At 29.6% G+C, this 115,343-nt stretch carries 97 protein-coding genes, 1 CRISPR repeat array and 1 riboswitch (1 of these 99 cut by a window edge); of the genes, 34 read left to right on the forward strand and 63 right to left on the reverse strand.

All coding sequences use genetic code 11. The features are described from left to right. Positions 1-336 precede the first annotated feature (336 nt). From ribH to ETU08_RS12080, 5 genes are all read right to left on the reverse strand, one after another. Positions 337-753, reverse strand: coding sequence for a 6,7-dimethyl-8-ribityllumazine synthase (gene ribH / locus ETU08_RS10215; RefSeq protein ID WP_146262924.1), 417 nt, complete (start codon positions 751-753; stop codon positions 337-339). Between the two features lie 2 nt (positions 754-755). Further along, positions 756-1,961: a GTP cyclohydrolase II RibA gene (ribA, locus tag ETU08_RS10220; protein ID WP_146262925.1), complete on the reverse strand. Its 1,206-nt coding sequence runs from the start codon at positions 1,959-1,961 to the stop codon at positions 756-758. Further along, positions 1,958-2,557: a riboflavin synthase gene (locus tag ETU08_RS10225; protein WP_146262926.1), complete on the reverse strand. Its 600-nt coding sequence runs from the start codon at positions 2,555-2,557 to the stop codon at positions 1,958-1,960. Before ETU08_RS10225 ends, ribA begins: the two co-directional genes overlap by 4 nt. Beyond that, positions 2,542-3,684, reverse strand: coding sequence for a bifunctional diaminohydroxyphosphoribosylaminopyrimidine deaminase/5-amino-6-(5-phosphoribosylamino)uracil reductase RibD (gene ribD, locus ETU08_RS10230; RefSeq protein WP_146262927.1), 1,143 nt, complete (start codon positions 3,682-3,684; stop codon positions 2,542-2,544). Before ribD ends, ETU08_RS10225 begins: the two co-directional genes overlap by 16 nt. Before the next feature lie 174 nt (positions 3,685-3,858). Beyond that, the gene (locus ETU08_RS12080) at positions 3,859-4,920 is read right to left on the reverse strand and encodes a GNAT family N-acetyltransferase (protein WP_311388704.1); all 1,062 of its coding nucleotides are present in this window, start codon (positions 4,918-4,920) and stop codon (positions 3,859-3,861) included. 285 nt (positions 4,921-5,205) lie between these two features. On the opposite strand from ETU08_RS12080, the gene ETU08_RS10240 reads away from it, so the two are divergent. The 4 genes from ETU08_RS10240 to ETU08_RS10255 all read left to right on the forward strand — a co-directional run bounded on the left by ETU08_RS10240 (position 5,206) and on the right by ETU08_RS10255 (position 8,541). Next, entirely contained in the window at positions 5,206-6,003 is a 798-nt protein-coding gene (locus tag ETU08_RS10240; protein WP_146262928.1) for a hypothetical protein, read from the forward strand. A 12-nt stretch (positions 6,004-6,015) separates the two neighbouring features. Continuing rightward, the gene (locus ETU08_RS10245; protein WP_146262929.1) at positions 6,016-6,855 is read left to right on the forward strand and encodes a hypothetical protein; all 840 of its coding nucleotides are present in this window, start codon (positions 6,016-6,018) and stop codon (positions 6,853-6,855) included. 15 nt (positions 6,856-6,870) lie between these two features. Next, positions 6,871-7,746 carry a hypothetical protein gene (locus tag ETU08_RS10250; protein ID WP_146262930.1) on the forward strand — a complete coding sequence of 292 codons (876 nt, stop codon included), beginning with the start codon at positions 6,871-6,873 and terminating at the stop codon, positions 7,744-7,746. A 102-nt stretch (positions 7,747-7,848) separates the two neighbouring features. Continuing rightward, on the forward strand, positions 7,849-8,541 hold the full coding sequence (locus ETU08_RS10255) for a thioredoxin domain-containing protein (protein WP_146262931.1): 693 nt from the start codon (positions 7,849-7,851) through the stop codon (positions 8,539-8,541). A gap of 101 nt (positions 8,542-8,642) precedes the next feature. Here ETU08_RS10255 and ETU08_RS10260 read toward each other — a convergent pair whose 3' ends face one another. The 4 genes from ETU08_RS10260 to ETU08_RS10275 form a co-directional block, all read right to left on the reverse strand. Then, a complete protein-coding gene (locus ETU08_RS10260) occupies positions 8,643-10,109 on the reverse strand; it encodes an aminoacyl-histidine dipeptidase (protein ID WP_146262932.1) in 1,467 nt (488 codons plus the stop codon). Positions 10,110-10,436: 327 nt separating this feature from the next. Then, complete coding sequence (locus tag ETU08_RS10265) at positions 10,437-11,183, reverse strand: SDR family oxidoreductase (RefSeq protein ID WP_146262933.1); 747 nt, start codon at positions 11,181-11,183, stop codon at positions 10,437-10,439. Between the two features lie 112 nt (positions 11,184-11,295). Further along, positions 11,296-11,937, reverse strand: coding sequence for a carboxymuconolactone decarboxylase family protein (locus tag ETU08_RS10270; protein ID WP_146262934.1), 642 nt, complete (start codon positions 11,935-11,937; stop codon positions 11,296-11,298). 143 nt (positions 11,938-12,080) lie between these two features. Then, positions 12,081-12,503 carry a cupin domain-containing protein gene (locus ETU08_RS10275; RefSeq protein WP_221410553.1) on the reverse strand — a complete coding sequence of 141 codons (423 nt, stop codon included), beginning with the start codon at positions 12,501-12,503 and terminating at the stop codon, positions 12,081-12,083. Positions 12,504-12,753: 250 nt separating this feature from the next. On the opposite strand from ETU08_RS10275, the gene ETU08_RS10280 reads away from it, so the two are divergent. Beyond that, positions 12,754-13,650 (forward strand): helix-turn-helix domain-containing protein, encoded by an 897-nt coding sequence (locus tag ETU08_RS10280; protein WP_146262936.1) that lies wholly within the window; start codon positions 12,754-12,756, stop codon positions 13,648-13,650. A gap of 19 nt (positions 13,651-13,669) precedes the next feature. On the opposite strand, the gene ETU08_RS10285 is transcribed toward ETU08_RS10280, so the two are convergent. Both ETU08_RS10285 and ETU08_RS10290 read right to left on the reverse strand, forming a co-directional pair. Further along, the gene (locus ETU08_RS10285; RefSeq protein WP_146262937.1) at positions 13,670-14,950 is read right to left on the reverse strand and encodes a replication-associated recombination protein A; all 1,281 of its coding nucleotides are present in this window, start codon (positions 14,948-14,950) and stop codon (positions 13,670-13,672) included. A gap of 40 nt (positions 14,951-14,990) precedes the next feature. Next, on the reverse strand, positions 14,991-16,160 hold the full coding sequence (locus ETU08_RS10290) for a M14 family zinc carboxypeptidase (protein WP_146262938.1): 1,170 nt from the start codon (positions 16,158-16,160) through the stop codon (positions 14,991-14,993). A 312-nt stretch (positions 16,161-16,472) separates the two neighbouring features. On the opposite strand from ETU08_RS10290, the gene ETU08_RS10295 reads away from it, so the two are divergent. Then, positions 16,473-16,973 (forward strand): helix-turn-helix domain-containing protein, encoded by a 501-nt coding sequence (locus ETU08_RS10295; RefSeq protein ID WP_146262939.1) that lies wholly within the window; start codon positions 16,473-16,475, stop codon positions 16,971-16,973. 42 nt (positions 16,974-17,015) lie between these two features. On the opposite strand, the gene rplS is transcribed toward ETU08_RS10295, so the two are convergent. The 9 genes from rplS to uvrA form a co-directional block, all read right to left on the reverse strand. After that, positions 17,016-17,372, reverse strand: a complete 357-nt coding sequence (gene rplS / locus ETU08_RS10300) for a 50S ribosomal protein L19 (RefSeq protein ID WP_146262940.1) — start codon at positions 17,370-17,372, stop codon at positions 17,016-17,018. A gap of 264 nt (positions 17,373-17,636) precedes the next feature. After that, positions 17,637-18,446, reverse strand: a complete 810-nt coding sequence (locus ETU08_RS10305; RefSeq protein WP_146262941.1) for a M48 family metallopeptidase — start codon at positions 18,444-18,446, stop codon at positions 17,637-17,639. Positions 18,447-18,547: 101 nt separating this feature from the next. Then, the gene (gene ychF / locus ETU08_RS10310; protein ID WP_146262942.1) at positions 18,548-19,639 is read right to left on the reverse strand and encodes a redox-regulated ATPase YchF; all 1,092 of its coding nucleotides are present in this window, start codon (positions 19,637-19,639) and stop codon (positions 18,548-18,550) included. Between the two features lie 101 nt (positions 19,640-19,740). Then, entirely contained in the window at positions 19,741-20,028 is a 288-nt protein-coding gene (locus tag ETU08_RS10315; RefSeq protein WP_146262943.1) for an ATP-dependent Clp protease adaptor ClpS, read from the reverse strand. Further along, positions 20,018-20,851: a 50S ribosomal protein L11 methyltransferase gene (prmA, locus tag ETU08_RS10320; RefSeq protein WP_146262944.1), complete on the reverse strand. Its 834-nt coding sequence runs from the start codon at positions 20,849-20,851 to the stop codon at positions 20,018-20,020. The genes ETU08_RS10315 and prmA overlap by 11 nt, the downstream gene beginning before the upstream one ends. A gap of 94 nt (positions 20,852-20,945) precedes the next feature. Further along, entirely contained in the window at positions 20,946-21,608 is a 663-nt protein-coding gene (locus ETU08_RS10325) for a hypothetical protein (protein ID WP_146262945.1), read from the reverse strand. Positions 21,609-21,640: 32 nt separating this feature from the next. Then, on the reverse strand, positions 21,641-22,297 hold the full coding sequence (gene upp / locus ETU08_RS10330) for a uracil phosphoribosyltransferase (protein WP_146262946.1): 657 nt from the start codon (positions 22,295-22,297) through the stop codon (positions 21,641-21,643). Positions 22,298-22,363: 66 nt separating this feature from the next. After that, positions 22,364-23,053, reverse strand: a complete 690-nt coding sequence (locus tag ETU08_RS10335) for a DUF4919 domain-containing protein (protein ID WP_146262947.1) — start codon at positions 23,051-23,053, stop codon at positions 22,364-22,366. 12 nt (positions 23,054-23,065) lie between these two features. Continuing rightward, positions 23,066-25,891, reverse strand: coding sequence for an excinuclease ABC subunit UvrA (gene uvrA / locus ETU08_RS10340; RefSeq protein WP_146262948.1), 2,826 nt, complete (start codon positions 25,889-25,891; stop codon positions 23,066-23,068). Between the two features lie 118 nt (positions 25,892-26,009). Between uvrA and ETU08_RS12120 the strand changes: the two genes are divergently transcribed. Further along, the gene (locus ETU08_RS12120; RefSeq protein WP_146262949.1) at positions 26,010-26,987 is read left to right on the forward strand and encodes an acyltransferase family protein; all 978 of its coding nucleotides are present in this window, start codon (positions 26,010-26,012) and stop codon (positions 26,985-26,987) included. 153 nt (positions 26,988-27,140) lie between these two features. On the opposite strand, the gene ETU08_RS10350 is transcribed toward ETU08_RS12120, so the two are convergent. The 7 genes from ETU08_RS10350 to ETU08_RS10380 all read right to left on the reverse strand — a co-directional run bounded on the left by ETU08_RS10350 (position 27,141) and on the right by ETU08_RS10380 (position 38,167). Next, the gene (locus ETU08_RS10350) at positions 27,141-29,042 is read right to left on the reverse strand and encodes a T9SS type A sorting domain-containing protein (protein WP_185145317.1); all 1,902 of its coding nucleotides are present in this window, start codon (positions 29,040-29,042) and stop codon (positions 27,141-27,143) included. A gap of 74 nt (positions 29,043-29,116) precedes the next feature. After that, the gene (gene leuS / locus ETU08_RS10355; RefSeq protein WP_146262951.1) at positions 29,117-31,972 is read right to left on the reverse strand and encodes a leucine--tRNA ligase; all 2,856 of its coding nucleotides are present in this window, start codon (positions 31,970-31,972) and stop codon (positions 29,117-29,119) included. A 166-nt stretch (positions 31,973-32,138) separates the two neighbouring features. After that, on the reverse strand, positions 32,139-33,242 hold the full coding sequence (locus ETU08_RS10360; protein WP_146262952.1) for a DegT/DnrJ/EryC1/StrS family aminotransferase: 1,104 nt from the start codon (positions 33,240-33,242) through the stop codon (positions 32,139-32,141). Positions 33,243-33,381: 139 nt separating this feature from the next. Further along, on the reverse strand, positions 33,382-34,824 hold the full coding sequence (locus ETU08_RS10365; protein WP_146262953.1) for a mannitol dehydrogenase family protein: 1,443 nt from the start codon (positions 34,822-34,824) through the stop codon (positions 33,382-33,384). Between the two features lie 113 nt (positions 34,825-34,937). Further along, entirely contained in the window at positions 34,938-36,434 is a 1,497-nt protein-coding gene (locus ETU08_RS10370; RefSeq protein WP_146262954.1) for a GH3 family acyl-acid amido synthetase, read from the reverse strand. Continuing rightward, positions 36,431-37,390, reverse strand: coding sequence for an electron transfer flavoprotein subunit alpha/FixB family protein (locus ETU08_RS10375; protein ID WP_146262955.1), 960 nt, complete (start codon positions 37,388-37,390; stop codon positions 36,431-36,433). The genes ETU08_RS10370 and ETU08_RS10375 overlap by 4 nt, the downstream gene beginning before the upstream one ends. A gap of 27 nt (positions 37,391-37,417) precedes the next feature. After that, positions 37,418-38,167, reverse strand: a complete 750-nt coding sequence (locus ETU08_RS10380; protein ID WP_146262956.1) for an electron transfer flavoprotein subunit beta/FixA family protein — start codon at positions 38,165-38,167, stop codon at positions 37,418-37,420. Positions 38,168-38,385: 218 nt separating this feature from the next. On the opposite strand from ETU08_RS10380, the gene ccsB reads away from it, so the two are divergent. Both ccsB and arfB read left to right on the forward strand, forming a co-directional pair. Then, the gene (gene ccsB / locus ETU08_RS10385) at positions 38,386-41,679 is read left to right on the forward strand and encodes a c-type cytochrome biogenesis protein CcsB (RefSeq protein WP_146262957.1); all 3,294 of its coding nucleotides are present in this window, start codon (positions 38,386-38,388) and stop codon (positions 41,677-41,679) included. 9 nt (positions 41,680-41,688) lie between these two features. Beyond that, on the forward strand, positions 41,689-42,084 hold the full coding sequence (arfB, locus tag ETU08_RS10390; RefSeq protein ID WP_146262958.1) for an alternative ribosome rescue aminoacyl-tRNA hydrolase ArfB: 396 nt from the start codon (positions 41,689-41,691) through the stop codon (positions 42,082-42,084). A gap of 211 nt (positions 42,085-42,295) precedes the next feature. On the opposite strand, the gene ETU08_RS10395 is transcribed toward arfB, so the two are convergent. After that, the gene (locus ETU08_RS10395) at positions 42,296-43,174 is read right to left on the reverse strand and encodes a DUF4349 domain-containing protein (protein WP_146262959.1); all 879 of its coding nucleotides are present in this window, start codon (positions 43,172-43,174) and stop codon (positions 42,296-42,298) included. Positions 43,175-43,492: 318 nt separating this feature from the next. Here ETU08_RS10395 and ETU08_RS10400 point away from each other — a divergent pair, with 318 nt between their 5' ends. After that, positions 43,493-44,839, forward strand: a complete 1,347-nt coding sequence (locus tag ETU08_RS10400; protein WP_146262960.1) for an NCS2 family permease — start codon at positions 43,493-43,495, stop codon at positions 44,837-44,839. A gap of 67 nt (positions 44,840-44,906) precedes the next feature. On the opposite strand, the gene ETU08_RS10405 is transcribed toward ETU08_RS10400, so the two are convergent. From ETU08_RS10405 to ETU08_RS10415, 3 genes are all read right to left on the reverse strand, one after another. Beyond that, on the reverse strand, positions 44,907-45,824 hold the full coding sequence (locus ETU08_RS10405) for a phosphatase domain-containing protein (RefSeq protein ID WP_146262961.1): 918 nt from the start codon (positions 45,822-45,824) through the stop codon (positions 44,907-44,909). A gap of 75 nt (positions 45,825-45,899) precedes the next feature. Continuing rightward, on the reverse strand, positions 45,900-47,096 hold the full coding sequence (locus tag ETU08_RS10410; protein WP_260391088.1) for a DNA ligase-like domain-containing protein: 1,197 nt from the start codon (positions 47,094-47,096) through the stop codon (positions 45,900-45,902). A 336-nt stretch (positions 47,097-47,432) separates the two neighbouring features. Next, positions 47,433-48,401 (reverse strand): hypothetical protein, encoded by a 969-nt coding sequence (locus tag ETU08_RS10415; RefSeq protein ID WP_260391089.1) that lies wholly within the window; start codon positions 48,399-48,401, stop codon positions 47,433-47,435. A gap of 192 nt (positions 48,402-48,593) precedes the next feature. Between ETU08_RS10415 and kdsA the strand changes: the two genes are divergently transcribed. From kdsA to ETU08_RS10460, 9 genes are all read left to right on the forward strand, one after another. Continuing rightward, entirely contained in the window at positions 48,594-49,412 is an 819-nt protein-coding gene (gene kdsA, locus ETU08_RS10420; protein WP_146262962.1) for a 3-deoxy-8-phosphooctulonate synthase, read from the forward strand. Between the two features lie 141 nt (positions 49,413-49,553). Beyond that, positions 49,554-50,915, forward strand: a complete 1,362-nt coding sequence (hemN, locus tag ETU08_RS10425) for an oxygen-independent coproporphyrinogen III oxidase (protein WP_185145321.1) — start codon at positions 49,554-49,556, stop codon at positions 50,913-50,915. Positions 50,916-51,047: 132 nt separating this feature from the next. Then, positions 51,048-52,442, forward strand: a complete 1,395-nt coding sequence (locus ETU08_RS10430; protein ID WP_146262964.1) for a hemolysin family protein — start codon at positions 51,048-51,050, stop codon at positions 52,440-52,442. Positions 52,443-52,517: 75 nt separating this feature from the next. Then, complete coding sequence (bshC, locus tag ETU08_RS10435) at positions 52,518-54,107, forward strand: bacillithiol biosynthesis cysteine-adding enzyme BshC (RefSeq protein ID WP_146262965.1); 1,590 nt, start codon at positions 52,518-52,520, stop codon at positions 54,105-54,107. Positions 54,108-54,141: 34 nt separating this feature from the next. Further along, positions 54,142-55,752, forward strand: a complete 1,611-nt coding sequence (locus tag ETU08_RS10440) for a LysM peptidoglycan-binding domain-containing protein (RefSeq protein WP_146262966.1) — start codon at positions 54,142-54,144, stop codon at positions 55,750-55,752. A 19-nt stretch (positions 55,753-55,771) separates the two neighbouring features. Then, positions 55,772-56,653, forward strand: coding sequence for an ACP S-malonyltransferase (gene fabD / locus ETU08_RS10445; protein ID WP_146262967.1), 882 nt, complete (start codon positions 55,772-55,774; stop codon positions 56,651-56,653). Positions 56,654-56,762: 109 nt separating this feature from the next. Continuing rightward, on the forward strand, positions 56,763-57,461 hold the full coding sequence (locus ETU08_RS10450; RefSeq protein WP_146262968.1) for an ABC transporter ATP-binding protein: 699 nt from the start codon (positions 56,763-56,765) through the stop codon (positions 57,459-57,461). A gap of 14 nt (positions 57,462-57,475) precedes the next feature. Beyond that, positions 57,476-58,702, forward strand: a complete 1,227-nt coding sequence (locus ETU08_RS10455) for an ABC transporter permease (RefSeq protein WP_146262969.1) — start codon at positions 57,476-57,478, stop codon at positions 58,700-58,702. Between the two features lie 18 nt (positions 58,703-58,720). After that, positions 58,721-59,968, forward strand: coding sequence for an ABC transporter permease (locus tag ETU08_RS10460; RefSeq protein ID WP_146262970.1), 1,248 nt, complete (start codon positions 58,721-58,723; stop codon positions 59,966-59,968). A 60-nt stretch (positions 59,969-60,028) separates the two neighbouring features. Here the strand turns inward: ETU08_RS10460 and ETU08_RS10465 are convergent, their stop codons facing one another. From ETU08_RS10465 to ETU08_RS10480, 4 genes are all read right to left on the reverse strand, one after another. Continuing rightward, the gene (locus ETU08_RS10465) at positions 60,029-61,099 is read right to left on the reverse strand and encodes a peptidylprolyl isomerase (RefSeq protein WP_146262971.1); all 1,071 of its coding nucleotides are present in this window, start codon (positions 61,097-61,099) and stop codon (positions 60,029-60,031) included. A gap of 105 nt (positions 61,100-61,204) precedes the next feature. Beyond that, positions 61,205-61,477, reverse strand: coding sequence for an HU family DNA-binding protein (locus ETU08_RS10470; protein ID WP_146262972.1), 273 nt, complete (start codon positions 61,475-61,477; stop codon positions 61,205-61,207). 114 nt (positions 61,478-61,591) lie between these two features. Then, positions 61,592-62,662 carry a diphosphomevalonate decarboxylase gene (locus tag ETU08_RS10475; RefSeq protein ID WP_146262973.1) on the reverse strand — a complete coding sequence of 357 codons (1,071 nt, stop codon included), beginning with the start codon at positions 62,660-62,662 and terminating at the stop codon, positions 61,592-61,594. Then, on the reverse strand, positions 62,659-63,660 hold the full coding sequence (locus tag ETU08_RS10480; protein WP_146262974.1) for an NAD-dependent epimerase/dehydratase family protein: 1,002 nt from the start codon (positions 63,658-63,660) through the stop codon (positions 62,659-62,661). Before ETU08_RS10480 ends, ETU08_RS10475 begins: the two co-directional genes overlap by 4 nt. A gap of 226 nt (positions 63,661-63,886) precedes the next feature. Between ETU08_RS10480 and ETU08_RS10485 the strand changes: the two genes are divergently transcribed. Genes ETU08_RS10485 through ETU08_RS10510 form a run of 6 tightly spaced genes read left to right on the forward strand, consistent with a single transcriptional unit; the run spans position 63,887 to position 70,249 of the window. Next, positions 63,887-65,233, forward strand: coding sequence for a TolC family protein (locus tag ETU08_RS10485; protein WP_146262975.1), 1,347 nt, complete (start codon positions 63,887-63,889; stop codon positions 65,231-65,233). 7 nt (positions 65,234-65,240) lie between these two features. Next, positions 65,241-66,455 (forward strand): efflux RND transporter periplasmic adaptor subunit, encoded by a 1,215-nt coding sequence (locus ETU08_RS10490; protein ID WP_146262976.1) that lies wholly within the window; start codon positions 65,241-65,243, stop codon positions 66,453-66,455. A gap of 59 nt (positions 66,456-66,514) precedes the next feature. Further along, positions 66,515-67,258 carry an ABC transporter ATP-binding protein gene (locus tag ETU08_RS10495; protein WP_146262977.1) on the forward strand — a complete coding sequence of 248 codons (744 nt, stop codon included), beginning with the start codon at positions 66,515-66,517 and terminating at the stop codon, positions 67,256-67,258. 1 nt (position 67,259) lies between these two features. Continuing rightward, entirely contained in the window at positions 67,260-68,480 is a 1,221-nt protein-coding gene (locus ETU08_RS10500) for an ABC transporter permease (protein ID WP_146262978.1), read from the forward strand. Then, positions 68,473-69,525 (forward strand): sensor histidine kinase, encoded by a 1,053-nt coding sequence (locus ETU08_RS10505; RefSeq protein WP_146262979.1) that lies wholly within the window; start codon positions 68,473-68,475, stop codon positions 69,523-69,525. The genes ETU08_RS10500 and ETU08_RS10505 overlap by 8 nt, the downstream gene beginning before the upstream one ends. After that, entirely contained in the window at positions 69,512-70,249 is a 738-nt protein-coding gene (locus ETU08_RS10510; RefSeq protein WP_146262980.1) for a LytR/AlgR family response regulator transcription factor, read from the forward strand. The genes ETU08_RS10505 and ETU08_RS10510 overlap by 14 nt, the downstream gene beginning before the upstream one ends. A gap of 582 nt (positions 70,250-70,831) precedes the next feature. Here ETU08_RS10510 and pdxY read toward each other — a convergent pair. Further along, the gene (gene pdxY / locus ETU08_RS10515) at positions 70,832-71,692 is read right to left on the reverse strand and encodes a pyridoxal kinase PdxY (protein ID WP_146262981.1); all 861 of its coding nucleotides are present in this window, start codon (positions 71,690-71,692) and stop codon (positions 70,832-70,834) included. Between the two features lie 175 nt (positions 71,693-71,867). Between pdxY and ETU08_RS10520 the strand changes: the two genes are divergently transcribed. Continuing rightward, positions 71,868-73,424: a Do family serine endopeptidase gene (locus ETU08_RS10520; RefSeq protein ID WP_246118458.1), complete on the forward strand. Its 1,557-nt coding sequence runs from the start codon at positions 71,868-71,870 to the stop codon at positions 73,422-73,424. A 330-nt stretch (positions 73,425-73,754) separates the two neighbouring features. Beyond that, a CRISPR array of direct repeats spans positions 73,755-74,636; the repeat unit is 46 nt; unit sequence GTTGTGAGTTCCTTTCATTTTGTATCTTTACAACAGTTGTTACAAC. Between the two features lie 114 nt (positions 74,637-74,750). Here the strand turns inward: ETU08_RS10520 and cas2 are convergent. Genes cas2 through cas9 form a run of 3 tightly spaced genes read right to left on the reverse strand, consistent with a single transcriptional unit; the run spans position 74,751 to position 80,206 of the window. Continuing rightward, positions 74,751-75,089: a CRISPR-associated endonuclease Cas2 gene (cas2, locus tag ETU08_RS10525; RefSeq protein WP_146262982.1), complete on the reverse strand. Its 339-nt coding sequence runs from the start codon at positions 75,087-75,089 to the stop codon at positions 74,751-74,753. Beyond that, positions 75,086-75,976, reverse strand: a complete 891-nt coding sequence (gene cas1 / locus ETU08_RS10530) for a type II CRISPR-associated endonuclease Cas1 (RefSeq protein ID WP_146262983.1) — start codon at positions 75,974-75,976, stop codon at positions 75,086-75,088. The genes cas2 and cas1 overlap by 4 nt, the downstream gene beginning before the upstream one ends. Positions 75,977-75,988: 12 nt before the next feature. Continuing rightward, complete coding sequence (gene cas9 / locus ETU08_RS10535) at positions 75,989-80,206, reverse strand: type II CRISPR RNA-guided endonuclease Cas9 (RefSeq protein ID WP_146262984.1); 4,218 nt, start codon at positions 80,204-80,206, stop codon at positions 75,989-75,991. Positions 80,207-80,576: 370 nt separating this feature from the next. On the opposite strand from cas9, the gene ETU08_RS10540 reads away from it, so the two are divergent. Further along, complete coding sequence (locus tag ETU08_RS10540; RefSeq protein ID WP_146262985.1) at positions 80,577-81,092, forward strand: GNAT family N-acetyltransferase; 516 nt, start codon at positions 80,577-80,579, stop codon at positions 81,090-81,092. Positions 81,093-81,125: 33 nt separating this feature from the next. Here the strand turns inward: ETU08_RS10540 and ETU08_RS10545 are convergent, their stop codons facing one another. Beyond that, positions 81,126-81,578, reverse strand: coding sequence for a NanQ anomerase/TabA/YiaL family protein (locus tag ETU08_RS10545; protein WP_146262986.1), 453 nt, complete (start codon positions 81,576-81,578; stop codon positions 81,126-81,128). Between the two features lie 196 nt (positions 81,579-81,774). On the opposite strand from ETU08_RS10545, the gene ETU08_RS10550 reads away from it, so the two are divergent. Next, a complete protein-coding gene (locus ETU08_RS10550) occupies positions 81,775-83,091 on the forward strand; it encodes a solute carrier family 23 protein (protein WP_146262987.1) in 1,317 nt (438 codons plus the stop codon). Between the two features lie 52 nt (positions 83,092-83,143). Here ETU08_RS10550 and pncA read toward each other — a convergent pair whose 3' ends face one another. Then, positions 83,144-83,740: a bifunctional nicotinamidase/pyrazinamidase gene (gene pncA / locus ETU08_RS10555; protein WP_146262988.1), complete on the reverse strand. Its 597-nt coding sequence runs from the start codon at positions 83,738-83,740 to the stop codon at positions 83,144-83,146. A gap of 129 nt (positions 83,741-83,869) precedes the next feature. Here pncA and ETU08_RS10560 point away from each other — a divergent pair, with 129 nt between their 5' ends. Continuing rightward, positions 83,870-84,211 carry a CD225/dispanin family protein gene (locus tag ETU08_RS10560; RefSeq protein ID WP_146262989.1) on the forward strand — a complete coding sequence of 114 codons (342 nt, stop codon included), beginning with the start codon at positions 83,870-83,872 and terminating at the stop codon, positions 84,209-84,211. Between the two features lie 50 nt (positions 84,212-84,261). After that, entirely contained in the window at positions 84,262-84,678 is a 417-nt protein-coding gene (locus ETU08_RS10565; protein ID WP_146262990.1) for a DUF2752 domain-containing protein, read from the forward strand. Between the two features lie 65 nt (positions 84,679-84,743). Here ETU08_RS10565 and tpiA read toward each other — a convergent pair whose 3' ends face one another. The 3 genes from tpiA to ETU08_RS10580 are packed head-to-tail and all read right to left on the reverse strand — an operon-like array spanning position 84,744 to position 87,163. Beyond that, complete coding sequence (gene tpiA, locus ETU08_RS10570; protein WP_146262991.1) at positions 84,744-85,502, reverse strand: triose-phosphate isomerase; 759 nt, start codon at positions 85,500-85,502, stop codon at positions 84,744-84,746. A gap of 18 nt (positions 85,503-85,520) precedes the next feature. Beyond that, positions 85,521-86,615 (reverse strand): BT_3928 family protein, encoded by a 1,095-nt coding sequence (locus ETU08_RS10575; protein ID WP_146262992.1) that lies wholly within the window; start codon positions 86,613-86,615, stop codon positions 85,521-85,523. Then, positions 86,612-87,163 carry a DUF1599 domain-containing protein gene (locus ETU08_RS10580; RefSeq protein ID WP_146262993.1) on the reverse strand — a complete coding sequence of 184 codons (552 nt, stop codon included), beginning with the start codon at positions 87,161-87,163 and terminating at the stop codon, positions 86,612-86,614. The genes ETU08_RS10575 and ETU08_RS10580 overlap by 4 nt, the downstream gene beginning before the upstream one ends. A gap of 285 nt (positions 87,164-87,448) precedes the next feature. Between ETU08_RS10580 and ETU08_RS10585 the strand changes: the two genes are divergently transcribed. Continuing rightward, a complete protein-coding gene (locus tag ETU08_RS10585) occupies positions 87,449-88,018 on the forward strand; it encodes a hypothetical protein (RefSeq protein WP_146262994.1) in 570 nt (189 codons plus the stop codon). 7 nt (positions 88,019-88,025) lie between these two features. On the opposite strand, the gene ETU08_RS10590 is transcribed toward ETU08_RS10585, so the two are convergent. The 9 genes from ETU08_RS10590 to ETU08_RS10630 form a co-directional block, all read right to left on the reverse strand. Next, the gene (locus ETU08_RS10590; RefSeq protein ID WP_146262995.1) at positions 88,026-89,243 is read right to left on the reverse strand and encodes a hypothetical protein; all 1,218 of its coding nucleotides are present in this window, start codon (positions 89,241-89,243) and stop codon (positions 88,026-88,028) included. Positions 89,244-89,259: 16 nt separating this feature from the next. Continuing rightward, positions 89,260-89,979 carry an iron-sulfur cluster repair di-iron protein gene (ric, locus tag ETU08_RS10595; protein WP_146262996.1) on the reverse strand — a complete coding sequence of 240 codons (720 nt, stop codon included), beginning with the start codon at positions 89,977-89,979 and terminating at the stop codon, positions 89,260-89,262. 28 nt (positions 89,980-90,007) lie between these two features. Then, positions 90,008-90,445: an RrF2 family transcriptional regulator gene (locus ETU08_RS10600; protein ID WP_146262997.1), complete on the reverse strand. Its 438-nt coding sequence runs from the start codon at positions 90,443-90,445 to the stop codon at positions 90,008-90,010. A gap of 190 nt (positions 90,446-90,635) precedes the next feature. After that, positions 90,636-91,721: a M42 family metallopeptidase gene (locus ETU08_RS10605; protein ID WP_146262998.1), complete on the reverse strand. Its 1,086-nt coding sequence runs from the start codon at positions 91,719-91,721 to the stop codon at positions 90,636-90,638. Between the two features lie 115 nt (positions 91,722-91,836). Continuing rightward, positions 91,837-93,138, reverse strand: coding sequence for a 30S ribosomal protein S12 methylthiotransferase RimO (gene rimO, locus ETU08_RS10610; protein WP_146262999.1), 1,302 nt, complete (start codon positions 93,136-93,138; stop codon positions 91,837-91,839). Between the two features lie 146 nt (positions 93,139-93,284). After that, a complete protein-coding gene (locus ETU08_RS10615; RefSeq protein ID WP_146263000.1) occupies positions 93,285-94,571 on the reverse strand; it encodes a glycosyltransferase family protein in 1,287 nt (428 codons plus the stop codon). Between the two features lie 16 nt (positions 94,572-94,587). Further along, positions 94,588-97,092 (reverse strand): YfhO family protein, encoded by a 2,505-nt coding sequence (locus ETU08_RS10620; RefSeq protein ID WP_146263001.1) that lies wholly within the window; start codon positions 97,090-97,092, stop codon positions 94,588-94,590. After that, positions 97,079-97,312: a hypothetical protein gene (locus ETU08_RS10625; RefSeq protein ID WP_146263002.1), complete on the reverse strand. Its 234-nt coding sequence runs from the start codon at positions 97,310-97,312 to the stop codon at positions 97,079-97,081. Before ETU08_RS10625 ends, ETU08_RS10620 begins: the two co-directional genes overlap by 14 nt. A gap of 21 nt (positions 97,313-97,333) precedes the next feature. Then, positions 97,334-98,443 (reverse strand): DUF6263 family protein, encoded by a 1,110-nt coding sequence (locus tag ETU08_RS10630; RefSeq protein ID WP_146263003.1) that lies wholly within the window; start codon positions 98,441-98,443, stop codon positions 97,334-97,336. Positions 98,444-98,655: 212 nt separating this feature from the next. Here ETU08_RS10630 and ETU08_RS10635 point away from each other — a divergent pair, with 212 nt between their 5' ends. Both ETU08_RS10635 and ETU08_RS10640 read left to right on the forward strand, forming a co-directional pair. Continuing rightward, on the forward strand, positions 98,656-99,825 hold the full coding sequence (locus ETU08_RS10635; protein ID WP_146263004.1) for a THUMP-like domain-containing protein: 1,170 nt from the start codon (positions 98,656-98,658) through the stop codon (positions 99,823-99,825). A 43-nt stretch (positions 99,826-99,868) separates the two neighbouring features. Further along, positions 99,869-100,282: a hypothetical protein gene (locus ETU08_RS10640; RefSeq protein ID WP_146263005.1), complete on the forward strand. Its 414-nt coding sequence runs from the start codon at positions 99,869-99,871 to the stop codon at positions 100,280-100,282. A 101-nt stretch (positions 100,283-100,383) separates the two neighbouring features. On the opposite strand, the gene ETU08_RS10645 is transcribed toward ETU08_RS10640, so the two are convergent. The 10 genes from ETU08_RS10645 to ETU08_RS10690 all read right to left on the reverse strand — a co-directional run bounded on the left by ETU08_RS10645 (position 100,384) and on the right by ETU08_RS10690 (position 115,089). Beyond that, the gene (locus ETU08_RS10645; RefSeq protein ID WP_146263006.1) at positions 100,384-102,045 is read right to left on the reverse strand and encodes an amino acid permease; all 1,662 of its coding nucleotides are present in this window, start codon (positions 102,043-102,045) and stop codon (positions 100,384-100,386) included. Between the two features lie 313 nt (positions 102,046-102,358). Next, positions 102,359-103,090, reverse strand: coding sequence for a 6-phosphogluconolactonase (gene pgl, locus ETU08_RS10650; RefSeq protein ID WP_146263007.1), 732 nt, complete (start codon positions 103,088-103,090; stop codon positions 102,359-102,361). Next, on the reverse strand, positions 103,087-104,622 hold the full coding sequence (gene zwf / locus ETU08_RS10655; protein WP_146263008.1) for a glucose-6-phosphate dehydrogenase: 1,536 nt from the start codon (positions 104,620-104,622) through the stop codon (positions 103,087-103,089). Before zwf ends, pgl begins: the two co-directional genes overlap by 4 nt. 41 nt (positions 104,623-104,663) lie before the next feature. After that, positions 104,664-105,560, reverse strand: coding sequence for a phosphogluconate dehydrogenase (NAD(+)-dependent, decarboxylating) (gene gnd, locus ETU08_RS10660; RefSeq protein ID WP_146263009.1), 897 nt, complete (start codon positions 105,558-105,560; stop codon positions 104,664-104,666). Positions 105,561-105,753: 193 nt separating this feature from the next. After that, positions 105,754-107,040 (reverse strand): adenylosuccinate synthase, encoded by a 1,287-nt coding sequence (locus tag ETU08_RS10665; protein WP_146263010.1) that lies wholly within the window; start codon positions 107,038-107,040, stop codon positions 105,754-105,756. 133 nt (positions 107,041-107,173) lie between these two features. Next, the gene (locus tag ETU08_RS10670; protein ID WP_146263011.1) at positions 107,174-108,223 is read right to left on the reverse strand and encodes an acyltransferase; all 1,050 of its coding nucleotides are present in this window, start codon (positions 108,221-108,223) and stop codon (positions 107,174-107,176) included. Between the two features lie 26 nt (positions 108,224-108,249). Continuing rightward, entirely contained in the window at positions 108,250-109,674 is a 1,425-nt protein-coding gene (purF, locus tag ETU08_RS10675) for an amidophosphoribosyltransferase (protein WP_146263012.1), read from the reverse strand. Between the two features lie 71 nt (positions 109,675-109,745). Further along, positions 109,746-110,459 (reverse strand): phosphoribosylaminoimidazolesuccinocarboxamide synthase, encoded by a 714-nt coding sequence (gene purC, locus ETU08_RS10680; RefSeq protein ID WP_185145318.1) that lies wholly within the window; start codon positions 110,457-110,459, stop codon positions 109,746-109,748. A gap of 29 nt (positions 110,460-110,488) precedes the next feature. Then, entirely contained in the window at positions 110,489-114,169 is a 3,681-nt protein-coding gene (locus ETU08_RS10685) for a phosphoribosylformylglycinamidine synthase (protein ID WP_146263014.1), read from the reverse strand. 48 nt (positions 114,170-114,217) lie between these two features. Then, positions 114,218-114,315, reverse strand: a riboswitch (purine riboswitch). Positions 114,316-114,450: 135 nt separating this feature from the next. Beyond that, positions 114,451-115,089, reverse strand: a complete 639-nt coding sequence (locus ETU08_RS10690; RefSeq protein WP_146263015.1) for a porin family protein — start codon at positions 115,087-115,089, stop codon at positions 114,451-114,453. A gap of 243 nt (positions 115,090-115,332) precedes the next feature. On the opposite strand from ETU08_RS10690, the gene ETU08_RS10695 reads away from it, so the two are divergent. Next, a protein-coding gene (locus ETU08_RS10695) for a hotdog fold thioesterase (protein ID WP_260391090.1) crosses the window boundary here: on the forward strand, positions 115,333-115,343 show its 5' end (the start). The gene runs 424 nt beyond the window's last position; 11 of the gene's 435 nt are visible here — the first part of the coding sequence; its start codon is at positions 115,333-115,335; its stop codon lies beyond the right edge, outside the window.

Raw genomic sequence — 115,343 nt, forward strand, 5'->3', positions numbered from 1 at the left:
TTTATTAAATTCAATGTTTATTGAATAAATAATTAAACCTGAGCAGTAATAATTAGTTAAGAAATATTAAGTTAATGGATTATTATATATGTAATTCTTTTTTGCATTTATTAGGTTTCTAAAGTTGTTGTTTATCAAAGTTTTATTCATTGTATTACACTCATAGCTTTAAGTACTTACTCCCCAGCATTTCAAAGAATAGAAAATAAGCCATACATATTTAGGAAGAAGTAATTCGTATTAATACCAGCTTTAGAAGAGCAAAGAATAATCAATTATAAAACCAGCAATTACTTAGGCAATTGCTGGTTGATGTTTATTATTGTAAACCTTAAATTACAAAGATTTAATAGTATTCACCAATTGTACTGCGGCTTCTGCCCATTCTTTTCCAGAAAAAGAATGCTCTCCATTGGCACGTGCCAATGCTTGTTCTTTATTGTTGGTGGTTAAAACTCCAAAAATTACCGGAGTACCGGTTTCAACTGCCACTTTTTGGCAACCGTAGGAGGCTTGATAAGCCACAAAGGTATAGTGATCAGTTTCTCTTTTTATAATAGTACCAATGCAAATAACGGCATCAACTTTCTTTTTTTCAATGATTTGTTTTGCTAATACCGGGAGTTCAACCGCTCCGGAAACGGTATATTTAGAGATCTTTGCTCCCTGTTTTAGCAACTCTTGTTCGCAACTATTTTCTAATAAGTCGTTGATGTCTTGGTTCCAAAGAGCTTTAACTATTGCAATGTTCATGGTTAATTTTTATCTTTATTAATCTTAATGTTGTGATTTAATTGTTTTATTTTAGTTTCTAAGTAACCTTGGTTGTATTTATTTACTGTTGAAGGCAAATGAATGACTTCTACCTGATTAATAATCTCGGAGACTGCTTTAACTTTATCAGGATTGTTTGTGACTAATTTAATAGATTTTAATGGATATTGTTTTAAAACTTCTAAGGCAAAATCCCAATTACGAGCATCTATGGGTTTACCAATTTCCAAATTTGCTTCAATGGTATTTCTACCTTGGTCTTGCAAAGAATACGCTTTTATTTTGTCTGCAATGCCTATTCCCCTCCCTTCTTGATTCAAATAAAGAAGTAATCCTTGGTTATTTTCTTGCATAAATTGTAAAAATCGATCCAGTTGTTCTTCGCAATCGCATTTTAATGAGTGAAAAACTTCACCGGTTAAACATTGGGAATGAAAACGAACGGGAACACCTTCCCCTTGTAAATCTCCCTTTGCTACTGCAATAATTTCTTCGCCGGAGGTATTTTTCCAAACAGAAATTTTAAATTCTCCGAATTGTGTAGGTAAATTACTTTCAGAGTATTTAATTACACGACTAGGGTTGTCGTAAAATTCATCCAGCTCATCAATGGTAACAATATCTATATTATAAGTATTTGCAAAGTTGGTTAGCTCATTGCCTGTCATAATTCCACCGCTGGGACTAGCAACTTCTACAATTACAGCCGATTGTCCCAATCCAGCCAATTCGCAAGCCGTGGCACTAGCTTCCGTATGTCCGCGTCTTCCTTTAAGTAAATCTTTATGCGCTGCCAAAGTAAATACATGCCCCGGAGAAATTATATCCTTATAGGTTGTAGAAGGATCTGCGGCTAGACGTACGCTAAAAGCGCGATCTTTGGCACTTATTCCTGTAGTAATACCTTCTGCCGCTTCAAAAGTTTCACCAAAATTGGTCATAAACTTATCTCTTTGGTGATCTTCTGTTCTTAGTTTGGTTAATTTTAGTTCCTTCATACGTTCTTCCGTCATTACTAAGCATAAAACTCCGCTACTATGTTGCACCATAAAATTTACAGTTCCATCAGTTACCATACGTGCAGAAGCTACCAAATCCCCTTCATTTTCTCTATCCTTACTATCAGCGATTATAATAGGTCTACCTAGTTTTAGACTTTCTAAGGCTTTTAAAACCGTATTACTCATTTTTGTATATCGTTTATATATTTATATATAGATTTATTTAAAATATCTATTTCTGTATTTACTTGGTAACCCACTTTCCAGTAGTTTTTAACTATGGTTTGGGAAAATGTATGTGGTATAATCATTACTTTAAAAAATTCAGGGGTTACGGCTGTAACTGTAAGGCTCATTCCATCCAAAGCAATGTAGGCTTTTTCCACCAGCATATTTTGATATTTTTGATCGCAAGTGAAATATATATCGTAGGCTTCTCCGTCTTCTTCTACTTTGGTAATGGTTGATGTGGTATCTACATGTCCTTGTACAAAATGTCCACCAATTCTGGTGGATGCTGTCATTGAATCTTCTGTATTTACCACATCCCCTACTTTTAAAAGTGATAAATTGGTTCTTTCAATAGTTTCAGGAAGAACATCAAAACTAGCTTTATTTTCTTGCAATTGAGTAATGGTAAGACATACACCATTTACTGCAATGCTATCGTCAACAGCTGCATTCTGAAATAATTGGTCAGATTCTACAGTTAATTTTATAATATCTTCGGATTTTTCTAAAGATATTATTTTTGATTGGTGTTTAATTATACCGGTAAACATAATTGTTTTTTTAATTTCTTGTAATAATTTTGAGTGTAATAATCCAGCATTACATTATTTTCAAAGGTACGTACTTGATTTAAAACAAAGGAAGGCGAATTGGAAATTTCAGGATAAATGTTTGAATTTATAATGCCGTTGTTTAGTCCACCTAAAATTTGATTTCCCATAAATACAAGTAATTTTTGCAATAAATCTAATTTTATAAAACTTTCCAATAAAGCGCTTCCTCCTTCTAAATATATAGATACAATGTTACGTTTTCCTAATTCTTTTAGCATTAATTTAATATCTACCTGCCCTTGATCATTCTCTGGAATCTTTAGTACAGTACAACCCATTTGATTTAACTTAGTTTCTTGTTGAAAATCAATTTTAGGAGTGGTACAAATAATGATATTATTAGATCTTTCTTTAAATAAATCATGGTTAAGATTTATTTTACCAGAAGATGTAACTATTATTTTTATGGGGTTGTAGTAGTCTTTTCCATCATTAATTCTTACATTTAACTTGGGATTGTCTTCGTTAAAGGTACTAGCCCCGACCATAATGGCTTGGTATCTACTACGTAAGTAATGAGAATATTGTCGGGATTTTTCATTGGTGATCCACTGGCTTTTTTTGTTAAAAGTACTAGTTTTTCCATCTATACTCGTAGCAATTTTTCCAACTACATAGGGTATATGGTTGATTCTATGATAAAAATAATCTTCGTTTAGTTGGTAGGCTTTTTCATTTAAAATTCCTAGATGAACCTCTATACCTGCGTCTTTTAATTTTTCAATACCTTTACCGTTTACTTTTGTATCTGGATCTACATTAGCTATAATAACCCTTTTAACTTTAGATTCAATAAGCAAATCAGCGCAAGGAGGTTGTTTACCTGTATGTGAACAAGGTTCTAAGGTCACATAAACTTCAGAATTTTCTACACTTTCTTTACTGTTCAGAATAGCCATTCTTTCCGCGTGATACTCTCCATATTTTCTATGATATCCTTCAGAAATTATTTTCCCATCTTTAACTATAACACAACCCACTTTAGGATTGGGACAACAATAACCACCCGCCTGAGCAGCTAGTTCTAAAGCCCTTTGCATATATGTGTCTTCGGTGATTTGCATATAGGCAAAGTTAGTTAAATATTTTTCTATTTTTTGGGTTTTATAAGCGTTATAGATATAAACATCTGTAAAAAAATGTAAAATTTTATTAAATCGTTAATCATAAATTTTATTACACCACTGTAAATTTTATCATTTACCGGTGAAAAAAGTGATTGTTTTTTATTCTAATAGTTAAGAGTTGCTCCACTCAGATTTATCTATTTTATAGATAAAATTTAATTTAGGTTTTTCACCATAATAGGTTATTTCTTTTTCATCTATTTTTTTCGCTCCTAATCTTTCAATTGCTATTTGGGAACGTTTGTTTTCAGAACCTACATGGAAATAAACGATAGTTACGTACTTAAAAATATAGTTAAGCATAAGATTTTTAACTTTAGGATTAATTCCTTTTCCCCAATAAGCTTTACTAAAAAAAGTATACCCTATACATATGCTGTTTTCTATTGGGTTAAAATTATAATATCGTGTAGATCCAATTATTTGATTAGTTTCTTTATCCAGAATTTTAAAAGCCCCTTTACTTTCAATGGCACCATTGAAAAAAACTTCAAAAATTTCCTTTTTCCAACGATCTTGGTTGGGATGTTGTTCCCAAATTTCAGGGTCTAAAGCAACCTTATATAATGATAAAAAATCTTCTTTTAAAAGCGGGCTTAAAAGAATCTTGTCATTTTCAAGTGAAGGCTGTAAATGAATAGTATTAGATGTTTTTATTTCTTTTTTCATTAAAATATCGGTTTGATCTTCATTTCCTAATCTAAATACATGTTTATCAAAGGGAATAAATCCATTTTTCTTATAAAATGATATAGCTTTATGATTTTCTTCCCAAACTCCCAACCACACATATTCTAAGTTATCATGAATGGCTATCTGCATAGCTTTTTCTAACAATGCTTGTCCTACCTTCTGTTTTTGATAATCTTTAAGAACATAAATACGTTGAATTTCTAAACTTGAATTATCTTTTAATTCTGTTTGGGCTTCTTTAAAATTAATTTTTAAATAGCCTAATACAATTTCATTTTCATTTTCAGCTATATAAAATTGGGAATTAGTATTATTTAATTCCTGGTTTAGTTGCTCCAAACTAAAACTATTTTTGCAATATAACTCCATGTCTTCCGGAGAGCTAAATTCTTCAAAAGTATCTATAAATGTTTGTTTAGCAATTGTTTGTAGAATATGAACATCCTTAGACGTAATATTTTTTATACAAATCTTTTCCATGGCAATCTTATTTTTTAAAACGGACAAAGTAAATAAATTTTATTTAAGATTTTAAAACTTTCAAATTCTATTTATTATAGCAGAATTTTATAAATAAATAACTGATAATTTAAACTTTTAAAATGTATAATATTTTCAATTATATAACTCTTAATAAATAATTATAAATTTTTGTTTTTAGTGACTTTTCTATAATAAAATTTTAAAAATATAAATATTTATTAATATTATTCTATATTTGCATAAAATATGTTAATTTTATAGTATTTAAAACTTATTAATTTAATGAGATCTGCGTTTGTAAATTTATGTTTATTGTTTTATATAATGTCTCCTTCTCAAGTGGGTATCAATACTAGAAATCCAGAAGCTACTCTAGATGTACGTCAATCAAATCTGGTATTGGATGACATCTTCTCAATCAAAGATTCTCAAGGCAATCAAATTTTTACTATAAAAAATGATGGTAGAGTACAAACTAAAGGAGTAAATAATTCGCCTTTACTATTTGATTTAAGGGGAGGTGAAGAAGGAGATGTATTAGCAGTAGGTAATACAACTTTAAGCTATGAAGATGCAGGAGAAGGAGTTATAAAGTACGAAATAGATAGTAATAAATATTACTTATCTACGGATTCTGCATGGAAAGAAATAAATTTAAAACCCTTGCGTGTTTTAGTATCTGCACGACCGCAGGAAGGTTTTACTATTGAAAATGATTTAACTAAAAAATTTATCAATTGGAAAATTTTGTCCGATGACTATCAATCTATGGACTTAACTTCTGGATACTTTAAGGCTCCACATAGTGGCAACTATGCATTTTATCTGAATATTACTTTTCAAAAATCTATGGTTAATGCAAATACTTATTTTGAAACAAATTTTCTAACTTCTGATGGAAAAAAAAATAAATGTTTAGATACCTATGCAGTTAGTTCAACAAATTATCCTACTATACAGTGTAGTGGGAGTTTTTTGTTAGATAAAGATGAAACTTTTTATGTAGAAATTTTTCAAAACACCGGTTATTCACAAACCATAATACAAGAATATAGTTTTTTTTCAATTGTTGAACTTTAAATTTTCATTAAAATGAAGTTGAAAATTCTTTGCATACTAACTCTTAATTATTTATGCTTTTATTCTCAAAATTTAGGAATTAGCATTACCAATGAAGTAACTGATGTTGAAATTCAACCGACCCCAAATGATTTAAATGATAAACTTTTAAAAATAACCAATTCTGATGGCAAAGAAATTTTTAATGTGACCACGGAAGGTAATGTTGGTGTAGGGGTAGCTGAACCTAAAGCAGGAATAGATCTTAGAAGTGATCATAAAATACCTTTATTAGGGATAGGATCAACTAATCTATCTCCTGAAATTCTTGGAGATGGTGTAATTCGTTATGTACCTGGAATTAGTGAACTTCAAGTTTCTGTTAATAATTCTTGGTATAGATTTACATCTAACTTAGAACGACCGTTTTTAGTTGCTGCGAACAATTATATTGCTGGGACTTATCCCAATGATCAAAGTACTGTTCTCGATGGTTTTACTGTTATAAAAGATAGTTATAATGCTTTTGATATAAATAATTCAACTTATACTATACCGATGGATGGAGTATATGTTTTTTCCTTTACTATCTCTTTTGCATACGGTCAGATTTTAGCGGATTCATATATTGAAGCATCATGGATTGCTAGCAACGGCTATGTTGTAAAATCTATTCAATATTTTCCTGTACAAGGTAATGGTATGGGTTCCATTACTTGTTCAGGTTCTATGAAACTTTTAAAAGGTTACACACTTACACCTAAAATCTATCATAATTTAGGTACTGAAAAAAAATTAAGAGTTTATGGTTCAACACCATCTCAACCTGAATCAGATTTAAATTATAATAACTTATATATTTTTGCTCAATAAATAAGATAAATTATCATGAAATTATTTTATATATTCTTAATTTATTATGTATTTTTTCTATCAACAGGTAATCTTAAAATTTATGCACAGGTTGGAATAAATACTAAAAATCCTACAGCAGTATTAGATATAGTTACTAATTCTACTAATGATATTAATAAGATATTTAATGTGAAAAATTCTAAAGGATTAAGTTTATTCAGTATTAATAAAAAAGGGTATATTGATATAGTTGAAAACAGTAATTCTTTGGTGAAACTTGATTTAAGGGATAAATCACCCAATCAATTTAATCGTTCTTTAGGAATAGGATATTCAGATATTGATCCAAGTTTGGTAGGTTCTGGAGTCTTAAGATACAATCCTACATTTAAAGCTCTTGAATTTTCAAATGGTAGTAATTGGATCCAATTATCCTCTGAGAAAAAAAGAGTATTTGTATTGGCTGAAAATACATCGGGTAGCAATTATATTGTCTCTTTCGGATCTATAAATCAAGTTTTAAATAATTGGACAGTTGTGAGTGATGATACTAAAAGTTTTGATCCAGTTTCAGGTTTATTTACAGCTCCTAGAGACGGGGTATATAGAATTTCAGCATCAGCAGTATTTAATAATGTACAAATTAGGTCTGGTTCTATTTCTAGTTATGAATTGAGCTTAATACAATTATTAGATGATTATTTAGCCATTGATTATCAAGGGGCTAAAAGTGTTGTTACCTACTTTGGAGGTACAGGTTCAATAACTATGTCTAATACTTGTAAAAATTTATTTTACTTAAAAAAAGGCGAGTCTGTTTATATTGCTGTTAATATTATTAACATTATCAGATCAGCTCAATTATCACCAGATGGTGCTTCTAATGTTCTTACAATTGTTGAGATGTAATAGTAATTCAATTTTGTTATAAAATACAAGCATGTTGTTTTCTAAAATATATTTCCTATCTTTGCGATAGGAAATATAGATTTAATTAATAAAAATTTTAATATGCAAAAACTTTTCTTATCTCTTACACTAATTATAGGAGGTATTTTATCTTCTCAAACTAATCATGTACTTAATTCTGAGGAATTTTCTAAAAAATTTACAGAGGAAGGAGTTGTCATTTTGGATGTACGAACTCCAGAAGAATATAATACAGGACATTTAGAAAATGCTATTGACATAGATTATAGAAATCCCAGTTTTAAAGAAAAAATTCAAAAATTAGATAAGAATAAAACCTATATGGTATATTGTAGAACAGGTGTAAGATCTGCGGCAGCTATTGATTCATTAAAATCATTAGGTTTTAAAAATTTATATGATTTACAAGGTGGTATTACGGAATGGAAGAAACAAAATAGGCCTGTAGTAGGTGAAATGCCTGATAAGATTTCTTATGATGAATTTAATAAATTACTTAAAAGTGATGATATAGTTTTAGTTGATTTTTATGCTCCTTGGTGTGGTCCTTGTGTACAAATGACTCCTATGTTTGAAAGGCTTTCAGATAAATATAAGAATAAGTTAACTTTAGTAAAAATAAATGCAGATGAAAATAAAAATTTATCCAAGCCGTATATTGAAAAAGGATTTCCAATTTTAATAGCTTATAAAAATGGAAAAATACAATGGGAGCAGATTGGTCTGCTGGATGAAGATAGTCTAACTAAGTTAATTGAAGATCTTATCAATTAATTACTTAATCTATTAAAAAAACAGATAATATTAATATTATCTGTTTTTTTAATAGATTCAAACACTAACTAAAATATTTAATTACATTATTTTTTGAAAGCTTATTTTAGAGGAATATTCTCTAACAGGTCTAAAGTATATTTCCAAAATTTTTGTACTGAAGGAATGCTTACTCTTTCTTTGGGAGAATGGGCTCCTTTAATGGTTGGGCCAAAAGAAATCATATCCATATCTGGAAACTTCTCTCCTATTATACCACATTCTAAACCTGCATGACAAGCTACTACAAATGGTTTTTCGTTATTTTGTTTTTCATAAATATCTAATGCTATTTTTAATATTTCTGAATTAGGGTTAGGTTTCCAACCTGGATAAGAACCTGAAAAGGATACTTTCATTCCAGCTAATTCAAAGGCTGCTTTTAAGGATGTACTCACCCATTTTTTAGAACTTTCTACAGAAGAACGTGTAAGGCAATATATGCTAGCTTTACCTTTTCCTATTTCAACGCGTGCTAGATTGTTAGAAGCTTCTACAAGGTTTTCAATATCTGGGCTCATTTTATAAACCCCATCATGGGCAGTTTGTATGGCTTCAATAATTTGTTTGCTTTGTTTGAAACCTAAAGATTTTTCATTTTCTATTTCAATTGGGGAAAGAGTAATTAAAACATTTTCTTCTAATGATTTAAATTCTTCTATAATTTCTTTTTTTAAAGATTTAAAACAGATTTCCAATTCAGCTTTGTAATTTTTGGGAATAATAAAATAAGAAATTGCTTCTCTAGGTATAGCATTTCTTAAACCACCCCCTATAAAAGAAATTAATTGAATTTTAAAATCTAAAAATTCATATAAAAACCGATTTAATAATTTATTTGCATTTCCTAAGCCTTTATGTATTTCAATTCCTGAATGTCCTCCATGCAATCCGGTTAATTCTATTTTAAAGCCAATCATCTCAGAGGTAATATTTTCTACTTTATAGCTTATTTCAGCTGTAACATCTACCCCTCCAGCACATCCTATATCTATTTCATTATCTTCTTCTGTATCTAAATTTAAAAGAATGTCTCCACTTAAAAAATTTTTATCTAATCCAAAAGCTCCAGTCATACCTGTTTCTTCATCTACCGTAAACAAAGCCTCTATTGCAGGATGCTTTATATCTTTAGATGCTAGTATGGCTAATATAGTAGCCACTCCTATCCCATTATCTGCTCCTAAGGTTGTATCTTTCGCTTGTACCCATTCCCCCTCTATCTTCATTTGAATCCCTTGGGTATCAAAATTAAAATCTGTATCCGTGTTTTTTTGACATGCCATATCCAAATGAGCTTGTAGTACTACTTTCTTACGATTCTCATAACCTTCAGATGCTTCTTTCTTTATTAAAATATTTCCAACGGAATCTTCTTTCACTTCTAAATTCAATGATTTTGCAAACTCTTGAATTAATATTCTTATTTTTTTTTCTTTTTTAGAAGGGCGAGGAATTGCATTGATATCAGCAAAGAAATTCCATAATTTTTTCGGTTCTTGTTCTCGTATTAATTGATTACTGCTCATTTAAATTATAATTTATCACTCAAAGTTCGCAATTTTTTTATTAAACAAAGGATGTTTTAATATATATAATAAATATTCAATTACATATAATTAGATTTAAGAATTCTCATTTTGTAAATAGGTATTTAGAAGTAAAAAGTCAGATTTATATAATATAACAAAAGAGCCAATAAAATATTGATAAACTTAATACTTTTTTAACTTTTTTTTAAGATAAAATGAACTTATTTTTATAATTAACTATGAAAAAAGCAATTTCTATTAATGGAAATTGCTTTTTTTAAAATTATATAGTTATAAATTCTTCTTTTATTTTTAGTTCAAAATTTATAGTTGCTGAATGGTTGGGCGGAATAAGATTTCATTAACATCCATATCTTCCGGTTGGTTTATAATAAATTCTAAACATCTAGCAAAAGAATCAACAGAAATAGCATGTTTACTATAATATTCGTGAATATTTTTAGAAATATCAGTAGCAGTTACGCTATTGGGTAAGTTTGTCTCAACAGCTCCCGGAGATATTACTGCTGTGCGTATATTATAGGGTTTAACTTCTTGTCTTAAAGCTTCTGAAATTACTCTTACGGCATATTTTGAAGCAGAATATATGGCACCTCCGGGACGAATGGTATGACCTGCTACTGAGGAAACACTTATGATTTGACCAAATTTTTGTTCTTTCATATAAGGAAGTGCTGCTGCAATACCATATAAAACTCCTTTAATATTCACATCAATACATCGATTCCAATCCTCTACTTTTAGATATTCAAGTGGTGAAAGGGGCATCAAACCTGCATTGTTTAATAAAACATCTATTTTACCAAATTTATTGATTGCACTATCAACAAGGTTTTTTACTTGTTCAACTTTTGTAACATCTGTAGTTACCGCTAAGGATTTACCTCCTTTAGAGTTAATTTCTTCTGATATTTTTTCAATTTTATCAGTACTACGTGCTCCTAATACTACCGTTGCTCCTAAATTAGATAAATGTTCTGCGGATATTTTTCCAAATCCACTACTAGCTCCGGTAATTACCACTACTTTTTCTTTGATATTATTTTCCATTTTTTATTTATATTGTATAGTTTTTCATTTGTTATAATTTCCATGTAATTCACTATATAAAGAAATAAGCATATAGCCAATCATTTGTGCTCGGTATTTTATTATTCTATAATCACTTATATTCTTTTAATTTTGATAAAATTTTTCGGCCTATATCTGCTTGTTCTTTATTAATATTTTGTTCAATTTGATCCATTACCTCTAATAATTGGTTTTCTGTAAGTCCTGTATTCATGGCTATAACCAAATGTGATTGTAACTGAGATTCTAATCCAGTCATTGCTGCTAATGCAGATACTGTAACTAATTCTCTTTGTTGGTAAGTAAGTACATCGCCTGCAAAGATATCTCCAAAAAGATGTGTTTTTAAATATCGGTCAATGGCAGGGGCAAATTCCATAACACCTCCTGAAACAGGCTGTCCCACTAATTCAGTTTGCACTTGAGTTCCCAATTTCAATATATCTGTATTTTCAGGTAAAGGACTGGTATTTTCCCCTTCAATATATTCTTTTCCTTGTTTCTTAGCTTCTTCTATTACTTGCATAAATGCAGCAAGTGCATTTAAACTACGAGGGAAACCTGTATAAGCATATAAATGCACTAAAATTTCTTTAATTTTATTGATGGTTAATCCTGCTTCTAACCCTCTACCAAGCTCAATAGTAAGGCTGTCCATATTCCCAACTGCTGTAAATGCTGAAATATTTACTACAAGTTGTTGTTTATTATCTAAATTTATTTTATTTCCCATTTTATTTTGTTTATAAGATTGTGAGTTTACAAGCATTGGTAATAGGAATATTAATGTTCTTATACTCACTTTAAAACATTTTACTTAATCAATAATTTAGGATTACTCTCATAGTTATTATAAAATACTTATTGGAAAAAGTTTTATTTTTTTCCTACAGCTTCTGCATATTCTTCATCAGAAACTGGATCTAGCCATTTATTATTATTGGTTTGGGGATTACACTCTATTGCTATATGTGAAAACCAACTATCCGGTGCTGCTCCATGCCAATGTTCTATATTTGGAGCTATTTCAACTACATCTCCAAGTTCTAAACGCTGTGCTTCCTTTCCTCTTTCCTGGTAATAACCAACACCTCCTACTGCGATAAGGATTTGCCCACCTGTATGACTATGCCAATTATTTCTACAACCAGGCTCAAAGGTTACATTATTCATAGGTACATTTAAATCCTTATTTTTTGTAAGTGGAGCAAGCCATGATTTTCCTGAGAAATATTGTTGATACAAAGTGTTTTCTTCTCCTATAGGAAAATTACTGATGTTTGAATTTTTTGTTTGCATTTTGTTGTATTGTTTTAGTGGACTACATGTTATGCATAATATAAATATAGATGCAGACATGATTATTTTTAAAAATCTCAAAAATTTATTTTTTATCTTTTATTTAATACAAAATTCTAAAATATTTAAAATTAAACTTTTATATAAATTAAGGATATTCCTACCATTTTTACTTATTTTCTAGATTAATCCATTTAAGCCAAAAACAAATGGATAAATTTGTATTGCTTATATGTTATAAATATTCGCTATGGAGAAAATAGAACAACTGAATAAGATATCCGATTATAATGATCTTCTTGGAGTGGAAACCTTACATCCTTTGGTTAGTGTTATTGATTTTTCAAAATGTAAACCGGTTAATCACGGTTCCTTAAACTTCGGTTTTTATGCAATATTCTTAAAGGATGTAAAATGTGGGGATATTAAATATGGAAAAGAATATTATGATTATCAAGAAGGAACCTTAGTTTTTTTTGCTCCAGGACAGATAATGAAGATTGAAAATAATGGTATAAAAGTAATTCCTAAAGGATTTGCTTTACTTTTCCATCCTGATCTTTTAAATAGGACATCCTTAGCCAAGGAAATGAATAATTTTTCTTTTTTTTCTTATGATGCTCATGAGGCTTTACATATATCAACAAGAGAAAGAAAGGTAGTTTTGGAATGTTTAGAAAAAATTGAGGATGAAATAGGTCAAAGAATAGATAAGCATAGTTCAAAGCTGGTGGTAAGTAATATAGAATTATTCCTTAACTATTGCACCCGTTTTTATGATCGTCAATTCATTACTCGGGACACAATTAATAGGGGAATTTTAGAAAAATTTGAAATTCTACTAAATAATTACCTATATTCGGATCTTCTACAAAAAGAAGGGCATCCGAAAGTAAATTATTTTGCTGAAGAACTTCATTTATCTGCCAATTATTTTGGTGATTTAGTAAAAAAAGAAACTGGAAAAAGTGCTCAAGAATACATTCACTTAAAGTTAATGAAACTTTCTAAGGAAAAAATATTTGATAACTCTAAAACCATCAATGAAATTGCCTATGAATTAGGTTTTAAATATCCTCAACATTTTAGTCGAATGTTTAAGAAAGAAACAGGTTTTACTCCTAATGAATATAGAAATCTAAATTAAAAATTATTCTGCTTTTGAATTACATATTATATTTATCGCCCCATAAGTTTTTTAAGTACTCTTTTAATTTATTTTCTTTGGGATTATCTGCAGGTTTATAAAAAGAGTTGTTAGAAGCTTCTTCAGGTAAAAATTCTTGAAAAGCAAAATGTCCCGGATAGTCATGAGAATACTTATAATGGGTTCCATAGTTTAATTCCTTCATTAATTTAGTAGGAGCATTTCTAAGATGCAATGGAACAGAGAGATCTCCTGTTTCTCTAACATAATTAATTGCTTCATTAATGGCTAAATATGAAGAATTAGATTTGGGAGAAGTTGCTAAATAAACAGCACATTGGCTAAGTAAAATTCTGGACTCAGGATTTCCTATTACGTTTATAGCCTGAAAGGTATTATTAGCTAAAATAAGTGCCGTAGGATTCGCCATTCCAATATCTTCCGAAGCTAATATAATTAACCGACGGGCTATAAATTTGATATCTTCTCCTCCTTCCAACATTCTTGCCAGCCAATAAACTGCAGCATTGGGATCTGAACCTCTTATGGATTTTATGAAAGCAGAAATAATATCATAATGTTGCTCCCCATTTTTGTCGTACAAAGCCATATTTTTTTGTATCACTTTTTGTACTTCTTCATTGGTTATCAAAATTTCTTCTGTGGTATTAATTTGTTGAACTACTAATTCTAATCCATTCAATAGCTTACGGGCATCACCTCCGGAATATTGGATCAAGGCTTCTTCTTCTTTTATTATTATTTTTTTTTGACTTAAAAGTTTATCTTCTTGAATTGCCCTTTGAATTAGGTTGGATAAAGCTTCTCTATCCAAGGGTTTTAAGGTATAAACCTGACATCTGGAAAGTAAGGCTGAAACCACTTCAAAACTAGGATTTTCTGTAGTTGCCCCTATTAGAATAATCCATCCCTTTTCTACTGCTTGTAATAAACTATCTTGTTGGGATTTATTAAAACGATGAATTTCATCAATAAATAAAATTGGACTTTTACCTTTAAATAAATTTTGTTTTTTTGCTTGCTCTATAACTTCTCTAACTTCTTTTACTCCTGAATTTATCGCACTTAATGTATAATATTCTCTTCCTGATTCTTTAGCAATGATTTCTGCTAAGGTTGTTTTACCTGTTCCTGGTGGTCCCCATAAAATCATAGAAGCAATTGAATCATTTTTTACCATTCGCTCTATGGAAGCTCCTTCACCTACTAAATGTTTTTGGTATAAGTATTCATTTAGTTTTTGGGGACGCATTCTTTCTGCTAAAGGAGGTAAATTCATGAAATTATAGTTTTAAAATTATTTAATAAAACAAGGATTATTACACCCAATGTTCTAATTTTTTACCGTTACTAATAATCCATTCATCCAATTTAAAATCTGCCAGAATACCTATTTTAGGTAATTTTCCATCTGGTAAGCTTAAATATCTACCCTCTGCATCTATTTCTTTATGAGCATTCATAAGCGATAAATCTCCAATGTCTTCTATTTTTGCTACAAAAATAATCTCATTGTCACCTTTCCTTATTTCTTCAGAATATTGAATTCCTAGGTCTGCTTTAGTATCATTTATACTGCTCAATTGCACATTTCTATATATAATATCATAAAAAAAAGTAGAGTTTTTTGGAATAGTTTCATAAACTTCATAATTTTCTTCCCAATTATTTTTGACTGTGGCATAATATAATGCTGTAATTAGAGCTAAACTGAAATATCTTCTTGTATTTTGTCTCAAGTAATCTTTGGGATAATGTCCTCCTTCAAATAAAATAGTAGGAATTCCTAATTTTTGAAAATTATCACCTACAGAACGAGGATAAAATTCATCTGTAAATCTGGAAATTTTGTTAGGAATTAATTGTGATATTTCTTTATATATATCAGCAATAAGTCCCATAGATTTTTTTCTGGTTTCTGTAATTTCTCTATTTTCTGATTCAGAAGGTGATAAAAAAGCTAAGGTTGCTGGTTCTTTTTTTCCGGTTACTCCAAAAATGGTTCTTTGATCATGTAGATTAAAAGCTAAATCGTATTTTTTACTTGATGCAACTTTTTTTAACAATTGCATTTCTGTAGAAGAAGAAGTTAGAAAATCTCTATTTATATCTATACCTAAAATATTTCTTCTTGTCCAAATTTCAGCTCCATCCGGATTTAACATTAAGATAAAATCCAATGTAAAAGCTTCCAGTATTTTCTTTGATATTGCAGAATCTTCAGCAAGAAATTTAATTACATCTAAACAGCTTAATGTTCCTGTTGTTTCATTGCCATGCATTTGACTCCATAAAAGAATATTTTTAAAACCATTACCCAGTGTTAATTTATAAATAGGTTTTCCTAGTTCGGAGCAACCAATTTTATCAATGTTTTTGTTATGATATTCTATTAGAAAGTGATGAAGTTTTGTTGGGGATAAATATCTACAATTAAAATTTGATTCTAATTCAAATGTTTTATCTAATTCTAAAATATTAAAAGTCATAGGCTTTGCTTTAATACAAATATACAAAATATAAAAATGAATATTTGTTTACATTTGTAATTTACACATGTAAAAACCAATTCAAATCAATTAGTTAAAATTTAGACAAAATGACAGGAATAACAGATATTCTATAACAAAAATATAATTGAAAAATGTAATTAATTAAAAATGAATTAAATAATACGCATTTATTAAACCTTTAAATTAAGTAAACTTTAAATTACAATTTATGGATATATATTTAAAGTTTCTTACATTTGTAATAAACTGCTTCTATTTACATATGTAAATAGTTGACATTTGTAAATTATGGATATTGATAAGAGAATTATAACTTTAATTGAATTGCTAGGTTTATCTCCTGGTGAATTTGCAGATAAGATTAATGTACAGAGATCTAGTATTTCTCATATTACTTCTGCAAGGAATAAACCTTCTTTGGATTTTCTAGAAAGGACTTTATCCGTTTTTCCTGAGATAAATTCTGATTGGTTAATATTGGGGAAAGGGAAACCTTTAAAGAATAAGGAAGAAGAAATTGATAAGAAAAAGAATATTTTAAAAAATAATATTATTGAACAGCCAACATTATTTACAACTGTGGTTGATAATAGCGAATCTAAGAAAAATTATAAATCTAATAGTTATAATTTAGTTGATATAGATGAAGAGAAGAATAATGTAAATTCTAAAAATGATTCCACACCTAAGGAAGATCTCCCTAGATTTAGCCAATTAAATAGTAAGAAAAAAATTAATAGAATTTTGTTTTTTTATGAAGATGGTACTTTTGAGGTTTATGAAAGTTAAAATAAAAAAGGAGAAATAAAATATATTTCTCCTTTTTTATTTTTAATTAAAGGTATTAGCGTCTTTAATTCTTGCTTTTTTACCTCTTAACTTTCTAAAGTAATAAATTCTTGCTCTACGAACTTTACCTTTTCTGTTTACTTCAATTTTTTGTAAAGCCGGCATATTTACTGGAAATACACGTTCCACTCCTACATCACCACTCATTTTTCTAATGGTAAAAGTTTTAGTAGCGCCAGTACCTCTTACTTGAATAACTACACCTTTAAAGAACTGGGTTCTTGTCTTATTACCCTCTTTAATTTCGTAATAAACTGTAAGGGTATCCCCTGCTCCGAATTTAGGAAATTCTTTTTTTGCAATGTACTTTTCTTGTACATATTTAATTAATGGTTCCATGATATAAATAAATATATTTATTAAAATTGAGCAACAATATACGTCTTTCGCCAGAGGTTGGTCAATTGTATACAAAAATAAATATTTTAATGGTTTATACAAAAATTAAAATATAAATTTTTACATTATATATTATTAAAATCAAGGATCAATAGATCATTTTTATTAATGAAAATCTAAAACTGATGATATAACTAATTTTAAATAAAAAAACACATCCAAATAATTATTCGGATGTGTTTTAACTTAATGGTTAAATGACTTCTATTTTTTCTTTTTAGAATCCTTTTCTATTTTTTTCTCAATATTTTGTGCTCTCTTTTCACTTCCTGGGTGGCTAGAAAGTATTTTATCCTTAAATGAATCTTTACCACTTCCTAAATCAGCTAATTTTTTGAATGCAGAAATTAATGCTTTAGGATCCTTACCATTGGATACTAAGAATGTATAAGAATATTCATCAGCAGCTGTTTCCTGTGTTTGAGAAAACTGAGCTTCTACCAAAGCTTGAGCAAAATCTCCTATATTAGCACTATTAACTAAACTTCCTACAGATCCTCCGGTCTCTCCTGCATATTGAGTTGCAGCTGCAGTAAGTAATGCTTGTTTATAAGCCTTTTTAGAATGTCCTAATTTTACATGTCCAATTTCGTGCCCAATAATTCCTAAAAGTTCATCATCTGTCATTATATCCATAAGTGATGAGAATACACGAACGCTACCGTCTGGACTAGCAAAGGCATTGATATCGGTTACATAATAAACTTTATAGTTTAGGTTTAGTCCATCATAATTTTTATAGGGACCAAAAATTTTTTCAAGTCTTTCAGCATAAGCTTTTTTCTTTTTATCTTTATCTTTAGTAGTACAAACCGGATTATTCTCATCCATCCATTTAATGGATTTGGCAGCCATTTCTGCCATTTCTGCGTCAGATACTGTTAATGCTTTAGCTGCTTTCTGAGCGGCTTCAATTTTACCTTTGCCAATACTTGTTTTACCAATTTTAATTTGAGCGGTCATTCCTGAAGCAACTAAGCAAGCGAATGAAATAGTTAAAATAATTTTTTTCATAATATTAAGTAATTTTTTTTCAAATATATAAAATATTAAGATAAAAAAAACGATTAAAGCTTGTTTTTAATCGTTTTTTTAAATATATTATAAAAGTGTACTTATACATTGAATCGGAAATGCATAACATCCCCATCTTTGACAATGTATTCTTTTCCTTCTACAGATAATTTACCTGCTTCCTTTACCTTCTGTTCAGATCCATATTTAATAAAATCTTCATAAGCGATGACTTCTGCTCTAATAAACCCTTTTTCAAAATCGCTATGAATAACTCCAGCCGCCTGTGGTGCTGTCCAACCTTTTTGAATGGTCCAAGCTCTTACTTCTTTTACTCCAGCAGTAAAATAAGTTTGTAAATTTAGGAGTTGATAGGCTTGTCTTATTAATCGATTAACTCCAGGTTCATCTAATCCTAATTCTTCTAAAAATACTTGACGCTCTTCATAGGTTTCCAATTCAGAAATATCGGCTTCAATTTGGGCTGCCAAAACTAGTACTTGTGCATTTTCATTTTTCACTTTTTCTTTCACTTTTTCTACATATTCGTTTCCTGATTTGGCTGATTTTTCATCTACATTGCAAACATACAAGATGGGCTTAAAAGTGAGCAATTGTAGATCAGAGATTACAGGAAATGAAATTTCATCCGTTTCAAATTCTCTAGCATTATTTCCTTCCTCCATAAATGATTTTAACTTATCAAGAACTGAAACAATTAACTGATCCTCTTTATTACCAGCTTTTGCTGCTTTTTTGGATTTTTCTATTTTCTTTTCAATAGTATCTAAATCTTTTAATTGCAACTCAATATCAATAATCTCTTTGTCTCTAACAGGATCTATAGTTCCTTCTACATGCGTAATATTTTCATTTTGAAAACATCTAAGCACATGTATAATAGCATTGGTTTCTCTAATATTAGCTAAAAATTGGTTTCCTAAACCTTCCCCTTTGCTTGCTCCTTTCACCAATCCGGCGATATCAACAATTTCAACAACTGCTGGGAGCACTCTTTCAGGTACCACCAATTTTTCTAATTTATTTAATCTAGGATCTGGAACGGATACTGTTCCAACATTAGGCTCTATGGTACAAAACGGATAGTTTGCCGATTGTGCTTTAGCATTAGACAAGCAATTAAATAAAGTAGATTTCCCTACGTTTGGTAAGCCAACAATTCCACATTTCATATTTTGAAAAAATTTGCACAAATATAGTGCTTATATTTAGAGATTTATTATTCTATGTTCAGACGATTCTTATTAGAGAATGAATTTATCGAAATATACTATTAAACAATTTCCGAGGATAATCCTTTTTTTAGTAAAGCATTATTTATAGGTATTAAATAATCAATAGATCCTGATTTAACTTCACATTTGCCTTTGTAATGAACTAAATAAGTGCATTGTTGAGCTTGTTCCAATGTGTGTTCACAGATTTCGATTAAACAATTGATGACGTAATCAAAGGTATTCACTTCGTCATTATGTAAGACAATAGTATGAGACTGTTCTTCTTCTAATAAAGTATCTAGTTCCTCTTTTTCTTCCCAAAGAGGAGAGTTGCTATAATTCATAATTTAATAAGATTGATATCCAATTATTTTTAGACCATTTTTTTATAAAATTTAATCCGTGTAGGTTAGCTTTCTTAATAATATCATTAAAATCGTGTTCATAGATTCCACTTACTAATAAAAATCCTTTCGGTTTTAAATTTTTCACATAAGCACCGAAATCTTGTAATAGTATATTTTTGTTTATATTGGCTAATATTATGTCATAATTCTGTTGTCCTAATAAACTTGCATCTCCCAATTGAACATTAATATGCATATTATTTTTTTTTGCATTATCAATTGCATTCTGGTAAGACCAATGATCTATATCAATAGCATCCACATAATTTGCGTCCAACATTTTTGCAAAAATTGCTAAAACTCCCGTTCCCGTTCCCATATCTAAAACATCCTTATTTTTAAAATCAATTTCTAACATAGCGTTTAGCATATTGTAGGTGGTCTCGTGATGTCCGGTCCCAAACGACATTTTAGGTTCAATAAGAATCTGATGAGGAATTTCATCTTTTTTTGGATGAAAATCAGTGTGTAGATAAATTTTATTTTCGACTAAGACTGGAGGAAAATTTTTCTCCCATTCCTCGTTCCAATTAATATCCGGTGAACCTTGCTTAGTAAAGCTTATCTTCACTTCCTTATTAGAAAATAGAGGTAGATCTTCAATTAAGTTTTCTTTATCATACTCGTCTTTTATGTAGGCAAGCAACCCTAATTCAGATTCTACAAAACTTTCAAAGGGTAGTTCTGCTAAATAGGCAATTAAGATTTCTCTCCATGGTTCAAGCGGTTCAATATTAAATTGGTATTCTTTATACTTCATATAGTTTATAAAACACTGCAAATTTAAAATAAATTAATTAAAAATAATTTTTAGAAAACTATATTCGCTTAACATTTAAATAATTATTTCTTAATTAAAATAACCAAATATATAGTATGATTATCCACTGAATAGCTATAGCTATCCAAACGAATTTAAGGCTAGGTTCAGAAATATTTTTTAAACTTTGTAGAGTTTTATTTTTTAATATTTCATTAAAATTTTGATTTCCATGATTAAAATCAATATCACTTAAATGTACTTTATTCATTCCGAATGCAACTATCCTCCTTATCCATTTATTGGTTTCTTTATTTTCTTTAATGGTTTGAATTATTTTCAATTTATTCATTGAAAAATCAGCCGCATTTTGAATAATTTTGGGTTGGTTTTTTTGAAAAATATTTAAAATTTTATCAATAAATGGATAAATAAAATTTTCCGCTTTATCGTTAATTATTTTATTGGAGAGTTTACTAATTATATATTTATTACCTAATGTAAAAAATATAAATGGACTTGAAATAATACCTAGTACAATTAAAATTGTTGCTGTAGGGCGATGTGTGAAAAGTATAACAAACGCAATAGTAGGATTTACATGACCTGTCTGCACATTGCCCATGTCTTTTATTAATAATAAAAGTCCTAAGATTGTAAATAGGATTGTTGAAATTCCTCCTAAAAAGTTTACTTTTATAAAACTTTTGATTGCTACCGCAGATAATTTTACGGCATATTTTAAATTTTCTTTCATAGTAGTTAGTTTTTTATGTAGAGTGTTTTTGATTAATGTAGTTTTTTTCCGAAGGCTAAATCTCCTGCATCTCCTAATCCTGGAACAATGTATTGTTTTTCGTTTAAAATTTCATCTACAGAAGCTATCCAAAGCTCTGTACTCTCTGGTAATTTTTCCTTAATATAATCAATGCCTGGTTTTGATCCTATAGCTGCTACAATGTGTACTTTTTTAGGTGAGCCGTATTTTAGCAGTACTTCGTAAACATTAGCTAATGATTCTCCTGTAGCTAACATGGGATCTGAGATAATAAGTGTTTTATTATCTAAAGATGGGGTAGCTAAATATTCAACAACGACTTCAAATTCTTTACTGTTTTTGGAATGATTTCTAAATGCAGATACAAAAGTAGTTTCTGCTTGATCAAAAAAATTCATCATTCCTTGGTGCAATGGTAATCCTGCACGTAGAATTGTGCATAAGACGGGTTGTTTACTTATATACTCTGAGGGTTTTATGCCCAAGGGTGAATTTATATTTACAGGGTAATAATCTAATGTTTTACTAAGTTCATATCCTAAAACCTCCCCTATTCTTTCAAGGTTTCGCCTAAATCGCATTCTATCTTTTTGAATGTTTACGTCTCGTAGTTCTCCCACAAAGTGATTTAGTATGGAACGTTTATGGGTAAAATCATGAATTATCATTTTTTCTTTATATATTTAATTGTTAAGATTTTTATTTAAGTTAAGATTTAAATTAAATTTTTAAACTTATAATTTAATTTTATTTCCATTATTAAACACTTCAATAAATATTTGATCTCTATGTTCTTCATTATAATTATTATGTTTGGTCCATAGATCTAAGACCGTATATTTATTTATGATCTTTGAATTTCTATTGTATTTCCCCATATTTATACCTAGATAATTTAAAAGTGTAATCTCATCAGCCAAGGTTATCACCTTAAAAGCAGTTTCTTTAGATGTACCGTCACCGCTTGCTGCTATCGCAGACATTAAGAGTTCTGATTGAGATTTAAGTTCTTTCAATCTATATTCATTGTCTTTGGTATTGGTGTATGAATTTATTAAATTCATAATAACCATGAGATTGATGGGATCTTTTTTTAATATGTTTTCTCCTAATTCAATAGCTTTCAGATATTTTTTTATTTTTTTTGCTCCTACCAATTTCATAAATTTTAAATAATCAGATTTCATTTGGGAGGATTCTTTATAATATGGAGAAAAAAGTTTGCCGTAATAGAGATTTTGCAATTTTTCTTTATCTGCTAAAAGTGATTGATTAGACTGCATAAATTCTTCTACTAATTTATCATAATAGTATTTTGAATCTTTGTCTTGAGTATTGTTTTTTATTTTTTCTAAATCAATTTCTTGTCCTAATGAAAATGCGCCAATTAGTAAAAAAATATAGGTTAAAATTTTATTTTTCATAGGTTTATTATTTTAAATAAGTTCTTCCTTTAAAAATTTAGCAGTATAACTAATTTTATTTTGTGCTACCTGTTCTGGTGAACCTTCTACAATGATTCTTCCACCTTTTTCTCCTCCTTCTAAGCCTATATCAATCACGTAATCTGAAGCTTTAATAACATCTAGATTATGCTCAATGATTAGGACTGTATTGCCTAAGTCTACCAAACGATTGATTACTTCCATTAATATACGAATATCTTCAAAGTGCAAGCCCGTGGTTGGTTCATCCAATATGTATATGGTATTGCCGGTTTGTTTCTTACTTAGCTCGGTTGCTAATTTTACTCTTTGTGCCTCCCCACCGGATAGTGTAGTAGATTGTTGCCCTAGCGTAATGTAACCTAATCCTACTTCTTGTAAAGTTTTTACTTTTTGATATATTTTAGGAATGGGTTGAAAGAAGTCTACCGCTTCATCAATAGACATTTCTAAAATATCTGAAATGGATTTTCCTTTGTAACGAACTTCAAGAGTTTCTCGGTTAAATCTCTTTCCATGACAAGTTTCACAGTTTACATAAATGTCTGGTAGAAAATTCATTTCAATTAATCGTAATCCAGATCCTTGGCATACTTCACACCTACCCCCTTTTACGTTAAAGGAAAATCTTCCTAACTTGTAACCCCTAATTTTGGATTCCGGTAAATTTGCAAATAAGTTGCGTATTTCTGTAAAAACACCTGTATAAGTAGCCGGATTTGAGCGTGGCGTTCTCCCTATGGGAGATTGATCTACATCTACAATTTTATCTAAATGTTCCAACCCTTCAATTTTTTTGTAAGGCAAAGGTTCTTTTTCTGCTCTATAAAAATGTTTGTTTAGTATGGGGTAAAGGGTATTGGTGATTAATGAAGATTTTCCACTTCCTGAAACTCCAGTTATGCAAGTTAGAACTCCTAGTGGGATTTTTAAGGTCACATTTTTTAAATTATTACCTGTACATCCGGTTAGCTTTAAATAATGATCATTACCTGTCCTTCTTTTTTGAGGAACAGCAATTTTTAATTCTCCGATTATATATTTAGAAGTTAATGTATTAGCCTTAATAATATCTTTAGGATCTCCTTGCCAAACAATTTCTCCTCCATTTTTACCAGCATATGGACCTAAATCAATGACATAATCCGCATTTAGAATCATATCTTTATCATGCTCAACTACTAAAACAGAATTCCCTAAATCCCTTAATTTTTTTAACGAATCTATCAGTTTTACATTGTCTCTTTGGTGCAAGCCAATACTGGGTTCATCTAAAATATACAAAACGTTTACCAATTGGGATCCGATTTGGGTGGCTAATCTAATTCTTTGAGATTCTCCTCCAGAAAGAGTTTGTGATGGTCGATTTAAACTTAAATAATCCAAACCAACATCCAGCAAGAAACTTAAACGTTTGCTTATTTCTTGTAAAAGCTCAGTCGCAATTATTTTCTGATTTTCAGATAAATGTTTTGGCAATTCTTTTAACCATTTTTCTAATTGTTTTAAAGGTAAATTAGAAATTTCAGAAATATCTTTATGGTCTAGTTTAAAAAAAAGACTTTCTTTTTTTAGTCTTTTACCTTTACAATTTGGACAAATTTTATCTTCAAAAATTAGAGTTTTAAATTTTTGGGATTCACCCTCTTCATTGCCCTTAGCTAAACGAGTTAAATATTGGATGACTCCTTCAAAGCTAATTTTATAGGTTTTCTTGATTTGCGCATAATCTAAATCCAAAGTAACTTTTTCGTTTACGCCGTATAAAATTTCATTTTGTGTTTTCTCTGAAATTTCTTCCCAAGGAGTAGTTAAATTAAAGTCATTTTTCTTTAGAATAACTTCAATTTGAGATATTAGCCATCCGGTATGTTTAAGTTCTTCAAAAATGGGGATTACATTTTTTTTAAAACTCAGTTTAGGATTCGGAATTAGTTTGTTAATTTCAATTTCATTAATTTTACCTAAACCATTGCAAGTATTGCAAGCACCTTTGGGAGAATTAAACGAAAAGGTATTGGGTTCTGGCATTGGATAGGACAATCCAGTGGTGGGACACATTAAGTTTTTACTAAAAAGTTTGCCAAGATTTTCGCCTTGTTTTAAAAGCATTATAGTTCCTTCTCCGTATTGCATAGCTAAACGAATAGATGATAGAATACGCTGAGAATGATCTTCAGTATCAATAACTAATTTATCAATAACTACTTCAATGTCATGGATTTTGTATCTATCCAATTTCATATCCGTTTGAATATCTAAAATTTCACCGTCTACTCTTACTTGTAAAAAACCTTTTTTAGCAAGGCTGGCAAACAACTCTCTATAATGTCCTTTTCTAGAGCGTATAATAGGCGCTAATAGTATAACCTTTTCTTGATTAAAATCTTTATATATTAGTTCTACAATTTGGTCTTCTGAGTATTTCACCATTTTCTCACCTGTATTATATGAAAAAGCATCGGAAGCTCTCGCATATAGTAAGCGTAAAAAATCATATAGTTCCGTTACAGTACCCACTGTTGAACGTGGATTTTTAGATGTTGTTTTTTGTTCTATGGCTATAACAGGAGAAAGTCCGTCAATTTTGTCTACATCGGGTCGCTCTAAATTCCCTAAAAATTGTCTGGCATAGGCAGAAAAAGTTTCAATGTATCGTCTTTGACCTTCTGCAAAAATTGTATCAAAAGCTAGGGATGATTTTCCACTTCCACTAAGCCCTGTTATTACCACTAATTTTTTTCTAGGTATTTCAATGGAGATGTCTTTTAGATTATGTTCTCTAGCTCCGTATATTTTAATATAATCCTGATTCATTGTTTATTACTAGGAATTAATGAGTAGACTTAATTGAAAGATTAAACAAAGATAGAAATGTATTTTCTAATATCTAATTTATTATTAATAAATTAGATTTTTTAAATTTTATTTTTATATGAATGTTTATAAAGAAAGAAGTTATACTTTTGATAATCTTAAGTTTTTATTAATCTTACTGGTTATTTTTGGGCATATAATAGAATATTACATATTTTTTAATCATAATTATAAGAGTATATATTTATTTATATATTCCTTTCACATGCCATTATTTATATTTATCTCTGGATATTTTTCTAAAAATATATGCTTAGATAAACTAAAACACACATCTAAAAAATTAATCTATATCTATATTATTTTTCAAATAATTTATACTATAATAGATTATATTATTTTTAATAAATTCTCAGGTTTAAATCTATTATTTGTTCCAAATTTTTCACTTTGGTATTTAATAAGTTTGATTTGTTGGAGATACACTTTTATTTTTTTAAAAAAAAAATTTAGCTTAAAATTTGTATTTATTTTATCTATAATTTCTTCCATAGTTATTAGTTATTCAGATTTTCATCAGTTCTATTTAGCAGTTGGTAGGACCTTATATTTTTTTCCTTTTTTTATTTTGGGAATTTTATGCAATTATAAAACTTTAAAATACATTAAAAGTATACCAAAATATATTACGTTAATAATTTTTATTACGTGTTTTTCAATATACTTTTTGAATGATATCTATTCATTTAAAAATGTTCAATTTATATTATATGAGATGTCTTCCTTAATAGACATGCAACCTTTTGTGTTTAAAGCTACCTTTTTTAGATTTTTGTTTATAATTGTTGGGGTATTTATTTGTGTAAGTATAATTAATCTAGTTCCTAATAAAAAAAAATATTTTATTAGCGAAGAGGGCAAAAACACCTTAGTTTATTATGTATTTCATGGTATTTTAGTGAAAGTAATCTTCTTTTATGTTTTTCTATATAATATTAAGTATAGTTTTACTTTTATTATTTTAATTTTTATATCCATTGTTTGGATTTGCTATTTGTTGACAAAGAATAAATTAGTTAAAAAACTAATATTATAATTGATAAAACTCTATCTATTGAACTAAATTTTTTACGCAAAATTCTTTGAAAAAAATTGATAATAATGATTCAAATTATTTTTCAATAGAATATTAAAAAAGAGGCATTTGATTTAAATCAAATGCCTCTTTTATAGATTAAATTATTGTAGATTATAATTTAATAAAACGGTCTTTAATTTTTCCGTTGTTGGTGTGTATTATTATATAATATATACCTTTAGACAAAGAGGAAACATTTAACTTTTTTAAATCACCGGTGTTACTTAAAATAAGTTTTCCCGTACTATCAAAAATTTCTATTTTTCTTACGGGTTGTTCAGATGAAATATACAATTCATGATTTACCGGATTTGGATAAATTCTAAATTTATGGTTGGTCAAATTAATTTCAAGATTATCCTTGCTTTCTTCCTCCTCAGGTTGGGTAGTTTCTTCTTGTATAATCTCATCATTATTTTCTTCGCTTTCAAACGAAGAATTGCATTCTGTAGTAACCACGGGTAATTTTACAGGACCTGTTTCTAAAACTTCTTCTAAATTTTCTCCATAGGTTTCTTTTATCTTTTGAACTAATTTTTGAATAGATTTATTAGCAATTTCAAATTCCGATTTATCCACACACAAAGAATCAAATCCCATTGAATTTAAATAGTAATTATTATGAAAAAAATCTTCATGTAACCAATAATCCTTAACTCCATTTTTTATATTTAAATTTCTAAAATTTGAATTGTAATATTTATTCATAAATTTAAATGATCTTATTTTAGCATTTTTAGATAAATCTAAATCTGTTAAATAATAAGGACCTGCATGTAGCGTATCAAGATTACGATTTTTGGACAAATTGATATTCTTCATTGTAGTTAACTCAATGTCTAAGTATTGTAGCTCAGAATTTTTGGATAGGTTCACACTGTCAAAAGCTGTATTAATTAAGGAAAGATGTTTTAATTTAGTGTTTTTTGTTAAATCTAATTCACCACTTATTCCGATTGTATTATCCAAAATTAAAGTAGATAATTTTGGGTTCTTTGATAAATCTGAGGAGGAATTATTGTTCAATTGAGCCTGTAAATATTCTAAATTGGGTAGATATTTAGTTTCCAGATCTACATAACCTTTTATAACTATTTTTTTAATTTTAGGAAAATCATTTAAAAAATTTACACTACCAAAAAATTGTTTACCATTAAGAGTAAGCTGGGATAAATTTGGGATATCTTTTAGAAAAAGAGTTATAGATGAAACTCCTTGAATATTTAAAGTATCTATGTTCGGTAGATGTTCAAGGGTGAAATTATAATACTCTTTCTGGCAATTTTTACCTGTTCCTTCCAGATCTTTATAGGTAAAAGAAGTTAAAGGTAAATTTGATAACACGCCGTTTTCAAAACAATTTCTATCAAAATTGAGCTGTTTTAAATTTTTGAAATCTTTAATTTCAAAATTCTTTAATTTTATATTATCAGAAAAAATTAAACTTTCCAAGTTTGGTATATTTTCAGAAGTAATTCTGCCTAAACCTGAGAATTTATTGCCAGAAATATCTATTTTTTTTAAATAAGGGTGATAACCAAAGACAACATTGTTGTATAGTTTATATCCTCCGCTTACACTTAATTCTTCAATTGATTCTAAGCGAGATACATCTACAGCATAAAGTGCAAAATTTACATCACAAACAAATTTTTTTAAATTTTTGAAATATTGCAATCCTTCTGTGGTCTCATAAGTCATGAAAATTACAGATTGTCTTGCATCATATTCTTCAACATCACTAAAGTCTAGTTCATAAACAGCTAACGCTTCATTATATGATATTTCTCCATCTCCGTTGGTATCGATGACCATAGAATTTCCAAATTGATCTTTTGCAATGTTATTATTTTCATTTGCACGTAATAAAATTGGTTTAATTTCAGGGAATTGATCTTCCGTATTACCAGTATGTGGGCTTTTATAAAATTTAATAAAATCTTCTTGATTTTGAGCAAATAAGCTGTTTCCAACGGAAACAATTAGTAGAAAAATATAAAATTTTGCATTCATAAGTATATTAGTTTTTGGTACAAATATAGCTAAAGGCTTTAACATATAAGCCTTTAGCCATTGTTTATTTATATCTATAAAACAATATTTACAATTCTATTGGGTATAACAATAATTTTTTTAGGATTTTTACCGTCTAAATATTTAGGCGTTTTTTCGTGTTCCAGCACAGCAATTTCAACTTCCTTGGAAGATAAATTAGCAGGTAGTTCAATTTTAAATCGAACTTTCCCATTAAAACTCACTGGGTATTCAAACGAATCAGAAACTAGATATAATGGATTGAAGGCTGGCATTGCAACATATTCAATACTTTCAGAATGTCCTAGTTTTTCCCATAATTCTTCGGCAATGTGTGGAGCATAAGGTGAAAAAATTAGAAGTAAGGATTCTAAAATTTCTCTCTTAGTACATTTTAACTTAGACCATTCGTTTACAGCAATCATAAAAGAACTTACGGTAGTATTGAAGGAAAAATTTTCTAGATCATCAGTTACTTTTTTTATTAGCTGATGCAAAATTTTTAATTCTTCTTTCGAAGGTTTATCTTCTGAAACTAAAAAAGAATCGTTAGGACCAGAATGATACAATTTCCATAATTTTTTCACAAAATTGTGAACGCCTACCAATCCTTGTGTATTCCATGGTTTCGATTGTTCCAATGGACCTAAAAACATTTCGTATAAACGGAGCGTGTCTGCGCCATATTCTTCACATACATCGTCTGGATTTAATACATTAAATTTGGATTTAGACATTTTTTCAATTTCTCTACCACAAAAGTATTTCCCATTTTCTAATATAAATTCGGCTTCTTTAAATTCATCTCTCCAATTTCTTAATTTGTCAATATCAATTTCATCAGAAGCACCAATTAATAAATTTACGTCTACATGAATAGGAGTAATTTTGTGTTGGGGTTCAATTAAGTTGCGAGAAATATAGTTCTGTGTGCCATCCATTCTATAAACAAAAGCACTTTGTCCTAAAATCATTCCTTGATTGATAAGCTTATGGAAAGGTTCTTCCTTATTTACGTAACCTAAATCTTTTAAAAATTTATTCCAAAAACGAGAATACAATAAATGTCCGGTTGCATGTTCGCTCCCCCCTATATAAAGATCTACATTTTCCCAAAATTTTATGCATTCAGGATCTGCTAATTTTGATCCGTTTTTGGGATCAGTATATCTTAAATAATACCATGAACTTCCTGCCCAGCCCGGCATGGTGTTTAAATCTAATGGAAAAACTGTTGTATGGTTTATTCTTTCTTTACTAACCACCTGTTCTTTTTCTATATCCCATGCCCAAATAGAAGCACGCCCAAGGGGTGGATCTCCATCTTCTGTGGGTAAATATTTTTCTACTTCTGGAAGTACCAAAGGCAATGCCGTTTCTGGTAGTGTATAGGCAATATCATCTTTATAATAGATGGGAATAGGTTCTCCCCAATATCTTTGTCTTGAAAAAACAGCGTCTCGTAATCGATAATTTATAGTTCCGTGTCCAATATTTATTTTTTCAATTTCTGAAATTATAACTTGTTGGGCATCTTTAACTTTTAAACCATTAATCAGCTCAGAATTTATGCAAATACCATCTTTGGAAGTAAAGGCTTCTTCTTGCACATCTGTTCCGCCTTGAATTACTTCTACTATAGGAATTTGGAAATGTTTGGCAAATCGATGATCTCGATCATCATGAGCAGGGACTGCCATGATAGCTCCAGTACCATAGCCCATTAGTACATAATCAGCGATATAGATAGGAATGTTTTTTTTGGTAAAGGGATGAATACCATAGGCTCCGGTAAATTGTCCTGAAATTGTTTTAGCATCTGCAATTCTTTCTCTTTCTGATCGTTTGGAGCTATCTTCTTTGTATTGATTCACAGCCATTATGAATTCTTCCGTGGTTATTTCATCTACCAAGGGATGTTCTGGAGCTAAAACTATGAAGGTAGATCCGTAAATGGTATCCGGACGTGTAGTAAAAATTTTAATTTTTTTATTAGAGTTAGCAATTTCAAAATCTATTTCTGCACCTTGAGATTTACCAATCCAATTTTTTTGACTTTCTTTGATGGGCTCGCTCCACTCAATTTTATCTAATCCTGATAGCAATCGTTCTGCATATGCTGTAATCCTCATAGACCATTGCATCATTTTTTTTTGATATACAGGATACCCTCCTCGCTCGGATACACCGTTGATTACTTCATCATTGGCAAGAACAGTTCCTAGGGCTGGGCACCAATTAACCGTGGCTTCTGCGCGATAAGTTAATCTATATTTAGAAAGTATATCTTGCTTTTCATTATCAGAGTAATTATTCCAATCGTTGGCGGTAAAAATATTTTTTTGAGTTGTACAAGCATTAACATTAGCATTACCTTCTTTAGAAAAAATTTCCATCAAATGATTTATTGGTAGTGCTTTATTACTATTTTTACAATAATAGGAATGAAACAATTGTATAAATATCCATTGAGTCCATCGGTAGTATTCTGAATCTGAGGTGCGTAATTCTCTATCCCAGTCAAAAGAGAAACCTAATTTTTTTAATTGATTGCTATAACCTGTAATTTTATCACCTTTTTTATCCAATCCGCCATCAATATTTACTTTTGTTGTCGTAGCAGGATGTTGCCCTGTTTGTATAGCGTATTGTTCTGCCGGAAGTCCAAAACTATCATAACCTATGGGATGCAGTACATTAAATCCTTGATGCCTTTTATATCTTGCATAAATATCTGAAGCTATATATCCTAAAGGATGTCCTACGTGCAGCCCAGCTCCAGATGGATAAGGAAACATATCTAAAACATAATATTTAGGTTTTGAAGGATCCTGAGAGGTGGCAAAAGTTTTCTGATCAAGCCATTTTTTTTGCCATTTTTTTTCTATTTCTTTGAAGTTATATTGCATATTTATACTACGATCTTTTTAAAAATTTATGAATTTCTACAAAGGTAATAATTTATGATAGTTAATAAAATTAAGTAGTATTTTGGATATTCAATATTTAATTATATTAAATATTGAATATCGTTTAATTTAATATTTATAAAAAATTTTTATAACGGTTTTATTCTTAAGAATATTCTTTTATGATCTGGGTAATTTTCTCAACTTCTCTCAATTCCAATTCTGAAAACATGGGCAAACATAGAACTTCATTTGCAATTTTATTGGCTATTGATAGATTTGAAAATGAAGAAGATTCTAAACCTTTATAGGTGGGAAAATTGCTTATTAAGGGATAAAAATACCTGCGGCAGAAAATTTCTTTAGATTTGAATATTTCATATAGTTCATCTCTAGTTTTCCCGTATTCAGACTTATCTATTAAAATCGGAAAATAGGAATAGGGCTTACTTACATTGCTTTTTGATGGTAATAAATGAATTCCTTTAATATTAGCAAGATTTTTTCTATAGAGTAAATCAATATTTTCTCTATTTTTAATCATTTGATCTACGTACTTTAGCTGTAATAACCCATAAGCTGCCTGAATTTCATTTAATTTTGCATTTATTCCTGGGGAAAGAACAGTTATTTCATCTTCAAAACCAAAATTTTTAAGTTTATCAATTCTATCTTTTTCCTTTTTTGTATGAGATATTATGGCTCCTCCTTCAATAGTACTATAAACTTTAGTGGCATGAAAACTTAAAATGGATAAATCGCCATAGTTTAATATAGAATTATTATTTATCTTAGTACCAAATGCATGAGCAGCATCGTATAGAACCTTTAGTCCATAGGTTTCAGCAATTTTTTCAATTTTATCCACTTCACAAGGATTTCCGTACACGTGTACAGGGAGTATTCCTGTAGTTTTTGGAGTTATTGCTGCTTCAATTTTATTTGGATCAATGTTTAAGTATGTGGGTTCAATATCAACAAACACAGGTTTAATATTGTTCCACCATAAAGAATGAGTGGTAGCAACAAAACTATATGGAGTTGTAATTACTTCTCCAGAAAGATTTAAGGCTTGTATGGCTGTAATTAAAGCCATTGTACCATTTGCGAAAAGACTTATATATTTCACACCTAAATACTTACATAGTTCCTCTTCTAACTCTTGATGTAAGGGACCATTATTGGTTAACCACTGTTTGTCCCATATTTTTATTAAATATTCATTAAATTCTTCTAAAGGAGGTAATTGAGGTTTAGTAACAGGAATCATAACATTAGCTTTAATTATTTTGAATTAAAAAATAATTTGCTAAATTAATCATATTATCTGATAATTTAAAATATATTTTATTCTATAATGTTCAATTAATTAGAAGATAATTAAATATTTGAAGATATATAGAATTAAATTATTGCTTATGTATCAATTTTTTTAGCTCTATAGACATTCCATTTTTGTTTATATTTTCTGCATAAATAATATAAGAATCAATAAAAGAATCTTTTTCAATTAAATTACAACTTTTGAATGGAGATATATTTAAAAAGTCTAGAACATTTGAACTTTCAATATTTTTCTGATCTTCATTACTTAACCAAGGTTCATTGATCTCATAAGAATTACCCTTATCATCAACTTTATATTTTAAATAATGTCTATATGAAGCTACTAAAAAAGCAATTCGCTTTAAATCTTTACGATCTTCAATCATTTTGATTAAGTTAGGAACTATATATACTGGAAACTTGGACACCCCATCGGCGCATAATCTTGATACCTGATCACTAACTGCATGATTTGAGAATCTTTCGATTAGAATTTTTTTGTAATCCTCTAAATTTGTATTTGGAGGTGCTGGTACATAAGGAGTAATGTCTTCATTCATAAATTCTTTTACATATTCAAGTATATCTTCGTCATGCATAGCTTCATCCACTTTTCTAAATCCTTTGAGAAATGCAGGATACGATAGTAAGGTATGTGAAGCGTTTAATAAGCTTAGTTTCATATTTTCATAAATATCTACTTCTTGGGTAAATTCCACTCCCACCCTTTCAAGATTTGGCCGTCCTTCTGCGAAGTTATCTTCTATCACCCATTGTATAAAATCTTCGCAATACACCGGGGCCTTATCTTCCATTCCGCTTAGGTTATTTAATTTAGAAATATCCTCAACAGTAGTTATGGGTGTAATTCTGTCTACCATAGAATTAGGAAAGGTAACCTTTTGTTCCACCCATGGAGCAAGTTCACTATCTTGAGCTTGGATAAAAGTTAGAAATGCTTTTCTTGCTGTATTCCCATTGTGTTGTAAATTATCGCACGAAAGGATTGTTAACCCTTTATTGCACTTTTCTTTTCTTCTTCTTAATCCTTCTGAAATAAACCCAAAAATAGTCCTAGGATTTTGGGGATTTTCTAAATCGTGCTTAATCTGTTCTTCGTTTATGTCGAAATTACCGTTTTCTTTGTCTATATTGTAACCTCCTTCAGTGATAGTTAAAGAAATTATTTGTATATTTTCATCGGCAATTTTATTAAGTACGGCTTCTGGATTTTCAATTCCCCATATTAGTTCTTGTATAGAATTTATTTCATAAACTTTTTTGTCTCCATTTCTACCACAAACGGTAAGTGTATAAGCTAGATTTTGCGAATGTAAAGCATCCATTAATTTCTTATCGGAAGGAAGCAAGCCAACTCCGCATATTCCCCATTGGTTTTGGTCTTTAAATTCTAATAATTGATTGATATAATATGCTTGATGTGCTCTATGAAAGTTTCCTACACCAATATGTAAAATTCCACAATTAATAGTAGAAGATTCAAAATTTGATTTTATAAATTCCATAATTTAAATATTTAGTTGTTCTAGATTTTTTTAAGAAAACTTAGAGTAACTAAGATATAAAAAAATAGATATTTTATACTAATTAATTGATTGAATTTTAAATATTAAAATTATTATAACATATATTTAATTAATTTATCTGCAATTTTTCGATCATTGGAAAGTCTAGGTAACTTATTTTGTGCTCCCAGTTTTCCTATTTCTTTCATATATTCATTAAAACCATTTTTTTGTATAGGTGTAATTTTTAGTGTTCTTAGAATATTACCTGAAATAAGATCATCGTAGTAAGAATTCCTTTTTCTCATTGCATTATCTAATTCTAAGGCAAATTCATCTAGGTTGGTTGGATAATTTTCAAATTCAATAAACCATTCATGGTATGGCAAACCTTCTTTTGGATTTACTTGTGGTGCTAATGTAAATTCTGTAACAATAATTTGTGATTGATTGGTAGCCTCTTGCATAGATTCTTCTACTTCGCAGGAAATTACATGCTCTCCGAAGGCGGAAGTAAAATGTTTAGTTCTTCCAGAAACTATAATTTTATAAGGTTTTAAATGAACAAAACGGATTAAATCTCCAATTTCATAAGCCCATAAGCCGGCATTGGTCGTTAGAATAATCGCATAATCTTTATTTAATTCAACTTCTTTTAAAGTTAATCGAGTCGGATTATTTTTTCCAATTTCTTCGGCTGGTACAAATTCATAAAAAATTCCGTGATTCACCATTAATAATAAATCATTGGAATTTACATCATCTTGAAAACCTATAAATCCTTCAGATGCAGGATAAGTTTGAATAGTATCAATCTTTTGCCCCATTAAGTCTTCTATTTTTTCTTGATATGGGTTATAATTCACTCCTCCGGTAACTAATAATTGAAGATTCGGAAACAAGTGTTTTATAGGTTTTCCAGATCTTTCGATCAGTTTTTCAAAGTACATGACTAACCAAGGAGGGATACCACCAATTAAAGTCATGTTTTGGTTTATAGTTTCATCAACAATTTTATCTACTTTAGTTTCCCAATCTTCTATGCAGTTGGTTTCCCATGATGGCAATCGATTTCTTTGTAAATATTTAGGAACAAAGTGTGCTGATATTCCGGACAATCGACCAATTTTTAATCCGTTTAGTTCTTCCAACTTAGGGCTACCTTGAAGAAATATCATTTTACCATTAATAAAATTTGAATTTCCGAATTTATGAATATAGTGCATTAAAGCCCCTTTAACACCTTCTACTTGAAAAGTCATAGATTTTTCAGTAACAGGAATATATTTGGTACCCGAGGTTGTCCCTGAGGTTTTTGCTAAATATTGTGGCTTATTACAATATAGAATATCTTTTTCACCTTTTTTAATTTTATCAATGTAAGGCACTAAGCTTTCATAATCCTGTAAGGTAACTCTTTCCTGAAAATCTTTAATATTATTAATTTCAGAGAAATAATGGGCCTTACCAAAAGTTGTATTTTCAGCATCCTTTATTAATTTTTTAAACCATAAATTTTGATAATCTACAGGATTTTCAATCCATTTATAATCTTTCTTTACATAAAAGGAAGCCCATGCATTAGCTATTTTAGACTTTAAAAAGCTCATAAATTGGATTGCTTTTTAAATGCTTGCAATTTTTCTATTAATTGGGGTACAACTTCAAATAAATCTCCTACAACACCATAATCAGCAGTTTTAAAAAATGGTGCTTCAGGATCTTTATTAATTACTACAATGGTTTTACTATTTATAACTCCAGCAAGGTGTTGAATTGCACCTGAAATTCCTACAGCTATATATAGATTTGGAGCTATAGATTTACCGGTTTGTCCAACATGTTCGGAATCCGGTCTCCAACCTAAATCGGAAACTGCACGTGAACAAGCCGTAGTGCCATCTAGAACATTTGCTAAATTTTCTAACATGTTCCAATTTTCAGGACTTTCAATGCCTTTACCTCCTCCAATAACAATTTTTGCATTTTCAATGCTAATGGATCCTGTTGATATCTCTTGATCTAAAACTACATAGTTAGAATCCGGATTTATTTGAACTGTACTTTGTTCAATGGTACCTTCTACAGGTGATTGTAGAGCACCTATTGAATAATTAGAAATTGTTAAAACCTTACATTTATTATCGGTTTCTACAATAACATCTGCTTTTCCGGAAAAAACTCTCTTTTTTACCGTAAATGGAGATAAGGATAAAGGCAAAGAAACAACGTTTGTTATATAAGCCGCTTTTTTATCTTTAACAACATAGGGGGCTATTGAAAGACTTTCTGAGGAATGTGAAAAAAGAATCAAATTGCCATTGGCTATTTGAGAGATTGCTGAGGCATACACCTTAGGGTTAAAATCTTTAAGTTTTTCATCATTAATTTTATGTACTAATGAAACTCCGTAATCCAATAATTTTTCAGGGTTATCTTCTGAATTTATTACAATAGCACAAACTTTATCTTGAGTAGAATCAGCAATTTTTTTTGCATAAGTAGCTAATTCAAATGCTGAGTTTTTAAAAATTTTATTTAAAGTTTCTATATAGATGTAAATCATTGTAAGTATAATTATAATAAGTAAATTCTAAATAACTTTAGCTTCATCATGAAGTAAATTAACCAATTCATCCAAATGATTGGGATCAATCAACCTAACTTCAGATCGTGCCTTCGCTTTTTCAAATTTGATCGATTTTAATTTGGAAGGAATATTTTGAGCTTCTTCAACTATAATTTTTTTAGCTCTAGCAGCCATTATACCTCTCATAGTAGGAATTTTAATTTCATTATCTTTAACCAATCCTTTTTTACCGGCTAAAACAACTGGGAGTTTTAATTCGATTGTTTCTACACCATTATCTAACTCTCTAACAACACTTATTTTATTATTGTCTAAAATATTTATAGAGATTACATCATTGACAAAATTATATCCTAATAGTGCAGCCGTTAAGCCTGGCACAGCCGCCCCGTTAAAATCTAAAGATTCTTTTCCTAACAAGAGAAGATCATAATTGTTCTTTTTGGCGATAGCAGCAATCTCATGGGCTACTATTTCGCTATCTTTAGGTTCAGTATTTACTCGTATGGCCTCATTAATTCCCAAAGCCAAGGCTTTTCTCATTACTGATTCAACGGACGGTTCACCTACGGTAATCAAGCTTACTTCTGCTTGATGATTTTCTTGAAATTGCAAAGCTTTATTTACACAATATTCATCTAATGGATTAATAATAAATTGAACTCCATTTTTATCGAATTTTGTATCATTATCAATAAAATTCATCTTAGAAGTAGTATCCGGTACCGCACTAATAGCTACCAATATTTTCATATTATAAACATTTTCTCTGTACTAAAATAATAAAAAGAATCTATACTACAAGAAGTAAAAGTGTAATAATGCATAGATAGACGTAAATATAATTCAAATTATACATTCTAAGTATATTATTGCCAATTGGTAGAAACATCTAGGATTTTTAGTAGTAAACATTTTGCTGTAGAACTATCTTGATGTATTTTTGGAATTCTTTTAATTAGAAATCAATTATGAAAAAATTTATAAACCTATTATTTTCAACTAAAACTACAGCTATAATGTTAGCTCTTTACGCCATAAGTATGGCATGGGCTACGTTGGTTGAAAATAATTATGGTACGCCTGTGGCTAAAGCATTAATTTATAATTCTACTTGGTTTGAAATTATAATGCTTATATTAATACTAAATTTCATAGGGAATATACAAAGATATCAGCTCTGGTCTATAAAAAAATGGCCGGTTTTAATTTTTCATATTTCATTTATTTTTTTGTTTGTAGGAGGAGCTATTACTCGCTACATAAGTTATGAGGGACAAATGCATATTAGAGAGAATGAAACTACCAACCAAGTAACCTCTGAAGGAACTTTTTTAAAAACTCAAATTACGAATGATAAAGGAATAGTAAAAGCCTACAATGATATTCCTTTTATTTTTACGCCAGAAAATATTCCATTTCTATTAAAACCTTTTCAAAAAAAAATTAATTCCAAATATGACTATTTAGGAAAAATTGTTCAGTTAGAAAGCACCGGTTTTATACCTTGGGCACAAGATTCCATTCAACCATTACCGAATGGAAAAAAAATATTGAAATTAATAACTACAAGTGAAGAAGGCCGAAAAACTGAATTTATTGAAGAAGGTACCTCTAAACAAATTCAAAATGCTTTAGTAGCCTTTAATGTTCAAAATCCTGATTCTACGGCAATTCATATTACGTCAAGTCCAGAGGATGAACTGACAATTTCTTCGCCTTTAATGGGTAGAAGAATGGTTATGACCACTCAGCAAGAACTAACCGTACAAGGAGAGAATAAAGCACAACCTTTGCAATTGGCAAGTTTATACCAGTTCCCAAATCTTACTTTTGTAGTTCCTACAGCACCAGAACGAGGTAAAATCGTTCATTATGCGGGCGATAAAAACAAGAATTCTTCAGATCCAGACTTGATTTTCATGAAAGTATCCTCGGGTAATGATTCTAAAGAATTTTCTTTTTATGGAAAAAAAGGCTGGACAGGATTACAAAAACAAGTAATGGTAGATGGATTGTTGGTTTCAGTAGGCTATGGCTCTAAAATTTATAAGACAGAACCTTTTTATTTAAAATTAAATAAATTTATCATGGAGCATTACCCCGGAAGTAATAGTCCTTCTGCATATGAATCTGAAGTTTCAATTATAGATGAAGGCAAAGAAATTCCTTATAAAATATACATGAATCATATATTGAATTATAAAGGTTATAGATTCTTTCAATCTAGTTTTGATCCTGATTTAAAAGGAACAATTTTGTCAGTGAATCATGATTTTTGGGGAACCACCATCACGTATATTGGGTATGCTTTGTTAATCTTAGGCATGTTTACAACATTATTTTGGAAAGGAACTCGTTTTTGGAAATTAAATGATCAATTGAAAAAAATTGCAAAAAATAAAAAAATGATGGTTCTTTTATTGTTCTTATCAAGCCTAATCACATATTCTCAGAATATTGATATGCATGGCACTGAGGATGGATCCATAAAAAAAGAAACCATTGTAGAGGGTGTACATGAGGGGCAAAAGATTCATGAAAATAGTGATAATAGTTCCAGTTCCATTTTTTCGTTTAAAAATTCTATACCTAAACAACCTTTAGATCCGAAGATATTTTCAGAAACAATAAAAATTCCTAAGGAACATGCGGATAAGTTTGGAGAAATGTTGGTGCAATCTTTTGACGGTCGTATACAACCTACCAATACTTTAGCACTAGAAATTTTAAGAAAACTACACAAGAGTGATAAATTTTATGATTTAGATGCCAATCAGTTTCTAATTTCTATTTCTTTGGATCCCTTAACATGGTCGCAAGTGCCATTAATAAAAGTGGGTAATAAAGGGGGGGAAGATCTTAAAAAACTCACGCGTGCGAATGAGGATGGATATACCACTTTAATGAATTTATTTCCTCCCGGACCCGATGGGGTGCCTTACTTTGTGCTAGATTCTGAGTATAAAAAATCATTTGCAAAAAAGCCCGCGGAACGCTCTAATTATGATAAAGAGATTATTGAACTAAATGATAAGTTACGAGCCTTACAAGCGGTTATTAGTGGATTATATTTACGTTTTATACCTATACAAAACGATCCTAAAAATACTTGGACTTCTTGGGCTACTCCAGATTTTAAAACGGATAGTATAGCTACACGTTTTATAGGTGGATATTTTAGAGCTGTTATGGATGCAGAAAAAACTGGAAATTGGAAATTGGCTGATGAGCAATTAAATAGAATATCCGAATATCAATACAAATGGGGAAAACAGGTGATTCCATCAGAAACCAAAATTCATTGGGAAATTAGATACAATCATTGGAATATATTTTTTAAAATAATGATAGTCTATGCCCTTTTGGGTACGGTACTTTTAACAATAGCTTTTGTAAAATTATTTTTAGATAAAAGCAGTATAATTACATTTTTAGAGCGCAGTTTATTACTCTTGGTTATAATTACCTTTATTATTCATGGATTTGGTTTAGGAATTCGTTGGTATATATCTGGTCATGAGCCATGGTCCAACGGGTATGAAGCCGTAATGTTTATTAGTTGGATTAGTGTATTGTCTGGTTTTATTCTTTACAGAAACCGGAATGGATTTATACCTGCGGCTGGATGCTTAGTAGCTGTAATATTAATGGGTTTTGCCCATGGAGGGGACCAAATGAATCCACAAATCACTCCTTTAGTTCCGGTGTTAAAATCCTATTGGTTGATGATTCATGTTGCTATAATAACTTCCAGTTATGGATTTTTTGGATTAAGCGCCTTAATAGGTACTGTTGTATTGCTATTATTCACCCTTAATAATAAAAAGATTTCTTTAAAGGTTGAAGATTCTATAAGAGAATTGACTATTGTAAATGAAATTTCCCTAACCATTGGAATATTTCTATTAACCGTAGGAACTTTTTTAGGTGGGGTTTGGGCAAATGAAAGCTGGGGACGTTATTGGAGTTGGGACCCTAAAGAGACATGGGCTTTTATTTCGGTAATCATTTATGCTGTGGTACTACACATAAGATTGGTTCCTGGTTGGAGAGGCAAATACATTTTCAATTTATTATCTCTACTCTCATTTTCTAGTGTTATTATGACTTATTTCGGTGTTAATTATTATCTATCTGGTTTACATTCCTATGCACAGGGAGATCCGGTTCCTGTGCCTAATTGGGTGTATATTGTAATTGCCATTGTAACATTACTGGCCATTTCTTCTTATTTTGCACATAAACGTAAGTTTAATAAATAAAAATTTTGAATGCAGGATTTTCAATCAGAAATAAGATTTAGAACTTCAAGAAGCAGCGGTAAGGGGGGACAAAATGTAAATAAGGTTGAAACTATGGTTGAAGCCGTTTGGAATGTAAATGATTCTATTTTTTTTTCGGAGGATGAAAAACTACGAATCAACTTTAAATTAAAAAATAGAATCAATAAAGAAGGTGAGTTACTTGTTAAATGTTCAGAAAACAGATCTCAAATAGCGAATAAGAATTTAGTTTTAAAAAGAATCACTGATTTAGTATCTCGCTCTTTATATATACCCAAACATAGAATAGCAACTAGAAGAAGCAAATCTTCCATAGAAAGGCGTTTGAAAGAGAAAAAGAAGAATTCGGAAATAAAAAAACTTAGAAATAATTCTATTTTATAAAAAAAACACTCTCTATTAGAGAGTGTTTTTTTATCACTTATACTCCAATTCCATCAAATCCTTTCCTTATTTCCAACTCACTTAATTTATTTTACTTTCTATATCCTTATTTAACCTTTTCTTTATAAGGTTTAGTTTATTTGATCCGCTTATATAAATCTGAGTTTTCTTAAAAATAGTTTCTACTGAAGCAGTTTTAAAACTTAAATAACTATTTACTCATTTTATTTACTTTTTCTAATTTGTTTTTATATTTTTTATAAATTATAAAACCTATAAGAGCTAAGATTACAATGGGCCACAAATAACATAAGGTTACTATGATGGTCTGTAAAATAATCCAACCACTTACAAATGCTGTTTTCAATCTATAGAATAAATGATTGTTATTGTATAACTGATAATGATCAGTATTCGGAACTATATTTTCTTGAAATGTATCTTTTCCTATTAAATTAATTGATACCGTTGAAAATTTAATTTTATCAGATAAAATAGCTTGGGCTAATTTGGTATGATCTAGATTATACTGTATATGGTCTTGTTGTTTAATTAAACGCTGTTTATTTTTATTAGGAATATTAACAGTATCAAGTTTTTTTTGTGTTTGAATCAATCTTTTTTCATCTAAACTAAGTTCTTGTCCTTGGTATGTAATATCAGTGGCTTCAATTACCCTTGTGTTTAAGTATTCAATTTCCGCATTTACATTTGCTAAGAATTGGCTTAAATAGATTTGAGGGACATTTACATGAATTTCAGCCACCGTTTTAAATATTTTAATTTCTTTCGCACTATCTGCTGATATAGGTTCAATCGTTTTTGATTTTAGTTCTGAATTGATCTTACTGGTTGTAATATATCCACCTAAATCTATAACACTTTTTTCTATGTTTAAAGTGGATTTCAAAACATCTTTAACTTCCCCATCAATATGGGATTTATGAATAAACTGCTTATTCGTTTGCTTTAAGGTTGATTCTATTGCCATACTTTCAATAGATTCGTCTAAAGTAGAATCTTTAAATCTTTTTTGTTCACAACTTATTAAACCAATAGCCAAAAGAATTGGAAAAATAAACTTTTTCATAATATTTAATTTTATGTTCGAAGCAAAAGTATTGAGCAATCTCTTGTAAAGCCTATATCTTCTCTTATAAAATAATTGTAAATAAGTTTTACAAAATTGGGCTATTGAAAATCAATTACTTAAATTATTTTAAAATACAGAAAATAAAAAAACATGTATTTTTTATCCATTTTAAGTTTAAATTCTATAAATTAATTATTATTTTTATAATACATCTAAAAACGCAAGTTTTATATATCCTGAATATTTTCAGGTATTTCTATGCATTATTCTTTTCAATGTTTTTATTTTCGCAAAAATTTTTTTTAAGAATCACCCATGAAACAATTTTTATATAATTTTTTTCAACTGAAGGAAAATCAAACGACAATAAAAAAAGAGTTATTGGCAGGAATAATTACTTTTCTAACCATGTCTTATGTGTTGATCGTAAATCCAAACATCTTATCTGAAACAGGCATGGATCGTGAAGCCTTGTTTACTACAACGGCATTGGCTACCATTCTTGCCACTCTTTTAATGGCATTTTTAGCAAAATTGCCTATAGCCCAGGGACCAGGGATGGGACTAAATAGTTTTTTTGCTTTTTCTGTGGTTTTAGGTTTAGGTTATTCTTGGCAATTTGCTCTAACAGCCGTATTTATAGAGGGAGTGATATTTATTTTACTTACTTTTTTTAATATTAGAGAAATAATTATAAAGAGCATACCCAATGTATTAAAAGATGCTATACCTGCCGGAATTGGATTGTTTATTGCACTTATAGGATTTAAAGTGTCCGGCATAGTAGTGTCAAATCCTAATACTCTTGTTAGTTTAGGAGATTTTTCTCAGCACAATGTGTGGATTGCATTTGCAGGGTTAATTGTTACCGCAATTTTCTTTGCAAGAAATGTTAACGGAGCTATATTAATTGGTATCATTGTCTCTACAATATTTGCTTTTATTTTAGGAGATATAACTTTACCTGAGGGTTCGTTTATGAGTATTCCTCCTTCAATATCTCCCATATTTGGTAAAGCCATTGAACCTATGCTTACAGCGGAAGGTTGGAAACAGATTTTTTCAGTAGACATGTTAATTATAGTTTTTACCTTTTTATTCGTTAATTTATTTGATACGGTGGGTACACTTATAGGGGTAGTTTCGAAAATGGGTATTACAGATAAGGATGGAAATTTTCCTAGAATGAAAAAAGCTTTATTCTCTGATGCTATTGGTACAACAGCAGGAGCTATTTTAGGTACAAGTACCATAACCGCTTATGTAGAGAGTGCTGCCGGAGTAGCTTCCGGAGGAAAAACAGGATTAACTTCCGTAGGTACGGCTCTTATGTTTTTATTAGCTTTATTTTTTGCTCCTCTTTTTCTTATGGTTCCTACGGCTGCTACAGCTCCAGCTTTAATTATTATAGGATTATTTATGATTTCTTCAGTAGCAAAAATTAATTTTTCTGATTTTACAGAAGGTTTGCCTGCTTTCTTAACAATTGCTTTTATGCCTTTTACTTATAGTATAGCCGAAGGTATTGTTTTTGGTATGTTAAGTTTTATGATTCTTAAAGTTTTTTCAGGTAGACATAAAGAAGTTTCAATGACCGTTTATTTAGTATCTGTATTATTTTTACTAAAAATTGTTTTAGATGCTTTGCATATATTGGGATAGTAACCTATCTACATAAAAAAAGCTGTTTATATTATAAACAGCTTTTTTTATTTTATTTAAAAATTAATTAGAAATCTCCATAATTGACTTGAAAACAAGTAATTTTTAAATTTTTTCTCCACATATCTACTACTTGATTCCTGTCGTCCAAAACAAATTCAATATAATAGTTATTATTAATATGAGTTTCAAAAATTTCCTCTTTAACAATAGCATCTTTTCTCTTGTCCAAAGTTTTACGCATCCATAATTCGTTAAATGGAATTTTATATTTATTTAAAAACTCTAAAGTAGGCTCTTTAAATCTATCTTCCCGTCCAGAAACTAGTAATATTTTGTACCCCAGTTGCGCATAATTCTTTAATAAATTACCAATGGGTTCATTTAAATGATCGTCATTGCATTTGGATGCATCAAACGGATTTCTTCCATGAATCAATGCTAAAGTTCCGTCTAAATCGCAGATGATAGCTTTGGGTAAATCGGCTTTCTGTTGGCGGATTTCCACTGGTAGATTTTCAATTTTTGAACGAATTGAAAAATCAAATTCATTTTTTAAAATTTCAAATTGTGAATACATTTTATTTAAAACTTTTTCAGGTATATATTTACCAGTTTCTTTGTAACGTGTTTCACATCGTTTTAACAATTCATTTTTTTCAATATCAAACAATTTAAAAGATATATCTGCTCGCGAATTGTATTTTTTTATATAATTATCTATATATTCTTTTTTGCAATGGGTAGCATCTATTAAAACATTTATGTTTTTATTCAATAAAGCCGAGATTGAAGCATCAACCATTTCGGTGATTAAATTTTCTTGTTTATCTGAAAGATTTCCTTGAGTAAAGTTCATCATTCGGAAATCATCTCTACTTACTCTCATCCAATTCTCTTCTGTTCTTAAAAAGTATTTAGCAAACGTGGATTTTCCACTTCCTGGAGGTCCCACTAGTAACAATATATTTAAATTTTTTTTCATTTTTTATATTCCAATTGGTTAAAAAATATATAATATTTAAGTTATAAAAAAATTGGTTCAGTGTTATTTATAAACTTACAATCTTAGATCCAATGTACCTTCTACCCTCTCACCCATAATTCTATCGTATACTAGGTTTTTGAAATAGTAATTTTCTTTGTTAATTTGTATATAAGGTACTTTCAATAAATCCCAATTAATCATCCAATCTTTGATAGAACATTCCAATTTTTTATTAATTTTTCTTTTGTTTAAATAGTATGGATAATCCTCTAAAAAATTAATACCGTAAATCATGGTTAAGTAATGATCATTTCTAACCTTTAATGCAGGTGCAACTCCTTTAATAAATGCTTTACGTGGTTTGATAATGATTCCTTCTTCATTTTCATTACTTAAATCGTTGAACCAGTGGTAAATTTTTTCTTCTGCTATCTTTTTATCTTTTTCTGTTTTTATGGAAATGTGTAAAAAATAGTCGTCATTCACATCCTGATAACTTAAATTATCGTTGACAAAAATTTCGGATTCGTCTTCTTTTACAATTTTTAGAATATTAAATGGCTTAAAATATATATCTTCCTCTTTTCCAAAATGCGAAATTTGTTTAGAATAAATATCAATTGCATTTTTATAATGATCTAAATTTTTCACCCAAAAATTTTCTAAAGAATTGTATTGTCTAACTATATGTTCGGGATATTTTTCTTTAATCTCTTTAGAAGAATGGTTATTTCTAAATTGGATGTAATTTTTATAATCTGAGGATTGTTTTAAGGCTTCTATTTTTTTATAAACTTCAGAGTTCTTTAATACTTCAAAATGATTTTCATGAATATATAAGTAGCCCCCAAATTCATTTTCAATTAATCCTTTTCCTAAAACACTCCAAGGCATCAATTCAGATTGTATAATTATATATTCAATCCCATTCCAATCCAATCGAGAATGTAATTCCTTAAAGGCTTGTTTAGCCTTATCTAAATCTATATGTTCAATAATATAACCATTTCTACTAACAAAATAAGTTTTATTTAAATCTTTATGCAAATAAATGTCACAATAAGATCCCATATATTTCTTTTGCACAATCAGTTCTTCAATACCATTTTTTAAATAATATTGAATAGCTTCGTATGGACTTTCAATTTCATTTCTTTCCATAGACTTAGGTGCGGGTGAAATTGTGGGTGAAAAGGCATTTACTTTATTTTCACAAAACCAATCGATGCGATTTTTTAGTTTACTTAATTCATCCGTTTTTTCCATCATTTTTTAATTTTTAGTAATTATTGCTGCTTGTGTTGGTTGTGTTCCGTTTAATTGATCTCCTATACCGAAAAATTCTACATTTAATCCAATTTTGCCTTCCAGACATTTGTATATAAAAGATTTAAATTCTTTAGAGTTTAATTCAAATTTATGATCGTCGTGCCTAAATTTTAAATTTTCAAAATAATAGGGATTAAAATCAGAATTTGGAGTTGTAATAAATATTTGATTGAAGTTAAATGTTAGTGCTTGCTTAATTAATTTTTCAGCCTCATTTAAAGTATTATGTTCAATGACTTCAGTTAGAAGAATATTTACTTTTTCTTGAATTATAACTTAATCTAAGGAAGTATAAAAATGCAAATTTCCTGTTTTAAATCTTTCTGCCATTTTACCTGCCATCGATGAAAATTTCTCATCTTTATCTATAGCAATATATGAGGCTGTAAAATTTTTATTCATCATTCTTTTATAATAGATAAATTCGCCACAACCAATATCTACGATAGGTGTATTTATATCTAGTTGAGAAGTAATGAAATTTATACGATCTGCATGAGTACTATACCAAGTAAGATTAGCTTTAATATGATATTTATTCAAGTAATTTTCAAAAATGGGCTTAAAATTTAAAAATTGCTTTTCAGATTTTACCGCTCTTTTAATAAATAGATAAAATACGAAATATGGAACTTCATCAATATTGGTTAATATGCGTACATATTTTTCAGCAAAATCATCAGTGATATAGGTGAATACGCCATAGTTATTGGTTATATGAACAAACAAGGCAATAAGGTTCAGCAAATTTAATGCTTCAAATACTGATTTCGCTGTAATCTTTAAACTAAATATTTTTCCGCTTTTATGTGATATTTCTACACCTGTAAAATATCTGGACAGTAGAAATTCATCATTTTTATACCAATTGGAATCAATAAAGAAAGTTGGGATTTCTATAGTGCATTCCTTAACATCTGCTTCCCCTTGCGATATATTTAACCAATGGATGGATTTATTTTTATATTCGTTTTTTTCTTTTAGAAGATGAGAAAATAATTCTTTAGAAATATCTAAAATTACGAGTGGACTACAATAACTTTGAAAATCTATTTGATTACTGCTTTCTGGCAAATAGCTGTATTTAGAATCCTGAAATATAATTTCGTATTCGTTTGAATTGACTACATTGCCCACAATAATGCCCTTTTTAAGGGGTTTAAAATATAAACCTAAATCTGTTTGTGGATTTTTATAAAGAATATCTAGCAGATATTCATTTTCACTTTTAATTTTGATAAACATAACTTTATTATTATGATGCAAACCTAGAACAGATTTACGCAATCTTAATACGTAGTTAATTTTTTCTTGAAATTTTTAAGTAGATGGTCTGATTATTTCTTATACTAGTATATAAGGTTGAAATTCACGTATTATTTTCACTGAATTGTATTGAACATCATATTAATTGGTAAATTTGTTAAAAATTACTAAATGAAAAATAGTTTATATCACATACCAAAAATTAAAAATACCGATAAAAACAATTTTGTATTAATAGCAGGTCCTTGTATTATTGAAGGAGAGCAAATGGCTCTAGATATTGCGGGTAAAGTTATTGAAATCACAGATAAACTAGGGATTCCTTACATTTTTAAAGGTTCGTTTAAGAAAGCAAATCGATCACGTGTTGATAGCTTTACCAGCATTGGGGAAGAAAAATCTTTAGAGATTTTAAAAAAAGTTGGAGAAACCTATAATATTCCTACAACTACAGATATTCACGAAAATGAACATGCTGCTTTAGCTGCAAAGTATGTAGATGTTTTACAGATACCTGCCTTTTTAATCAGACAAACCGATTTATTAGTTGCAGCAGCTAAAACAGGTAAATATATAACATTAAAAAAAGGTCAATTTCTTTCTCCCGAAGCTATGCAATTTGCAGCTCAAAAAATCAAAGATTCTGGAAATGAAAATTATGCCATTATAGACAGAGGTTCTTCATTTGGTTATCATGATTTAATTGTGGATTACCGTGGTATTCCAACCATGAAACAATATGCACCCGTTATATTAGATGTTACCCACTCATTACAGCAACCCAATCAAACTTCAGGAGTAACCGGAGGACGTCCGGATATGATTGAAACCATAGCCAAAGCGGGAATTGCTGTAGGTGCTGATGGTATTTTTATTGAAACCCATCCGCAACCCTCCAAGGCGCTTTCCGATGGAGCTAATATGCTAAATATTAATTTATTGGAAGATTTATTAGGAAAATTAGTTAAAATTAGAAAAGCTATATTATAAGTTTCGTATTAACCATAAAATTTTAAAGTTATTCATTTATAAATATTTGTATTGTAAATATTCTTAGCTAAGTATAAAAAAAGTTTTACTTGAAACATACTAAAATGGTAATAAATATTATAATTAAATAACTTTGCGATGATGCAAAACAACTTGATTCAAAAATATAACGTTCCAGGCCCCAGATATACAAGCTATCCTACTGTTCCTTATTGGGATTTGGATACTTTTACACAAAATAAATGGATAGATTCATTACAAAAATCTTTTATTGAAAGTAATAAAAAAGAAGGTATTAGCTTATATATTCATCTACCATTTTGTGAAAGCTTATGTACCTTTTGTGCTTGTAATAAGCGAATTACTAAACAGCACAATGTTGAGCTTCCTTATATTCAGGCTTTAATAAAAGAATGGAAGTTATATCTTTCCATACTTCCAGAAAAACCTGTAATAAGAGAAATACATTTAGGAGGAGGTACCCCTTCTTTTTTTTCTCCTAAAAATTTGTACTATTTACTAAATACTATTTTGTCGAGTTCAATTATACACCCCAATAAAGAATTTAGTTTTGAAGGACATCCTAACAACACAAGTCAAGAACATTTACAAACTTTGTATGATTTAGGATTTAGACGTGTGAGCTTTGGGGTTCAAGATTATGATACGGAAGTACAAAAAGCTATACATAGATTTCAACCTTTAGAAAATGTAAAAAAGGTAACCGAATGGGCAAGAAATATTGGATACGAAAGTATTAGTCATGATTTAGTTTTTGGACTTCCATTTCAAAATTTATCTAAAGTTTTAAATACCATTGAAATAACTAAACAGCTTCATCCGGATAGAATTGCTTTTTATTCCTATGCTCATGTTCCTTGGGTAAAAGGTGTGGGACAAAGAGGTTTTAAAGACGAAGATTTGCCTAGTGGTGAGGAAAAAAGGGAGCTATATAAGAAAGGTAAAGAAAAATTAGAAGAGATGGGATATTTTGAAATAGGAATGGACCACTTTTCTTTAAAGACTGATTCCTTATACCAGTCGATGATGGATAAAAATATTCATAGAAACTTTATGGGATATACTTCATCCTCAACCCAAGTTATGATTGGTTTAGGAGTTTCGTCAATTTCTGACAGTTGGTATTCTTTTGCCCAAAATGTAAAAACTCTTGAGGAATATTACGATAAAATTAATAATCAAGAATTACCCGTTTTTAAAGGACATATATTAAATGAGGAAGATTTAAGCATTCGTAAACATATACTAAATTTAATGTGTTTGCTTGAAACTCATTGGGACGCGGAGGATTTAATTCATCATCATCCAGATATTTTTGAACGATTGCAGGAATTTGAGCAAGATAAATTGATATCCTTAACTTCAAATTCAATAAAGGTTAATGAAAAAGGCAGACCCTACATTCGTAATATATGTATGGCTTTTGATTTGAGGATGATGAGAAAACTTCCTCAAACTCAATTATTTTCAATGACTGTATAAATAATTTTTTAATATAATTTTTATGTTGAACACTTATTTGATCAAATAAAAAATTAGATTTTTTTTACAATATTTAGAATAAATTGTTTTGAATTAATAAATTTGCACTAGTTTTATATAATTAAAATTTTTATGGATGATTTACCCCTGAGTATATTGTTTACTGTACTTAATGTAACTGATACTATTTCACTACCTAAACTATTCTTAACCATATTCTTAGTACTTTTAAATGGTTTTTTTGTTGCAGCAGAATTTGCAATTGTAAAAGTTAGATCTTCTCAGATAGTAGTTGAATCTAGCCAGAGTCCAAGAAAAGCAAAAGCAGCTAAAACAATTGTCAATAATTTAGATTCCTATTTGGCAGCAACACAACTTGGCATTACGCTAGCCTCATTAGGATTGGGATGGGTAGGTGAAAGTTCTTTAACTCCAGTCATTTATAAAACCTTTACTTTTATTGGGTTTATAGGTAATGAATACGCAGAAATAGCTCGTAAAATTTCTTTTCCTATAGCCTTTATTATTATTACTATGTTACACATAGTATTCGGAGAGCTTGCGCCTAAATCATTAGCCATTCAATTTCCAACTAAAACAACCTTTGCAGTTGCATGGCCTTTAAAACTTTTTTATGCCGTTTTTAAACCCGTAATTTTTATTATGAATGGTTTAGCTAGTATAATTTTAAAAATTTTTGGAATCAGACCTATTCACGGTTCAGACATTCATACAGAGGAAGAATTAAAAATGATTATCTCTGAAAGTCAAGAAGGTGGAGCTATCAAAGAAACAGAAAGGGAATTAATACAAAATGTTTTTGATTTTGATAATCGAAGAGTGGGTTATATAATGATGCCTAAAAAAAATGTTTCTGCCATAAATATAGATTCTCCTATTGAAGAAATTATAAAATATACCTTAGCTGAAGGCTATTCAAGATATCCGGTTTATGAGCATTCTATTGAAAATATCAAAGGAATTTTATATACAAAAGATTTGTTTAAAGCTTATACTAGCTATCAAAAGAATCTAAAAATTAAAGAAATTTTACGAATACCTTTATTCGTTAGTGAGACAGCATTAATAAAAAATGTATTAAAAACTTTTCAGCAAAAACACTCACAATTAGCCATTGTAACCAATGAATTGGGAGAATTCTCCGGTTTAGTAACCCTAGAAGATATATTGGAAGAACTAGTGGGTGAAATTCAAGATGAGTACGACAATGAAGAACCTATAGTTGTTAATGTTTCTAAAGATATTTATATTGTAAATTCTCACAATAAAATATCGGATATAAATAAATTCATTCCCTACCCTTTTGAAGAAAATGAACACTATGAAACATTAGCTGGATATATTTCGGAAAAATACAATGAAAGGGAACTTAAAGTAAATGATATTATTGATTTAGATGAATATAAAGGTAAAATTTTAAAGATGTATAGAAATTCTGTTGAATCCATACAACTTAAAATTATCGAAGATCTAAATAATGATTCTAATACTACAGAAGCTGGCTAAATAAAATATTATTAGGTAATGATTTTCTAAATCTTTAAATTAATACAAATTAATTTTATCGTAAATTTGAAATTAATGGAAAATCAAATTAATATTTCAGAGATTCCTTCTATTAATAAACTTGTAAAGGATTATTTAAATAAAGAATCATTTGTAAGATCTTTTTATCATCAAGATTTTAATTATCAAAATTTAATAAATCAGTCCAAAGAAAAAATAAATAATTATCTCCATAGAGAAACTCTAGTTTATGAACTCAGTGAACAGCTGAGTAAAATACATTTATCTGATAAGCAAAAATTAAATTTAGAGAAACTTTCTTTAAAAAATACGGTAACGATTACTACCGGTCACCAATTAAATTTAATGTCTGGACCTTTATTTTTTATTTATAAAATATTACACGTAATTAAATTATGTGATTTTATGAATAAAAATCAAAAAGAAATTTATTTTGTTCCGATGTTTTGGATGGCTACGGAAGATCATGACTTTGAGGAAATTAATCATTTTTATTTTAATAATAAAAAAATAGAATGGAAGGATCAATTTAAAGATTATGTAGGAGAAATACCAACTACAAGCTTAGAAGATGTTCTACATCCTTTTCATGAAAAATTAAAATATTTTCCAAAGGGAAGACAACTTAGAGAAATTATTGAAAATTCTTATTTTACATCAGAAAATCTTGCAGAAGCTACTCAGAAATTTGTGCATAGGTTATTTAAAGATTATGGTTTACTATTTATTGATGGAAATAGTAGAAATTTAAAAAAGCTTTTTGTTCCATTCATCAAAGATGATATAAAATATCAAAAGTCATTTCATGAAATTTCGAAAACAATTAATTTATTAAAAGATAATTATAAGATACAAGTTAATCCTAGAAATATAAATTTCTTTTATAGAGACAATCAAGAAAGAAAAAGAATTGAACCTGTAGGTAATAAATATAAAATTGTAGATACTAAAAAAACTTTTAGTTCAGATGAAATTGTAAAAGAGTTAGATTTATTTCCGGAGAAATTCAGTCCCAATGCCTTATTAAGACCTGTTTATCAGGAAGTTATATTGCCCAATGTAGCATATATAGGTGGAAATGCGGAAATTGCCTATTGGTTGGAATTAAAAAAATATTTTGATGAACAAAATTTAATCTATCCTATTCTTATCCCACGTAATTCAGTTCTATTGTTAAATAGTATTCAGGAGAAAAAAATGCAAAAGCTTGATTGGAAAGGAATTAATATTTTTGAATCAAAAAAGAAAATTATAGATTCTTTGGTGAATCAGCTCTCCACTAATAAATTTGATTTAAAAAAATATGAAAATCAACTTAAAAATATTTTTAATGATCTTATTCATGAATCAATAAATACAGATTCTACCTGGAGAGATATGATTCTAGCCCAACAAAAAAAACAATTGAATGGTTTAAATAAGATAAATGAACGATTTCATAAAGCTGAGCGGTTAAAATACAATGAATATATATCAAACTTTGAAAAATTGTATATGGAAATTTTTCCATACAACCAGTGGCAAGAAAGAATTATAAATTTTTCAGAGTATTACGCCAATATGGGAACTGATTTTTTTGATCTTATATATTCAAATATTAATGAATTTGAATCTGTAATTTCAATAGTAAATATTGATAAATAATTTATTTACATTTGTACAAATTATATTAACTAAAATGAAAAAATTTTTTATTTTACTATCTATATTATTATTATTTAACGCTTTTATTTTTGGACAAAAAAAACAACACATAGTAGAAGCAAAAGAAACTCTTTATGGTATTAGTAAAAAATACAATATTTCTATTGAAGATTTAAAAAGAGAAAATCCTAAACTTTTGGAGAGAACACCCCAAATAGGTGAAAAGCTCTCCATTCCTGAAAATAATACGTCTAATAAAGTTTCTAATTCAAAGAATGTTGAATTAGAGGAAAATTCTAATAATAAAATTTCAGAAATTGGTTCATCTAAGGGAAATAAAACCAACAGTGAAAACATTTCTAAAGATGATATCATAGATAATATTGTTAGACAAAATTTAAATGAGCCAAATTATATTTATATAACTATAGAACCTAAAGAAACATTATATTCATTAAGTAAGAAATATAATGTGTCTATTGAAACAATTCAAAAACTTAATCCTACCATGGACATTCATGGACCTAAAATTGGAGAGGTTTTAAAATTACCTAATAAAAACTCAAAACTTAAAGAAAGAAAAGTTATCAAGTCAGATACAATATTAAATGAATCGAAAAATACTAGTTTACCCTCAGATTACTATTCTAAAGATGCTATTAATGTTGTTATGATTCTTCCTTTTCAATCTAAATCGAATAAGGAAAAAGAATTAGCATTGGATTTTTATTCAGGAGCTAAATTAGCCCTTGATTCTTTATCAAACAATGGAAAGAGATTTAACTTAAGTTTAATTGACAATAGTGATGGAACTAATTTTGTTGATATGATAAATTCTTACGATTTCTCAACTACAAATTTAATTATAGGGCCTTTATTTAAATCTGATTTAATTAACGTAGCAAAAATTAATAAAAATATACCTATAATTTCCCCATTTACATCTAGTGATGAGTTGGATGACTATTCTAATATTGTTATGTATAACACTAAAGAGCAAACATTAATTGAAAAATTGGCGGATGAGCTTCTTAAAAAGTATGATGGAGAAAAAACCTACATCTTATACGATGAAAACAATTATCAAAATGCCTTATATTTACAATCTCTTATTTTAAGTAGAAAAAATAATGCAGAAGTTATATTAACGCAAAATGCACAAGAGATTAAAACTGAGCAAAATTTAGTTACGGATGAAACGGAAGATATTTATGCGGTATTAATTTCTGATAAAGAAAGTCTTACTCAACAGTATTTAGACCAATTATTAGAACTGAACCAAAGCAATGTATTTCCTATTTCATTAAATTATTCCTATCTATTTGATTTACCTAAATATTCAAACCAACTACTACAGATGGGGCTTTTATATTCGGATACTAATTACGTAAATGAAAATGGATTTAATGAAGAAAAAACACTCAATTCTTACAAAAAGAAATTCTGTGAATCTTTAAATAAATATTCTGTTTCAGGTTTTGATGTAACTTATGATATATTAAACCGTATAGATTCTAAAGGTAATCTAGCCGATCATTCCATGAAAATAGAACGAAAGCAATTAAGTAATAAATATTATTTTAATAGAGTTAAAAAGAGTGGAGCTTGGACAAATCAAGGAGTTAGAATTATAAAATTAATGTAATAAAAAATATATAAAATTTATGAATTCATTAGTATTTCCTGGACAGGGATCTCAGTTTCCCGGGATGGGTAAAGATATCTATGATAGTAGCTCGGACATTAAAAAATTGATGGATTCTGCCAATGAAATATTAGGTTTTGATATTTTAGATATCATGTTTCATGGAACAAAGGAACAACTGGTTCAAACGAATGTTACACAGCCAGCGATCTTTATTTATTCTGTAGCTATTTCTAAAACAATCAATAATTCGAATATTAATATGGTTGCTGGACACTCTTTAGGAGAATTTTCAGCATTAGTAAACAATGGTGTACTAACCTTTGAAAATGGTTTAAAACTAGTTTATCAAAGAGCCTTAGCTATGCAAGAAGCTTGTGAAAAAAATCCTTCTACCATGGCAGCAATATTAGGTCTATCTGACCAAGTTGTAGAAGATATTTGTAAAGAAATTTCTAAGCCTGATTATATAGTAGTGCCAGCCAATTACAATTGCCCCGGGCAATTAGTAATTTCAGGACATGTGGAAGCCGTTCAAGAGGCTTGTGAAAAATTAAAAGAAGCTGGAGCTAAAAGAGCTTTAGTGATTCCTGTGGGAGGTGCATTTCATTCCCCCTTAATGAAACCCGCTCAAGACCAATTAGAAAAAGCCATAAATAATACCACTTTTTCATCCCCTACTATACCCATATATCAAAATACAACCAATACTTCTGTTACAAAAGTTGAAGAAATTAAAGAAAATTTAATTCAACAGCTTACCTCTCCAGTAAATTGGACAAAACTTGTAAATCAAATGATTTTGGATGGTTGTTTAACATTTAAAGAAACTGGACCAGGAAAAGTTTTACAAGGATTAATTAAAAAAATTAATAACTCAGTAGAAGTTAATAGTTTATAAAATTACAAAATTCTTCAAATTCAAATATTCTATATAAGTTTTATAAATAAGTAACAATTTTAAAAATATTGCTACTTATTTATAAAGCAATACTATAGTTATATTTAAAATGAATCTAATTTCATTAAAAAATGTGCATAAATATTATAACACTGGGAATAATAATTTGCATGTATTAAAAGGTATTAATCTAGAAATAAAAGAAAGTGAGATGGTTGCTATCATGGGTTCATCAGGATCAGGTAAATCAACCCTGCTCAACATTCTAGGAATATTAGATTATGCTGATGAAGGAGAGTATTTTTTGAATCAAGTTAAGATTGATAATCATTTAAGCGAATCTAAGGCAGCAGATTATAGAAATAAATTCTTAGGATTTGTTTTTCAATCCTTTAATTTAATTAACTTCAAGAATGCCATGGAAAATGTTGCTTTGCCCTTATATTACCAAGGGGTTAAGAGATCTCAAAGAAATTCAATAGCTTTAGATTATTTAAAAAGAGTGGGCTTATACGACAGAGCTACTCACATGCCCAATGAACTTTCTGGGGGACAAAAACAAAGAGTAGCAATTGCAAGAGCTCTAGTTACTCATCCTAAAGTTATTCTAGCAGACGAACCTACTGGAGCTTTAGATAGTAAAACTACTTACGAGGTAATGAAGTTTTTTCAAGAAATAAATATGGAAGGTAAAACCATATTAATAGTTACTCATGAACCAGAAGTAGCAGCACAGTGTAAAAGAATTGTACATTTAAAAGATGGAATTATTGAAAAAGATGAAATCATAGATCAAATAAAACTTTAATAACAATTAATACTATGTTTAATCTAGATCGTTGGCATGAAATCTTTTATTCAATTAAGCAAAACAAATTAAGAACCTTTTTATCTGGATTAACCATATCTTTAGGATTGTTTATATTTATATTACTTTCTGGAATTGGTAATGGTTTAAAAAATGGATTTTCACTTCAATTTATACTAGACTCCCCAAATCTAATTAGTTATATTCCAGGAATTACTTCAAGGGCTTATGCCGGTTTACAAGAATATAGAACCATTATTTTAAAAAATGAAGATTTAGATTTAATTAATAAGAATTATTCCAATCAATTAAAATATAAAACATCAACTTCGTCAAGCTCAGAAAATGTTTTTTACAAAAATGAGTCCGGAAATTATTCTATTATTGCCACTTATCCTGAAAAAAAATATATTGAAAAAATTATCATTACTTCCGGTAGGTATTTAAACAATTACGATTTACAGAACGAGTCTAAATTTGCTGTTATTGGTCGCCTAGTGCAAAAAGATTTATTTAAAAATGAAAATCCTCTAGGTAAATATATAAATATTGGAAATACAAATTATAAAGTCATAGGTGTTTTCAACAATAAGGATGGGGATAATTATGAAAGAATTATATATATACCCATTCGAACGCATCAAAACCAAAAATCAAATACAGATATTATTAATCAAATTGATGTTGTCTATAACGATAACATATCACCTACTAAAGCTATTGAGCTTGGAGAGAACATTAAAACAACTTTAAAAACAAAACTAAAGATTTCTAAGGAGGATAATAACGGTTTGATTGTAAGAAATAAAGCAGAAAATATGGAAAAACCTCTCGCTTTTTTCAATGTTATATCCTTTCTAGTATTGTTTATAGGTTTTGGAACCATAATGGCTGGAATTATTGGAATTAGTAATATAATGGTTTTTATTGTTAAAGAACGAACCAAAGAAATTGGTGTTAGAAAAGCACTTGGTGCACATCCTTGGAATATTATTGGTTTGATTTTGCAAGAATCCATATTTATAACTTTAATTTCAGGGATTTTCGGAGCTTTAGTAGGTATATTAGTTTTGAATCTTATTAAAGATCGTTATGTTGAAATTTTAATTATTAACCCTTCTGTTAGTTGGAAGTTAATTTTATATGCCACTTTAGCTCTTGTAATATTTGGAGCCATTGCTGGATTTATACCAGCTAGAAATGCAGCAAAGATAAAACCTGTGGAAGCATTAAAAGATTAATACATAAACTTAATAATCATGCTTATTTTAAATAGAGAAATTTGGAGTGAAATTTATTATACGCTTAGTAAGAATAAGCTTAGAACAATTTTAACGATGATTGGAGTTGCATGGGGAATGTTTTTGTATGTTTTTCTATTAGGAGCAGCAAAAGGAGTTGAAAATGGATTTAATAAAATATTTGATGGTTTTGCAACCAATAGTATATTTCTCTGGGGCGAATCTACTAGTGAACCTTATCATGGATTACCTAAGTATCGACCTATTGATTTAAATTTAGAAGATATAAATTATTTAAAAACTGAAGTAGAAGAAATTGAAACTATAGCCCCCAGAAGTGTAGCCTCTTCTGAACAAGGAATTATAAACAGGCATAAAATTACGAAAAGATATAGTGTATTTGGTGATTACCCCATTGCTAATCAGTTGGTAAAAAAAGAAATTATTCGTGGTCGGTTATTAAACGAAGAAGATATTAATCATAACAGAAAAGTAGTCGTTATAGGAAAAGAGATCGCAGAGCAATTTTTTTCTAAAAATGAAAATCCAATAGGTGAATATATTAAAATTAATAATACGTATTTTAAAGTTATTGGAGTTTATAAAAACCCTAATGGAAGTAACACCAGCGATAATCAATTATTTATACCCTTTAACACATATCAACAAATTTACAATAGAGGTAATAAAATTGGATGGATGGTTATAGTTATAAAGCCTCAATATGATGTAAAAAAAGCTGAAATAAAAATAAAAAATATTTTGAAACAAAGACATAAAGTTTCACCCACGGATGAAAAAGCTTTTGCCGGGTTTAATTTTGCAGAGGGTTATAAAAAATTAGTTAGATTTTTGGAAGGTATGCAACTACTTACATGGATAGTGGGGGGACTAACAATTTTGGCTGGGGTAATAGCCATTTCTAATATTTTACTAATAACAGTTAAAGAAAGAACTTTAGAAATAGGAATAAAAAGAGCTCTTGGTGCGAAACCTAAAGAAATTAGATACCAAATTTTGATGGAAAGTGTTTTTTTAACAATTTTTTCTGGTTTAATAGGTTTTATAGGAGGAATACTTTTTTTATTCTTTATTAATCAAATGATCGTAAACAATCCGAATATCCCGTTTTATAATCCTTCCTTAAGTATGTGGAATGTTCTTGCAGCACTTAGCTTAATGGTTAGTTTAGGATTATCTATTGGACTGATACCGGCACAACAAGCTGTAAGAATAAAACCTATTGAAGCATTAAGGGCTGAATAATATTTAATTAAAAAAAGTATCTCCAAATTATATTGGAAATACTTTTTTATTTTCTAAAAACTAGTTATTTACTTTAACAAGTTCAACTTCAAATAATAGCCAAGCATTAGGCGGAATCACTCCTCCAGCACCTTGAGAGCCATAACCTAAAGCTGGCGGAATTAAAAGAGTTGCTCTTGAACCTTCTTTTAATAAAGAAATACCTTCCTCCCATCCTTGTATAACCATGCCTTTTCCTAAAGGAAAATCTATTGGTTCATTCCTAGCGAAAGAAGAATCAAATATATTTCCGTTTAATAATGATCCTTCGTAATGTACAGATACTTTATCCCCCACTTTAGCCATAGAACCTGAGCCCTCATGAGAAATTTTATAATAAAGTCCTGAGGGGGTTTGGATCATTTCTGATTTTAATTGTTCTAATTTTAAGGTACTTTCTTTTTCTTTTTCATCTATAAATTTTTTATTTCTCTCAGAAATTAAATCTTTATTTTCTTCAAAGAACTTAGCAGCATCGTAGTTTTTATATTCATCCCCTTTTTTAAGTATACTAACCTTTTCAATTATAATAGATTCTAAAGGTCTATCTTGTGCCCCAGTTTTAGCAGCTGCTATTGTATTAACTACATCAATACCTTTAATTACCTCAGCAAAAATAGTATGTTTTCCATCTAACCAAGGAGTTGGAACTTCAGTGATAAAAAATTGGCTTCCATTGGTATTAGGACCAGAGTTAGCCATTGACAATATTCCACCACCAGAATGTTTTAAATTGTTTTTTTCATCTTCAAATCTATATCCAGGTCCTCCCATACCAGTTCCTTCTGGATCTCCGGTTTGAATCATAAAGTCTTTAATAACACGATGAAAAATAATTCCATCATAAAAAGGTTCTCCATTCTTCTTAGCACTATTAGGAATATTTCCTTCTGCTAAACCAATAAAGTTTGCAACAGTAACCGGAGATTCTTTATCAAAGAATTTTACTAATATATTACCTTGATTGGTTTTTATATTGGCATATAGTCCATTTTCAAGATGATCGTACGTTTGATTGTCAATTGTTTCCAAAGTTTTACAATTTATAAGGGTTAATGATACTAACAAAAAAATTATGATCTTTTGAATCATATTTTCATTTATTTTAAATCAAATTTAAGAAAATGTATAGTATTCTAAAAATAAAAAAGCTATTACAAAATTTGTAATAGCTTTTTTTATATTTCTATCGATGTCTTAGTTTACTGCATCAGATAATTCAGCACCTGGCTTAAATTTAGCAACCTTTTTAGCAGCTATTTTTATTTTTTCTTTAGTCTGAGGATTGATTCCTTCTCTAGCACTTCTTTCAGTAACAGAAAAAGTACCAAATCCAATTAAAGATATTTTATCACCTTTGCTTAAAGTTTTTGTTACATTAGAAGTAAAAGCATCTAATGCTTTTTTTGCATCTGCTTTTGATAGACCAGCATCAGCTGCAATTGCATCAATTAATTCTGATTTGTTCATGACAATTTATTTTTATATAAGGTTCTACATGTTGCGTGACACAAAGATAAGGTTTTGTTTCTTATGTACAAGTTTTTTCAATTTTTTTATCTTTTATATATATAAATTATATACTTAATTTAAAAAAGATATTTGATTGGTTATCAAATTACCATTTTCTGTAAATTTAATTAAGTCATTTTGAATAAAACTTGAAACTATTCCTTTATCTTTTTCAGGATATAATAAATGGATGTTAGCACCGGCATCTATACTAAAATAAAGATGCGCTTTACAATTTTTTCGAAATTTCCAAATTTTATCAATAACCAAAAGTGTTGATGGTTTTAATAATATAAATGAAGGTTTAGAAGTCATCATCATTGAATGTAAACTAAGTGATTCATTCTCAACTATGTACCCAAAAGATTCTAAATCTCCTTCTTTCAATATTGAAATTAATTTAGTTATATTTTTAGTAGCTTCGTTAAAGCGTACAGATGCATAGGGGTGTTCATTCATTAATTGATGCCCTACAGAACTACTTACTTCTTTAACCCCTTCATCCAAAAGTAAAACTGTATCTATAAAAGTTTCAAACACTGAATTAATTTCTAAAGGATAAGGAACTGCATATAAATTTGAGCTTTCAATAATATCCGGATGTTCACCCCATAGAACCAAGCCATTATATAATGATCTACAAGCGCTACCAGAACCTAGTCTGGCTATAAATGATGTTTTTTTTAATTTAAATTCTTCAGATAGTTTATCATCACTTAATATTTTACTCATTTCCATCAAGCATTTAGCCAATGCTCCGAACCCGGAAGCAGAAGAGGCTATACCACTACTATGCGGGAAATTATTTTCAGTATAAATTTTATAATGATATTGATCAATAAAAAGTAAATACTTTTTAAGTGATAGAAAATATTTTTTAATTTTTTCAGTAAAACTTTCTTGGAACCTTCCATCCAAGTATACCTCAACCTTAAATTTATCAGATTTATTAAATTCTATCTTTGTTTCAGTAAAACTATCTGTTAATGTATAACTTAATGAAGGATTTGCAGGGATTTGGTTCTCATATTTTCCCCAATATTTTACCAACGCTATATTGGAAGGACACTTGTGGCTGACTTCTCCTTTTTCAATCAGTGTATAATTATCCTCGGAAATAAATTCTTTTTCAGTTATTTTCATAAATTCTTATGCTTAATAAAATTATTAAAATGAAATAGTAAAGAGTCTTCTAAAGATTTAAATTTATAGTTAATTTTAGAAATTATTTTTTGATTAGAATAAGTCGTAGTGTTAATCAAAGCATTTACCACAGATCTACTTAATTTTTTTTGTGTAGGTAAAACTTTGGTAAGTAAGGCTAGTGATTTGATCAGAAAATTAGAAATCACAATTGGTTCTGACTGATTTATGTGTCTTCTTAAAATTGAAAAAACTTGTTTGTAAGAAGCATTCTCAGAAACAACTATATACTTTTCGTTAATTACGTCACTTTCCATTAGCTTCACAATTATATTAGCTACATCTTCTGCATCAACAAATCCAGTTAAACCTTTGGTACTATAAACTTTATTGGAAATTGCCATGTCAAAAAGCATTCCGCTGCTACGATTCCAATTTCCAGATCCCAAGATGACTCCTGGACAAATAATTATAACATTTAACCCCTCTTGTGAACCTCTCCAAACTTCCATTTCTGCAGCAAATTTAGAACATGCATAGGAAGAATGATAGGTTTTAAAATTCCATTCAGAATTTTCATAGATATCATTTTGATCAATCTCTGGGTCTAGTGTTGCTATAGAGCTTATATAACAGAATTTATTTATATTTTTTTCAATGGAAAGATTTACTAAGTTTCTTGTACCTTCAACATTAACTTTGTATAATTCTTTTTTATCTTTTTCTTGAAAAGAGATTTTTCCTGCAATATGATATATTTTTGTAACACCTTCCAGGGCTGGTTCCAGTGAATATATATCAAGAATATCTCCTTTGACCCAATGGATTGAATTAAATAATTCTTGATAATTAATCGGTTCATAAATTTTGAATATATATAAAATATTTTCTTTTAAATTTTCATCTCTAATCAAAACCTTTAGATTCTGATTTTCTTTTGCTAGTTTTAAAACTACATATGTTCCTAATAAACCCGTTCCACCGGTAACTAATATCATAGATAAATTATGAAGAAATTAATTTTTAGATAAATTATTAAATGAAAGATTTATATAGTAATTCATCATTTTATATAGATTAACTAATACAGACGTATGCAAAAGTAATTTAATTATCCTTAAAAAATAGCTTTTTATATAGTAATAATTCATTCAAGTCGATTTGTAAATAATTTCTTTAGGATTAGGATTACATTTGTTGGAGAATAAAAAATATGAATTAACAATGACGTTAAATAAACAATTGTTATTACTTGTAACCATTTATTTATTATCATTAATAAATATAAAATCTCAAAATAATTTAAATAGAAGGGTTGTTTGGAGTTTAGAAGAATGTTTAGAGTATGCAATAGCCAACAATATTACGGTTAAAAAAGCTATTTTAAGTAAAAACTCTTCTGATTTAAATTTAAAACAATCCAAAAATAATCGATTACCCAATCTAAATGCAAATATTAATGGGGGTATGACTAACGGAAGTAGTATAGATCCTATCACCTCATCATTTCAAAATGAATTTTATAAATCTGTAAACGGAAACATTTCTACCAGCGTAGCTCTTTACAATGGTAATAAACTTACCAATACTATTGAACAAAATCAATTATTAGTTAATCAAAATAGTTTGTATATAGAACAAGCAGAAAATAATATTATTTTAAGTATACTTGAAGCTTATGTACAAGCCTTATACACCCAAGAAGCTATTGAAATTGCTAAAAATTCAGCGAAGTCTACTGAAGACCTTTTAAAGCAAGGACAAATAAAATTTTCAAACGGAGCTTTGTCAAGAAGTGATTTGGCTGATTTAGAAGCACAAAATGCTACCAATCAATATAATATTGTATCAGCACAAACCCAGTATGCACAACAAGTATTAGCACTTAAGCAATTGCTTGAACTAGATCCAAAAATAGATTTTCAAATTGAAATTCCAGAATTATCAGACTCTAAAGATTTCTTAATACCTAACAAAGAGATTATTTTTGAACAAGCGGTAAATAAATTGCCTGATACTAAAATTTACGATTTAGAAAAGCAAATCAATGAAAAGGATTTGGAGATTGCTAAGGCAGGGTATTTACCTACCCTAAATTTATCTGGAAGTTTAAGTACTGGTTATTCAAGCACGCGTGATTATATTGACTTTGGTAGGCAACTAGACGGGAATAAAAGCCAGAATGTATCTTTGTCTTTAAATATTCCAATTTTCTCTAAATTTCAAAACAAAACCAATGTAGCTTTAGCAAAAATCAATATTCAACAAAGTGAATTGAATAAAATTCAGGCGAATAAAGATTTATATCAAAAAATTGAAATGGCATGGCTGAATGCAACCACAAATCAAGCAGAATCTAAATCTTCAAAAACTTTACGAGATACCTCCAAATTATCATACGACTTATCTATTAAAAAATATGAATTTGGTGGATCAACAACCACGGATCTTTTGGTTAGTCAAACCAATTATTTAAACGCCGAACAAAAGTACTTACAAACCAAATATATGGGGCTTTTATACCAACAATTACTTCAATATTACCAAGGACAACCTATTAAAATTCAATAAAACAAATATGAAGACAAATAAAATTAAAATATTAGTGATTGCAATAATTTCAATTGTATCCATATTTTTTATTTATAAATATTTCTTTTCAGCTTCTAAACCAACACTCTCCGTAGAAACTGTTAAAGTTGAAAAAGGAAATGTAAGTGAAGCCATAACAGCCACAGGAACTGTAAATCCTGTAAATGAAGTGACTGTAGGTACGCAGGTTTCGGGAATAATTGAAAAAATATATGTAGATTATAATAGTCCAGTAAAAAAAGGGCAACTTATAGCACAAATTGATAGAACCAATCTATTAGCAACTCTAACCGATGCACAAGCCACCTATTCCTCCGCATTGAATCAACTAAGCTACCAACAACAAAATTTTAACAGGCAAAAGAATATGTACAACGCACAAGTGATTAGCAAAGCAGATTTTGAAACGGCTAGTTTTTCATTGAATGATGCAAAAGAGTCCGTGAAACAAGCAAAATCAACTTTGCAAAAGGCACAAACCAATCTTGGTTATGCGAACATCTATTCCCCTATAGACGGAGTTATCGTCACTAAAGAAGTAGAAGAAGGGCAAACCGTTGCAGCTTCCATGAGCACTCCTACTCTATTTACAATTGCTCAAGATCTTACAAAAATGCAAGTGGAAGCCAATGTAGATGAGGCTGATATAGGAAATGTACAAGTTGGGCAAAGAGTAACTTTTACGGTTGATGCTTATCCTTCCATTACTTTTAACGGTACGGTTAATCAAGTACGTTTAGGAGCCACTGTAACCTCTAATGTAGTAACCTATACAGTTATTATTGTTACAGATAACAGCAATTTAAAATTAAAACCCGGATTAACCGCAACTGTTACCATTTATACAAAAGAATTAAATGATATTATTACTTTACCGGCTAAGGCATTAAATTTCACCATGGATCCTAAAATTTTGGAAATATACAATAAAGAACATCAATTAAATACTAAAATAAGTACCATTAATAAAAGTAATGATGACGATAAATATGTGTGGATCAGAAACAAACAAGGAATTTTAGAACAAAAATTAGTGAAAATTGGCGAAAGCGATGGAATAAATGTTGAAGTTATAAGTGGTTTAAAAGTAGGCGATGAAGTTGTTTATAGTATGAAAAATAAGCAAGACGGTACATCTTCAAACAAACAAGAAAGCAGTCCTTTTATGCCTAAAAGACCTGGAGCAAGTAAGAAAAAATAGTTGATTCCTTAAATATTTAGTTTAAAAGGAACCTTTACAAATAATTAAAAATACATGAGATGAGTAAACCCATTATACATATAGAAAATTTAAAAAGAGAATTTAAAATGGGGTCAGAGATTGTTCAAGCGCTAAAAGGAATAAATCTTACGGTTCAAGAAGGAGAATTTTTAACCATTATGGGTTCCAGTGGATCAGGAAAATCTACCCTTTTAAATATTCTTGGATGTTTAGACCAGCCTTCCGAAGGTACTTATGAATTAGACGGAGTAAGAGTTAAAAATTTATCCAAAGATCAGTTGGCTAGAATTAGAAATGAAAAAATAGGATTTGTCTTTCAGGCTTATAATCTATTGCCAAGAACCACCTGCATAGACAATGCAGAACTACCACTTATGTACAATTCAACGGTGTCTTCCAAAGAACGTAGAGAACGAGCGGTAACAGCTTTGAAGAGAGTGGGTTTGGAAAGTAGGTTAACCCATGTTCCCAGCCAACTATCCGGAGGTCAACAGCAACGGGTAGCTATTGCAAGAGCTTTAGTGAATCACCCAGTAATATTACTTGCAGACGAAGCTACCGGTAATTTAGATACCAAAACCTCCTATGAAGTTATGGCACTATTTCAAGAACTTAACGAACAAGGAATTACCATTGCATTTGTAACTCACGAACCCGATATAGCTTTATTTAGTCATAGAACCATAGTTCTAAAAGATGGTTTTATTATTAAAGACGAAGCTATTAAAAATAGACTTAATGCCTCGGATGAATTACAAAAATTATCCAACAAAACCGATTAAAATGAACTTATCTAACCTTTTTAAAATATCATTTCGAGCGATTTTGCTTAATAAGATGAGAACTTTGCTAACTATGCTAGGAATCATCATTGGTGTTGCTTCCGTAATTGCTATGCTAGCCATTGGAGAAGGTTCTAAACAAAGTATAAAAGACAGTCTTTCTTCCATGGGTTCCAATATTATAACCATACGCCCAGGGGCTGGAAGACAAGGAGGCGTACGTTTAGATATGAGTGCTTCTCAAACTTTAACCTTAAAGGATCTAAATTTTCTTAGCAAAAATGCCAATTTAATCACAGAAATTTCCCCGGTGGTTAATGGCAGTGGACAATCCATACATGGAGCTAACAACTGGCCTACAACTCTCTACGGGGTTACTCCGGAATATCTATCTATTAGGAATTTAGAAATTCTTGATGGAAGTATGTTCACAACACAAGAAGTCAATTCTTATTCTAAAGTCTGCATTTTAGGTAAAACGGTTATAGATAATTTATTTCCCAATGGAGAAAATCCAATAGGACAAATCATTCGTTTCAATAAAATCCCATTAAAAGTTATAGGAACCCTTAGCCCTAAAGGGGAGAATGCTTTTGGGCAAGACCAAGACAATATAATTTTAGCACCTTTTACAACAATACAAAAAAGAGTTTTAGCTATAACTTACCTAAATTCCATTGTTGCATCAGCCGTTAGCGAAGAACAAGCATCCAATGCAGTAGATCAGCTTACAACATTAATGAGGGAATCCCATCAATTAAATTCATCCGATCCAGATAACTTTAATATTTCCTCTCAACAAGAAATACTTTCAACCATGAATTCCACCAGTGAAATGCTAACTATACTTTTAGTGGCAATTGCAAGCATTTCCTTGCTTGTAGGAGGAATAGGCATTATGAATATTATGTATGTATCCGTAAAAGAACGTACCCGAGAAATAGGTTTGAGAATGGCTGTAGGAGCCAAAGGAAAAGATATTCTTATGCAATTCTTAATAGAATCTATTCTTATTAGTTTTACAGGAGGAGCCATAGGAGTTTTAATTGGTTTAATATCTACGTACAGTATTAAAACTTTTGCAGGCTGGCCGGTAAGCATAACTCTTTTTTCCATATTTATTTCCTTCGCAGTATGTACAGTTACCGGAATATTTTTTGGATGGTATCCTGCCAAAAAAGCCTCTGATTTAGACCCTATTGATGCATTAAGATATGAATAAATTTCGCCTTTTACAAAACAAAAAATTAGTATATTTTCTGCACTTTGTCGTTTGGGGAGTACTTTTCATTTCGCCTTATTTATTCTCTTATGGACAAGAAGAATTATCGTTTGTAGCAAGAAGGTCCTGGGTATCTTTATTAATCTATGCTTTTTTGTTTTATATTAATTATTTATGGCTGATAAAAAAATTTATTTTCAACAATAAAATTTTAATTTTTATAACAATAAATGTTATTGTTATAGCTCTATTAGTGATATTAAAGCACGAGTTAATATTTAAACTGCTTACAGAAGATCCTCATTTTAGAATACCATCCAGACCCTCACGTTCCTTTTTTATATATTTTGATAGCATTTCTATGATTATTCCCATGGTATTTGCTCTTGCATTTCGTATTAGCGAACGTTGGGTAAAAACTGAATCAGAAAAAAATGAAGTTGAAAATTATAAATTGCAAGCCGAGTTGCAGCATTTAAAATACCAAATTCAACCTCATTTTTTCTTCAATTCTTTAAACAATATATATTCATTGGTAGATATTTCACCGGAAAAAGCTAAAGAAACCATACATAGCTTAAGCAAGCTGATGAGATATTTGCTCTATGAATCCAATACAGAAACCGTACGATTAGAAAAAGAGATAGAATTTTTAAACAAATATATTGAGTTAATGAAGCTAAGGCTTACAGAGAAAACCCAAGTGAAAGTAAACTTTCCTAAAATTAGTTCATCCATACAAATTCCTCCTTTATTATTTATTTCAATTATTGAAAATGCATTTAAACACGGAGTTTCCGCCACACAAACTTCTGTGATAGAATTTTCCATGAAATTGTGGGAGGATAGAATTTCTTTATTTTCTAAAAACCATAATTTTCAAAAAAGTATAACGGATAAAAGCGGTTCCGGAATTGGTATACAAAACTTAAAAAAAAGATTGGATCTTTTATATCCCAATCAATACGAATATAGTTCAGAAATTTGTGGGAATGAATTTATTGTTAATTTAGAGATTAAATTAAAAACAAATGAATTCCAATAAAATATCTTGCATAATCGTAGATGATGAGCCTATGGCGCTTCAACTAATTGAAAATTATGTAAACCAAACGGCGTATTTAGAACTAATAGGAAAATTTAACAACGCTATTGAAGTTCTGGACTTCATAAATAAACAAAAAGTTGATTTAATTTTTTTAGATATACAAATGCCAGAATTGAATGGCTTACAATTGGCAGAAACCATAAAAGACCATACCAAAATAATATTTACAACGGCATTCGATCAATATGCCCTAGAAGGATATAAAGTAAATGCATTGGATTATCTTTTAAAACCTTTTGATTATAAGGAATTTATATTAGCGACAAACAAAGCGAAAGAATGGTTTGAATTAATTCATGCAAAAGAGCAAAAAGAGTTAGATAAAAAACAATCTCCGGAGTATTTTTTTGTAAAGTCAGAATACAGACAAATAAAAATAAGCTTTCATAAAATTTTATATATAGAAGGTTTAAAAGATTATGTGAAAATTTGGTTAAAAGATGAGCCTAAACCAATTCTAACTTTAATGAGTTTAAAAAAATTGGAAGAAGAGTTACCCAAAGATCGATTTATGCGGGTACATAGATCTTTTATTATCTCTCTTGAACATATACAATCCATAGAAAAAAATCAAGTCATTATCCATCAGCAATACATTACCATATCAGACCAGCATAAAGAAAGTTTTTACAAATTCATACAATCAAATTCCATAAATTAAGGAGACAAAAACATTGGCACGAGTAGTTTTATGAAAGAGTATAAATTTTATGGAATTAATTTTAAAGCAGGGCTAAAGATAGTTTTTTTTATTGTAGTTTTTTTTTAACCCTGTTTTTATTTATACTAATTATTTATGCTTTAGCTCCTTTTTTAAAAGGTAATGGAATATTTAAAATAGACATTGCAATTTCTCTACTTTACGCAGGTTTATTTTTGTTATGGATTGCTACTCAATTAAAAAAACATTGGGAAATTATTTATGATCTGTCTCATTTAACTATTACTTAGTTCAATAAGGAATGGATGGTAACTCTTGAACAACTCCATGTAATTACCAATTGATGTAAATAATAATTTTTTGTTATTTAACCCTCTGCACCCTAACCGTTAAAATTAAAATTTGAACCAGCATTAATTTTTTTAGCACCTTTTTCAAAACCGAAGGTTTTAAAAGAATTAGAAAATTTTGTATCAACCTTAAATCCCTATATTGATATAAAATTTTACACTTACGGATATAAGCAAGAATTTTCCTCTAATTATCGAGAAAATATAATGTATCTAAGGAAAATTTAGAAAATTATATTTTTATAGCTTCAAAATGTTGGGAAGGATTAGCAATTTCTTCTTGCGCCGCTACCAATTGCAATTCATATTCTCCCCGCTTATAGGTTTCCAACATTACCGCATAAACGGCTGCAGTAGTCGCTTCCAATGCTTCTTTACCATTTTTACCTAGTAATAAATGCGTCAACAATAAACCTGAGGTTAAATCTCCAACTCCTACCGGTTGTCGAGTACCAAAATCAAATAAAGGTCGTGCAATATGCCAAACTTCGTCCTTCGTAGATAGGATCATTTCAAATTGATCTGAACTTTTAGCTGCTTTGCTTAAATGTTTCACTAATACAATGTTCACCCCTTTTTGGTGTAATATCTTGATTCCTTGCAAAACATCGTCCATATGATTGATGGTTAAGCCTGTCAGTATTTCAAGTTCTAATAAATTAGGCGCCATAATGTCACTTACTTGAATGGCTTCATTTTTAAAAAAATCTGATACTCCTTCCGCTACTATGCAGCCTTTCTCTGGATGCCCCATCACAGGGTCGCAAAAATAAATAGCATTCGGATTGATGGATTTAATTTTTTTTACTATTTCTAAAATAGCTTTTCCCTGTTCCGGAGAGCCAATATAACCGTTTAGAATAGCATTACATTTATTTAATTGTTGTATGTTGTCTATACCTTCAACAATTTCCAATAAGTGGTGGGCAGGCATAACCTCACCCGTCCATTTACCATACTGTGTGTGATTGGAAAATTGTACGGTATTTAAAGACCACACACCTACCCCACATCGTTGCATAGGGAACTCTGCGGCACTATTTCCTGCATGCCCAAATACGACATGTGACTGAATGGATAAAATATTTTTCATCCTTAAATTTACTTTTATTTTAGGAAGCAAATCTATACAAATTATTTGTAAAAAAATATGAAAACTATAAGCTGTCAGGTACTCGGTAAATATATGTTAAACCACAGACAAACTAGTAATTTGGTACTACTTTTGAAATGAGAAATAACTAATAATTCAATTTAGTTTAATGACTATGAATAATAAAAAAAGCAAATTTCAAATTAAAAAAGTAGCTTCTTATATCCTTATGGGAGTTGCAGGAGCTGCACTGTCCGTAGGTGTTTTTTCTGCAATGAAAAAAAACACAAATCTTAGTGATTTCGAAATATTTAAAAAAGACCAAAATGAAAAAGGCTATTTCCAATCGGCAAGCTATAGCACTGCAAGCTATAACCCGCCCGATCTAACGGTAGCCGCTGAAAAAACCATCAATGCAGTGGTAAGCGTTAAGAATTATTCTTCCTACAGCCCACAGCAACAAAGACAACAGTTTATTGATCCTTTTGATTTCTTTTTCGGAGATCCTTTTAATAATTCACCTCGAAGATCACAACCTCAACAACCCAAAGATACACCTAACGGTTTAGGTTCCGGAGTAATTATCTCATCAGACGGTTATATAGTAACCAACAATCATGTTATTGACGGCGCTGATAAAATCGAAATTACCCTTAACAACCAAAAAACTTATACCGCTACCTTAGTTGGGACTGATCCCAATTCAGACATAGCTTTACTAAAAATTGAAGAAAAAGGCTTGCCTTTTTTAAATTTTTATGATTCGGACAATGTAAAGGTGGGTGAATGGGTTTTAGCTGTGGGTAATCCATTTGGATTAACTTCTACCGTGACTGCGGGGATTATCTCAGCCAAAGGACGTAGTTTAGATATACTAAGATCTAACTCTAAAAACCCTATTGAATCTTTTATACAAACCGATGCGGCTGTAAACCCTGGGAATAGTGGTGGTGCTTTGGTTAATACCAACGGCGATCTTATAGGTATAAATACTGCTATTGCTTCCCATTCCGGTGCGGGTACTTTTGAAGGTTATAGCTTTGCTGTACCGTCTAACATTGCTAAAAAAATTGTAGAAGATATTAGAAAATACGGTTTGGTGCAAAGAGGATATTTAGGGATTGGGGCTTTAGATATGAGTGATGATTCTGCGGTTAAACAATACAATGCAAAAAATAAAACTTCTTACAAATCTCAACAAGGGGTTTTAGTTACCGAAGTTCAGGAAGACGGTGGCGCTAAAGATGCTGGCATAAAAAAAGGAGATATTATTACCCAAATTGATGGGGTTACTATAAGAAACTTCCCTACCCTTTCCGGAATTATTGGTGAAAAGAGACCGGGAGACAACGTTTCTGTAACGATTATGAGAGACGGTAGTTTAAAATCTTTTAAAGTAAAAGTAAAAGACGCACAAGGAGGAACTTCTGTAAAAACTAAAGCAGATTTATCGGTGACTGAAAAATTAGGAGGAGAATTTACTTCTTTAACCGAGCAAGAAAAAGTGAATTACGGGCTTGAATCCGGGGTGGTTGTTACCAACGTGGATGCCAACGGAAAACTTAGATCCATTGGAATAAACGAAGGTTTCATTATTATGGAAATCAATGATAAACCTGTAAATAGTGACAAAGACATTGAAAGATTATTAAAAAATTACAACGGTACTGTTTCTGTAAAATACGTAGATCCTTACGGTAGATTTTATAGAAGGGGTTTCAAAATGAATTAATAATTGAAAAATATCAACCTATAAAAAAGCATCCGTATCAATACGGATGCTTTTTCTTATTAATGCTTTTTCTATTTAATTATTTAATAACTTCAATATAAATTAAGCTCTGAAAACAAGGTATAGTGGTGATTTTAAAATATTCTTGTTTTATAAAGCATACCACGATCTTTTTAGTTTATATCTAGTATTGAAGTATTGAAAATGAAACTTTTTAAAAATTAGGTTAATAATATAATATATTAAACTATCATGATATGCCTTGTTTGATAAATTAAATTTTATACCTTTGTAAAAGTTTAAACAAGGATATTTTTATAACTATAAAGGTTTGTGAGTCCCTTTCCATTTATATCTTTACAGTAGTTGTAACAATAATAACAAGTTTTTGACATTATTATCATTCTTTGTGAGCTCCTTTCATTTTGTATCTTTACAGCAGTTGTTACAACGCGCCTGGTAAAGGTTGCCCGTCATCGTATGTTGTGAGTTCCTTTCATTTTGTATCTTTACAGCAGTTGTTACAACGCGCCTGGTAAAGGTTGCCCGTCATCGTATGTTGTGAGTTCCTTTCATTTTGTATCTTTACAACAGTTGTTACAACATTACTGTATTCTAATTTATTCATTTTTATGTTGTGAGTTCCTTTCATTTTATATCTTTACAACAGTTGTTACAACATTTTCCATAGTTTTAAATTATTTAGCATAGTTGTGAGTTCCTTTCATTTTGTATCTTTACAACAGTTGTTACAACGTGTAGTACCTGTTCTTATCCCTGTAGTATGTTGTGAGTTCCTTTCATTTTGTATCTTTACAACAGTTGTTACAACCTTCTTGGTTGATTGCTTCTAATTCATCCAGTTGTGAGTTCCTTTCATTTTGTATCTTTACAACAGTTGTTACAACTATTTCATTTATTTCTTTTGATGTAGGCTCGTTGTGAGTTCCTTTCATTTTGTATCTTTACAACAGTTGTTACAACTTCATCCTTCGTATTCTCTCCATAATAGGCGTTGTGAGTTCCTTTCATTTTGTATCTTTACAACAGTTGTTACAACGTAACAGTAAAAGGGAAGAACGGCGAGCTTGTTGTGAGTTCCTTTCATTTTGTATCTTTACAACAGTTGTTACAACAATTTATCTTTGATTAAATTTTGAGTATTGGTTGTGAGTTCCTTTCATTTTGTATCTTTACAACAGTTGTTACAACCTCTAATCCTACAAAGGGTTGATAGATAAATATTTAGAAGCTCAATTAGGATTTAAAAAAAGAATTAAAAGCCATAAGAAAAAAACTTTTCTTATGGCTTTTTGATTTTCTAACCTAAAACATTTCTAATTGTTGGGGAGCTAAAGGTAAATTGGAGGCTTGTTTGGAAAAGAATATTTCCATTTGGGAAAATTGCTTATCAGTGATACTAATAATTCCTACTTTTCCATACTGGGGCAGTTTATTTTTAACTCTTTTTATATGCACATCGGCATTTTCTTTACTGGGGCAATTGCGTAAATAAATAGAAAATTGAAACATAGTAAACCCATCGTCCAACAAATCCTTTCTAAATCTAGAGGCTTGGCTTCTTTGTTTCTTGGTTTCGGTTGGTAAATCAAACAATACTAATACCCACATGATTCTATATGCATTGTAACGACTAAAACTCATACAAACTCAGGATACCGAATGATTCGGTTTTCTCCGATTATACATTTATAAAGGGAACTGGTGGTTGAGCTTAGGGCTACCAATAAAGGTTTTTTACTCCCTTCCAATCGTACATCCCGTGTAGCCAATTGCAAAAAATGTAATTTGGCTGATTTAGAAAGTTTTTCTTCTTGGCGATTCTGCTGCAACCATTCCACCACCATTTCATCCACAAAAGGACGATAGGGTTCCATAACGTCATCCGCCAATCCGTAAGGGTTGTATTTATTTTTATGAAACAGCCCTAGGGTTGGATTTAAGCCGGAACTAACCAAAGCTCTTGCTACCATACTTCTTAAAAGGCTGTAGCCATAGTTTAGAAATTGGTTGGGTGTTTCTCCTTTTCGTTCTCGAGTAAAATTCTCAAACATTTGTTTCCAATAGTATTGGGCAGCTATCCCTTCTCTATTGGTGGTATCTCCAGATTTTACCTCGTTCATATACTCTAACATCGGTTCAAAAGAATGCCCTAGTTTTTGTAATAAACATTTTTGTTGATAAATTTTAGTTTCCACCGTTTGTTTCCACAATTGTTTACGCAAAGGTTCAGAAAGACTTGTTTGTTCTCTGAGCCTACGGGAATGTTCTACATGACCGGCCAACGGTAACATTAAGGAAATGGGCAAATGGTAAGCATCACAGCTTATAATTCCTACATTGTTCTGTTGCAAAGCCACCATAAGGGGATGTGTCAAAGTAATTTGAGAATGATCGAGTACCAAAAAGCCCATATCTTCCACGGGAACTGTACCGTTAATTGTTCCCGTTGCAGGATCTTCAACATTTAACTGGTGATCTTTCAGTTTTAAATAGGCGGGATTGCCTACATAGATGGTTCGCTTAAGCATGAGTTTACAATTTTAATATTCGCCGATTTGCACAATCTCACCTAAATGATTAATTCTAACTTTAACAATATTTTCAATTTCTGACAATCTTACTCTTTTCCATGTCAAATCTTTAGTTTTTGCATGGGTTTCAACATTGGTTTCTAAATGATGCCTAAAAAAGTAATCTTTAGTGGCTATTTTTTGTACTCTAAATAAATGTTTACTAATAAGTTGGTAATTTTTTTTATCCAGTAAATTTATTTCAGCAGGATGGAAATCTTCAGAAGGGAAAACAAACATTTCATTTTGTTTTAGGGTAAATAAAAACGTCCAACCCAAGTCTTGTTGATAGGTTTTATCAATTACGAGCAAGTTTTGATTTTTCCTTTCAACAGCTTCCATAAATGATACTACTTTTTCTTGCAAATTCCCCTTTTCATCTCTATAGATAGCCACATGATGATTATTACCTTTACTGATGTAATCTACCGGTATTGGGTGACCTTTCTCGTTTAAAATCTCTTTTCCTAAATGATCTTTTTTTGTATGCAAAGGTTCTGCATTTGCAACTCCAAAAATAGTTACCCTTCGTAAAGCTTTATTTTTTTCCTTATTCAGCCAAATAGGATTTTCCTCTAAATTAGAAAAAGCAATTTTTGGATTGTTCCCATAATCCAACAATCTCTGTTTTAAAATTCGCTTTATTCCCTGGTCAACCACTTTTTCAATATTCAAATCAGGATCAACATTTTTTCTTATGGTAAATTTCTCTTCCAACTCGCGTAATTTTACCTTATTAGGCAAAGTTTCTTTTTTATCATCATCTAAATAAATAGGATTTTTGCTCAACGAATTTTTACCTGTAAAGGCTTTCTTAGGATCGTTGTTATTTTCTTTGAGTCTTTTTAAGAGTAAATTTCTGTGTAAAGAATTGCAAATTTTAAGAATGGTTGGTTCGTCAAATGAAGCATTTATCCTATATTCTTTATAAACATATTGTTTAATTTTACCGTAGATGGTTTCTTTATGCATCTGCCCTCTAGGGGTAAGAGTATCTTGTATTTTAGAATTGCCTGCAATTTTGTTTTTGTTTTTAGTAACTACCTTATTTTTATTTTTATGAGAGATTAATACTGTTTCTAAGTGTTCTCGCGCTTGTTGTCTAAAATTGGGAAGGGGTTCCTTAAATAAAGATTTATTTTTTCCGGATTTGCTTTTCACTTTTATAAGTTCTTTATCTTCTATGGCTGTAATTATTGGATGAAAGGGATGATTTTCATTTGTCCTAGCATTTTTATAATTTAAATATTGAATATGGGAAGGTTTAGTAAATGCAACGGTAAGTGCATCCATGGCATGATGGCGATGGTCATTTCTCTTGGTCCAATCTATAATTTGTTCCCCTTTTTTATTATCTATGATTTCTGTTAAGCCTGCTTGCCTGTATTTGGGTAAATTTAGTTCCTTCATTACATTTAACAAGCCCCAGTCTTCCCTTAATTTTTGAGTAACCGAACCGGTGGTAGAGACCACCGTAGGAGTAATTTGAAACAGTAAATCTTTCGCTTTTTTGGCTATGTATTGGGTATCTCTTAAATCTCTTTCGATAAAACCGTCTCCAATTTCAGTAGCTTTTTTTAGTAGTTTTTTATATTTAGCCTCAGTAATTCCTCCCTCCTTGGCTTTATAAAGATTTTCTACTCTTGCTATGAAATCTTCCAACCTCTGAGGACCATAATTGTTTAAAATATAATCGTAGGCAGTACTTGCGCTTTTTTCTCTATTAATTTTTTTGGGTGATAGGGTTTTATTAGAAAAACTATCGTCGAACAAAAGAGCTTTCGGTAGTATATGATCAATGTCGTACAAGTTAGAAAATAATTGTTGGGGTTCTATGTATTGGTTGGTATATAAATCTTTATAACTGTTTATTTTAAGTTCTTGGTAAAGTTTGTAACGAATAATATCGTTACGGCTTGGATTTTTAATATGAAAAGGGGCTTGCTGTAAAATTTCAATTATTTTTTGATGGTATTTATGGGCGGATTCCACTTGTTTAGAAAGTTCCTCTCTTTCTTTAGCATTTTTTTTCAACTCGCGGGCTAGTTCTACACGAATTTCATCCAACTTAAAATTTCGTTCCAGGCCTTGTGCTTCTAATCGGTCGTTTTCACTATCCAATATAGTATTTACAACATTTACCATTTGGTTTAATATTTTTTCAACCACTGGATTTCTTAAGCTGTTCTTAGGAAGATTCTCCAACCTGTCTTTTAATTTTCTTTGGGCTAATTCTTCTTGGGTTAAAGAGTTTTTGGAATGTCTATATCCTGCCAATGCACAGGCTTGTGCGTAGTCATTTTCTTTGATATAAACCGCTATTTTTTTTAATGCTTTGGTGCTTAAACTTCCATAATCATCTTTAAAAACTACCGTTCCTAATCGCTTGGCTTGCTCTAAAGTAAAGCCGAATTTTTTATGCAACTGTACGTATAAATATTCCATTCCGGTACGGGATTCTTTTTTTATCTCTGGCGGTATATCATCTTCATTGTAAGAATATAATAGGTGCCAAAGCTGGTAAGCCGGTTGTTTTTGAAATTGTTCACCTTCCCATTCCGAATGAAAATTTAGTATTTCAGTATCAATTCCTAAATCTTCAAAGATCGCTTGTACCGTATTTTTTATTTCATGAGCATCTAATTTTATATCTTTTAGGTTTACTTCTTCTTTCCCGGTACTAACTTTAAAATTTTTACGTAGATCGTATCCTGATAGGTCTAAAATATCTAAATATTTATTATACAATTGTTCGTTGGTAAGATTTCCTTCCAGTACTTTATAATTTAACTTGTATTCCTTACCCTTGCCTAAAATATTTAGGACTTGTTCGGCACTCATGCAACCTTTTAAATTTAGTTCTTCAAAAAGTAAATTTTTATCTTCTTGGCACAAATCTAACTCTTCACCCGTTTTTTTATGTTTTAACTTTACATTGTGCAACTGCTGCCAAATCTTAACTTCTTGAAATAATGGAGAAGATTTTGGTGCTACTCGCAAACCAACGGTGCGTGCTTTTCCGTTTTTGTCTTTAATTTCTCTTTGCTCAAATTCACAAAGGCTAATAAGGTTTTTTTTGGACTTTAGTTTACGTTGGTAAAAAATTATGACATCTCTAATTTTTTCTTTTAATTCACTGGTAAGTTCTTGGTGTTGTTGGGCTTGTACTTCCCAAATTTTTTCAAATTCATCCAAATAGTCTTGTCTATAAAATACTTGCCCTCTTAAACGAGCATGTTTATTTTTTTGCAATTGGCTGTATAAATACTGCCCTACCGTTTGTTTATTGAAATATAGTTCCTTACTTCGGTCGCTGATTGCTCCTAAGTATCCCGAGGATCCTGCAATTTGTCCGTTGATTTCTTGTAGCACAATTGCCAAAGTTTCTAAGTTTAGTTGTTGTGCTAGAGCTTCGTTTCTCCATTGGTAGTTCTCTAAACGTAGCTCTTTACCTTTTTTATCTCTCTTAATGCCTACTAACTGCAAGGGCTCTTTTAATATAGCCCATGTTTGAGTTTTATTTCTGCCTTTAATATTTTCTTTAAGTTCATCCGTCAATATTTCTGAATAAAACTGTTTTTGAAATTCCCAAACGCGTAAAAATTCATTTTCTAAATCGGATCGATAAAATTCAGGAATTGAAAAGTTTTTATGTAAAGAATTTTGGTAAACGTATTGCCCCGGGGTTAAATGATCCTCGTATAATTTTTTAGCTATTTCCATTCCGTCGATCAATTGACCGTCTTCTGTAATATTCACTTTCCGACTACTCTTGTAACCTCTTTTTTTATTTATGGCTAATAAAACTCTTGCAAAATCTGTAAGGCTTAAAACTTCCTGAGCAGCTTTGGCACGTAGTTCACAAATTTGGAAAGTTGTATTTTTACCATTTTCTGCTAATATGGTTGAGGAAACTATAAAATGATTTTCTGTAAGTAATTGGATAAGATTTTCTCTACGTAGCTTATAGCGTTGTAGATTTCTTCGAGCCGATCGTGCTTGAGCTCTTACTGCATTGGTAGTAATTGGTTTTCCCTTTTCAAAATTGGTTTGCTCATCCACCGTTAAAGGGTTTACCCTTACTCCTACTTTTACTATGGAAGATTTTTCATTTGTATCTTCCGCTTCTTTAACCAACGCCCATCCGATGGATGTAGTCCCTAAATCCAGACCTAAAATATGTTTCATAAATATGTGAATAATATATTATATTGACACAATATACATAAATATTTATCTTTAATAGGTATTCATTTAAAAAAATTTATCTATATTTGCAGTGAAAGGACTCACAATAAGGATTATTCCGTTGTGAAAACATTTAAGACGGGGCAACTCGTCTTTTTTTATTGAAATTATTTTAAGTTTTTGAAATTCTAAGCCAGTTTTAGTCTTAATTCCTTCCATTGTTAATGATTACAATTATTTAAATAATTGCCTATTATATCCTAAACCAAAGTAGTAGATATAAACTCGGATGTTTATTTAATTCATTTATAGATCTAATGTTTAAAAAAACTCTTATTTTTATAAAAATTTATCTCCACTCACATAAATTATGGAATTAACATTTAGAAAAGCAAACAAGGAAGACATTGAAGTTATTTGGGAAATATTACAACAAGCCATCGCAAGAAGAAAAGCTGAGGGTAGTAAACAATGGCAAGATGGATATCCTAACCCTCAGGTGATTGAAAAGGATATTGACTCTAATGCAGGATATGTACTGGTAAACGATGGAAAAGTGGTTGGGTATTGTGCTCTTTTCATCAATGATGAACCTGCTTATAGTAATATTGTAGGAAATTGGCTTAGTAATGGTGACTTTGTAGCTTTTCATCGTGTAGCAATATCAGAAAACTATTTGGGCAAAGGTTTAGCTAAGAAAATGATGAGTTTTATTAAAGAATTTGCAATAAATAATAATATACAGAGCATTAAAGCAGATACTAATTTTGACAATGCTGGCATGCTAGCCATTTTTAATAAATTAGGATATAAATTTTGTGGAGAGGTTACCTTTAGAGGTGCTTCTAGAAAAGCTTTTGAGAAGCTATTAATTCTTGAGAATTAATAGCTTAATTAAATTATTTTAGTCCTAGTGATTTTAAGGTATCACTTTTATTTTTATAACCAACTTAAGAATATTACCTTCCCCTAGACATGGAGCATGCGCATCTAGTGGAAAAAAAATTACAAAATTTTCAGGTTGTAATTCAAAAGTGAATGAATAATGATCTTTAAAATACTGAATATCTTCTATTTCATCATATTCAGTCAATGGATTTCTTAATATAGAGCGGGGAGCCCAGCCAAACATTTCCGTTTTTGAAAAGGGCACTTGTATATCTATGTATTGATTGTGTGCTTCTAAGTGGGTATTTTCAATTGTACCCATAGCACTTTCATTAATTATAGCAAAAATATCCTGATTCTGTATAGGAAAGGTTCCCATTTTTAAATTATTCATATCTAAATTTTGTATGTAATCAAAAGCTTTAGTAAACATGGGATGTAAAGCTGAATACTTAGATATGTTATGAATGGTGTCTATAATCATAATTACTTTTACACATAGTTGTAATCTACAAATATAGTTAATCTTTTTTTATGTAATTTTTTTTAATCTATCTTGTAAAAGTCAAACATTGAATTAATTTTGCCAGCCGTTAAGGTTTTTAATATAAATCTATTCTTAGTATTATATATGAAGATTTTAATTTAGGAAAGGACTAATTTATATAGATAAAAGTAAAATGAAAGAGAAAAATCCAAGGGTGGTATTACAAATCAATGAGCGCCCCAAGTTCTTGCAATGGATACTATTAAGCATACAGCATTTATTTGCAATGTTTGGCTCAACCGTATTGGTACCAGCTTTAACAGGAATGAGTCCAGCCGTTGCTTTGGTATCCAGCGGTATAGCTACCCTTACTTTTATTGTTATTACAAGAGGAAAAGTTCCTTCTTATTTAGGTTCTTCTTTTGCTTTTATAAATCCTATTTTAGTAGCGAAAAGTTTAGCTACTGATCCTAATTCTGGAGTAGGTTCCGGAGATTTTTTAGTGGGCTGTTTTTTTGTGGGTCTCACCTATGCTTGCGTAGCCTTAGTTATATCTAAAGTGGGCACCCAATGGCTCATGAAACTGCTCCCTCCTATTGTTGTAGGACCGGTGATTATGGTTATTGGCTTAGGATTAGCCTCTACTGCCGTAGGTATGGTAACGAATAACATTGACACACAGGGATACGATTTAAAATACGTTGCGGTTGGATTTGTTACGTTAACAATAACCATACTTGTTGCTGTATTTACTAAAGGTTTTTTAAGTGTTATTCCGGTATTAATAGGCATAGTAGGTGGATACATATTTTCTTCTTTACTGGGCCTGGTAAATTTTACTACAGTTTTACAGGCTGATTGGTTTGAAGTTCCTCCTTTTACTTTTCCATTTATAGATTATACGCCGGGCATCTCTACTCGTATTCTATTACTTATGATTCCCGTATCTATAGTACCTATTGCTGAACATATAGGTCATCAATTGGTGTTAAGCAAAGTTGTTGATAAAGATTTAATCAAAGACCCTGGATTGGATAAATCTATGTTGGGAGATGGGGTTGCAACCATGTTTGCGGCTCTATTAGGTGGACCACCCAATACCACTTATGGGGAAAATATTGGTGTTCTTGCCATAACTAGAGCTTATAGCATATACCTTTTTATTGGAGCAGCTATCTTTGCTATATTATTTGGTTTTTGTGGTAAGATAGCAGCGGTATTAAGTACTATTCCTACCCCAGTTATGGGCGGAGTTTCTATTCTTCTTTTCGGGATTATAGCTTCTAGTGGATTACGTATGTTGGTAGAAAATAAAGTTGATTTTAGCCTGAAACGTAATTTAATAATTGCTTCGGTTATCTTAGTGATTGGTATAGGGGGTGCCGCTATACATGTTGGCGATTTATTTTCATTGGAAGGCATGGCCTTAGCCTCAATTATTGGAATTGTGCTTAATCAAATTCTTCCGGGTAAAGAATCCATAGATTTCAAACAAATGTTTAAAGAATAAACATTTGTTTGGAAATATTTAATTTTAAATATATGTTATTCATAAACCATTATTATAATTGAATGATTTCTCCTCCTTTTTCTTGAAAATTTATTTTTATTTCATTAAAATTAAGTGGATTTATAGCAATGGTTGCATTCTCAATAATAGAAGTTTTAAAACCAAGATCTAAGGCATCTTTGGCTGTATAATACACACAAAAATCTGCCGCTAAACCGCAAACATGTATTTCTTTTATTTTTTTTGCTTTTAAGTATTCTTCTAAGCCTGTACTTTTCTTTTTTCCATTATCAAAAAAACCGCTGTAACTATCAATATTTTCATCCATGCCCTTTCTAAAAATAGCTTCTATTAAGTTTTGATTTAATAACGATGAAAATTCTGCGCCTTGGGTTCCTTGCACACAATGTTCTGGCCATAAGGTTTGATATAAACCTTCCAATATAATTTGGTCAAATATTTTATTTTCAGGATGTTGTGTTGCAAAACTTTTATGATTTTTTGGATGCCAATCTTGGGTTGCTACCACCAAATCATATTTCGCTTGAATACTATTTATTTTGGGTATAATAGCGTTGCCATTTTCAACAGCCAAACTCCCATCGGGTAGGAAGTCATTTTGCATGTCAACAATAATAAGTGCTTTCATAGTTCTAGTGATTAGATCTTCAAATTTAATTGTTTTTCAACGATTATTAATTTCTTTTTAAATAATCACTTATATTTGTTATTTAAAGTTTAACGTAACACTACTATAAACGTAACACTACTATTAGATATGCAGTATAACGATAATTTTTATTCAGATTCTGAATTTGATCAATTAAATAGTACTCCTATTCTTCCTAATACTCATATGCCTTTAGCAATTATTGCAACCTTTATTTCTTGTTGTTCTTTTAATTGTTTAAGTTTAATTTTAGGAATAATAGCAATTGTTTATGCTAATCAAGTTAAAGATAAATTTATTCTTCAAGATTATTTGGGGGCTAAAAGATCTTCTCAAACGGCTAAGATTCTATCTCTTATTGCCATTGGATTATTTGCCATAGGTTTAATTATCAATATTATTTTTCCTATATTTTTTAATACCATAAAAGGAATTTTAAATTTGGACTAATTCGCCTATGTAGACCTTGTGCGCATAGATGTTTTTAAAGTTTTTAGAGAATGAAAAAAGGTTTTAAATTTTTAATATGGTTGATATTCCTATTCTCGCTTTTATTTTTAGTCCTTTTTTATTATTATATAAATCCAGAAGAAACTAATTTAGGTTTTACTTGCTCATTTAAGGAATTTACGGGTTTAAACTGTCCGGGATGTGGAGGACAAAGAGCTTTTCATTTCCTTCTACATGGTGAATTTTGGAAAGCTTTGCAGTACAATATATTTATTTATTTTATTCCTTTATTTATATATCTATTATATGTAATTATAGAAGTTTATTTATTTAAAAATAAAAAATTTCAGCAAGGTTTTATATTTTCAAAACGGTTGGGGCAAATAGTATTAATTGTAATAATTCTTTATACAATTCTAAGAAATATTCCTTGTAAACCTTTTATATTTCTTTCTCCTCCTAAATAAAATTATATTTCTATAAATAAATAAAAAACGCTTTTTAAAAGCGTTTTTTATTTATTTAATATTACTTATAAATCTGAATATGTCTGAATCAGAGCTCCAAAATCCTTAATATTTAAGGATGCTCCGCCAATTAATCCACCGTCAACATCAGGTTTAGAAAAAATTTCTTTGGCATTGGCTGGTTTAACACTTCCTCCATATAAAATAGAAATTTCATCAGCAATTTCTTTTCCGTATTTTTCTGCTATTAATGAACGAATATACGCATGAATTTCTTGTGCTTGTTCTGGGGTAGCTGTCTCTCCTGTACCTATAGCCCAAACCGGTTCGTAAGCGATCACTACTTTTTTAATTTCCTCTGGGGACAATTGAAAAAGAGCAACTTCTGTTTGTTTTTTTACAACTTCAAAGTGTTTTCCTGACTTTCTTTCCTCTAATAATTCTCCGTTACAAAAAATTGGAGTTAAACCATTTTCTAAAGCAATTTTAACCTTAGCTCCAATTTGCTCATCGGTTTCTTTATGGTATTGTCTTCTTTCGGAATGTCCAATGATAGCTCCATCTACATGAACAGATTTAAGCATTTCTGCTGAAATTTCTCCCGTATAAGCCCCTGACTGATGTTCTGAAACATCTTCAGCATAAATATTTAAATTTTCATATTTTTCTTTAGCATTCGCTAAATATAGGTAAGGAATTCCTACAACTACTTCACATTTAGGATCGTTAGTTTTTACGTAAGAATCTATTTCAGCTAATAAAGTATTGGCTTCAGAAAGCGTTTTATTCATTTTCCAGTTTCCAGCAACTATTTTTTTTCTCATTTTAAATTCAAATATTTATTATAATTTTTCAATTTTTTTTAAGGATGGAAAGTCATCCCCATGATATTTAGCAACTACTATTCCTTTTTTTAATACCATAAATCCTGGATTACTTCTATTGATAGTTTTTATGGTGGTTTGGTCTGATATACATGCGTTTGGAATTCTTAATTTTTGTGGATCATTAGCCATAAGTACGTACTTAAGCCTTTTAACTTTTAAATCCGAAATAATTTTTTTAAGCTTTGCTTTTTCTAATAAACTCATTTTTTCTGCATAAGGCACCGTAATCACCACTATTTTATTTTCTTCTAAAATGGATTCTGTTCGATCTTGACCTCCACAATCAATAATAAAGTCATGCACAGAGGGTAAAACTCCTTCTTTAATTATTTTAATATCAGAATTTTTAATCTTCCAAGTTAATGTATCAGCCCATATATTTGAATTAATATACTCATCAGAAGTCATCCTTTTCTCTTCTTTATTTTTTAAATTTTCTAAGGTATATACAATGGATTCAACCTGTGGACTTCCGTCTTGCATGCCTTTTTTTAAATCTTTTCCAACAGCATAAGGTCTAAAATCTATAATTGGTAAATGAGCAATTCCTTGGTAAGCCACTACTATACATAGAATTAATGACAATATAACTATTATTTTATTTGTTTTGTATTTTAAAAATGGTTTTATAAATCTGATTTGCCTTACTAAAAATATAATCATTACTAATAGGATAATGTCTTTAATAAAAGACATCCAAGGGGTTAACTTTAAAGCATCTCCAAAACAACCGCAATCTGTTACTTTATTAAAATAGGCGGAATAAAAGGTTAAAAAAGTAAAAAACACGATAAGTGTAAGAAGTAAATATACTGTTAATCTTTTCCACATTCCTAAGAGTAACAACACCCCTACTAACACTTCAAGAATTACAAATAGAATTGAAAGGGGCAATGCAAAGTTTTCTAATATTGGAATGTTAAATACTCCGGGTCCAAAATACTCTTCTAATTTATAAGAAAACCCTATGGGATCAATGGTTTTTACAAATCCTGATATAATAAAAATAATCCCTACAATAATTCTAACTAAATGGGTGATATATTTCATTTATTATTTCCTTGATTGTTTAAGAGAATAAGTGCAAATACTGCATAGTTAACGATATCAAAATAATTGGCTTCCAAACCTTCTGAAACTATTGTTTTTCCCATGTTATCTTCGATTTGTTTTACTCTTAACAATTTTTGTAAAATTAGATCTGTTATGGAGCTTATACGTAAATCTCGCCAAGCTTCTCCATAGTCATGATTTTTAGCTAACATTAGATTTTTAGCTTCCTCGGCTTTTTTTACATACCATTCTAAAGCTTGCTCAACACTTAAATCCGGTTGATTGGCTACTCCTTTTTCCAATTGAATCAGTGACATTATGGAATAGTTAACAATTGCAATAAATTCATTGTCAATATTTTCTTCCACTTTTTGCTCTCCTTTTTCTTGAATGGTTCTGATTCTGTTCGCTTTTATATAGATTTGATCGGTTAAAGAGGGTAATCTTAATATTCTCCAAGCCGCTCCATAATCCAGCATTTTATTTTTGAATAATGTTTGGCAGTTATTTATAATCGTATCAAATTCATGAGAAGTTTGTGACATGATAATATTTCAATGGGTGTACTGCAAAAATAAGATTTATGTATATATATTCCTAGAAATTGAATGTTTATATTGTTGATATATCTTTTTTGTAATATAAAAATTAGTATTAGAGTTAATACCTTATTTTGAAATTTTATAAATTATATAAAGTTTTAACAATTAAATATATTTAATATTGTTATATGGAAATATATAGATTAATACCAATTGGATATATATCGCTTGCTATTGGATTCGTATTTTTATTGTTTTCCTGTAAAAAAAAGCGAGAATACTTTTTTAATGAATAATAAAGATGATATATTCATTTTAGCTGAGTATAACAAATCAAAACTTAATTCTAAGTTTAGCTACTCAAAACTAAAAAATCAGGGCATTTATGGGTTGTACAATTTTATATTTTATAATGATTCAACAATTTATTTTTTTGAAGACCAAGGACGCTTTATACCGAACAAAAACCAAGAAGCAACACTTGTATTATTTAATAGTGAAAAACTAATATTTATATCTGATTCAACTAAATATCCTTACATCTATTTAAATCCTAGTAAACTAAAATATATTAAATATAATGAACTTGATTCATTCTTAGTTGAAAAAGTTAATTTATTACCTATGAAAATAAAAGATAATCCTGGATATAGAACTAGAGTTTCAATTTCAATATTTAAAGATTCTTTACAAAATAAAAATTTTAATAAAATATTTAATAAATTTAAAACTTTTGGAAAATTAAATGTGCGAAATTTTACAACTGAAGAACAGTTGGTTGCTTATGTTAAATTTTATAATAAAACTTATAATCCAAAATTGTATAACTGGAAAAAAATTCTAACTATTAGTCAATAAATCAAATTTATTTAAATTTATTTATCCTCTGTGGAAGAAAATTTAATAAAATCAATACAATCCCAATGGGAAATAAGATGGAAGAACTAATTATTAGTGGATAATAAAATTTTAAACTTCCTAAATTAAAATAGATAAAGAAACCCTGAATCATTAATAATAGTTCAGTTATTATAAAGGCTATGATCACTAAGCCTAATCCTAAGGTGAATTTATTTAAATTTCTTTTTTCAATTTTAAGACTCATTAAAAAAAATATAAAAAAGGAATAAACTCCTAAAACTGTAAGATGTATAAATCCTATGTAAAAATTATTTATAATTATTATTTCATTAATAGAATTAGAAATAAGTAAAAATATAGGTACAATTATTTTTAAAATATAACTTAATAAAAAGGTATGATACGCCATGGAACAATAAGCAGGTTCACTATTTATTATAGTTTTAATCTTAGGATGAATATGTTTTAAATAAATTAACAAGGCAATGAAGTTTAAAATACTACTTAGATGTAGAAAAATATTTAGATAAGGAATTTGATTTTCCTGATATTTTAAAATAGGTAAGGAAAAGGAAAATATTACTGCAATTAGATTTAAATTGAAAAACGCTTTGCTATAGTTTGGATAAATGGATAATTTATTTTTTATCAACTTAAATAAACATGCCCATAAAGCAAATAGAAACCATCCCTGAATTTGAAAATGTAAAAAAAACTGTATAGCTAAGTGATATAAAAATGAATTTTTACCAACTATTGATATTACACCTCCTAAACCCCATATCCCTAAGGTGGAAATAACCATAAATATGAGGGAAGTTTTTAAGAATTTTTGGTCATATTCCTTCAAATTTATATTTTTCCATATTAGCCATACAAAGGCATAAGCACATAAAATATGTATGGTTGAAAAAGCTATGGAAATTGATCCATAGCCTTGAAAGGGAAAACTTAGCAACATACCCCAAACACTTATTTGCGAAATAATGTAAAGTGTCTTAAATTTTTTTAGATTACCATTATTTTTAGGTATAAAAAAATAGTAGATTGCAATAAAAAAAGATAAAAACATCCAACCTAAAATGGCTACATGGGAATGTGTATGTAAATAATTTCCATATAAATATTTAGTATGAAAGAGCTGGAAAAATCTAAGTATTATTCCTAGAAACGAAACAATTAATAGATTGGATAGATTTAATAGAACCCAGCTCTTGTTCATTGAAAAATAAAATAATTTAAAAAGTACTTTCTAACTGAATGGCTTTAGGAAATAGAATATTATTTTCTAAATGAATATGCTCGTGCAATTTTTCTTCAAATTCTTGAAGCATAGCCAAAGATACTTTATAAGTATTACAAGCTCCTTCAGGAGGTGTATAATTATTAGACAATTCTGAAATTTTTCTAAATCTATCTCCTTCTATTGAATGGTCATCTTTCATCATTTCAATAGGATTTTCAACGCTACCAAAAGGAGGAGTAGGCAATGGTTGACCATTGTTTTTTGCCTGAGTCATTTGTTTAATAAATGGAAATAAAATCATCTCTTCTTTTCTTAAATGAGTTTGTAAATCCTCAGCAGATTCTAAAAATATGGCTAAGATTTCATGCAATTCAGGATGTCCATCTCCATGTACTTTATCTACCTTAGTTAAAAACTGTGTTAATGGTGGGATTTTTTCTCTTATATACTCATGATAGGTTCTAACAATGTAATCAGATAATTGATCTAATGGCCAAGTATTAAAATCTTCACCAGAAGATTTATCTTTTATTACCTCATTCAATTCATTAACTAAGGTTGAATAATCTACTGATTTTTTTTCGCAAACTTGTTCTAAAGTTCTGTCTCCTTTGCAACAAAAATCAATTTTATGTTTTGAAAATACTGCTGCAGTTTTATAATTTTCAGCTACTATTTCTCCTACTGTAGCTTTTTTAAACATGGTTTCCATTGAGTAAATAATTTAATTTTATTAATATTTATTTTATTTTTAAGAAAGTTTCTCCCCTATCCAATCCGTCTATTAAATCCTTTAAACTGGTTGATAACAACATTTTACTTAATTCTTCTCTTATGGATTTAAATTTAAAGTGAACGGGACATGGTTGGGTTTCAGAACATTTAGGCAAGCCTAAGGCACAACCTTTATAAACGGATTCGCCGTCTATGGCTGAAACCACATGAGATAATTTTATATTTTCTAAATCTTTACCTTCAAGGTAAAAACCTCCCTTGGGTCCTTTCAATGATTTTATTAAATGATTTTTACCTAATTTTTGTAAAATTTTAGCTGTAAATGCAATGGGAGAATTAATTTCGTTAGAAATCTCTCTAATTCCCACTTTATAATTATTGCTAGATTTTATAGCAATAAACAAACAGGATCTAATTGCATATTCACAACTCTTTGAAAACATATGATATTTTATATCTATAATCAAATATATACATAAAAATAATAAAGGACAAATTTATCCTTTATTATTTTTATTATTGAAAATATTATTCGGTTTTATTAATAGTTGAACTAATCTATACGCCAAATATTTGAAAATAAAAAAAGCTAAATCTGAATGATTTAGCTTTATAGAAATATTCTTAATATTTTTATATGTATTTAAAACTATGGTTAGGCTTGATGTTTTTTAAGGTTTGATAGATTAACTTTATTACATTTTCCACATCTTTTTTATTAACCATTTCTACGGTGGTATGCATGTAGCGTAAAGGTAGAGAAATTAATGCTGAAGGAACTCCGCCGTTAGAATAAGCAAAAGCATCAGTATCCGTACCTGTAAATCGACTAGACGCTTGTCTTTGAAAAGGAATTTTATTTTTTTCTGAGGTATGTATAATTAAATCTCTAAGATTGTTTTGTATGGCTGGCGCATAAGAAATTACAGGCCCTTCTCCACATTTAATTTCCCCGTGTTTTTTCTTTTCAATCATGGGGGTTGAAGTGTCGTGCGTAACGTCTGTCACTATAGCAACATTGGGTTTTATGGTTTGAGTAATCATCTCTGCACCTCTTAAACCCACTTCCTCTTGTACAGAATTCGTTACATATAGCCCATAGCCTAATTCGTCTTTATTTTCTTTTAATAATCTGGCTACTTCAGCAATCATAAAACCTCCTACTCTATTATCTAAAGCTCTACAAACAAAATAATTATCATTCAATATAAAAAATTCATCTGGATAAGTAATGATACAACCAACATGAATTCCTAATTTTTCAACTTCTTTTTTTGAAGTTGCACCGCAATCAACCCAAAGCGTTTCAACCTTTGGCGCCTCTTCGGCAGCAGTATAATTTCTTGTATGAATCGCTGGCCAACCGAAAACACCTTCCACAATACCTTTACTAGTATGTATGTTTACACGTTTAGAAGGTGCAATCATATGATCTGAACCTCCATTTCTAACCACGTATATCAGTCCATCTTCTGTAATATAATTTACAAACCAAGAAATTTCATCCGCATGGGCTTCAATAACCACTTTATAATCGGCTGTTGGATTAACGATTCCATAAGCTGTACCATAATTATCGGTTCTAACTTCATCAACGAATGGCTTAATATAATCTATCCAAACTTTTTGCCCTTCGCTTTCTGCTCCTGTTGGGGATGGTGTATTAAGATATTTTTCAAGGAATTTAATTGATTTTTTATTTATTTCAAAATCTTTCATTTTATTTTATATATTATTTATTAATGATTGATTATCAAATTTAAGGAATTTATAAATAACTAATAATTAAATAAATTCGTAATAATTATTTTATCGATCATACATTTAGTTAAAACTATAGAAGTTCCCCATACAAATCAAAATCCTCCGCTTTAGTAATTTTTACATTCACAAAACTACCTGGGGATAAATATAGGTCATTGGCAGTAATAAGTACTTCATTATCCACATCTGGAGAATCATACTCAGTTCTACCTACAAAATAATCTCCTTCTTTCCTATCAATAATACATTTGAAATTTTTTCCAATTTTTTCTTGATTAAGTTCCCATGATATTTGTGATTGTATATCCATAATCTGATTTACTCTTTCCATTTTTTCTTCATCCGAAATAGAATCATCCAATTGGTATGCGGTGGTGTTTTCTTCGTGTGAATAAGTAAAGCACCCCAAACGATCAAATCTTTGTTCTCTTACCCACTCTTTTAGTTCTTCAAAATTCTCTTTAGTTTCACCGGGATATCCTACAATTAAGGTAGTTCTTATAGCCATATCCGGGACTATAGTCCTAAATTCATTCAATAAACGATTAGTTTTCTCCTTATTGGTACCTCTTTTCATTGAAGCTAAAATGCTGTCAGAAATATGTTGCAATGGAATATCTAAATAGTTGCAAATTTTAGTTTCAACTTTCATTAGTTCTAAAACATCGTGTGGAAATCCTGTTGGAAACGCATAATGTAAGCGAATCCACTCAATTCCTTCCACTCGTACCAATTCTTTAAGAAGATCTGCTAAAGCTCTTTTTTTGTATAAATCTAAGCCGTAATAGGTAAGATCTTGTGCTATTAATATTAATTCTTTAGTTCCGCCTTTTGCTAGAGCCTGAGCTTCCTGAACAAGTTTTTCAATAGGGGTTGAAATATGTTTTCCTCTCATTAAAGGGATAGCGCAGAAGCTGCAAGGTCTATCACAACCTTCGGCAATTTTTAAGTAGGCATAGTGTCTAGGAGTTGTCACTAATCTTTCACCAACCAATTCGTGTTTATAATCTGCTCCTAAAGCTTTTAATAATAGTGGTAATTCTCGAGTTCCGAAATATTGATCTACATTGGGAATTTCTTTCTCCAGATCTGGTTTATATCTTTCTGAAAGACAACCGGTCACAAAAACTTTTTCTATCAGTCCTTGCTCTTTTTGTTCCACACATTCTAATATAGTATTAATACTTTCTTCTTTTGCATTGTCAATAAATCCACAGGTATTAATCACAACAATATCTCCCTTTTGCTCATGAACCACTTCTTTATTATTCGCTTTAAGTTGATTAATTAGCACTTCAGAATCATATACATTTTTAGAACAGCCTAAAGTAATGATGTTAATTTTTTTCTTACCTATTGATTTTGTTCGCATGATTTATTAAGTAAAAATACTTTTTAAAGAATTTATTAAGATTTAATTATTTATTACGAGGGGTTAGATGATTCATAATAAATTTGTACAAATATATAAATGAAATTAGTAAGATAGCATTTGCAATATAAAAATATACTTTATTATTAAAGCCCTTCCAAACATTCTACCAATTTCTTAGTTAATTCTTTCCTATGAAATTTTTGGGTAGAATAAACTTTATTTGTAGGTAAATTATTTTTCCACTTTAGATATTCATCTAATATAAAGGATTTTAATTTATCGTAATCATCAAAGGTAAAATGCTCTCCGGCTTGGGTTTCCTGAAGAATCTTTTTTACATCTGAATCCGGATAACCTAAAGATAAAATTGTTTTATTGGAAGCTAAATACTCAAACAACTTACCCGGTATAATGCCTTTTGATTTTTCTTCTGGAAAATTGGTAATAAGTAATAAATTAGATTGATTCATTTCTTGGATTGCTTCCTCATGAGAGACATATCCCAGAATAGTGGTATGGTCTTTTAAGGAACTATGCTTAATTTTTTCAAGAATAGAATCTGCTATTTTTCCTACAAATCTTAATTGAAAATCCTTTTTAAAATTTTCATTATTCAAAAGTAGATCCTGTAAAACTTCCCATAAATTGGTAGGATTTCTTAGTGTTTCCAACATTCCAACGTAGGACAATATAAATAACGAACTAGAGGGCAAATTTATTTGGCTTTCTGAATCAAAACCATTGGTTATACAAGATACTTTCTTTGCCCCTAATTTTTCAAAATTAACCTTATCAGTATAACTGGTGGAAAGAATAAGATCTGCTTTTTGCAAAACTTTCTTTTCTAGAAATTTATGCTTCTTATCCGCCCATGAAGTTAGTTTCAACTGAGAATAATAAGAAATTTGTGTCCAAGGATCTCTAAAATCTGCAATCCATTTCAACAGAGGGAATCTTTCTTTTAATCCTAAACCAATCATGTGCATGCTATGCGGTGGTCCTGTAGTTACTAAATAATCAATTTCATGATTATTTAAAAATTTTTCTAGAAAGTTGATGGATGGCTGAATCCAATACTTTCTTGCATCTGGAATAAAAAAATTTCCTCTAATAAATACGGATAATTGAGAGATTAAACTCTCTTTTTTTTCTGTTTCAAACTGACCTGCCTTATAATTCTTATTCTTTTTACTAATCTTTTCAGCAATTTGGTAAGGTTCCCATATTCTATTTTTTAAGATTTTAACCTTTGAAGATATTTCTTTTTCCAATGAATCATCTAAAATGGGATAGGATGGATTTTCTGGTATATAAACAAACGGTTCAAAACCATATTCTGGTAAATATTTTGTAAATTTTAACCATCTTTGAACTCCTGGACCCCCGGCAGGGGGCCAATAATAGGAAACGATTAAAATTTTTTTTTTCATTTATCTGCACATTATATTAAGACTGAACTGAGTGTTTTTTATTTTTCCAGGAATCCCAAAATAAAAATCCGGCGCTTAAAAGAATAAAGATTATAAATGATATTTGTGTGATCGTTTTGCCTTTATGAATAACCGGAGGATCAAATGTAAATACAATGGTATGTGTACCTTTAGGAATCTTCAATGCTCTTAAAAGATAATTTGCCGGATAAATAGTTGCCGGTTTATCATCAATAGTAGCTGTCCAACCGTATGGATAATAAATCTCTGAGAAAATGCCAAGCTGTTCGTTGGGATTATACGATTTATAAGTTAGTTGATTGGGTTGATACTTTTCTAACGTTATGGTTCCTTTTAAAGAGTCCTTAGGTTTAGAAATATTTAACTCTTGTTGATATTTACGATTTACAATGGCTTGTTTTTTATTATTAATTTTTACCAATTGAGTTATTTCTTCGTCCGCATTATTAACAAAAACAAGATCATTCACAAACCAAGCATTTCCATTATTATTGGGATTAGGTATCGGACGTATGATTGAATCAGCGGTAATAATATATTTTGTATTCAACATATCCAAAATTGGAAAATTCAAACTATCCGTAAGATAAAAGTCAATTACATCTTGGTAGCGTCTTAATTTTGCACCGTGATAACCTCCAATGGATTGATGAAAATAAGAAGTATTCGTTTCGTTGAAGGGACTTAATAAAAGATTATATATTCTGTAATTGGAAGGATCTTTTTCTTTTATTTCTTCCAATACTTGATTGACAGGTATTACATTTAAAATTCTTGCTAAACTTGGATCTTGTTCTGCTCTTTGAATTTGTTGTTCTGATGCTTGGGTTGGGAACGGATTTTTGTAAAGTGATTTTTCTACAAAGTTTTCATCATTCAAATAACGTTTATTTACTCCCCATAAATCTATCAATGATAAGATAGCTAAGGATAATACCAAATAATCTGATTTCAATTTATTTAACAGTGAAACGTATAGTATTCCTCCTGTAAATATGACAAATATTAAAGTTCTTAATACATCTTTTTGAAATAAACTAAATCTATCTTCTTTAATAGCTTCCAGGATGGAAGTATTAATATATTCCCCTTCTAATTTGGTATGAAAACTAAACAGGTAGAGTCCAAATAAATATAAGATCAATAATCCTAGTATAATAACACCAGAACTGACTAGTAAAACCTTTTTCTTATAGGCTAATTTTAAAGTTTTATCATTGAAATAAGCGTAAAGACCCAGCAATGCAAGTAAAGGGATTGTAAATTCTGCAATGACTAAGGCAGATGAAACTGCTCTAAATTTGGTATAGAAAGGAAAATACTCAATCATAAAATTTGTAAAAATTCCAAAATTTTTACCCCATGCTAATAAAAAGCTTAGTAGTGTAGCAGAGACTAACCACCATTTGTATTTACCTTTGTAATAAAATAAGGCTAGTGTTGCCAAGAAAATTACTACAGCTCCTTGGTAAGCAGGGCCTGAAGTACCAGGTTGTTCTCCCCAATAAGAACCGTTAAATGCTTTTTGAAATTGCTGATATTCCTCTTCTGACTTAATGCTTTGCTGCAAAGCAGATTGTAAATGATCAGGTTTAAAACCCTTTTCATTGTTTCCACCTCCCATAAAATTTGGAACAAACAAATTTGCCGTTTCCAAAATGCCATAGCTCCAATGCGTAATATAATCCGTATCTAATCCTTTAACGGAGGATGTAGGATTTTGATTTATAGTTAATTCAGATTTACCTCTTGTCGTTTCTTTAGAATATTCATAGGTTGAAAGTAAGCGAGATGAATTCATACCTACAGCTAAAAATAAACCTACGATCAATAAAGCGGTTGAAATTGCAAAGGATTTATAGGTCTTATATTTTATAGTTTGAATAATTTCAACAACTGCAAATATTCCTAAAGCTAAAAAAAGATAGTATGTCATCTGAGGATGATTCGCCGCTATTTGTAAGGATAAAAATAGAGTAGATAAAATAAAGCCCCAAACATACTTTTTTTGATATAATAAATATACACCAGCTACAAATGGAGCAAAATAAGCAATGGTATGTACTTTGGCATTATGTCCAGCACCGATGATGATAAAAAAATAAGTAGAAAAAGCAAACATTGCACTTCCTAGCAGTGCATATTTCCAGTTCTTTAACCAAACCATACCTAAAAGAAAGAATCCGCTAAGAAGTAAAAAAAGATAGCTGGCAGGTGTAGGAAAATATCGAAGAATACGATCTATACTTTTAATTATGTCTGAAGGATAGTTAGCTCCCATTTGATAGGTCGGCATCCCTCCGAACATGGAATTACTCCAATAAGTATCTTCTCCATGTATCTTTCTATATTCTTCCAATTCATGCGCTCCGCCTTTGTAATGAATAATATCGGGTTGAGAGATATATTTGTTAGACAAAAGCGGTGTAAAGTATGCAAATGAAATAATTGCAAATAAAACAAGACAGCCTAAAATAGGAAATAAATTATTTTTTTTCATTTTCGTTAGAATCTATTTCTTCATAATCAATGGTTTCAGCATCCCAATTTATATCTGAGGTTTTAGACTTTTGGTTTTGTTGTTTGTACTGGGATTTTGTTTGATTATTTGTATTTCTATGATTTGTTTTAATAGTAGTTTTAGTAAAAAATTGATTTAAAAATTTAAATACAAAATAAGCAACAACAACAAAAAATATGAATTCAAATAATTTCGCCATTATTTATTTGCTTTTTAAATGTTAATTTATATAAATATTTGTAACCACTTTATTCGTCATCTTTTGGTAGTCTCCATCTTTACTAGCCGTTTGACTTTCAGTAACAGATGTTGTTAAAGTACCTTTAGAAACCCAACCAGACTTTATATCTAAAATTATTTTTCCGCTTTGAGAGCCTGTTAAACTAGCCTTTAAGCTTACACCATCTTTTTTATCAGATTGCGATTGGGAGGGAATATCTGCAAATAATTTTACTACGGCTGTATTAGCATCTACACTTACTAACTGATTGTAGCCTTTCCCTTTCATAGCTGGATCGTTGTTCCATTTTCCTCCAACTTTAATCCCTTCTGATGGGAATTTCATAAGGCTATTTTCAAATTGTGCTTTAAATACATTCTCATTAACTCCCTTTTTAAAATCGTTTATAAACTCCGTTAATTCTTTACCTTTTAAGTCGTTTTTAACAGCATTTTTGGCTTTATCGTAGATACTTTCAAATCCACTTACCTGTAAAATGGATCCATTGACATTCATTTTTATAATAAAGGATAATTCGCTAATGGCTTTATACATTTTCCATAAGCGTGCTTGTTCTGGATTTGTAGGTTGTTTACCATTAGTGTCCAAAATGGTTTGTTGTTTTCCGTCTGCCTTCATAATTAATTTTCGACCTCCCATTTTTACTTGAAGGGTATATACCCCATCTGTAAAATCTGAGACTGTAAAACTTAAAGGCTCAATAGATTCCTGTACGAGTGGCTTACTAGTCTCGTTTACAGTTTTTTTCTCTCCATTTTCATCTTTTCCAGACGCTGATAAAGTTTGTGTTTGGGTGTTTACTTCTCTTATATTAAAATTATAGGTTTTGCCTTTTTCTAAATTATAAACTAGGTGGTATGCACCATCAGTACTTTGATAAATTCCTGTTAAATTCTCCGTAGAAGGTTGTTCTAAAACGTTAATTAATGGTGTAGCAGGAGAATTAAAATGGGTTAGGCTATCACCTTTTGTTGTATTAGAATTTTGAACAGAAGTATCTATTAATTTAGATTCTTCTTTATTCTTACAAGAAACTATAGTTAAAACTAAAGCTGAAATTACAGACAATACTGTAAGAGATTTTTTCATTGGATGAAATTTTTTGCAATTTAACAAGATAATTTATAAATGTATGAGTTAAATACACAAAACCTGCCAATATTTAACATGTTTTTAGGAATTATTTTTTACAAAAATTTATTTAATCTTTTATTTAATAACTTTAAATATAATATTTAATTATCACACATTTATATATATAAAATTTATTTTTGTGAAATATATAAAAAGCATATTTAAAATTGGACGAAATAAATTTATTAGATAAGAAAGTTCAGGAATATATATATGAACATATAAATGCAGATTTAGTAGAACTAAGAATGAAAAAATCTCCTTTTAAAAACATTAGTTCTCTACAGCTGGTGCAACAAATACAAGGGAAAAGAATTGCTCAAAAAAAATTCCCCATATTATTTAATAATGATCAAATTATATATCCTCCACATTTAAATTTAGAACAAGCTTCGTCACAAAGTACAGCTTTATTTAAACAAAAGATTATTGAGGGAAAAATTGGTACGGATTTAACTGGTGGAATGGGAATAGATACTCTATTTCTCTCTGAAAATAGGGATAAGTTTTACTATGTAGAACCTAACCTAAATTTATTTAACATTACCAAACATAATTTTAAGGTGTTAAAAAAAGATAACATTGTTTTAGAGAATTGTTCCGCTGAAGAATTTATATCAAAGCAAAAGACTGGTTTAGATTTTATCTTTATGGATCCTTCCAGAAGAGATGAAAATAAGAATAAAAAAATATTGCTTGAAGATTTATGTCCAAATGTTATGGAGATTAAAGAACAATTATTCAAACTAGCTCCGTGCGTTTATATTAAGCTTTCTCCTTTATTAGATATAAAAAGAAGTATTGAATTGCTTCCTATCCAAAAAATTTATATTCTATCCGTGAAAAATGAAGTAAAAGAGTTAATATTTAAATTACATATCGATAGTTTTTCAAACAACCCTGAAATTCATTGCATCAATTTAGAGTCTAATCAACCCAGTTTTAATTTTAATTATAATGAAGAAAATAGATGCTTGTGCTCTAAATTGTCCGTTCCAAAAAAATATCTTTATATGCCTAATGCTTCCATATTAAAATCTGGAGCATTTAAATTATTAGGAAATTCTTATCAATTAGACAAATTAGACAACAATACACATATTTATACCTTAGATATAAAGCTTGAAAATTTCCCCGGTAGAATTTTTAAAGTTATTGATCTAAATTTCCAACCTAATAATTATGATGTAAAAAAGTTTAACATCATTACAAAAAACTATCCTTTGAATATTGATGAAATTAAAAAAAAATATAAACTGTTGGAGGGTGGAAATTTATACTTAATTTTCTTAAAAGCAAAAAACAAAACTTATAAAATTGTGTGTTCTCTTGTATAATATTAGTTTGGCAATTTATTTGTTAGTTGGATAATAAAAAATTATGAAAATAAAATATATATTTCTTTTATTGATAGTATCTATAGCCGGAATTTTGTTTTACACAAATCCTTCAAAACCTGTAGTAGATAATTTTATTAAACAAAAATTTATTTCTGTTTTTAATGATAAGGTTTCTCAGGAAATTAGCCAATCCAATGATCCTAAATTACGCTTATTGGCTAATTTGGGTAAAAATTTACTACCTCTAGCCGGTGATCAATGGATAAATGAGAAGATTGATAGCAGAATAAGAAACAAAAATTATTATTTGCTTACTGTCATTGAATTAAATTATAGAGATCAGTGGAATCCCATAGGGATTGGAATTTTTAATAGAGTTTTTTTATTCCCTAAAGTTGAAGAAGAAATTAATAACTTTGATTTTAAAGAGGAATTTAATAAACTATTACATTAAAGGATTTAGTTTTAAATTATTTCAAATAAAAAACATTAAATGGTAACCATTTAATGTTTTTTATTGCTTTAATGATAGCCAATATTTATGATAAAATTTAACTATTTGGAGTTGAACTTTGATTTATATATGTAATAGATAAAAATTAATAAATTTATTACACAAAAAATTACAGAAAAATAAATAAGTATTTGATCATTCCCATCGCTTAATTTATGATGTAGGTAGGTTAAGATCATTAGAATTATGCTGACAAAAATCCCACAATAAGAGGTAATTGTATAGCTTTTTCTTCGGTCGTTATCTGTATCTTTTACAGCCATTATACTTTTCTTAATTCCGTACCATAAGTAAATATCGAAGCCTAATATCATCCAAATAACCAATCTTATCCATGTATCTAAAGGTAATGAAACCATTAATCCAAAACAGGTCAAAACACCTAAAATTGGTATTAGTGGTACTAGAGGAGTTTTAAATCCTCGGGGTGCATTAGGATTTTTCTTTCTTAATACAATAACTCCTATACAAACCAAAACAAATGCAAACAAAGTACCAATGCTCGTCATTTCACTTATTACGCTTCCCGGTATAAATCCAGCACAAGCACTAATAAATACCATGAATATAAAATTAGATTTTACAGGTGTTTTAAATTTGGAATGGGTTTGTGAAAAAATCTTTGGAATTAAACCGTCTTGGCTCATGGAAAAAAACACTCTACTTTGACCTAAAAGCATCACTAGAATAATGGACGAAAAACCTAGTAATACGGAAAATACAATAAATATATTGAGCCATGGGTAGGCAGGAATTATAGTTCCATCAGCTCCTATATTTCCCATTTGATTGATTGCTATAACTACAGGGGCTAAAGATTCTGTACCAGCATTGCTAAATTCTGTATAATTAACTATCCCTGTCATAACATACGCAAATGTTATATATAAAATAGTACAAATTAATAGTGAGCCCAAAATACCTATAGGCATATTTTTCTTAGGATTTTTAGCTTCTTGTGCTGCTGTTGATACTGCATCAAACCCAATATAAGCAAAAAACATTATTCCGGCAGCTCTTAATATTCCACTCCAGCCAAAATCTCCAAACTTTCCGGTGGTATTGGGAGGGACTAATGGTGTTAAATTTTCAGGATTAATATATTTAAAACCTAAGGCAATAAATATTAATACAATAGAAACTTTAAGTATAACTATAAAATTATTGAATGAAGCAGACCCCTTAGTTCCTCTCATTAAAACCAATGACATAGCAATTACAATAAAGGCAGCAGGTAGATTTATAATTCCACCTTCAAAGGGCGTTTTTAATAATTCTACAGGAAAATGAATATTAAAACTCAGTAAAAATTGATTAAAATACCCTGTCCAACTAGAGGCAACTGCAGCAGATGCAACAGAATATTCTAAGACTAAATCCCAACCAATAATCCAAGCTATAAATTCTCCCATTGTAGCGTAGGAATAAGTATAAGCACTTCCTGCAACCGGTATCATGGAGGCAAATTCAGCGTAGCATAATCCAGCAAAAGCACATCCTATAGCCGCAATTAAAAAGGAAATCATAACTCCCGGTCCAGCATAATCCCCAGCAGCTTTTCCAGTAACGGAAAATAATCCTGCACCAACAATGGCTCCAACTCCCAAAGCAATTAAAGCTATGGGCCCTAAAGATCTCTTTAGATTTGATTTTGTGCCAGACTCTTCGATTATATTTTCAATGGGTTTTCGTTTGAATAACATATTAAGGCTTAATTATTTGTTACAAAAATATTTAAAAAATTAATAATAATTGCAATCTTTAAGTACTTTAATAATAATATTTGACTTTTTATATATAAATGAAAATCATGAATTAAGAATTTTTTCTATTTTTAAATTCATATATTTTAATATATAATAAAATATATGAAAATTAACTTCATGGAAAAATAAAAATATATATCTAAGTATCAATAATTTAAATACTTAGATATGAGATTAAAAATTGAGATTTATAAGTATAAATAATAGCAAAATCTTGATAGATATTTGCCTAATGATTCTTTTATATATTTTATAAGAGTTTTGCCGATTCTTTATCTAAAAACCAATATAAAAATCCATTAGAAGGATTCACTTTTGCCGCAGGATATAATGTTTCAGAAGCAGATCTATTCTTTATAATTTCACTAACCTTTTCAGCTTTGTCTTTTCCTGTTACTAAAAAAGCAACGTGTTGTGCATTATTAATAACCTTTCCGCTAAGACTTATTCTTTGCATTCCTGTTTCAGGATGTTTAGCTACAACGCAATCATTTTCACTATTCCACAAATTCATTTGATCCGGAAATATGGATGCGGTATGACCATCATCCCCCATTCCTAATAGGATTAATTCAAAGCAAGGAGTATTTTTATAAACTGCCAAATTACTATTTAAAAGTTTAGCGTATCTCTGGGCCTCAATAGTAGGATCATTTTCCCCTTGTATTCTATGAATATTTTGAGTTTGAATTTGGTGAATATTCTTAAACAAATATTTTTCAGTCATTCCATAATTACTCATTTCATTGTCGGGTGGAACGCAACGTTCATCCCCCCAATAAAAAGAAATTCTTCCCCAATCTAATTTTAGATTTTGTTTATTATTTTGAGACCAATAATTAAATAACTGTTTTGGCGTAGAACCACCGGATAAAGATATATTTATATGTGGATATACGGAAAGTAAATTTTGTAAGAACTTAGTGAAATTTTCACTAAGTTCATCAGATGTATTAAATATTTGAATATTTTCTTTTATCATAATTCACAATAATTTTCATCGTTGGACAAATTTTTACATGGATAGCGAAAAGATTTATTTTCTCCTTCAATTAATCGATCTGCATTTTCTGGACCCCAAGACCCTGCTGGATATCCGTAAAGCGGAGCTTCGGTATTATTTTTCCAAAAGTCTAACAACGGTTGAACAAATTTCCAAGTGGCTTCTAAAGCTCCACTATCAATATATAGTGTAGGATCTCCCATCATACAATCTAACAATAAACGTTCATATGCATCAGGCAAATAAACATTATGCAGTTGCGAGTAATGAAAATCCATATTTACGTTTTTAACTCTATAACCACTACCAGGAATTTTCATTTTAGTTTGAAACGATACTCCTTCATCCGGCTGTATTCTTAGAATTAATTGATTGTCGTTGTTCTTATGAATTTCTTGTCCTGGAAATAAGTTTTGTGGAGCAGGGCGAAAATGTATAACAATTTCTGAAACTCTGGTTGGTAATCTTTTTCCTGTTCGAATGTAAAACGGAACATCTGCCCATCGCCAATTATCAATAAATAGTTTTAAAGCTACATAAGTTTCAGTTCTTGAATCTTTGGCTACGTCTTTTTCTTCTCTATATCCTTTATAATAATTTCCATTCGTATTTGAGGGTAGATATTGTCCACGAACTACATTTTTAAATAAATCATCGTCTTTCATAGGGCGAAGAGCCTGAAAAACTTTTAGTTTTTCATTTCTTATGGAGGTTGCATCAATAGACATTGGTGGCTCCATAGCTACAAGTGCTAACAATTGCATGAGGTGGTTTTGAACCATATCTCTTAATGCTCCTGAATGATCGTAATATCCTCCTCTATTTTCAATACCTATACTTTCAGCGGCTGTTATTTCAACGTGATGAATATAATTTCTATTCCAAAGGGGTTCATAAATTCCATTTGCAAATCGTGTGACTAATAAATTTTGTACGGTTTCTTTTCCTAAGTAATGGTCTATTCTATAGATCTGTTCTTCTTTATAATCCTCTTTTAAAATAGAATTGAGCTCAATGGCAGATTTTAAATCTGTTCCAAACGGTTTTTCAATTATAATTCTTCTAAAGCAATTATTTTCAATATTTAATCCTTCAGCAGCTAAATATTTTGGTATTACTCCATAAAGTGATGGAGGAGTAGATAGATAAAATATATAGTTCCCTTGTGTATTTTCATTTTTATCAATTTCTTTCAATCTTAAAGTCAATTGGGAATAGTCTTTAGATTCTGCTGTATTGATAGGTAAATAATGTAAAATATTACAAAATTTATTTAGCTCATCCTCATTTTCAGGCTTAAGTCCCGAAAATTTCAAGATTCCTTCTTTCATTTTTTCACGAAATGAATCGTCTGTAAATGGTGTTCGAGAAACTCCCAGAACAGAAAATTTTTCTGGTAAAGAATTTTGCTTATAAAGATCAAAGATTGCTGGAATTAACTTTCTATATGTTAAGTCTCCTGATGCGCCAAAAATAATTAATATCTGATTGGCAATTTTGTTGGTCGGCATGCTAATAAATTATGTTTTAAATGTAGCTGTAAAATTTATTTTTAATCTTTTTTAATCTCATGACCTCCAAACTGATTTCTCATAGCCGCTAGTAATTTCATTGCAAAAGATGATTCTTGCCTAGAAGCAAATCTTGTAAATAGAGATGAAGTAATTACATGTGCCGGTACATTAAATTCCATAGCTGCTTCTACAGTCCATCTACCTTCTCCACTATCTTGAACGTAATCCTTAATACCATCTAAATTTTCATTACCATCTAAAGCATTACCAATAAGCTCTAATAACCAAGATCTTACTACGGAACCTTGCATCCAAACACGAGAAACTTTTTCTAAATCCACATTATAAGGGGAATTTTTCATAATCTCAAAACCTTCTGCATAGGCTTGCATCATTCCATATTCTATACCGTTATGAATCATCTTAACCATATGCCCAGAACCTACTTCTCCACAACGTAAATATCCATTTTCTGGGGCTAATGATTTGAATATAGGCTCAGCAAAATCGCAAGGTTCTTTTTCACCTCCATACATTAAACAATAACCATTTTGAAGTCCCCATACGCCTCCACTTGTACCGCAGTCTAAATAATAGATTCCTTTTTCTTTTAATTTTTTTCCTCTACGAATTGAATCTTTCCAAAAACTATTTCCACCATCAACAATAATATCCCCTTGATCCAGTAATGTAAGCAGTTCATCAATATTTTCATCTACAGGTTTGCCTGCAGGTACCATTAACCATACTAATTTTCTGCCTTCTAGTTTATCAACAAGATCTTTTACGCTATTTGCTGGTATTGCTCCTTTCTTACATACATCGTCAATTTCTTTTTGTGTAAGATTGTAAGCTACAACTTCATGATCTTGATTTAATAATCGCTCTACCATTTTACCACCCATCTTACCAAGACCTATAAATCCTATTTTCATAATTTATATTTGCTTTAATTTTTATTTGTAATACAAGTTAACAAAAATCATGCATATATAATATGAATTCAAGTAACTTTTTTTATAATCTTATATTCAAAAAAATTGAATTTTTATAAATTATATTAATATTTTAAAATAAAAAAGTCTAACATTGTAATGTTAGACTTTACGATATATATGATTCATTTATTTAATCCAATTCGGTTTTAATAATATTTTGTGATCTTTCTGGTCCTACAGATATTAAATGAATTTTAATTCCTAAAAAATCTTCAATAAATTGCAAGTAATTCTGAGCCGCTAGTGGTAAATCTTCAAATTTTTTAATTTTTGAAATGTCTTCTTTCCAGCCTTCTAAATCTGTATATGTTGCATTATATTTAGATAATTCTTCAGTCGTTGAAGGAAATTTATCAATATTATCTCCTTCTGGAGTTTTGTAAGATGTACATACTTTAATATTATCAAAACCACTTAAAACATCTAGTTTTGTAATAACTAAATGAGTTATTCCATTAATCATACAGGAATAACGCAATGCAACTAAATCTAGCCATCCGCATCTACGAGGACGTCCGGTTGAAGCTCCATATTCATGACCTACCTTTCTCATTTGCTCACCGGTTTCATCTTCTAATTCTGTAGGAAATGGTCCATTCCCTACTCTAGTGCAATACGCTTTAGATACTCCTATTAAATTTTTCAGGCGGGTGGGTGGAACACCTGTACCTATGCTAACACCTCCTGTAGTTGGAGAGGATGAAGTAACATAAGGATAGGTTCCAAAATCTACATCTAGCATTAAAGCTTGAGCTCCTTCAAATAATACATTTTTATTTTCACAGATAGCTGTATTTAATTCATACTCACAATCAATAATTCTAGGCTTTAATTTTTCAGAAAAGTCTAAATATTGATCATATATTTCTTGAAAGGACAATGGCTCTTTATCAAATAATTTTTCGAACAAGGCATTTTTTACAATTAAGTTTTGTTTAATTTTTTCTTTTAAAATATCTTTATTTAAAAGATCGATTGCCCTTATTCCTACTCTTGCTACTTTGTCTTCATAACAAGGTCCTATACCTCTTTTGGTTGTACCTATAGGTGTATTGCCAACTGCTTCTTCTCTGTATGTATCTAATAAAATATGATAGGGCATAATTATATGTGCTCTACTGCTAATAAATACATGATCTGCTGACAATCCTTTTTTTTCAATTTGAGAAATTTCATCTAAAAATGCTTCTGGATTTACGACAACACCATTTCCGATAATACATTTACCTTTGCATTGCAATACTCCTGAGGGAAGAAGGTGTAAAACAAATTTATTTTCTCCTACATATACAGTGTGACCAGCGTTATTTCCTCCTTGATATCTAACTACATAATCCGATTTCTCTGCTAAAACATCAGTAATTTTTCCTTTTCCTTCGTCGCCCCATTGCAGACCGACAACAACGTACGTTGACATATTGGTTGAATTTTGTTTGTTATCTTAATTTTTAATAGGAAAGAAATTATTTTAGTTGGGTTCTTTCCTTACAAAATTAATAGAATATTATTAATTATAATTAGTTTAATTTAAAAAATTAAAAAACGTAAATTTATCTTGTTATATACTTACCATAGGGTACTTTACTAAGTAAATATAGCACTAAAATTGAAAAAAATATTGTACAAATGAATGTTATTGGTATGGATAGATAAGGATTAAAAGAATAATATGCTAATCCAGCTTTAGCAAGTAAATCCATAATAAGCACATGAATTAAATAAATTCCAAAACTATAATTATTAACTATAGACAAAAGTCTTATTTTTTTATTTAAATACGGTATATATAAAAATAATAAAAATATAGAAATTGTTTGTAGTAAATCCCAAGGTTTAATTTTTTGAATAGGTGAATTTTTAATAATTGAAGAATAATATGTATCTATACAAATAGTCAAATACGAAATTAAAAAGACTGAAATAAGTATTAAAAAATAAAATCTTTTTTTCCCATCAAAATTAAACTTATTGTTTGTTAAATAATATCCTAAAACTAAGTATCCAAGAGATTCTGAAAAAAAACTAATATTGACATCTGTTTTTAGAAAATCAATAGGTAAATATTGAATTAAGTAATTTAATAAACATATTAAAAGAAAATATTGTTGTTCTTTTCTATTGCTATTAATAATCCATTTGTTAAAAATTGGAAAGATTAAGTAAATTCCAATTAACATATATATATACCACATCTGATATGATGCACCGTATGCCAATTTATTTTGAATATACTCTAATATAAAATTTAAATTTAGTTTAGATGAGTCTTTATATATAATTCTAACTAAATTATATATAATATATATTATACTCCAAAAAATAAAGGGGCATAATATTCTTAGAAACCTTTTTTTTATAAAGTTTTTCCAATTATAGTTTCTCCCAAGTATAAGCGCACCTGTAATCATTATAAAGCATGGAACTGAAAATCTACCTAAATTGATATACAAATTAGAAGCCCACCAATGCATATCAGAAACCTTTCCAAAATTATAAAACATTTGAGATGCAACATGCAACAAGACTACTGCTAAAGTTGCAATTGCCCTTAAATTTTCAATCCAAATAATGTGATAATTATTTTTTAAAATTTTTGCCATTAGGTAAATTATAATATGAATGCATATTAATCTTTACTAACTGGATATTTTTCTGTAAAGCAACCAAAACAATGGTTTTTACTACCTAGAATTTCATAAAGATTTTCAAGAGATAAAAAATCCAGCGAATTAACATTCAAATAGTTTTTAAGCTCTTCTTTAGACTTTTGAGAAGATATTAAATGGGTTTTATCTGGTGTATCTATTCCTAAGTAACAGGGTGCAATAATTGCGGGAGATGCACTTCTAAAATGTATTTCTGTTGCACCTGCTTCTTGAAGAATTTTTACTAGTCTTTTGGACGTTGTACCTCTAACAATGCTATCATCAATTATAATAATTCTCTTCCCTTTTATTTCAGATTCAATAGGATTAAGTTTTAAATTAACAACCCTTTCTCTCATCTCTTGAGTAGGCACAATAAAGGATCTACCAATATAACGATTTTTTATAAGAACAGGCATAAATGGAATTTTAGAAGCTTTTGAATATCCTATAGCAGCAGGAATACCTGAATCTGGAACTCCAATTACTAAATCTGCTTCAACAGGACTTTGCTCGTATAATTTTTCACCACTTTTTTCGCGTACTTTATATACTTCAATATTTTCAATAATTGAATCCGGACGTGCAAAATATATATATTCAAAAGAACATATTCTACGAATTGGATTTTCATAAATCATTTCAGATCTTAATCCATTTTTGTCAACAATTACCATTTCTCCAGGCATTACGTCTCTTAAATATTGTGCTCCTACTCCATCTAAGGCACAGGACTCTGAAGCAAATACATAAGTGTTTTCATCAATTACTCCAATGCACAAAGGTCTAATACCATTGGGATCTCTAAACGCCACTAATTTTTCTTTAGTTAGTGTTAATACAGAAAATGCACCTTTTAAATATTTAGCAGATTCTTTTATTGCATTTTCTAAGCCATTACTTAAATGTTTTTGAAGTAATCGAAGCATTACTTCAGTGTCTGAGGTTGCTAAAAAATTAACGCCTTCTTTTTCTAAACGATTTCTTAATTCATCGATACCAACCAAATTCCCATTATGTACAATGGATAATATAGTTCTATCGTACTCATTTTTAGCAAATAGAGGTTGATAATTGTATCTTTTTTTATCACCGGCAGTTGTATATCGATTGTGACCTATGGCAGCATTTCCCTGATAATTTTCAGTGTCTTCTACAGATTTGAAAGCGTCTAGTACCAAGCCGCTTTGTTTAACTGTATATATAGTACCCTCTTTTAATACTGAAAAACCACAGGCCTCTTGACCTCTATGCTGAAGGGCAAATAATCCAAATTGAACAAGTGAAAATGTGTCTATATTCTTAGTTGAATAGACTCCAAATACTCCACATTCTTCTTCTGGAGAATCAAATAAAATATTTTCACTTTTTCTAAATCTATTTCTTTGATAATAATTTTTATCCATTGATTATAAATATTCAAATAACAATTTTAAGGCAATAAATAACTGTACTTATAAAAGTAAGCTCAAAATATTTATAGAACTGTTTTAAGTCTATTTAAAATTTCATGGTAGGCATCTTCAACTTTCCCTAAATCTCTCCTAAATCTATCTTTATCTAATTTCTCTAATGTATCCTTGTCCCATAATCTACATGTATCAGGACTAATTTCGTCTGCTAATATAATTTCTCCCTTTGAATTTTTTCCAAACTCAATTTTAAAATCTACTAAGATGATATTAATTTTATCAAATAAATCTTTAATTAAATCGTTGATCTTATATGTAATTCTAAAAATTTCATCCAATTCATTGTAAGTAACAACTCCTAATGAAACTGCATGATCATTATTAATCAATGGATCTTCTAATTCGTCTTTCTTATAACAGATTTCTGTAATTATTACTGGAGATTTAGTTCCTTCTTCTATTGCTAATCTTTTTGCCATGCTACCAGCAATATAATTACGAATAATAACTTCTAAAGGTATAATTGAAACCTTTTGAACTAACTGTTCTCTATCGCTCAATTTTTTTATAAAGTGTGTAGGAATACCTTTCTTTTGTAAGTATTCAAAAAGCAATGTTGTTATTTCATTGTTTATTACTCCTTTATCTGTAATTGACCCCTTTTTCTGAGCATTAAAAGCTGTAGCATCATCTTTATAATGTACAACTACTTTATCTGTATGTTCAGTTGCATAAATTTGTTTTGCTTTGCCTTCGTAAAGAAATTCTTTTTTTTCCATTATTTGAAAGAAATTTTTAGCGGTAATTATTATTTTTTATTATTCTTAAAATAATTGACACCATTTTTAAATATGTTGTGATAATTGGATCCAGGTATATTTTTAATTAAACCTGAATTAAATCTTTCTGGATGTCCCATTCTTCCATATATCTGACCGCATTTACTTGTTATACCTTCAATAGCATAGGTAGATCCATTGGGATTAAATGGCATTTGTAGAGAGGGTTTTCCATTTGAATCAATATATTGGGTAGCTATTTGATCATTTTCTAATAAGTTTTTAATCGTTTTGTCATTAGCATAAAAACGTCCTTCTCCGTGTGATACAGGTATTGTAAATGTTTGATCTTTCATTCCTTTCAACCATGGACTTCGGTCTGAATGTACTTTAACTGTTACCATTTGTGATACATGCCTTCCTATAAAATTATGGGTAAGAGTTGGTGAATTTTCATCAACATCTTGTATTCTGCCATAAGGCAATAAACCAGATTTTATTAAGGCTTGAAATCCATTACAAATTCCTAAAATAAGTCCACCTCTTTCTAATAATCTGTGTACAGCATTTTTTATGCTTTCATCTTTCAATATTGAAACCATAAATTTTGCAGAACCGTCTGGTTCATCTCCAGCAGAAAATCCACCGGGTAACATTAATATATGTGTATCTTTTAATTGAGTCTCAAAATTTAAAATTGATTCTCTAAGAAGATTTAGATTAAGATTGTTAATGATTACAGAACTTACACTAGCTCCTTCTTCTTGAAATACTTGTATGCTTTCGTACTCGCAATTTGTTCCAGGAAAAATTGGTATTACAACTTTAGGCTGAATTGAAATTGAGTTACTTTGAATACTTTTTTCCGAATTCAAATTTTGAATTTTTATTTCTTCAAAATTTTTATCTTGAGATTTATTGGAAATAAATATAGGTTCTAAGGTTTTCTCATAACTTTTTTTAAGTTTAGAAATATTGTATAAAATAGAGTTTACGCTAAATATATCACCGCTGGTAACTACTCCAATTTTAGTTAGGTTTGGATGATTAATTTCATTTTTACTCTCAATTAATAATGAACCTACAATACATTTTTTATTTGGAATTTCAACTTTAAAACCTAAATCATTCCCAAATGCCATTTTGGCTAATTCAATAACGGGATGTGAATTTTTTATGGTTTTTATAGCTTTTACATTTCCTTGAATAACTTGTTGATGTATGAAACTATATACATTTTTCAATTGTTCATAATTAGGCATTTCATCCTCGTTAGCTATATGATCAAATAAATAAATATAATTGCCTTCATTTTTTAATTCAGATGATATTATATTTTCTTTACTACCTACAGAACAAGCAAAAGATATTAATGTGGGCGGTACGTTTATGTCTTTAAACGTTCCTGACATACTATCTTTTCCTCCAATAGCTGGACATTCAAAAGCTAGTTGAGCTTGCAAAGCACCTAACAAAGAAGCAAAAGGTTTTCCCCATTTTTCTGGATTATTTCCTAAACGCTCAAAATATTCTTGAAAACTAAATCTTATATTTTTATAGTCTTCTCCTAAAGCTACAATTTTGGCTACAGATTCCACAACGGCATAGGCTCCTCCATGTAATGTACTTTTTTTAGATATTTCAGGAGAGAATCCCCAAGTGGCAAGCGATACAGTAGTTGTTTTACCTTTTAACAATGGAAATGTATGGACACTTCCTTCGGCGGGTGTTATTTGATTTTTCCCTCCGAGAGGCATAAGTACAGTCGTTCTTCCGACAGTACTGTCAAATTTTTCAATCAAGCCTTTTTGTGAGCAATGATTTAATGATTTTAATTCGTTTTCGAAGTATTCTTCCGTAAAATTTATTATTTCATTATCAAAAATCTTTTCATTAATATTAACTGAGACTTGATTTTCTTTTGTTGTTCCATTACTATCTAAAAATGTTCTTGATAATTCAACAATTTTTTGTCCTCTCCAGATCATAGTTAAAGTATGATCAGACGTTACTTTAGCTGCTTCAACAGCTAAAAGATTTTCCTGCTGTGCAAGATGAATAAATTTATCTACATCTTTAGCTTCTACTACAACAGCCATTCTTTCTTGAGATTCTGAAATAGCTAGTTCTGTACCGTTAAGTCCCTCATATTTAACTGGAAGTGCATCCAAATTAATTTCCAACCCATCTGCAAGTTCTCCAATAGCAACAGAAACTCCACCTGCTCCAAAATCGTTACATTTTTTAATTAATTGTGTTACTTCTTTATTCCTAAAAAATCTTTGGATTTTTCTTTCTTGAACAGCGTCTCCTTTTTGAACTTCTGCGCTTAATGTATGTATAGATGTCTCATCATGTACTTTAGATGATCCTGTCGCTCCTCCTACTCCATCTCTCCCCGTTTTTCCTCCTAAAACAATTATTTTATCACCTTCAACAGGTTTTTCTCTTCTAACCCAATTCTGAGGTACAGCCCCCACAACCATACCTACTTCCATTCTCTTAGCTTTATATCCTTCCTCATATATCTCCGATATATGAGAAGTTGCTAATCCTATTTGATTTCCATAAGACGAATATCCATTGGCTGCTCCTTGTGTTATTTTCTTTTGTGGTAGCTTATCTGGTAAAGTATTATCAAATGCTTCTAATGGATTTCCTGAGCCAGAAATCCTCATGGCTTGATATACAAAAGCTCTGCCACTTAATGGATCTCGAATTGCTCCGCCAATACATGTAGATGCTCCCCCAAAAGGCTCAATTTCAGTGGGATGGTTATGAGTTTCATTTTTAAATAATAGATACCAAGGTTCCTTTTTACCATTCACATCCACATCTACTTTTATAGTGCATGCATTTATTTCTTCTGAAACAACTAGGTCATCCAATTTACCATTTTTTAGAAAATATCTTCCGGCTATAGTTGCTAAATCCATTAATGTGATTGGTTTATTGTCTCTACCCAATTCACTTCTTAAGGATAAATATTTTGAAAAAATTGATTCTAATGTATTTTTAAAATTTCCAACAAAACTTATATTTTTTAATTCAGTCATAAAGGTTGTATGACGACAATGATCACTCCAATAAGTATCTAGTACTTTAAGCTCAGTTTCAGTTGGATTTCTATCGATCTGATGAAAATAGTTTTGAATGAATTTTAAATCATCAAGGTCAAAAGCAAAATTATTTTCATTGTAGAACCTCTCTAAGTCTTGTTGATCTAATTGAATAAAATTTTCATAAATTTTCACATTAGAAGGAGGTTGTGAATATGAATCTTGTAGAACAGTTAAATCTTTCTCTCTACTATCAACTGGATTAATTAAATATTTTTTTATGAATTGCAGATCAAATGAACCTTTAATGCAATATAATTTCCCTGTTTTAACTTTACAATTTATATTTCCAGTTAATATTGAAATTAATTGTTGTGCTGAATCGGCTCTTTGATCATACTGACCTGGCATATATTCTACGGCAAAATAATCTTCTTGAACAGGAATATTTTCATAACATATGTCGGTAATTTTATCAGAAAATATAGTATTTAAAATTTGAGTATACTCCTTATCTGTTACATTAAAAATATCATAAATGAGATATACTTTTAAATAATTGATAGAATATATGTCTTTTATTTCCGTAAATAATTTTTGGCTTTCAAAGTCAAAATCATTTTTTTTTTCTATAAATATTCTTTTGTTCATTTAATAAATTTCAATCTTTATAATAAAAATAGATTAACTTACAAATGGACAAAAGAATTACCCATTTGTAGTGACAAATTTAAGGTTTGCCGTAGAAACACCCATCCTTATTATGAGCTTATACAAATGATAAATTTAATTTAGGTTGCTTACAAATATACTTTTATTTTTTCCATTTATGAATATATTTAATCATAAATTATTCCAAAAAATTTGAATAAATAGTTACATATCATTTAATAGAAACTTATTATTAAATGATAATAATTAATTTTGATATTTTATGCTTCACGTCCAAAAAAATAAGATATTGAAAAGGCTAAGTTAGTTGTAGAATTTTGTTTGGGATAGAATCTATAAGTATCTGTTAAGCCATAATTATAACGTAGACTAAATTCAAATTTTCTCCTTATACTAATACCAGCACCAATACCTAGAGACAAATCAAACTTTGTAGAACCTCCAAACTCTAAATCATCTAAATATTTATTATTCTCACTTAAAATATATCCAAACTGTGGCCCTGCTTCTATGAAAAATTCGTGATTGGTTTTCATATGACAGGCACATCCCTGTCTAGACATAAATATTTGATCTGGAAAATAATATTTTAACAATAGATTTATGTTTAAATAATTTTGATAAAACTTTATTAAATGATTATCTTTATTTTGTTCGCCCCCTTGTTGGGAATAAAATAATTCAGGTCTAAGAAAAAATCTGTCATTATAATCATTCATAGGAACTTGAGAAAAAAAACCTATCCCTAAACCAAAATTTCTTATTTTTGAATCTTCATGTACATTGGTTACATTCGTGAATTGTAAATTAGTCTTAACACCAAAACGATTTTGAGCTTGAGATTTTACGTTAAAAAAACTTATAACGAATAAATTAAGCAATATGAATTTGTTTTTCATAATATTTGGCAATAATTTCTTTAGTTTGTGGCAAAAATATAATTAAAAAAATAAACATATGTGTAGTATTAATTATAATAAAGAATAAATATTATGATTTAAAATTATTTACATTATAAAAATAAATATATTAATTAATAATTTTTAATAAATACCTTCAATTATTGAGTAACAAATAAATTTATATAAGTTTAGATAAATATTTATTATGTTTGTAAACATAAATTTATATATTATAAGATTGTGAAAAATTC

The sequence above is a fragment of the Apibacter muscae genome (assembly GCF_007845635.1).
Lineage (GTDB): Bacteria > Bacteroidota > Bacteroidia > Flavobacteriales > Weeksellaceae > Apibacter > Apibacter muscae.

Coding starts and splice junctions, on each gene's coding strand:
- ribH (WP_146262924.1), bottom strand. CDS start 753: ATGAACATTGCAATAGTTAAAGCTCTTTGGAACCAAGACATCAACGAC.
- ribA (WP_146262925.1), bottom strand. CDS start 1,961: ATGAGTAATACGGTTTTAAAAGCCTTAGAAAGTCTAAAACTAGGTAGA.
- ETU08_RS10225 (WP_146262926.1), bottom strand. CDS start 2,557: ATGTTTACCGGTATAATTAAACACCAATCAAAAATAATATCTTTAGAA.
- ribD (WP_146262927.1), bottom strand. CDS start 3,684: ATGCAAATCACCGAAGACACATATATGCAAAGGGCTTTAGAACTAGCT.
- ETU08_RS12080 (WP_311388704.1), bottom strand. CDS start 4,920: ATGGAAAAGATTTGTATAAAAAATATTACGTCTAAGGATGTTCATATT.
- ETU08_RS10240 (WP_146262928.1), top strand. CDS start 5,206: ATGAGATCTGCGTTTGTAAATTTATGTTTATTGTTTTATATAATGTCT.
- ETU08_RS10245 (WP_146262929.1), top strand. CDS start 6,016: ATGAAGTTGAAAATTCTTTGCATACTAACTCTTAATTATTTATGCTTT.
- ETU08_RS10250 (WP_146262930.1), top strand. CDS start 6,871: ATGAAATTATTTTATATATTCTTAATTTATTATGTATTTTTTCTATCA.
- ETU08_RS10255 (WP_146262931.1), top strand. CDS start 7,849: ATGCAAAAACTTTTCTTATCTCTTACACTAATTATAGGAGGTATTTTA.
- ETU08_RS10260 (WP_146262932.1), bottom strand. CDS start 10,109: ATGAGCAGTAATCAATTAATACGAGAACAAGAACCGAAAAAATTATGG.
- ETU08_RS10265 (WP_146262933.1), bottom strand. CDS start 11,183: ATGGAAAATAATATCAAAGAAAAAGTAGTGGTAATTACCGGAGCTAGT.
- ETU08_RS10270 (WP_146262934.1), bottom strand. CDS start 11,937: ATGGGAAATAAAATAAATTTAGATAATAAACAACAACTTGTAGTAAAT.
- ETU08_RS10275 (WP_221410553.1), bottom strand. CDS start 12,503: ATGCAAACAAAAAATTCAAACATCAGTAATTTTCCTATAGGAGAAGAA.
- ETU08_RS10280 (WP_146262936.1), top strand. CDS start 12,754: ATGGAGAAAATAGAACAACTGAATAAGATATCCGATTATAATGATCTT.
- ETU08_RS10285 (WP_146262937.1), bottom strand. CDS start 14,950: ATGAATTTACCTCCTTTAGCAGAAAGAATGCGTCCCCAAAAACTAAAT.
- ETU08_RS10290 (WP_146262938.1), bottom strand. CDS start 16,160: ATGACTTTTAATATTTTAGAATTAGATAAAACATTTGAATTAGAATCA.
- ETU08_RS10295 (WP_146262939.1), top strand. CDS start 16,473: ATGGATATTGATAAGAGAATTATAACTTTAATTGAATTGCTAGGTTTA.
- rplS (WP_146262940.1), bottom strand. CDS start 17,372: ATGGAACCATTAATTAAATATGTACAAGAAAAGTACATTGCAAAAAAA.
- ETU08_RS10305 (WP_146262941.1), bottom strand. CDS start 18,446: ATGAAAAAAATTATTTTAACTATTTCATTCGCTTGCTTAGTTGCTTCA.
- ychF (WP_146262942.1), bottom strand. CDS start 19,639: ATGAAATGTGGAATTGTTGGCTTACCAAACGTAGGGAAATCTACTTTA.
- ETU08_RS10315 (WP_146262943.1), bottom strand. CDS start 20,028: ATGAATTATAGCAACTCTCCTCTTTGGGAAGAAAAAGAGGAACTAGAT.
- prmA (WP_146262944.1), bottom strand. CDS start 20,851: ATGAAGTATAAAGAATACCAATTTAATATTGAACCGCTTGAACCATGG.
- ETU08_RS10325 (WP_146262945.1), bottom strand. CDS start 21,608: ATGAAAGAAAATTTAAAATATGCCGTAAAATTATCTGCGGTAGCAATC.
- upp (WP_146262946.1), bottom strand. CDS start 22,297: ATGATAATTCATGATTTTACCCATAAACGTTCCATACTAAATCACTTT.
- ETU08_RS10335 (WP_146262947.1), bottom strand. CDS start 23,053: ATGAAAAATAAAATTTTAACCTATATTTTTTTACTAATTGGCGCATTT.
- uvrA (WP_146262948.1), bottom strand. CDS start 25,891: ATGAATCAGGATTATATTAAAATATACGGAGCTAGAGAACATAATCTA.
- ETU08_RS12120 (WP_146262949.1), top strand. CDS start 26,010: ATGAATGTTTATAAAGAAAGAAGTTATACTTTTGATAATCTTAAGTTT.
- ETU08_RS10350 (WP_185145317.1), bottom strand. CDS start 29,042: ATGAATGCAAAATTTTATATTTTTCTACTAATTGTTTCCGTTGGAAAC.
- leuS (WP_146262951.1), bottom strand. CDS start 31,972: ATGCAATATAACTTCAAAGAAATAGAAAAAAAATGGCAAAAAAAATGG.
- ETU08_RS10360 (WP_146262952.1), bottom strand. CDS start 33,242: ATGATTCCTGTTACTAAACCTCAATTACCTCCTTTAGAAGAATTTAAT.
- ETU08_RS10365 (WP_146262953.1), bottom strand. CDS start 34,824: ATGGAATTTATAAAATCAAATTTTGAATCTTCTACTATTAATTGTGGA.
- ETU08_RS10370 (WP_146262954.1), bottom strand. CDS start 36,434: ATGAGCTTTTTAAAGTCTAAAATAGCTAATGCATGGGCTTCCTTTTAT.
- ETU08_RS10375 (WP_146262955.1), bottom strand. CDS start 37,390: ATGATTTACATCTATATAGAAACTTTAAATAAAATTTTTAAAAACTCA.
- ETU08_RS10380 (WP_146262956.1), bottom strand. CDS start 38,167: ATGAAAATATTGGTAGCTATTAGTGCGGTACCGGATACTACTTCTAAG.
- ccsB (WP_146262957.1), top strand. CDS start 38,386: ATGAAAAAATTTATAAACCTATTATTTTCAACTAAAACTACAGCTATA.
- arfB (WP_146262958.1), top strand. CDS start 41,689: ATGCAGGATTTTCAATCAGAAATAAGATTTAGAACTTCAAGAAGCAGC.
- ETU08_RS10395 (WP_146262959.1), bottom strand. CDS start 43,174: ATGAAAAAGTTTATTTTTCCAATTCTTTTGGCTATTGGTTTAATAAGT.
- ETU08_RS10400 (WP_146262960.1), top strand. CDS start 43,493: ATGAAACAATTTTTATATAATTTTTTTCAACTGAAGGAAAATCAAACG.
- ETU08_RS10405 (WP_146262961.1), bottom strand. CDS start 45,824: ATGAAAAAAAATTTAAATATATTGTTACTAGTGGGACCTCCAGGAAGT.
- ETU08_RS10410 (WP_260391088.1), bottom strand. CDS start 47,096: ATGATGGAAAAAACGGATGAATTAAGTAAACTAAAAAATCGCATCGAT.
- ETU08_RS10415 (WP_260391089.1), bottom strand. CDS start 48,401: ATGTTTATCAAAATTAAAAGTGAAAATGAATATCTGCTAGATATTCTT.
- kdsA (WP_146262962.1), top strand. CDS start 48,594: ATGAAAAATAGTTTATATCACATACCAAAAATTAAAAATACCGATAAA.
- hemN (WP_185145321.1), top strand. CDS start 49,554: ATGCAAAACAACTTGATTCAAAAATATAACGTTCCAGGCCCCAGATAT.
- ETU08_RS10430 (WP_146262964.1), top strand. CDS start 51,048: ATGGATGATTTACCCCTGAGTATATTGTTTACTGTACTTAATGTAACT.
- bshC (WP_146262965.1), top strand. CDS start 52,518: ATGGAAAATCAAATTAATATTTCAGAGATTCCTTCTATTAATAAACTT.
- ETU08_RS10440 (WP_146262966.1), top strand. CDS start 54,142: ATGAAAAAATTTTTTATTTTACTATCTATATTATTATTATTTAACGCT.
- fabD (WP_146262967.1), top strand. CDS start 55,772: ATGAATTCATTAGTATTTCCTGGACAGGGATCTCAGTTTCCCGGGATG.
- ETU08_RS10450 (WP_146262968.1), top strand. CDS start 56,763: ATGAATCTAATTTCATTAAAAAATGTGCATAAATATTATAACACTGGG.
- ETU08_RS10455 (WP_146262969.1), top strand. CDS start 57,476: ATGTTTAATCTAGATCGTTGGCATGAAATCTTTTATTCAATTAAGCAA.
- ETU08_RS10460 (WP_146262970.1), top strand. CDS start 58,721: ATGCTTATTTTAAATAGAGAAATTTGGAGTGAAATTTATTATACGCTT.
- ETU08_RS10465 (WP_146262971.1), bottom strand. CDS start 61,099: ATGATTCAAAAGATCATAATTTTTTTGTTAGTATCATTAACCCTTATA.
- ETU08_RS10470 (WP_146262972.1), bottom strand. CDS start 61,477: ATGAACAAATCAGAATTAATTGATGCAATTGCAGCTGATGCTGGTCTA.
- ETU08_RS10475 (WP_146262973.1), bottom strand. CDS start 62,662: ATGAAAATAACTGAAAAAGAATTTATTTCCGAGGATAATTATACACTG.
- ETU08_RS10480 (WP_146262974.1), bottom strand. CDS start 63,660: ATGATATTAGTTACCGGTGGAACGGGTTTATTAGGAACATATGTAGTT.
- ETU08_RS10485 (WP_146262975.1), top strand. CDS start 63,887: ATGACGTTAAATAAACAATTGTTATTACTTGTAACCATTTATTTATTA.
- ETU08_RS10490 (WP_146262976.1), top strand. CDS start 65,241: ATGAAGACAAATAAAATTAAAATATTAGTGATTGCAATAATTTCAATT.
- ETU08_RS10495 (WP_146262977.1), top strand. CDS start 66,515: ATGAGTAAACCCATTATACATATAGAAAATTTAAAAAGAGAATTTAAA.
- ETU08_RS10500 (WP_146262978.1), top strand. CDS start 67,260: ATGAACTTATCTAACCTTTTTAAAATATCATTTCGAGCGATTTTGCTT.
- ETU08_RS10505 (WP_146262979.1), top strand. CDS start 68,473: ATGAATAAATTTCGCCTTTTACAAAACAAAAAATTAGTATATTTTCTG.
- ETU08_RS10510 (WP_146262980.1), top strand. CDS start 69,512: ATGAATTCCAATAAAATATCTTGCATAATCGTAGATGATGAGCCTATG.
- pdxY (WP_146262981.1), bottom strand. CDS start 71,692: ATGAAAAATATTTTATCCATTCAGTCACATGTCGTATTTGGGCATGCA.
- ETU08_RS10520 (WP_246118458.1), top strand. CDS start 71,868: ATGAATAATAAAAAAAGCAAATTTCAAATTAAAAAAGTAGCTTCTTAT.
- cas2 (WP_146262982.1), bottom strand. CDS start 75,089: ATGAGTTTTAGTCGTTACAATGCATATAGAATCATGTGGGTATTAGTA.
- cas1 (WP_146262983.1), bottom strand. CDS start 75,976: ATGCTTAAGCGAACCATCTATGTAGGCAATCCCGCCTATTTAAAACTG.
- cas9 (WP_146262984.1), bottom strand. CDS start 80,206: ATGAAACATATTTTAGGTCTGGATTTAGGGACTACATCCATCGGATGG.
- ETU08_RS10540 (WP_146262985.1), top strand. CDS start 80,577: ATGGAATTAACATTTAGAAAAGCAAACAAGGAAGACATTGAAGTTATT.
- ETU08_RS10545 (WP_146262986.1), bottom strand. CDS start 81,578: ATGATTATAGACACCATTCATAACATATCTAAGTATTCAGCTTTACAT.
- ETU08_RS10550 (WP_146262987.1), top strand. CDS start 81,775: ATGAAAGAGAAAAATCCAAGGGTGGTATTACAAATCAATGAGCGCCCC.
- pncA (WP_146262988.1), bottom strand. CDS start 83,740: ATGAAAGCACTTATTATTGTTGACATGCAAAATGACTTCCTACCCGAT.
- ETU08_RS10560 (WP_146262989.1), top strand. CDS start 83,870: ATGCAGTATAACGATAATTTTTATTCAGATTCTGAATTTGATCAATTA.
- ETU08_RS10565 (WP_146262990.1), top strand. CDS start 84,262: ATGAAAAAAGGTTTTAAATTTTTAATATGGTTGATATTCCTATTCTCG.
- tpiA (WP_146262991.1), bottom strand. CDS start 85,502: ATGAGAAAAAAAATAGTTGCTGGAAACTGGAAAATGAATAAAACGCTT.
- ETU08_RS10575 (WP_146262992.1), bottom strand. CDS start 86,615: ATGAAATATATCACCCATTTAGTTAGAATTATTGTAGGGATTATTTTT.
- ETU08_RS10580 (WP_146262993.1), bottom strand. CDS start 87,163: ATGTCACAAACTTCTCATGAATTTGATACGATTATAAATAACTGCCAA.
- ETU08_RS10585 (WP_146262994.1), top strand. CDS start 87,449: ATGAATAATAAAGATGATATATTCATTTTAGCTGAGTATAACAAATCA.
- ETU08_RS10590 (WP_146262995.1), bottom strand. CDS start 89,243: ATGAACAAGAGCTGGGTTCTATTAAATCTATCCAATCTATTAATTGTT.
- ric (WP_146262996.1), bottom strand. CDS start 89,979: ATGGAAACCATGTTTAAAAAAGCTACAGTAGGAGAAATAGTAGCTGAA.
- ETU08_RS10600 (WP_146262997.1), bottom strand. CDS start 90,445: ATGTTTTCAAAGAGTTGTGAATATGCAATTAGATCCTGTTTGTTTATT.
- ETU08_RS10605 (WP_146262998.1), bottom strand. CDS start 91,721: ATGAAAGATTTTGAAATAAATAAAAAATCAATTAAATTCCTTGAAAAA.
- rimO (WP_146262999.1), bottom strand. CDS start 93,138: ATGCGAACAAAATCAATAGGTAAGAAAAAAATTAACATCATTACTTTA.
- ETU08_RS10615 (WP_146263000.1), bottom strand. CDS start 94,571: ATGAAAAAAAAAATTTTAATCGTTTCCTATTATTGGCCCCCTGCCGGG.
- ETU08_RS10620 (WP_146263001.1), bottom strand. CDS start 97,092: ATGAAAAAAAATAATTTATTTCCTATTTTAGGCTGTCTTGTTTTATTT.
- ETU08_RS10625 (WP_146263002.1), bottom strand. CDS start 97,312: ATGGCGAAATTATTTGAATTCATATTTTTTGTTGTTGTTGCTTATTTT.
- ETU08_RS10630 (WP_146263003.1), bottom strand. CDS start 98,443: ATGAAAAAATCTCTTACAGTATTGTCTGTAATTTCAGCTTTAGTTTTA.
- ETU08_RS10640 (WP_146263005.1), top strand. CDS start 99,869: ATGAAAATAAAATATATATTTCTTTTATTGATAGTATCTATAGCCGGA.
- ETU08_RS10645 (WP_146263006.1), bottom strand. CDS start 102,045: ATGTTATTCAAACGAAAACCCATTGAAAATATAATCGAAGAGTCTGGC.
- pgl (WP_146263007.1), bottom strand. CDS start 103,090: ATGATAAAAGAAAATATTCAAATATTTAATACATCTGATGAACTTAGT.
- zwf (WP_146263008.1), bottom strand. CDS start 104,622: ATGCCGACCAACAAAATTGCCAATCAGATATTAATTATTTTTGGCGCA.
- gnd (WP_146263009.1), bottom strand. CDS start 105,560: ATGAAAATAGGATTTATAGGTCTTGGTAAGATGGGTGGTAAAATGGTA.
- ETU08_RS10665 (WP_146263010.1), bottom strand. CDS start 107,040: ATGTCAACGTACGTTGTTGTCGGTCTGCAATGGGGCGACGAAGGAAAA.
- ETU08_RS10670 (WP_146263011.1), bottom strand. CDS start 108,223: ATGGCAAAAATTTTAAAAAATAATTATCACATTATTTGGATTGAAAAT.
- purF (WP_146263012.1), bottom strand. CDS start 109,674: ATGGATAAAAATTATTATCAAAGAAATAGATTTAGAAAAAGTGAAAAT.
- purC (WP_185145318.1), bottom strand. CDS start 110,459: ATGGAAAAAAAAGAATTTCTTTACGAAGGCAAAGCAAAACAAATTTAT.
- ETU08_RS10685 (WP_146263014.1), bottom strand. CDS start 114,169: ATGAACAAAAGAATATTTATAGAAAAAAAAAATGATTTTGACTTTGAA.
- ETU08_RS10690 (WP_146263015.1), bottom strand. CDS start 115,089: ATGAAAAACAAATTCATATTGCTTAATTTATTCGTTATAAGTTTTTTT.